Genomic DNA, 115,343 nt, shown 5'->3' on the forward strand with positions numbered 1-115,343 from the left:
TATCGTCCCTCCCGCTCCCGCCAAAGAAGAGGAAGATGATGAAATTACCTTAAAGCTCAAAAAATTAAAAACACTCTTCGACAAACAATTGATTACCCAAGAGGAATACGAGAGTAAAAAGAGAGAAGTTTTATCCAGTTTATAATCATAAATGGAAGAAAATATATTGTGAAAAACAACTATTTACTGGCACTTTTAAGTGCCTTTTTATTGTGGTTGGGCTGGCCTCCAATCCCCTATTCCAGTCCATTGTTATTTATTGGGTTTGTTCCACTACTCATTGCAGTGGAAAATATTATCCGGAGTGAAACATTCAAAAAGAAAGGCCTCAACATATTTCTTACTGCAGGACTCACCGCAGTTATCTGGAATACGGCCTCCATTTACTGGGTATACAACTCCATTTCGGCAGTTATGCCGCCTTTTGCCGCTGTTATCATCAGCCTGATCCCTTTTTGCCTTGGCGCCGCTTTAATGGCGTTAGCTTTCAGGCTTTATGGGCAATTACGACGTAAAACGAACATTCTGTTATCCCTTTTCGGATTAATGGGATTCTGGATAAGCTATGAATTTCTACACGAATCCTGGGATTTAGCCTTCCCCTGGATGACTTTGGGCAATGGTTTCGCCAATTTCCATCAATTGATCCAATGGTATGACATCACAGGGGTTTATGGCGGAACAATATGGATCTGGCTGGTCAATATCTTAGTATTTACACTTTACCTCAATCGAAAAGGACTTTATCCGATCAAACATAAGATTGTCCCGATTGCTTCTTTGGCTGCAGTCTTATTAATTCCAAGTACCTACTCGCTGATACGTTACTTCAACTACGAAGAACATCAGAATCCGGCACAGATTGTCGTCGTACAGCCTAATATTGACCCTTATATTAAATTCAATTTAAGTCCTGAAGAACAATTAAATACCTTATTCTCTTTATCAAATTCGGTCGCCAAACCCAATACAGAGTTTTTTATCTGGCCTGAAACTGCGCTTTCACAGAACGGCGATTTTGATGAGGAAAACTTTAGGGAAACTTATTCTTACCAGCGCATTTTAAAATTTTTAGATCAATATAAAAATGGCAATGTACTTTCAGGTATTGAAAGTTATCAGCTTTACAACTATGCAAAAACACCTACTGCGCGTGAAATAGCTCCTAATGTATATCAGGATAATTTCAATGCCGCAACATTGATCGATTATTCCTCCAAACTTCAGTTTTACCATAAGTCCAAACTCGTTCCGGGCGTAGAGCAAATGCCTTTTGGAGCAGCGATGAACTTCCTGAAACCTCTATTTAAAGCATTCGGTGGTACGACGGGTGGCTACGGAAAACAGGCTGAACCTTCCGTATTCTATGCCCAGAGCGGTATTGGTGCCGCACCCGTTATCTGTTATGAATCCATCTGGGGCAATTATGTTTCCAAATACGTCAAAAAAGGCGCTCAGTTTATTGCCATTATCACTAATGATGGCTGGTGGGGCAATACTTCGGGTAAAGACCAGCATTTACAGTATGCCAAACTGCGTGCGATTGAAAACAGGCGCTGGGTTGCCCGATCGGCAAATACAGGGATTTCAGGCTTTATCAATCAACGTGGTGATATTGTACAACAGACTAAATGGTGGCAGCCTGCGGCCCTAAATCAGGAAATTAATTTAAATGAAGAAATTACGTTCTACACGCAAGCAGGTGATATCGCTGCCTATTTGGGTTTGGTGCTCGCACTAGGAGGAATTGTGATACTCATCGTGGTCAGACCAAAAAAGAACTTGTCAAAATAGAAAAGTAGTGCCAAACTGAAGTAATAGATTGGCGCTATTTTTTTCATCAGAACGGAAAAATACTCATCTTATTCCTTTCCAGGCAAAAGAGCCTAATTCTGATGAGACCCGCTACGCCAGCACTGTCAGCTACAATTAGGAAAATAAAATGATAAAAATAAGTCATTTAATACCTCTAATTTACTTGAGAGATTTGTAATTTTGCGGCATGCAAGTATATTTTGATAATGCAGCGACTACAGCCTTAGATCCTGAAGTAATAAAAGTAATGGTCGATGTGATGAACAATAACTTTGGAAATCCATCTTCTATCCATAGTCACGGACGACAAGTAAAAACAATTGTAGAAAAAGCACGTAAAACGATCGCCAATCTGCTTCATGTATCTCCAGCCGAGATCTTCTTCACATCGGGTGGAACCGAGGCGGACAATATGGCCATCGTTAGGTCAATCGCCGACTTTGGAATAACCCATGCCATCACCTCACCTATTGAGCACCATGCGGTATTGCATACGTTAGAGGAGTTGGAGAAAGCTGGTAAGGTACACCTTGATTTACTGGAAGTTGACCAGAAAGGTAATTTAAATCTCAACCAGCTGGAAGAACTTTTAAGTACCAATCCGCGTACTTTTGTTTCCATTATGCATGCCAATAATGAGATCGGAAATCTCAACGATATTCAACGCATCGCCGAGTTATGCCAAAACTATAATGCGATATTCCATTCGGATACTGTACAGACCATGGGTCATTACCCACATGATCTTGGCAGTCTGAAAATAGATTTTATAACCGGAGCTGCACATAAATTCCATGGTCCGAAAGGAGTTGGTTTTCTTTATATTAATGCCAACAACAAAATTAAACCATTGATCTACGGTGGAGCACAAGAACGTAACATGCGTGGCGGAACAGAAAATGTCTATGGAATAGCGGGTCTTGCCAAAGCTTTGGAACTTGCCTATGAGCACATGGAAGAACACCGCGCTTATATTCAAGGACTCAAATCTTATATGATCGACGAGTTGCAAAAAGCAATCCCCGAAATTGATTTTAATGGTGTTATTGAACCAGAAAAATCACTGTATACCGTACTGAATGTTTCTTTCCCATGTAGTGACCTTGCTGACATGCTTTTATTCAACCTGGATATTGCAGGAATCTCTTGTTCTGGTGGCAGTGCCTGCAGCTCAGGAACAGACATCGGATCGCATGTATTGGGTGCAATCAAATCAAGCTCGGAGCGTCCTTCGGTTCGTTTTTCATTCTGCAAGCATAATACAAAGGAAGAAGTCGATTTTGTGGTAGCAACCTTGAAAGAACTTTGTACAAAGAACAAATAGCATTTATAGGTAAAGCGTCGAGCATGCCCCGCAAGTGAAAAATAAATTATCAGGCTTGCAGCAAGAAAGAACTTATTCAATAGCCGAAAAACAGCTATACATCCAAAAACATAAAAAGCCGAAAGTATATTTTCGGCTTTTTATGTTTTAATATATCCCTTAGGCTACATATCAATTTTTTGTCAAAACATAATATTTGGAAATATCACCCGTTATGTCATTTCCAGAGAGATCCAGTTGACTGAGTATCCGATTTCCTAATTTGAACTTATAGTCGACGCCGTCCAATGTAATGATGTTGCCATCCAATTTCCATTTTCCTTCACGCATAAACACATCATCACTTTTATTAAGGTATTTAGATGAATATTGGTAGGTGTTGTCTGCATGCAATGAAATAAGCGTTTCTATACCATCACAATCCGCACAAGGCATGACACCTCTATATTCACCAATCACTACTTCCGCCTTATCCCTACCTTTTAGGTCTTGTAAATTATCTTTATAGACCGCAACACTTTGTTTGGGATTATCACATCCCACCATTCCAATTGTCAATAACAAACCCACAATCCAAATATACCTTTTCATCTCATTCCAAATTCAAAAAAATCAGCATCTAACAGTTACACCAATAAATTCATAACAAATTAAATACCAAAAATTTAGAAAAGATTAAAAATCATCTTCATCATCGTCTGTCAAGAATGACAATGCACCTTGTAACTCGCCCAAAGCATGGAAATTACGCGTCTTGCGAGCGATCTCAATCCCGGATCTATAGGTATTAATCGCGGACTCCTGTCTATTCAATTTTTCGTACAATTTACCCAAATGATAATACGTTCCTACATAATCTGGATTTGTATGTACTAAATTCTCAAATCTTACCATGGCCTCTTGTTCATCTTCCTGCTTGAGATATTCAGCTGCAATCGCATATTTTAAAAATGGATCTTCAGGGCTCTCTTTCAAAAATTCATTCAGTTGATCCAATCGTGTCGACATATCTTTTTTATTTCAAACTTAGACAAATTGCATATTATATGCAATTTAATTGTATATCCACTAAAACAATTCCCCGTCTCTCCATATCACACGAAAGGCTTTTATAAACAGGAACCCCGAATGAGCTGTGATGCTTTATGAAATTACTATGCTAGCATATAAAATGACAATTTACTGACGTAATAAATCTATTGTCAAGAACCGGCTATTTAAAATAAAAAATTACAAAAAAGACAACAAAACACCTCAATATTATATCACATCAAAAAAAATAAAAGAAAAAAACTAGTAAAATTACAAATTCATCAAAATCACAAGACGACTTTTTAACAGCATTTAAAACGCCTTAGCACTTTTTAATTGAAAGAAAATATGGTAAGTTTGAGTAAAACCAATCGTATATGAAAATATTAGTTTGTATAAGTAATGTCCCTGACACTACATCCAAAATCACTTTTACAAATGACAACACTGCATTTAATACAGCTGGTGTACAATTCATTATAAACCCTTATGATGAAATTGCTTTATCCAAAGCAGTTGAGTTGGCCGAAGGTGGAAAAGGAACCGTAACTGTCATCAATGTGGGCGATGCATCTACAGATGCAACCATTCGAAAAGCATTGGCAATTGGTGCAGACAATGCTGTACGGATTAACGCCGTTCCGCGCGATGCTTGGTTTGTTGCGAATCAGATAGCACAATATGCCAAAGACAATGCATTTGATTTGATCTTAACCGGCCGGGAATCAATCGACTATAACGGTGCTCAAGTGGGAGCAATCGTAGGAGAACTGCTGCATATCCCTTCTGTTTCCATTGCCAAAAAAGTTGACATTGCGGGCGACGCAGTCACAGTTGAGCGCGAGATTGAAGGTGGAAAAGAAGTATTGACAGCAAAGCTACCCATCGTCATTGGCACTGCCGAAGGTGTTGCCGAACCTAAAATACCGAATATGCGTGGTATTATGAGCGCACGGACCAAACCATTGGATGTGCTGGAACCTTCCGCAATAGACGTTCTTGAACACATTGTCAGCTATGAGACGCCTGCTCCACGGGGTACGGTCAAACTTGTTGACGCTGCCGAGGTAGAAAAATTAGTTTCTCTTCTTCACGACGAAGCTAAAGTTATTTAATCTTTAAACGCTAAAACACTATGTCTATACTCGTATATGTAGAAAATACTGATGGAAAATTCAAAAAATCAGCTTTTGAAGTTGTTTCTTATGCAAAATCCATCGCCGATAACATACAGACTGATCTTGTGGCTATTTCAATCGGAAATGTCGCTGAAGACGAACTTGCTGGTTTGGGTAAGTACGGTGCTTCCAAAGTATTAAATGTCAATAATGAACAACTTGCTTCTTTTGTAAACCAAGCGTATGCAAGCATCATTGCTGAAGCCGTAAAAAGTACCGGTTCAAAAATACTTGTGCTGTCCAACTCATTCTCAGGTAAGGGACTCGCTCCACGTATTGCAGCCAAATTGGAGGCTGGTCTGGCCGATGGCGCACTCGAATTGCCGACCATTAATGGCGACAAACTGACTGTCAAAAAGACGGCATTTTCCAATAAGGCTTTCGCTACGCTCGAACTAACCTCGGATATAAAAGTCATCGCACTTAGTCCAAATGCATATGAAACAAAAGAGACCGGTGGTAGCGCAAATGTCGAAACTTTTGCTCCGAATATTGACCAAACAGATTTTACAACTATGGTCAAAGAGATTGTTCGTGCAACAGACAAAATATCCCTTCCGGAAGCTGAAATCGTCGTCTCTGCCGGCCGTGGTCTAAAAGGACCTGAAAACTGGGGGATAATTGAAGAACTCGCCGATGTGCTTGGCGCGGCTACAGCCTGTTCAAAACCAGTATCCGATGCTGGCTGGCGCCCGCATTCGGAGCACGTAGGCCAGACAGGTATTGTAGTGAGTCCCAATCTCTATATCGCAATCGGTATCTCCGGAGCAATCCAGCATTTGGCTGGAGTAAGCTCATCCAAAACAATCGTTGTCATCAATAAAGATCCAGAAGCGCCCTTTTTCAAGGTGGCCGACTATGGAATTGTAGGCGATGCCTTCGACGTCGTTCCGAAATTAACGCAGGCATTGAAGGCTTACAAAGGTATTTAAAGCTTTCATCCGATATATTCTCCCCATTTATCCAAAATGAATGGGGAGTTTTTAGTTGTTATAATTGCATATAAAAGCAAATTTATCTAAGTTTGTAGACCGCTTTGGAATTAAAATGAAGAAAATCAGATTAGATATCGTTGGTTTATCCTATAGTCAAACACAATCTGGCGCTTATGCTCTTGTATTGGGAGAAGTGGAGGGCAACAGAAGATTGCCCATCATCATCGGCAGCCATGAGGCTCAAGCTATTGCTATTCGGATAGAGAAAATGATTCCTAGTCGTCCGCTCACACACGACCTATTTCAATCTTTTGCAGATTCTTTTGGTATTAAACTCATTGAAGTACTGATCTATAATTTGATTGAAGGGATATTTTATGCTAAAATTATCTGTTCCGACGGCAACAAGATTGTAGAAATTGATGCCCGGACATCCGATGCAGTTGCACTGGCTGTACGGTTTGAAGCTCCGATCTATGCCTACGAATTTATTATGTCCTCTGCTGGAATTATCATTGAAGGACATGAGTTTGCATTTTTGGAAAACCTGGACAAATCCAACAAAGTTCAGGATCCAAGTGTTGTTGAGGTCGAAGAAAAAATACCTTCAAAATCCCCACAAAATCCTTTCTCCTCGTTGACAGATGAGCAACTGGAGCAAGCACTTAATCAGGCATTGACCGAAGAAAACTACGAGCAGGCTGCCTTGATTAGGGATGAGATTTCCAAAAGAAAATAACTCCTTTCATTAAAGCGAAATAAAAATTTTAAATAACATCGATTTATGTCTATTAAATTAAGATTGACCATTATGAGCTTCTTTCAGTTCTTTGTCTGGGGAGCATGGTTGATTACAATAGCAAACTATTGGTTTGGCACAAAACAATGGGATGGTACACAATTTGGAGCTATTTTCGCAACCATGGGGATCGCTTCTTTATTTATGCCTACCCTGATGGGAATTATCGCCGATCGTTGGATAAATGCCGAAAGATTATATTTTATCCTTCACTTATGTTATGCGGGTGTTTTATTCTATTTACCGCAGGTAAATGATCCAAACACTTTTTTTTATGCAATGCTAGCGGCGATGTGTTTTTATATGCCCACTTTGGCCCTATCCAACTCCATTGCATATACGGCATTGAATGAAAATAACTACGATTTGGTCAAGGCATTCCCCCCTATCCGGGTATTCGGAACGATAGGCTTTATCGTCGCCATGTGGATCACCAATTTAACCGGCAACAAGGCTACAGCTTATCAATTTTATATCGCCGGAACCGCAGCGCTGGCTTTAAGTCTCTATGCTTTTACGCTACCTAAATGTCCACCAAAAAAGTTACAACAGGAAGATGCCTCCTGGACACAACTATTAGGCTTAGAGGCATTTAAACTTTTCGGAAATTATAAAATGGCTTTATTTTTTATTTTTTCCATGTTCTTGGGGGCCGCACTCCAACTGACCAATGCCTACGGTGATGTATTTTTGGATGAATTTAAATTCTATCCTAAATTTGCAGAATCTTTCGTTGTGAAATATTCGACCATCATTATGTCGATTTCCCAGATATCCGAGACACTATTTATTTTGGCTATTCCATTTTTTCTCAAAAGATTCGGTATAAAAAAGGTCATGCTGATTTCGATGTTAGCCTGGGTATTACGTTTTGGATTATTCTCCTTTGGTGACCCTGCAGGCGGACTTTGGATGATTGTATTATCCTGTATCGTCTATGGTATGGCATTTGACTTCTTTAATATCTCAGGTTCTTTATTTGTTGAAACCTCAACAACTTCGAGCATACGCAGCTCGGCACAAGGTTTGTTTATGATGATGACAAATGGTTTTGGTGCCGTTGTAGGCAGTTTTGCATCGGGTTGGATCATTGACCACTACTTTACCAAAAGTTTTCAAAACAGCAAAGATCTCGCACAATATTTAGATACAACAATCGACAACACCCATTTTCTACATTTTCTGCAGGAAAAGAGTATCTCAATCTTACCTGACGGCATGTTAAGTGGTAACCTCATGCTAAAAGACTGGCATGACATCTGGCTAGCTTTTGCCATCTACACCTTGATTATAGCAGTCCTTTTTGCGGTCTTCTTTAGACATAAACACGAGCGTGAACCGCTCAATTCAAAATAACAAAAAGCCGCTAATTGCGGCTTTTTGTATATTTGTAACATGCAAAGCACAGCAACGGAATTATTCAAAGATTCTCAATCCCACATCTATAATTGGACATTTCAATGGATTAAACAATTTGGCCTTGATAATCAGGGGAGTCATTTTGTTAACTCGATCCTTTTACTCTTACTGGTTGTCTTGTTTTTGATCATCATTGACTATTTCACCAAAAGAACATTACTCCTGTTAACAATCAAAGCCATCAGACGTAGTACAAACCGCTTTGATGATCTGTTGATCCGTAATAAAACACTGAAACTTGTTGCTCATTTTGTTCCGATATTAGTGGCACAATATATCATGCCCATTATCTTCATGGGTTTTCCAGCCTGGAAAGAAAACAGCAATAAAGTACTTGACATAGCGACGACTGTCGTCAGTTTATTGATTATTCATTCGCTCCTGAAAAGTTTGCGGGATATGCTGCGCATGAAGAAATCTTTTGCAGACAAACCTCTGGAGAGTTATTTACAGGTTTGTCAGATTATCTTATTATTTATCGGCGGAACGATCTGCTTTTCAATATTGACAGGAAAATCTCCCTGGTCTTTCTTATTATCCTTGGGTGCCGCATCCGCAATTCTGATGTTGGTATTCAAAGACACTATACTAGGATTTGTTGCCAGTATACAAGTTTCGGCCAATGACTCCATCCGTGTCGGAGATTGGATAGAGATGCCCAAATATGGCGCCGATGGAACGGTCAAAGAGATTAACCTCAATAATGTAAAAGTACAGAACTTTGATAAGACCATTACGACGATACCGACACATACGCTATTGTCGGATTCGTTCAAAAATTACAGGGGCATGCAGCAGTCGGGCGGTAGGCGCTTAAAGCGGGCCATAAATATCAAAATTTCCACGATTCGATTTTTAGAAAATGAAGAAATTGAAAAACTCAAAAATATACAGATCCTGCGGCCGTATATCGAAGAGCGCGCCAGGACAATTGACCAATTCAACACCCAGCAGCAGATAGATCAGTCAAGCCCCATAAACGGTCGCAAAATGACCAATTTAGGGATGTTCAGAGCTTACACACTCACCTATTTACGTCAAAACCCCAATATCCACAAGACCATGCCCCTGATGGTGCGTCAGCTTGCTTCAACCGAACACGGTGTTCCAGTCGAACTTTATTTCTTTGTAAACGATATCCGCTGGGAATATTACGAAGGAATTGTTTCGGATGTATTCGACCACCTATTTGCCGCCACAAAATACTTCGACCTGGAGATCTTTGAAAATCCGGCATCGGATGATTTTCGGCGTGCTATCCGGCATAAAAGCCTTCATGACTTCGCAGACCAACAACAATAAAAGCGAACGGAATGTTCTTTCTGGCCAATAACATCAGACACTTTCAGAAGAAAATATCGCTGTCGAACCAAGTGTTCAGCCGAACTATGTGTTCATATATTGCTAAGGTTCATATACCAAACGAATTACCAGGCAAAACCTTGTCTGCATAAATCAAATGAACTGTAAGAACAGGCCAGCCGAGAAGCAGTTAAATGCTGGTATCGTAAGATAGCCTAAAAGGTCTAAAACAGTGAAAGGTAATCTGGGGAGATTACCTTCACTTTAAAAACAAACTAAATTTTCAGACGTGTTTCACAACAGATCTACACATTAACCCTAACTCTTTATGAATCAAAAATTACTCTACACAAATATAGGATCGTTATGTTAAGTGCATCTTAAGCTATCTTTAAACTTAAAACAACTCTACAAATGCTTATTTATCTCACCTCAATAGTCTTTGTTGCCAGGTGTACTCTATTGAAAAGATCAACCGCCTGAACCTCAATCTGATATTTACCAGCTTTAAGTTTGGGCAAATTAGCTGTCCACAGATGACTGGATTTTTCGGGGTTCGAAGGTCTACGCGTATTCTTTAATTCGGTTGCTGTATCGTATTTAGCAAGAGAATTTAGGAATGCCGGATCGTTTTCATTGACAAAATCCATTTCCTTCCATTCGCCCTGATTGATTCTATACGTTACCTTGTCACCTTCCTTTCCAATGAAAAAATTAGCGTATATCGGGTATTTCTTTGTGTATTTTTCTGGAACGACTGATGCGCCATATAAATCAATCTGATACGTTGCCGGCTTACCGACAACCTTATAATCAAAACTGTACTGGTTGCCCTCGATTTTTAAGATGGCATACCCTTTTGGTGTACCGTCCCGCATTGTAGAAACAGGAATTCCCTTTTCATTCAACTCGCCCGAATACCAGTCGCCCGAGGTTGTACCCACATTATACTCGTGATGTGGCTTTTCTTGTTTCCATCCTTCGTTTTGTCCATAAAAATATTGCCGCTGAAAGTGTGTATGCGCGGATAAAGACAAGGTATGCTTAAATGGAGCCAAAATATCGAACAGACGTTGTCTATCTTCGTTACGAAAGACATCCGAGTTTTGATGGTATAAAGGAATATGAAATGCCAACACAATCAATTTATCTTTAGCAACGTTTTTTAAGTCATTTTCCACAAAATCAAGCTGATCTTTACGGAATCCGCCTAAATAACCTTTACCTGTCCGTGGATTCGGATAAATGATATTATCAAGAATGATAAAATGCGTATTTCCATAGTTGAACGCATAATTATTGGGGCCAAACGTCCGCTCGAACGATTCATCGGAGAGGCTATCCACTTTAGCATCATAGTTCATATCGTGGTTTCCCATGACATTATACCATGGCAAGCCCATCGTGGAAATCACCGATTTATATTTTGGCTGAAGTGAAAGATCGTCTCCCACCAAGTCGCCTAAGCTTATTCCGAATTTTGCAATTGTCTTATCGGAAATTTCATTGATCACACCATTTTTGAAATAGGCCAGTTCTTCCTCCGTGTAAGCCTGTGGATCACCAAAAACAAAAGCTGAAAAATTAGGATCCTCATCTTGTTGATACATTGCAAAATTTACAGCAGCAGGGATTTTTCCTGTAGCAGCAACAGCAGGGTATTTTGAAACTGGACTACCGTTTACTTTATGGATATAATAGAATTTTGGGTGGTTATTTTCATCCAAGGGCAAAGCATAGCCTGTTGGTTTAACCACAAAAATGATGTTGTCATTTCCAACGGGCAATTGGTAATTACCATCTTTATCAGTCGTTGTCACTTCACGCCCGTTACTAACAGAAACAGACGCAATGCCTTGTTCGTTTTTATCTAATTTTCCGTTCTTGTTTGCGTCCAGATAAACTTTTCCTTTTGCAAAATCTTGCGCCTGCACAGCGTTTACGCATGCCCAGGAAATTGCTAGTGCCAAAAATGCTTTCATATGAAATTTTGTTTTGGCGCTAAGGTATTCGATTCAGGTTAACAGAGTATAAAGAGAATATAAAGAATTTATCAAAAAAACAAAGGAAGCCATTTAACACTCTTGTATTAATTAATCCATATTTGGCAGTATCGTTATAGGGACTTTATCCGTGTTTTATACGTATTCATCCGAATGAGGTCCCTATCAGGTCCCTATTAAGTCCCTATAAAATCCCCATTAACATATATGTTGTTGGCCGGTTAAATCCTTCTTCCATCCTTTGTTTTCAGACGGATATTCGGCACAAAAAAAGAGAAACCAATGACTTGATTTCTCTCTTTACCCTTAGGGCCTATTTCTTAACTATCTGGCTTGCGCAGTTGCCAACATGCGGTTGACTTCATCGATCATTGATTTTGCTGCATCGTGCATCCGAGGGTTGCCTGCAAAATCTGCATCCAAAGTGATATGCTTGGACTTATCTTTATAGTTGAACTCTAAATAAAAACGTGGGACTTTAGAATTTGTTGAATCCTGCTGCCATTCAGGACCGGTCATATCAGTATCCAAGTTCCAAAAGCCGAGCTCCATTGCTTTGCGATGCAGGTATAATAAATCGTCTTTTGTAAATTTTACAGTATCGGTAATTAGAGAATCTTTTTTGTCTAAATATTTATAGATACGTGTTTTTGAATTGTATTCGTTGACCATGTGGTTCGGCTCGCCATATTTGAATTCAATGGATTCAAAATCGGCAAAACGAAAAGGGGCATTTTTGATCATATTACTGTAGTAATAAACACAATACATCAAAAACGGCACAATAATACAAAGGCCCAAAAAAATCTTCTTACTCTTGATTGTCATTTCTATAAAATTTTGACAAAAATAAGGATTTATACAGGGTATAAAAGTTTATATCAAGATATGACATAAAACCTACATGAAATTCACGCGTTTAGATATTGGGAGAGCCCGCGTCAACAAAGGTCTTCGCATACCAACTGTCGGAAAGATCAGAGATAATAACACCTTTCCGTGTCGAAACATGAACGAACTTATTATTATGCAGGTATACACCAACATGATCTATTCCATTTCGTCCGAAAGAAAAAAACACGAGATCTCCTTCTTCAAGTTTATCGACCTTTTTTCTCTTTACTATTCCTTCCATGTCACGCGAAGTCCGCGGCAAATTCCCTTTGTATACTTCAATATAGAGCAGATTAACAAATCCCGAGCAATCTACCCCCGATTTGGTCTGTCCACCCATACGATGCGGTATCCCCATCCAATCGTCAATAAAGGAATAAAGGTGCGGATTTAGTTTTTTGGTACTCACATTGAGCAAGTCTGCATAATTGTCAAGTTTGGATCCCGAAAAAGTTTTTCCACGCGCTGAGCTCGCATCTGTCAAAACCGAACCATTGGAAGAATGTGTTTTGGAGCTAAGTACCTTTTTCTTCGTTGAACAACTGCTCAAAAATAGAACTGCACCTAAAAAGAAGATAAAATAAGATCTGACACCCATGCTGTTCGATTTACGTTCTTGCTTAACAAACTTACTTGCATAACAAACTTAATTAAATTGCTGTTGATATCCAATAAATTTGCTTGCCCCCGGAGATTGCTTTTCTTGATAAGAACGTCAGATAAGAAAAAGAATTGTTCAGAAATCGTAACTTTGACGCCTAATTTATTTGAGAATGGAAAAATTAAAAGGTGCATTAGCTGTCTTTTTAGGTGCGAGTAGTTTTGGGATACTATCAACGTTTGTTAAAAAAGCCTATGGTAAAGGGTTGAATTTAGGAGAGGTAACGGGAATTCAGGTATTGTTTGGCATGCTTATCCTTTGGCTTATCTATATCATCATCAAACTCTTTTCGGCAAAGTCATTTCACTCTTCAAGCAAGAAATCTTCATGGATCAAGATATTAATCAGTGGTACTTCGACCGGTTTGGTGAGCATTCTCTATTACAAATGTGTACAGCTTGTTCCGGCTTCCTTGGCCATTGTACTGTTGATGCAGTATATTTGGATCGGTGTGCTGATTGAATTTATCTTTTTCAAGGCAAAACCTTCAAAAAACAACCTGATTGGCATCGGCATTGTACTCATTGCAACATTATTAGCGACTGGACTTATTGAAAAAGGCTTACAACAGCTCAACTTAACAGGTGTCTTATTTGGTCTTTTAGCGGCGACCGCCTATTCGGTCTTCATGATCGTCAACGGTCGTGTCGGCAATGACTATCACCCCATTCAAAAAAGCGCTATTATGGTAACGGGGGCCTGTATCATGGTCTTTACCTTATTTCCACCTGCTTATTTATGGAATGGTCAATTTGATGGTAACTTCCTTTATTTCGGCTTGATCCTTTCTCTATTTGGCACAGTCATCCCGCCTTTATTGTTTGCCTACGGCTTACCTAAAACAGGCTTCTCCTTAGGCGGAATATTGAGTTCGGCGGAGCTACCTGTAGCCACCTGTATGTCATTTTTTATACTTCATGAAAGTGTATCCACGATACAATGGCTCGGGGTGCTTTTGATCTTGGGTACCGTCATCTGGTTGAACGCAGCAAAGAGCAGTACGCATTAGAGGTACCGATTTACTTCCGGTCAGATTTCAGCCGTCAATTTGATCAGAAATACAACAGCATACTGCAATCAATAGGGAAATTTTGGAATTCTCTTTAGCGAAAAAAGGCAATCTTATGCGGGAAGATTGCCTTTTTTATATGTTATAAATCTTAATATAGTATAACCCTTAAAAAGATTAATGTGTCAATGTCTCCGGAATTTCTTCTACTTCCACTTCACAGGAATCCGTTACTTCCATAAATTTAACCGGCACAACCTCATTCACCAATAATGGATCGTATAAGGTCCGTACTTTGACATAGTTTTTAGAAAAACCATGCATATAACCATCTTTTTCGTCTGCTTCAAACAAAACATCACCAGTCTCACCAAGCTGTGACTCATAAAACGCACGGCGCTTCTTCTCCGAAAGGATGTGCAACATTTTGCTACGGTCGCTGCGTTGAGCTCCCGGTACAGCACCGTCCATTTGAGCAGCAATTGTATTCTCCCTTTCTGAATAGGTAAAGACATGCAGGTAAGAAATATCCAAATCATTCAAGAAATTGTATGTATCGATAAAGTCTTCACGTGTTTCTCCCGGAAATCCGACAATAACGTCAACACCGATACAGCAATTAGGCATCAATGACTTGATAAAAGCGACGCGCTCTGTGTAAAGCTCTCTTTTGTACCTTCTGCGCATTAAACCCAGAATTTTATTGCTTCCAGACTGCAATGGCATATGGAAATGTGGAACAAAACGTTTTGATTGGGCCACAAACTCAATAATATCATTGGAAAGAAGATTGGGTTCTATCGAGGAAATACGGATTCTATCAATCCCTTCGACTTCATCCAGTGCTTGTACCAAATCCAAGAACCGGTCTTCGCGCTTACCATCCCGAATACCAAAATCGCCAATGTTTACACCTGTTAAAACGATTTCTTTGACGCCTGAAGCTGCAATTTCTTCAGCTTGACGCACAATATCTTCGATCTTGCCCGAGCGACTTCCGCCACGTGCCAAAGGAATCGTACAAAATGTACATGAATAATCGCAGCCGTCCTGTACTTTTAGGAACGTACGCGTACGATCGCCAATCGAATAAGCCGAGACAAATTGATTGGTCTCATCGATTGGACCATTATAAACGATCGTTTTTTCCTGTTTCGTCAAATCATTGATATGCTCAATAATATTAAACTTTTCAGCTGCACCTAAGACCATGTCCACTCCGGGAATCTCTGCAATCTCTTTTGGTTTTAGCTGCGCATAACAGCCAACAATCGTAATATAGGCGTTGGGAGAGTGCTTTAAAGCTTCCTTCACTACTTTTCTACACTTCTTGTCAGCATTATCCGTTACCGAACATGTATTGATTACATAAACGTCTGCACGGCTATTGAACGCTGTGGTATCATAGCCCGCATCTTTAAATAAACGACCAATGGATGATGTCTCCGAATAATTCAGTTTACATCCAAGTGTATAAAAAGCTACTTTTTTATTCTCCATAATATTTTGCAAAATTACATTTTTTTTCAGTAACCCCTCTTATCATTTTAAGTTTTGACTTTCTCGTTATAAGGATTTTCCTTAGTTTTGACTATCTTGAAAGGTTGAATGCACCGGCGGCTTATTACGGACAAACTAAATTAGAGCCGGACATGATGTATTCAAATATTCCCCGATTGAGAATCAGACACATAAAATAGTGCTATTCGTTCTATCCAGTTCGATTATAGCATTGATATTTGGTATTTAATAATTACTTTTTACAGATGAAACAATATTTAGATTTACTCAGACATGTATATACGAATGGTGTTGTAAAGACAGATCGTACGGGCACAGGTACCAAAAGTGTCTTTGGATATCAGATGCGTTTCAACCTTCAGGAAGGTTTCCCTTTGGTAACGACGAAGAAATTACACCTGCGATCCATTATCCATGAATTGATCTGGTTTCTTAAAGGTGAAACCAATATTCAGTATCTCAAAGAAAATGGCGTAAGCATTTGGGACGAGTGGGCTGACGAACAAGGAAATTTGGGCCCTGTATACGGATCACAATGGCGCTCCTGGCCAACACCCGATGGCCGTCATATCGATCAGATCACACAGGTTATCAACCAGCTAAAAAATTCACCGGATTCACGCCGTATTATTGTATCGGCATGGAATGTTGCCGAAATAGAGCATATGGCATTACCTCCTTGTCATGCCTTTTTTCAGTTTTATGTCGCTCCGGCACAACCTGAAAAAGGTATCTTAAAGCCGCAATTGTCCTGTCAACTCTATCAACGTAGTGCCGATATATTCTTGGGCGTTCCTTTCAACATTGCCTCTTATGCTTTATTGACGATGATGGTCGCACAGGTTTGCGACATGGAAGCCGCAGAGTTTATCCACACCCTTGGCGATGCACATATCTACAGTAATCACTTCGAGCAAACGGAGCTCCAATTGAGCCGCGAGCCAAAAGCGCTACCCCAGATGAAAATAAACCCTGAAGTAAAAGATATCTTTGATTTTAAGTTTGAAGATTTTGAATTGTTAAACTACGAATCCCATCCACATATCAAAGCTCCGGTGGCCGTTTAACAAGAAAGGTACCTGATTTTGTAATATATTTTAGCGAACGAATAATCACCTTATATCAAAAATGAGCAACCCAACGATCACATTAATCGTAGCTGCGTCGGAAAACAATGCCATCGGAATCGACAATCAGATGCCTTGGCATTTACCCAACGACTTTAAATATTTTAAGAGAAATACCGTTGAGCACTCTGTCCTAATGGGCAGAAAGACTTTTGAGGCCATAGGCAAAGCATTACCAGACAGAAGGAATATTGTCATTACACGTAATGCGAATTTCCAGGGAGAAGACATTGATGTTGCCAACAGCATCCAAGAGGCACTCTTGTATTGCCGGGATGAACGTGAGGTATTCATCATTGGTGGCGCAAACATTTATCAGCAAGCGTTACCCTTGGCAAATAAGGTACTTCTGACACGCGTGCACAAAACTATCAAAGGTGACGCCTTCTTTCCTGAATTGCCGTCAGAAGAATGGGAATTAGTTGCCTCAGATTCGCATCAGGCCGATGACAAACATGCATTTGCTTATACCTTTGAAGTTTATACGCGAAAATAATTCCATGTTTACGAATAGCAAAACGCGATAGGATCATGGAGCTTTTTGCTTCATGATCCTATCACCATTAAAAGCGATAGAAGAGCTTACAGGCGCGACACTTTGATCTAAAGCACATGCAAAAATACCTCACCCTAATTTTTACTCTATTCATGTCAGATCTATACGCTCAGAAGATAGATACTGTTTACCTGGAAAAATTACTCCAAAGTCATCCCGATCTATTTCAAAACATATTAAGTCATCCGACGAAAAATGAAGTACAAATTCTGTATACACAGATTGATCGTGACAAATCCAATAAGCCACATTTCAGGTCCTATAGCTATCGACTGAATCCGAACTGGTATTTTTATCCCGCAAGTACAGTGAAGTTGCCGACAGCAATTCTGGCTTTGGAAAAAATCAATGACCTGCATATTGACGGTCTCAGCAAAGATACCCCACTACGCATCGATTCTGCTTTTGAAAAGCAGACTAAGGTTCTTGTGGATGAATCCGCCGCCAATGGCCTTCCATCTGTTGCTCAATATGTTAAAAAGATCTTATTAACCAGCGACAACGATGCCCAAAACAGGCTTTTCGAATTTATTGGCCGTGGAGAACTGAATGCGAAACTAAAAAAATACGGCACTAATTACAGCCGCATTGTCAACCGTCTTGCTATTGGCGACAAAGGCATATGGGCCAAACATACTAACCCCGTCACCTTTTATAAGGGGAAGGATATTATCTATAAACAAGAAGCACAGTTCGATCCCAAGGATTATACCATCAAGCTGTCCAATACGCTTCAGGGGAAAGGTTACATGAACGATAAAGATGAACTTGTTCATGAACCCTGGAGTTTTGAAGGATTAAATGTATACGCTTTGCAAGATCAACAGCTGATATTGAAGAAGCTGTTATTTCCCGAAGCATTTCAGCCTCAAGAAAGATTCAATCTGAAAAAAGATGATTACGCGCTCCTCTATGATTATATGTCGCGCTACCCCTTTGAATCGGATTTTCCAAAATATGATCCAGCAGAATTCTGGCCAACGTATAGCAAGCTCCTTTTTTATGGCCGTGAAAAAAATGCGATCTTAAATCCCAACATCCGGATCTTCAACAAGTATGGAGATTCTTACGGCTATAATATTGATAATGCCTATATCGTCGACTTTGAACATGGCGTGGAATTTATGCTCGCCGTTGTTGTGCAGTCCAATGAAAATGGCATCTACAACGATGGACGCTACGAATATGAAACAGTAACCTATCCTTTTTTAAAAAATATCGGTCAGGTAATTTATCAGGAGGAGCTGAAAAGGGTTAAAAAGTTTAAACCCGATCTATCGAAATTTGATTTCAGAAAATAAAACACAAAAAAGGCTTTCAGGAAATTGAAAGCCTTTTTTGTGCAGCATCGTGGCATATTTTTATCCCCCTTGGCCGAAGGCTGCTTATGCGAATGATCAGCGGGCTGTGGCCGGGAAATGCAGTGTATCATCATCGTAATGCATGCTTATCCGCGCTCCAGCCATATAGTCCCTGCCTCAAGTCTTACTGAGATAGGACAAAACTACTTCGATTGTAAAGCTGTTTCGATCAACTCCCCGTAAAAATCCCCCTCCTTCATTCCAAAAGCCCGTACCTGCTGCGGAATAAAGCTTTGTGGAGTCTGCCCCGGAATGGTATTAATTTCGATAAAATAAAATTTATCGGTATCCTTTTCCAAAAAGAAGTCCACCCGAACCATACCCTTACAGTTCAATCTCACATAAATTTCCCTTAAAATACGTGCAGCGCGCTCCTGCTCTTCCGTAGTCAGGTCTGCTGGTGTAATCTCTTCGGTCAATCCAGGTACATACTTGGCTTCATAATCAAAAAATTCACGTGTAGTACGAACTTCGGTAGCCGGCAAAACAACGAGTTCGCCTTTTGAATTCCTAAAAATTCCCTCGGAAAATTCGCGTCCAGTCACAAATTCTTCAACAATAACCTGTTTCCCGGTATTCTCTGCATCAAAAGCTTTATCAATCGCTTCCTGCAGTTGTGCCGATTCCTTTACTTTGGTCATTCCGATACTACTTCCACCGGCATTAGGTTTCACAAAATACGGCAGCGAAAGATTGCTTTCGACGATTTTAACCGCTTCCGGGCGTTGCGATTCAAACAATAAGACCGATTTTGCCAAATGCAATTCCGGGATATCCGATAAAATCGCTTTTGTATACCCTTTATTCATAGTCAATGCCGAAGTCAAGGCATCACATGAGGTATATGGAATATCTAATAAATCAAAATAGCTCTGAAGTCTTCCATCTTCTCCGGGCACACCATGCACCATAATAAATGCTAAGTCAAAGCTTAAGATATCTCCGTTCAATGGAAGTGTAAAATCTGCTTTTGAAATCGGATGCCGCTTACCGTCCAAATCTTCATAGTACCATGCTTCTTTGGTCACTGTAATCAAATATATATCGTATTTGTCGTGATCAAGTTGAGAATTGACAAAGGCAGAACTTTTAAAAGAAACTTCAGCTTCTCCTGTATAACCTCCAGTTATTAATGCTATTTTTGCTTTCATAAATTTTAGCGATTCGAATAGCAAATATAATTTGCTATACACGGAAAAACGAATAATTTTGTGAGGAATAATTTTATTTAATCATTCTGCAAACTTGGCTTTAATATTGCGGTTCTATGCAGAATTAATTTTTATCAAAACAGAGAAATGTCCAAAGTCGTACAATATCTTCAGACCCCCACTTTTAGGAAAAATCTTATTGCCGCTTTTATCGCGATAGTATGTCTATTCCTTTTCGTTTATGTTGGACTGAAAATATATACCAAACATGATGAATCTATAGCCGTTCCTAAAGTGAAAGGCCTTCATATCAGTGCTGCCATCCAGGCGCTGGAAGACGCGGGGCTGGAATATCAAATTGACTCCGTCTACCAGATGGACGCCAAACCAGGAATGGTCATCGAGCAGGATCCCGAACAAGGATTTCATGTAAAATCGGGGCGGACTATTTATTTGACCATTATCACACAAGTTGCACCTGAAGTTGCCTTTCCGAATATAAAGGATAAAACATTGATCGAAGCAACGGCTATTTTGAAAAACCATAACCTTAGAATCGGAGACACTTCTTATGTCGCCGATATCGCTAGGGACATCGTATTGGATGCTCAATTTGCTGGACAATCAATCCGTAACGGGCGCATGATTCCTAAGGGTTCACGTATAGATCTAGTTTTGGGAAATGGACTCGGTGCTAATGAAGTGGAAATACCCAACTTAATTGGTCTTCCATTAAACGAAGCGAAGTTTGCCCTATCTGGAGCTGGTCTAGGCCTAGGCACAGTGACTTATGATCCCAATGTAACGGATACAGCCACCGCAGTAATCAGTGTACAATCACCAGGAATAGAAAAAGGCTTAACCAGCTTAGGGGCTAAAATAGACATAACGCTCTCATTGACGGCACCAACAACAACTACAGGTGCTCCAGCTGGAGGTACGCCAACTCCTAAACCACAGGCAAACCAAACACAGGTTACTCCGCCAGCAGCAAAAGCTCCGGTTCAGTCTAAGCCCGTTGCTCCAGCGAAAAGTACCACAACAAATACGCCAGCAGCTAAATCGACAACAACAAATCCAACTGCAGGGCAGAAAAAAGAAAAAGAAAGTAAAGGGAATAGTCTTGGCTTTTAAGTGTATTGACTTAAAAATGAAGCTGCATGGCATAATCTCCATTATGATGGATTAGCGTTTGTTGCAGATTCAGGAATTGTATAAAATATAAAGATGAAACCGATCCATATCTGGGCGATTTCATCAACCATTGACCGCTAAAGGCTGTATGAATGCCCTTAATAGCGAACAACAAATGAATAAAAAATTTTAGCATGGAAAATAAAAAAGGAATACCAAGTTGGTTAAAAATCATTGCCCTGATCGTTATCGTTGTCGGAGGTTATTTTGCTTGGACATTTTATAAAGCATTTTATGCTTCCAATGTATCGGGAGAGAAAAAATACCTGTACATACACGAGGGTGAAAAATATGAAGATGTATTGAAATCAATCAAGGATTCAAATCTTGTGGATGACATCGCTTCCTTTGAGCGTGCCGCACAATATAAAAAATATGAGCAAAGTGTAAAACCCGGACGTTATCTGTTAACCCCTGGTATGAACAATAGACGCTTAGTTGGCAATTTGATTGGTGGCTACCAAGAACCTGTAAAATTCAGATTTTCCAATGTGCGACTGAAAGAGAATATGGCCGCACTCCTTGGTAAAAGTTTTGAGGCAGATTCTGCAGAATTTATCGCGGTACTAAATGATGAGGCTACAGCACAGAAATATGGATTTACAAAAGAAAATCTGATTGCTATATTTATCCCCAATACCTACGAAATTTATTGGAACACCAATCCCGAAAAAGTAATTGCTCGTTTTGATGATGAATGGAAAAAGTTTTGGAATGCAGATCGCACGGCAAAAGCAAAAGCACTTAACCTGACACCGCAACAAGTCAGTACATTGGCTTCTATTGTCAAAGGTGAAGCCTTACACCAGGATGAAATGCCCATGATCGCCGGATTATATTTAAACCGCCTCAAAAAAGGCATGTTATTGCAAGCTGATCCTACCGTGATCTTTGCCAACAACGACTTTACCATTAGAAGGGTATTGAATAAGCACCTTAGAACAGACAATCCTTACAATACTTACATCTATAGGGGCTTGCCTCCAGGTCCTATTTCAATTCCAAGTATTGCTGCAATTGATGCGGTCTTAAACTTTAAGCAACATGATTATATTTACATGTGTGCTAAAGATGATTTTTCGGGCTATCATAATTTTGCAAAAACAGAGGCTGAGCATTTGATCAATGCACGTAAATTTCAACAGGCATTGGACGCCAGAAATATTAAAAAATAATGTTTGTATTTGACCATCAGATTCGTGTCCGCTATGCAGAAACAGACCAAATGGGGTATGTTTATTATGGAAATTATGCTGCATTTTACGAAATAGCGCGGACTGAAATGCTGCGGAGCACGGGGATATCGTATAAGGAGCTGGAAGAAATGGGGGTCATGCTCCCCGTTACGGAGATGAAAACAAAATACCTAAAACCGGGCAAATACGATGATTTGATCACGATACGGGTAAGAATCCGCCAGAAACCTGCCGTCCGTATTATTTTTGAATATGAACTGTTCAATGAAAGCGGAGAACTACTCAACCAGGGCGAGACAACTTTGGTCTTTGTCAACATGGAAAAAAATAGACCTTGTATGCCGCCACAGGTTTTCTTGGATAAGATGAGTAACTATTTTAATTGATATGGGGAAAATCCACCAATGGCTATTAAATATTGAACCTTATTTTAGATTAATCGAATGGAGTAAACGTGTCGTACTACCTGGCTTTGGCTCGCTACCACTCTATACTGTGGCCGTATTTTTCTTTCAGGAGCTATCGAGAGATTCCATTGTCAGCAAGGCTTCTTCCCTTTCCTATAGCTTTTTATTGGCCATTTTTCCGGGTATCATTTTTTTATTTACATTGATCCCTTATATTCCGATCAATAATTTTCAGGAACAGTTGCTGGACTTTCTGGCCGTGGTTATTCCCAAAAATGCTTTTCTGGTTGTTGAAACGACTTTGGAGGATATTATTAAAAACCAAAATGGTGGATTACTTTCTTTCGGTTTTTTATTTGCGGCCTATTTTGCAACCAATGGTATGGCCTCTCTGATGAATGCCTTCAATAAGGCTTCCCTCATGACGGAAAGAAGGCCATGGGTCAGAAAACGTTTGCTTGCCTTAGCCTTGGCTTTCCTAATTATTTTTGCGTTAACAGTTGGGATGACAATATTTACCCTAGCTGGCATTACCATAGACTACCTCAAGGAAACAACAGGTATAAAGTCGAGCTTCTGGGCCATTCTACTTAAAGTAGCCCGATGGTTGATAATATTTGCTATTTACTTTTTCACGGTAAGCTGTATTTACAAATTTGGTCCTTCCAACTCCAATAAATGGAAACTCTTCAGTCCCGGAGCTTCTATGGCTACCATTTTAGCAATATTGACGTTTTCCATATTTACCTTTTATATCAATCATTTTGGTGCATATAACAAACTCTATGGATCCATTGGGACACTGATCGTCATTATGCTCTGGATTTACCTGAATACGCTTATTTTATTATTGGGCTATGAGCTTAATGCAGCAATAGCGCTGTCTAAACAAACCATTGTTATTGCCAAACCACGCATTTTCAACTCTTTTAAGAGAGACGAATAGGTGTATAAAATTATTTAAAGCTTCATTTACCCCGTCAGGTTGGCAACAAATGAACGGTAGAAGACGCTAAACGAGCGTTCGAACAGGCAGCTTTACACGTCTAAAGCAAAAGGCCTGTATAACTGAAAGTCTTTCAATAAAATAAGAAAAATAAAATTTTGCATTTAAAGTTTTTTTGTACCTTTGCAACTCCTACAAAGTAGGAAAAAGGAGAAAATTAATTAATGGCAAAAAAACAAGAAGCAGAAAAAGAATTAGCAGCGAAAAACGCAGAGCTACAAGGTGCTGACACTAAAGTAGTGAAAGACACTGAAAAAATTGAATCAGAAGCTGATTCAAACTTAATCGACGAAATCAAATCAAACACTTGGATCACACCAGAAGGTGAATTTGACTGGGATGCAAATGATAAAGGTTTCGGAAATTATAGCGAAGCTGAACGCGCTAAACTTGAAGCACAATACGCAGATACTTTCAACCAAGTTAACCAAGGTGAAATTATTGAAGGTACTGTAGTTTCTATCAACAACAAAGACGTAGTCTTAAATGTTGGTTTCAAATCTGACGGTTTAGTTTCTTTATCAGAATTCCGTGACTTACCAGAATTACAAGTTGGTGACAAAGTTGACGTATTCGTTGAATCTCAAGAAGATGCTAACGGTCAATTAGTACTTTCTCGCAAACGTGCTAAAACTCAAAAATCTTGGGAAGCTATCAATGAGGCATTGGAAAATGATGCAATCATTACTGGTTTCGTTAAGAGCCGTACTAAAGGTGGTCTTATCGTTGATATCAAAGGTGTTGAGGCATTCTTACCTGGATCTCAAATCGATATCAAACCTATCCGTGACTACGATGTATACGTAGGTAAAACAATGGAATTCAAAGTTGTGAAAATCAACCACGAATTCAAAAACGTTGTCGTATCACACAAAGTATTAATTGAAAACGATTTAGAAAACCAAAAATCTGAAATCGTTGCTAAATTAGAAAAAGGTCAAGTATTAGAAGGAACAGTTAAAAATATCACTGATTTCGGTGTGTTCATCGATTTAGGTGGTGTTGACGGTTTATTGCATATCACAGACATCTCTTGGGGTCGTATCGAGCATCCAAAAGAAGTTTTATCGTTAGATCAAACAATCAACGTTGTTGTATTAGACTTTGATGACGAGAAAAAACGTATCGCTTTAGGCTTGAAACAATTATCTGAGCATCCTTGGGAATCTTTAGATACTGCATTAGAAGTTGGTTCTAAAGTTAAAGGTAAAATCGTAACAGTTGCTGATTACGGTGCTTTCTTAGAAATCATCCCTGGTGTTGAAGGTTTGATCCACGTTTCTGAAATGTCTTGGTCACAAAACTTACGTTCTCCACAAGAGTTCTTGAAAGTTGGTGATGAGATCGAAGCGCAAATCTTAACGTTAGATCGCGATGAGCGTAAAATGAGCTTAGGTATCAAACAATTGACTCCAGATCCTTGGAAAAATATCACTGAGCGTTACCCTGTAGGTTCTAAACAAACAGCTGTTGTTAAAAACATGACTAACTTCGGTGTATTTGTTGAATTGGAAGAAGGTATCGATGGTTTGATCCACATCTCTGATTTATCTTGGTCTAAAAAAATCAACCACCCTAACGAATTCACTAAAGTTGGTGAAACATTAGACGTAGTTGTTTTAGAATTGGATGAAGAAAACCGTAAATTATCTTTAGGTCACAAACAATTGGAAGAAAACCCTTGGGATACTTTCGAAACGATCTTTACTGAAGGTTCTATCCACGAAGGTACTGTGATCAAAGTTGGTGACAAAGGTGATATCGTAGCTTTACAATATGGTGTTGAAGGTTTCTGTCCTTCTAAACACTCTGTTAAAGAAGACGGTTCTTCATTGAAAGTTGATGAAGTTACTTCATTCAAAATCATCGAGTTCAACAAAGAGAACAAACGTTTGGTAATTTCTCACTCTCGTATCTGGGAAGAAGAGAAAGAAGAAGCTCGCAAAGAAGAGTCTAACAGCCGTAAAAAAGACGCTAAAGCTGAGTCTTCAGCTGTGAAAAAAGTAAAAGATTCTGTTGAGAAATCTACTTTAGGCGACTTAGACGTATTAGCTCAATTGAAAGAGCAAATGGAAAATGATAAAAACGCTAAGTAATTAGCAATTTCAATCCATAAAAAGCGGCTGTTCCAAAAGAACAGCCGCTTTGCTTTTATAGGGATGCTTTTGTAATTTTGTAGCAATAAACTTTATTGTTATGTCATTCAAATCAGCCTTAATCAACCCCACCGAACTTCTGGAATCATTGGGACAGCATACAGACATTGTCCTCCTTGATTGCACCATCGACAAAGTTGGCCAATCCATCAAGGACGCCAAGTTCGAAGTACTACCGCATTCTCAATTTTTTGACATCGAAGGGAAACTTTCGGATTCTACTTCTAAATTACCACATACCCTTGTATCGGCAGAAGTATTCGAACGGGAAATGCAACGCCTAGGAATCAATCAGGATAGTACCGTCGTGTTATATGACAGATGGGGTGTTTATTCAAGCCCAAGGGCATGGTGGATGTTTAAGGTCATGGGTTTTGAGCAGGTATTTATTTTAAATGGTGGCGTCCCCGCTTGGAAAAAAAGTAAATTACCGCTCGTAGACCAGTATGCAGCTGCTGTAAAGCCTGGAAACTTTAAAGCCCAATTTCAAGCAAACCATTATGCTGACAAAGAATATATCTTAACACATTATCGGGATCCTCAAGTGAATATTTTTGACGCCAGAAGTAAAGGTCGATTTAGTAGTTTTGTTGCTGAACCTCGAAAAGGCCTTCATGGTGGGCATATCCCTCATTCCAAAAACCTCCCTTTCGAAGAATTACTTGATGGAATCGTTTATAAACCCCTTGGTGAACTGAAACAGCAATTTGATCATCATAATGCTACCGGAAATGAATATGTATTCTCCTGTGGATCGGGTATCACGGCCTCAATCTTAGCATTTGCTTCTCATCTTGTTGGTCACGAGCAAATCCGCGTATACGATGGCTCTTGGTCAGAATGGGGTCGCGAAGAGCTCAATCTACCCATCGAAAAATAGTTTAAAACAAGGTATTCCAAGAGTAGAGATTATCCTCCAAGAGGATTTTTTCCGCATCCAGGAGATCGCGGATAATCTCTATTCTTTTCTTTTCTGTACCTATCGTCAAACTAGCCACCAAATCGTGAATGTTTTTAGCGCCAGCGAGCAAACTACTTTTGATTTCTGCTTTTATATCTGCGCGCTGCTTTTTCTGATGATTACGGATCAGACACAAATCGCATACTTCACAGAACCCCGCATTTTTTTCTCCAAAATATAACAACAGCGACTGACTGCGGCAATTGCTACGTTCAATATAACCGATCATGCCATTGACTTCTTCTTCTTTCACCTGATGGCGATCGCGAATAAAAATATGATCGATATGCAGGTGTTTGTAATCGACGCGGTTCTGCAAAAAGGTCAATTGTGGCGCATCTGTAGAAGGCAGATAACTCGCTATTTCCAATGACTCTAACGACTTCAATAGCTCGACAACACGATCATAAGGCAGACCCAACTTACGTGCAAATTCGTATTCATTAATGAGGATATAGTTTTCAAATACACCACCATAGCTGCGTAAAATAGCCTTAATGAGCTTATCATATTTTACATACTGCACCTGAACTTTATACAATTCGGCGCTATCAATTTCAAATTTAAACCGTGAGGGGATTGTGACAGCTTCGGACAAAACCAACCAAGTGTCCCGCTCCAGAAACTTCAGCGCATTCATAACAGGAACCAATGGCAGCTGATATTTTTTGGCAAAAGCAACAACATCAAAATCTACAGTCACTCCTTCTCCAGCACCATAGGGAATCTGAAAATGATTACACAGGTAATGATAGGTCTGTTGAATAAATGGAATATCAGGGAAGCTAGCTTGCAAATTATCGACAAGCTTCTGCTCATCTGTCTTTTGATAAAGAATAACGGGATAGGCCTTCTTGCCATCTCTTCCTGCCCTACCGGCTTCTTGATAATAGGCCTCCAGTGAATCGGGCAAATCGAGGTGAATCACAAAACGCACGTCAGGTTTATCAATTCCCATCCCAAACGCATTGGTAGCTACAATAACGCGAACAACATTTGTCATCCACCCTTGCTGTTTCTGATCCCGTTCCTGCCCCGAAAGTCCGGCATGGTAATAATCTGCCGAAATGCCGTTATTGACCAAAATACGGGCTATCTCCTGCGTTTCTCGCCGGTTTCTGACATAGACAATACCGGATCCGCCCAACTTATGTATAATCCGGACCATACGTCCCATCTTATCCTCTTCTTCAATGGCCATATACGCCAAATTGTCCCGGAGAAAGCTTTTGACAAATACATTTTCTTTCGGAAAGCTCAGTTTCTGTTGTATATCGCTGATGACACGCTCCGTTGCGGTCGCTGTAAGGGCTAGAAAAGGCACCTTGGGATGCAGTTCCCGTAATTTAGCAAGTTCTAAATAGGGCGGTCTAAAATCATATCCCCATTGAGAAATACAATGTGCTTCGTCTATCGCAAATAGATTTACATTCATAAATCGTATGCGCTCCCTTACTACATCATTGTACAATCTTTCAGGAGACAGATAGAGAAATTTTATTTGCCCATAGACGCAATTATCCAAGGTAATATCCACCTCCCTCTTCCGCATTCCAGCATATATTGCGACCGCCTGAATTCCATTTTTTTTCAAATGTTCAACCTGGTCTTTCATCAATGCGATAAGCGGTGTAACGACAATACAAATCCCTTCTCGCATCAAGGCAGGTACTTGAAAACAGATCGACTTCCCTCCGCCGGTTGGCAACAAAGCCAAAGTATCTTTACCTGAAATGACCGATTGAATAATTTCTTCTTGCAGGGGTCTAAATGAATCGAATCCCCAGTATTGCCTTAAGATTGATATACTATCTTGCGTCATAAATTCTCCTTATCCCAAACATACGCAAAATTATCTTTCATGAGATAATTCTGTATCCCCAAACTATCTAACGTACGTTGTATATGCTTGGATTTTTCCTGTGAATTGGATCCATCCAGTATAACAAGTTTTGGTCTGATTTGCCTCAATAATCGGGGTAAACCATTTAATAAATTTTTCCTAACGATAACGAGGTCAGCATGTGGCATAGTTTCTACGGCATGGCACAGAATAGCGATTTTACCCAAGGGGAGCGTAACAAGATAGTTTTTACGCTCCTGGCCATGCAAAGCCACAAACTGAACTTCTTCTTTCGTCAATAATTGAATTTCTCTTCCACATGCATATTGCAAGCCCCGGGCTTGCAAAGAATCAAATGTGCTGTAAATGATACCGCGCCCACCTTTGAAATAACCGATCGTCAACTCTTGTTTCGTATTATAGACCCGAAATCGTTCTGCATCTTTATTTTCTAAGCGTTTTTGCACAGTGATCAATAGCATTCCAATTGCACAGCATCCCCCTAACCAAACGTATTTTTTATCTTTCCACTGAAAAGCATATAAACAAGAAAACAGTGCAAAATAGGTCAAAAATAGGAGCTCAAGCCCCATAGGATCAACTTTTATTGTTGAAAAAGCCCAACGGTCAATACATTTCAAACCGTATAAGATGAAAGCAATGAGATGCTCCAAGAGCAAACCCATTAAATCGTTAATCCCCTCCATTGGATTAATTGTCATGATAAAACCGAGATACATCGCTAGGGTTGAAGGAAAATCGACTAATAAGTTGGCTACCAGAAAATAAGTTGGGAATTGCCCAAAATAATAAAGACTCAGTGGTGTTGTCAGTATTTGCGCAGCAACAGAAACAGCCAATGTATCTCTCAAAAGCCGCAATATCGGTCTTTTGACCGGAAGGAATGCTTCGACAAGCGGCGAGCATATCGTCATACCCAAAACAGCTAAAAAGGACAGCTGAAAACCCACATCAGCAACCGCCCTTGGAACGATCAACAGAATCAATACTGCGGCAATAATAAGCGAATTGAGCGTTGAAAAGCCTCGTTTAAAATGCTGTGCACAGAGTACAAAACTAATCATAATAGCCGCCCGCGTAATGGGCGGATCAAGCCCTGCAATAAAAGCATATATCCAGATCATACTCCATAACAAAATTAGCGGCAACCATCTGAGATAGGAAGGCCAGGCAATTCGTTTGAAAATAAGGGATAAAAACCCGAATAAAACAGCAACATGCATTCCGGATACACTTAACACATGTATCGTTCCCGTATTGGTGAAGGCCTGTATGCTTTCGGCACTGATATCGCTCCGCGAACCATATAATAAAGCTGACACAATAGCAAAGTTCTCATCCCCTTTAATATGGGGTCGAAGCTTGAGCAAAAAATATCTTCTCATTTGTAAAGCGAGCGCAATCAACGAAAAAGTCGTTGTTTCTTGCCGGCTGATCAGCTTGTACTGACCAGAGACTGCGAAAAGTTCATGGTAGACATACTGCCTTTTCAAATACGCCCTATAATCAAACTCCATTGGATTGAATGGCGGAGCTATTTCCCGGGGCTGACCTTTTAACCACAATAGGTCACCAAACTGCAGCGTATTCTTCTGGCTGGATTTTAGGGATAACATGAGTCTACCTGTCGTTTCTATAAATTCACCTTTTTGGTAAGCCCCTATTACCTCTGTAGAAAAACGAATGATACCACGCTTCACTTTGGGCTCTTCAATAATTTTGACCACATAACGATCTGTCATTATATGGGAGAAATGACCGATTGCAACCAAAGGGTCCTCGCGCCAAAATTGGAAGATCCCAAATAATACAATAGATACATAATACCCGCAGGTATACCCGTATTTGCGAATTGTACCTTTAAAAAAATAACTAATTATCGTTAACAGAGTCATCACAACCAATACCTGCTGTATAAATTGAAAAATAGGGCGCGAAATCGGTATTTTAGGGACGAAAAGAAGTGTCGCAATATATAAGATAGCTATCTTAAGAATAGGCAGCCGCTCTAATCTTTGTGTAAAACTCAGCTCTTTCATAACTGCCACCGCAACTGTACCTTAACCTCGGATTTTCTATTGCCCTCAATTTGGTCTAATCCAGTCCCGATATGCTCTCGTCCCGGATAATAATAGACCCCATATTTGGCCCATACCTGAAGATGGCGACTTAATCGATACTGTAGGTTGAAATACATTCTCCATCCCCTTGTATTGTACATTCCAAACCCAGAGGCATATAATACGTCTCGCTCATAAGCATAGATCCGATTGTCATAACTTGCCGCATCGAAATACGCAATCCGCATATTCGACTGCAATTTTCCAGTGGTAGACTTCCAAAGTATATCCTGATAATACATATATCCGAAACCATTTTCCTGATACTCTTTTTGGAATAAATTGGCTTCTACCCGGGAGCGAATAGTCCATATTGAACTTAGGCGGTATTGAAATTCTATCCTGAACTGCTGTTTGCCGGTATTCACAAGCCCATGCTCGGTTTGCCCCTCTCCCTGGTAGTTCACTTGTTTCAATCGGTTGCGATAGCGCAACGAAAGTTGGCCTTTTTTGTACCACATGTAACTCAGCTGGCTAAAGAAATCGGCGCCTGTAGATAGCGTATCAGCCTGATACTTTGCTCCTGGAAAACGAAATACATCGGCATAATTCGACCAGAGCAATTTTCTTCCCAGTTGATAGGTAAGTCCCAAATAAGCACCCTGTTCGTTGGAGCTGTTATCCGATTCACCAAATCCTTGTCCATAAAAAGTATGAAAATTCTTCTTGTAGTCCCGAAGCAATATAACCGATGATAAACGTGGATGTAAACTTATGATAGCTCCTGTCAATAATGCTGAACCGCCATCGATACTATTGGCATATTCACCAAATAAATACGTGTTTCGAATCGTATAGTTTACGTATAAACTTATATTTCGGAGCAAATCACCTTCAAAGTCCGCCTCTTGCCGTATAGCATTGCCTTTTGTTTTAAAGGCATTCAATTGAGTCTGATTGAAATGAATACCCATTTTGATCCGTTTATAGCGCCACAATAGATTCAGTCCATAGGCTAGTTGAGATGCAGCATGACGGTATTGCTGTTCGGTTGCTGTCCGATGCAGTCCGGTACTCGCGATTGTTGAAATCGTAGCAGGAGAAGCGATACGGTGAACTTTTCCATCAATGGATCGATAGGAGATATAGGGTGTAACCTCAAATTGACCGATCTGTAGTGTCCCGGCAATGCCCCGCATAAAATTTGCCTCATTTAAGGAAGTATATGACTTTACTCCAATCCCTTGTCTTGCTGTATGCTGTACCAATCCCCCTTTTCCAAAATTCAAACCGTTCCACATACTGAGCCCTTGTCCGAATTGTAAAGCATAGTCGCCGATTACGATATTCCTGAATCGGCCAAAATGCTTTATCGATACACTTAGGCTATAGAAATCAAATCCCATTTTTTGTTTATCCCTAAAAAAGGGCTCCCCGGCATCTTTCTCCATATTGACCGCTAATTGAACCACAGCGTTCAATTGGGCTCTATACCTAAAAGCATAGCGATTGGCATCGCCGAGATAATGGGATTTCGTCGTATCGACAATACGGTACCCTTTTGCTTTTTCGAGTGTCCGGGCATATCGTACCGTAAATTCCTGTTTAAAATTTCTCGATTTCAGGGTTTCAAGAGGAGATCCGGGGCCTACCCTCACAAAAGGTAACAGTAAACTGATTACACGCTCATTAAATCCTTCAATAGACTGTAGTTCAAGCACGTCAATAAAATTTCCTGAAATGGTCCTATGCTCCAGTAGGCGCTCGATCAATAAAGGGTCCAAAAACTGTAATTCTGTGAGTTCTCTTCCATCCGTTTTGTTGAGATCGATCGGGTGTTTGAGATAATGATACCACTTTTCAGTGAATTCACTCAAATCAGCATCTGCTGCGAGCTCATCCGATAAGCTTTCAAATAAATCTTGGAGATCGATTTTTTCATTTGTTTGCGCCAAACAGGTTATTCCAATAAAACAACCTATAAAGAGCAAAATTTTGCTACAATATTTCATAATAGGTTTTAATTAATATTGGCTAAATGCTAGGCGATGAACCCTTTATCCCGGCAGAAAAACGATTCACTCCTATGAAATTAGGAAATATAAAACAATAAAAAAAGCCTGATGAAAAAATTTCATCAGGCTTTTTCTATTCTTTTATGATCAGATCAATTAAATATCAATTTTCGCATAACGTGCATTTTTCTCGATAAATTCACGACGCGGGGCAACTTCGTCACCCATCAACATCGAGAAGATACGGTCACATTCAGCTGCATTTTCAATTGTCACCTGTCTTAAGGTACGCGTTTTAGGATTCATGGTTGTATCCCATAACTGCTCAGCATTCATCTCTCCAAGACCTTTATAACGTTGTACGTGTACACTATCTTCTTTACCTGATCCTTTCAAACGTTGAATCGCATTGATACGTTGGTCTTCATTCCAAGCGTACTCATGCTCTTTCCCTTTTTTCACCAAGTATAGCGGCGGTGTAGCGATATATACATATCCTCTTTCGATCAATTCCTTCATGTATCTGAAATAGAATGTCAGGATCAAAGTTGTAATGTGGGACCCATCCACATCGGCATCGGTCATGATGATGATGCGGTGATAACGTAACTTTTCAAGATTCAGCGCCTTAGCATCTTCGGCTGTACCCACACTGACGCCTAAAGCTGTAAACATGTTTTTGATCTCCTCATTTTCGTAGATCTTATGTTCCATTGCTTTTTCGACGTTCAGGATCTTACCACGTAAAGGCATGATCGCCTGATGTTTTCTATCACGACCAGACTTGGCAGTACCACCCGCAGAATCCCCCTCGACAAAATAGATCTCACATTTTGTAGGATCATTGTCTTGGCAATCGGCCAATTTACCAGGAAGTCCGGAGCCTCCCATAACGGTTTTACGTTGTACCAAATCACGGGCTTTACGTGCAGCAGCACGTGCTTGAGCCGCAATGACAACCTTTTGAACGATAGATTTTGCCTCACGTGGATTTTCTTCCAGATAAACGCCTAAGATCTCACCTACGGCAACATCTACAGCCCCCATGACTTCAGAGTTACCTAATTTCGTTTTGGTTTGCCCTTCGAATTGAGGTTCTGCAACCTTCACTGAAATTACTGCTGTCAATCCCTCACGGAAGTCATCACCTGTAATTTCTACTTTTAAGTTCTTAAGCAAACCTGACTTGTCCGCATACGCTTTCAAGGTACGAGTCAAACCACGACGGAAACCTGCAACATGTGAGCCACCTTCAATCGTATTGATGTTATTCACATAAGAATGGACATTTTCAGAATAGGTATCGTTATACTGTAAAGCCAGTTCAACAGGGATACCTTGTTTTACGCCTTCAACATAAATTGGTTCTGGAATCAACGACTGACGGTTACCATCCAAAAACTTCACAAACTCTTTCAGACCGCCCTCTGAATAGAATGTCTCTTTCTTTTCAGAACCGTCTTCATTTGCTTCACGCTCATCATTCAACGTCAAACTCACACCTTTATTTAAAAAGGCAAGTTCACGAAGACGATTGGCCAATGTATCGTAATTATAAACCGTTGTCTGCGTGAAAATCGTCGCATCTGGATGGAATGTTACAATAGTACCCGTCTTATCCGAAACACCAACTTCCTTCACATCATATAAGGGTTTACCTATTTGGTATTCTTGCTGGAAAATCTTTCCATCGCGATGAACCTCGGCCTTCAAAAGAGTAGACAGCGCATTCACACAGGAAACACCGACACCGTGCAGACCACCAGAAACCTTGTATGTATCTTTATCAAATTTACCTCCGGCGTGCAATACAGTCATTACAAGCTCTAGAGCTGATTTATTCTCTTTTTTGTTGATCCCTGTAGGAATACCACGACCGTTATCCCGGACAGAAATCGAATTATCTTTATGGATAGTAACGAAGATATCTGTACAATATCCCGCTACAGCTTCATCGATTGAATTGTCAACTACCTCGTATACCAAATGGTGCAATCCTTTTACACCGGTGTCACCAATATACATGGATGGACGCTTACGAACCGCCTCTAAACCCTCTAATACCTGAATATTATCGGCCGAATAGGTGGATGCATTTTTATTTTCTTCGCTCATTGAAAACCTCTTAAATGTAATATTCAAAAATACGAAATTTTGGCCGATTTATCAAGTCCATAAGGAAGTATTGAGCCTATATTCCGAATTATAATACCAGGGATAATTTTACTTTTTTATTACTAAAAACTAGAATTTCGATTTTTTTATGTTAGGTTTGTTTTCAGTAATAATTTGCAAATAACAAAAAAATGAACACTATATTCTCAATTGTATCGAAAGTTTCCTTTGGCCTTTTATTGGTTGGAACTATTGCATCATGTAACCAAGGTGCAAAAACAGCAAACGAACCTGCAAAAAATGATTCCAATACGGTAAGCAAGGAGAGCCAGGGAAGTAACAAAGATAAAATCGTCTATTTAAATTCGGATTCACTTTCTGAAAAATATCAATATTTTAAAGACATTAAATCAAAGCTTGAAAACAAAGTAAAGAAAGCACAAACAGATCTGCAATCCAAAAGTACTGCGTTCCAACGGGAAGTTGCCGAATATCAAAAAAATGCCGCTACAATGTCTGCTCCTGATAGACAAGCTACGGAACAAAAACTGGCACGTAAACAAGATGAGCTTGCACGTTTAGACCAAACAGCTTCTTCTTCCATTGCAAAAGACGAGTCTGAAGAATTCAACAATGTCTATAATAAAATTACTGAATTCCTGAAAAAGCATGCTGCAGAAAATGGCTACAAGTTGGTGCTGACTTATTCGAAGACCAACCCAACTGTATTGTATGCCGACCCATCTTTGGAAATCACGAATGAGGTAATCAAACAGTTGAACGAAGAATATAAATCTTCAAACAAATAGAAGATCATCACAATTAAGGAAAGCCATCGACTAAGTTGATGGCTTTTTTTATTTTCTTTCTTATCTTGTCCTTACTAAAATTAGATTTATGGTCAGAACGATTGTTGAAAAAGAAATCGCAAACTACGAATGGATAGATATAGCTGAGCCAACTTCAGAAGACTTCGCCTTCATCAAAGAGCGCTTCAATTTGAATGAAGCTTCGATCAAGGATTCCAAAGAACCAGAACATCTACCTAAAATTGAAGAATTTGAGAATTATACTTTTGTGATTCTTCGTGTCATGTCGGACAATTTCAAAGAAAATTCAGACAGTATCGGAGAAATCACCGATCGCCTGACCATCTTCTATGGAAGTGATTTTGTGATTACGGTACACAAACGTCGCATCGAGTTTTTAGAAAAACTTAAAAATATTGAATTCACGTCCATCAAGACAAGAAATAGCCGTAAACTGGCTGTATTTATCACGACTGCAGCTGTATTTACCTTTAGCCAAACGTTAGAGCAACTTTCCACACGAATCGATGCTTACGAAGAATTGATATTCCTCAAACGCATGAAACAACAGCCGATACTGAAAAATCTTTATTTTATCAAAAGGCAGATTGATGTTGCGCGAAAGGTCATCTTTCTCTACAGGGAGGTCGTCGAGCATTTTCATTCTTCGTCAAAAAAAGATGTCTATACCCGGGATTTAAAAGATCTGCAGGTCCGGACATCAACCTTGTACGAAAACTTATCGGAAAATGTAGCTCAACTGCTTAATGTGTATTTCAACATCTCATCTAATCACACGAATGAGATTATGCGTATCCTGACAATTTTCTCCGTATTTTTTATGCCCATCACTTTTGTGGCAGGAATTTATGGAATGAATTTCAAAAATATGCCCGAACTTGAATGGTACTATGGATATCCAGTAGCCATGGGGATCATGGTGGCCATATCCCTTGCCATTTATCTGTGGTTCAAAAGAAAAGGTTGGCTATGATAAGCCAACCTTTTTCTTTGCCGTAGTAACCAAAAAATCTTTAAGATAGAATGGCTCGAAATAAGCAACATCCTCAAACTCTTTCCGCTGAAATTTATCAAAGGCCAACGTCGACAGAAAAGCCGCGGAATCATCAAATCCGCTCAATACATTCACTCGATCCGTTGCGTTGAACAAATCTTCAAATTTATCGGCACCCGAACCAAATAAATGGACACGATTGTAGTTCAGCAATAATTCATTGAAATAATCGAAATCGATAATTTCTGCTGATGTTGCTTTCACCAATGCAGCATTATGGTCATAAACAGCCGTATACACTTCCATACGACGGGCATCGATCATGGGAAGATAAGCATCACCTGCTGTTAAACCAAATTGCTCCTTATACCCTAGAAACAAAGCTTCTAACGTATTAATAGCGATTAAAGGTATATCTAACGCATAACAGAGACCTTTGGCCGTAGATACCCCTATACGTAAACCTGTATAAGAGCCAGGTCCCATGCTCACCGCCACAGCACTTAAATCCTGCATCGTTCGGTTAGTCTGTTTAAGGACTTCGGCGATCAAAATAGTCAATTTAGCCGCATGAGCATTAGGTTCATCGAGATCGAGAACCTGTAACGTTTGACCATTTTCACTCAAAGCAACCGAGCAAATCGTGGTTGAAGTATCAATTTGTAAAATTAAATTATTCATCGTCATTATAGAAATCAAGGTACAGGATCATGCCCGTGGCCGCCCCAGGGATTGCAACGTGCAATTCGTTTCAAAGCCATCCACCCACCTTTGAAGGGACCATATTTCAGAATCGCTTCCTTACCGTACTGAGAACAGGTAGGTGTATATCTACAATTAGCGCCTAAAAACGGTGAGATAAAAACTTGGTAGAAACGAATAATAGCCAAGAAAATAAAACTAAACAAGGGTCTAATCCCCTTTTTCCAAATAAACTTCAGCACATTCATCCTGCAATTTTTTCAGCATTTTATTCATTGCGGTGCTAAACACATCATACGCTAAGATCTGCTTGCCTACATATTGAATAGCTAGATACAAAGTTACATTATGTTTCAACAAAAACGGAATCAAATCATTCGATTTTTGTAAACGGTAACTCTCACGCATCATTCGTTTAATCGAATTGCGATCAACTGCTCTTTTGAACCTACGTTTGGATACGGAAATAATAGACTGACTGGAGGGAATATCGTCAGCCTCATTGTTTTTCTCGAAGATAAAAACAATTCTAAATGGATACAAGACAAAAGAAGAACCGCTTTTAAAAAGCGTATCAATACGCCTTTTCGCACATAACCGTTCTTCTTTTGTAAATGTATTTTTCATACGATGACTTAATCTTATTAGAAAAAGCTCTTATAAGCGGCCACCGATCCTTGTCAAAGATTAACCTTTGTGACGGTATTCGTCAGACACTGTAAGACGTTTTCTACCTTTAGCTCTACGTGAAGCTAATACTCTTCTACCGTTTGCAGAGCTCATGCGCTCTCTAAAACCGTGTTTGTTTCTTCTTTTTCTTTGCGATGGCTGAAATGTTCTTTTCATGACGCTATTATGCTAATTTGTTCTTACTTCAATTAATACAAAACTCCCCAAGAGGAATGCAAAAGTAAAGTTTATTTTAGACAAAAACAAACAATATTACGAACATTTAAAGTTAATGTAAAACGGATAAGCTAATTTATTCAGCTACAGCTTCAAAAAACAATTTTTCAACTACCGTAAAATAAAAATCAGCACAGTTTGACTGTGCTGATTTTTATAAATGAAGTATAAACCCTGCCCTATTTATTTTTCAGAATATCTCTGATCTCAGTCAAAAGCGTTTCTTCTTTTGTCGGTGCTGCAGGGGCCGCCGGAGCTGCTTCCTCTTTACGTTTCAACGAATTTAAAGCCTTAATAACACAAAAAATACAGAATGCTACAATTAAAAATTGAATAACCACATTAATAAAGTTTCCATAATTAATAGATACTTCAGCTTGTTTAGTCGCTTCATCAGCAGCTTTCAAAATCAATTTTTTGGATGAAAAATCAACACCCCCAGTTAAATAACCAATGGGTGGCATGATAATATCATCAACCAATGAGGTAACAATTTTACCAAAAGCTCCACCAATGACAACACCGACAGCTAGATCTACTACGCTGCCACGCATTGCAAACTCTTTAAACTCTTTTAAAAATCCCATATTTAAATTTTTTAGTCCATGAATTATGACAAAACTAATAATTGTCACATAAATCTAATTAAAATATGCTAATTTTTTATCGTTAAACTCATATTGTGCTATATTTTCTAACCCATGTCCTACTTTATAAAAAAGACATGTACCCCGCACCCCACTAATTTTTATTAACTTTAATTTCTTATATTTGCCCGTTAACTAGTAAAATATCAAGATATATTGTATATTGTTAGTACTTTATTTCATACAGTAATTAAAGCCCAGCATCAGATAGCATATCTATGAAAAAGATTCTTATAGCAGACGACCACGGCATTGTACGATTAGGAGCCTCCGTTATTATTAAAGAAACTCTTCAAAAAGCAGAAATATTCCAAGCTGAAACCTTTGACGAGGTTCTTGAAAAAATAAAGGTAGAGGATTTCGACCTATTATTATTGGACATTAATATGCCGGGAGGAAATAATATACGTGTCGTTGAGGAAATCCTTCAAATTCGGCCAAGCATTAAAATTTTGATTTTCTCATCTTATGACGAATCACTTTATGCTTTACGTTATATCGAAGCCGGAGCAGTAGGCTACCTAAACAAAACAACAGCTATGGCTGAACTTTCCAATGCTATTTTGGCTATTCAGGATAGAGGAAAGTATATGTCGAGCAACGTACAGGACCTATACATTCAGAAATTGACGCAGAGTAAGTCTGAGCTGACAAAACTAAATCCGTTGGCACGTTTGTCAAATAGAGAGGTGGACGTTGCTAAACAATTGATAAAGGGACTGGGGATTATTGAAGTATCTAGCTTGTTGGACTTAAGCCCTTCAACAGTGAGCACGTATAAAAGCAGAATCTTTGAAAAACTCAATGTTTCTAATATTCCTGAACTTATCGAACTGTTCAGAATACACTCCAACAACTAGTCATTTTGTTGGAGTGTATTTTTATCATACTAAATTAACTCATCCATCGTAACAACAGGAACATCTTTTACGTTCAGATCTTTTAAAGGTTGAGATTTCTTATAAGAATACCCCACCTCTGCTTCTAAATCCCATAGCATCGGTGCCAAAAAGTTAAGACAGGTTGTAAAACCTTGAACCGTTGCAGAAAAATCACCCGTGTCTTTCGAGTTTTTAGCTTCATTTTCGATCTCAAAGGGACCACTGAAACCACGCTCTTGCAATAAGTCAACAAACCCGCGCCAATCCATACTGTCAGATCCGCCAAAGCCTGGCAACATAGCTTCGTAATGATGTCTATCCCAGTCGTGGCCCGGTATACTTACATTCGCTTTTTTAGCCAATTCGGCGTCAACATGCTGCATGGGATACATCCCGCCCCAATCAATACGTGCAGCAGTCTGTAGATTACGCGTAGTCTTCACATGTATACGTTGTAAGCGCGTGATGTCCGTATTACGAATAACGTCTATTGGGTTTGTATTTTGCCAGACATCATGTGAAGGATCATAGATCTCACCATGAGCCTTACTTGGTATCATCGCATACATTAATTTACGAGCAGCAAGCACTGCTGGAAGATTGTTATAGGTAGAGCTATAACGTGATGAGCGCCATCCTTCCATTGGGCAGTTCTCATAAAGGATCGTTACACCTAAACTCTCTGCATAATTAACAATGGGCGCAAATACACGCTTGTATTCTTCAAGATTTTTCTGAAATCCATCAATTTGATTGCCCAATTCATGATTGTAGCCCACAAATGTCCCTACCTTAACGTTATTTGCATCACCTCCCAGCAAATGTGCAATACGGATCAATTTCAATAAATGATTTTGATTCTTCACTCGTTGCTCAGGATCTCCGCCAATCATATTTTCAAAAGCACCAAGCGAAAGTTTTAAATCAGCCTGATTGAACAGCTCAATGATTTCCCTCGCTTTTGCAGGAGTAAAATCATCATAATCCAAATGCGTTGCGGTATGATCTTCACGGGTACCATCTTTTCTAAACACACAAAGGTCTATCCCCCCTGCTCCGATTCTTTTGGTCGTCTGAATCAACTCTGGTAAGGATAATTTATCAAATGCAGAACTCATTACCCATACAGGGTTATTTAATTTTGTCGTCATAGCTTGTATAATTGTCTTATTTCGGTATTTAAAGATACTAAAAAAGCCATCCGATTGGATGGCTTTTTGTTATTTTATGGTGAATCAATTAGTCTACATTATCATGTAGGAAAGAATTGTTCGGTCTAATTTCAGTATTTCCGTCTTCAAAGGAAAGTGTAAAACGAGACACCTGAGATTGTGAAGAATGCGGTGTATCTTCCAATGACATTTGTTTCCGCTTATAAGCAGGCTCGTTTTCCAACTCATGTAGACCATTAGAAGATTTTAGTTTCATGCTCAATTCTTTAAGACGCAAGATGCGTTCTTTTGTACGAACCAGCTGATCTTCAAACGAAACTTGCTCTTCTTCTACCTGAGGGACTTCTACTTGCTCATTTGTTGTACTTGATGAAAATGTAGGTTTTTCCTCATATCCTGACGCAGAAGGAGCTGTGTAAGAATCAAACACTGTTGGCATCTGGAATTGAAACACTGACGGTGAGGTTTTCAACTGAAAATCACTATCTCCAAATGTAGTTTCCTCTTCATAACCACCATCAAAACCCAAATCATGACGTATTACCTGTGGTTCCTCAACAGCTACCTGTTGTTGTACCGCATTTCTGGGAGAAGTGAACAAGTCAGATTGCAAATTATTTGGAGTAGAAGTATTTGTAGAAGGTGCTGGTGTATCCACACGTTGAACCGGAGTTACGAAACTATTCGTAGCTGGAACTTCTCTTGGTGCTACCTGAGAAACAGGTTTGATAAAAGAATTAGCCGGTTCAGCAGTTAAGGGCATAGACACCTTTGTATTTTCACGTTCTTTATCACGTTCTTCAGATGTTTGAAAACCAGTGGCAATAATTGTTACTGACAATTCGTCTTCAAAATTCTCATCAATACAGTTACCCCAGATCAAATCTGCTGACAAACCAGCTTTTTCCTGAATGTAATCCGTAATGATCGCAACTTCATCCATAGTTACTTCTTTCGTTCCAGAAGTAATATTCAATAAAATATAGCGAGCACCTTCAATCTCATTGTCTTTCAACAATGGAGAAGCTAAGGCACCTTCCACTGCACGTAATGCACGATCTTCACCTTCGGCAACAGCATTTCCCATTATGGCAACACCACTATCGTTCATAACAGTGCGAACATCTTTAAAATCGACGTTTACATAACCAGGGATAGTTATTATTTCGGCGATACCTTTTGCCGCGGTAGTCAATATATCATCTGCTTTTGCAAAAGCCGCAGTCATGGTCAAATTACCAAAGATCTCACGAAGGCGGTCATTTGAGATCACAAGATAAGAGTCTACATATTTACGTAATTCCGAAAGTCCTTCCTCCGCTTGTGAACGACGGCGTTTACCTTCAAACGTAAAGGGCGTAGTTACAATCGCAACAGTTAAAATACCCAATTCTTTGGCAGCTTTCGCTAATACAGGACTAGCACCGGTACCAGTACCACCGCCCATACCAGCTGTAATAAACAACATCTTGGTATTGGTACCCAACATACGTTTGATATCTTCAATACTTTCGATCGCTGAATTTTCACCTACATCAGGATCTGCTCCTGCTCCCATTCCTTCGGTCAGACTTATCCCCAATTGAACTTTATTTGGGATCGGGCTCAATTCCAATGCTTGCGCATCAGTATTACACACGATAAAATCTACCCCACTAATTCCTTGTTTATACATGTGGTTTACGGCATTGCCGCCACCACCACCAACCCCAATAACCTTGATTATTGAAGATTGTTCTTTTAACATTTCAAACTGTATTGACATAACTTATCCCTATTTAACTTACAATGAAGATGATATCAAAACGAATCAAACCCACTATATGTAATGTAATAATAATATAATTTCAACAAAAGTTTTCCACATTTGTTAAATTGTGGAAAACTTCAACTATTGTGGAAAACTTACTTCTTATCTAAAAAACTTGCGTCATCGATTTCATTACCGTCTTTGATAAAACGTTTGAACCATGACAATAATCCTTGCTCCTTTTGTTGCTGTTCAGAAACTTCTTTTGTTGTCACCGTAGCGGCCTGCACTTTTTTAGATGGGGCGTGCATTTCTCTCCGGCTATCTTCCTCTTCCTCGTGCGACTGGATTCCCTTGATCAACAAGCCGATACTTGTTGCATACAACGGACTTTTCAATTCTTCAAACAACGGTTTTGGTAAAACCTCGTTCTTAGAAAGATATTCATTCGGAAATCCGATACGACAATCTATTCCAGTAATATATTCAACAAGTTGTACCAAATGTTTTAATTGAGCACCACCACCGGTAATCACAATACCACCGATCAGTTTATTTTCATATCCAGAAGATTTGATTTCATAATACACGTGCTCAATAATTTCCTCCATTCTAGCTTGGATGATATAAGCTAGGTTTTTAACAGAAATTTCTTTTGGTTCACGACCTTTTAATCCGGGCACGCAAATCACCTCATTTTCTTTGTTTTCATCAGCTAAAGCTGATCCAAAGCGAGTTTTCAACAATTCAGCTTGGGAACGCAAAACAGAACATCCCTGACGGATATCTTCTGTGACGATATTACCGCCTAAAGGAATCACGGCTGTGTGACGAATAATTCCTTCATGGAAGATGGCAACATCTGTGGTTCCACCACCGATATCTACTAATACAACACCAGCATTTTTTTCGTCTTCATCCAATACAGCTTCTGAAGACGCTAAAGGCTCGAGAATCAATTCAGCAACTTCCAGATTGGAATTATCAATACATTTTTTGATGTTTTTAATATCAGTTACACGTCCCGATATAATATGGAAATTTGCTTCAATACGACGCCCCGCCATACCGATAGGTTCGCGAATCCCCGGCTCGTTATCTACCGTAAATTCCTGTGGTAAAACATGTATAATTTCTTCTCCTGGAGGCAGTACCAGTTTATACATATCCGAAATCAGTCGTTCGATATCGCGTCGAATGATTTCGTCGTCACCATCGGTTTTGGTAAATATTCCACGGTGTTGAATACTTTTGATGTGTTGGCCAGCAATTCCCACATTCACCACTTTAATATCCACATTAGACTGCGCTTCGGCTATCTCAACAGCCTCTAAAATACTTCCCACAGTTTTCTGGATATTAGCAACTACTCCGCGGCTTACACCGGCAGAGTCCGCTTTCCCCACACCTAATAATTCAATTTTGTTTCCTGAGCTACGTCTCCCAACCGTAACACAAATTTTGGTAGTACCAATATCGAGTCCCACGATAATTGGGTTTTCTCTTTCAATTTCTGCTGCCTTTGAGTTCATAATTTCCTGTATTGTTGCTGTATTACTATAATGTATTATTTGCTACTTTTTTTGTTTGATCGCCTGAAAAACTCCAGTTTCCTCGTTTTTCACAGATGATCTGACCTCCATATTTCACATTGACAACACCGTAAGCATTTATACCTACCTTTGGCATGATCTGCGTATAAAAGGTCTTTAATAATTCAAATTTTTGTTCCAATGAATCTGCCGATCCAACAATTAATTGCTGTGTCCCTACACGAGGTACAAGTTCAATATCCTTATCCGAGTTCACATATATCTGCACAACCTGATTACTCCATAATTCGTCATTTTTGATAAATTCAACGACCTTAACCAAATCTTTAACCAATGGTGTTGCTATGGTATCCAGTGCTTCATTATATCCTTCTGCGATATTCCCTGTTGCAACCATGATGTGCGGTATATACTTCAACGTTGTCGGTATCTTCAATCCTTTGGGGTCAACATAAAACTCCTTTCCATTTTTGTTGATGATCCGCATGACAGCCTCGCGCTGATTAATATTAATTCTGATCGTACCATCCATATCGGCATGTATACTGGCATCGGACACATAAGGTAATTTACGTAAGGTTTTTTCAACTTTCTGAAAGGGAATTCCATTGACTTTCTTTCCCACGAAACTACCATAGTTATGTTCTATTAACTTAGAGATATCCGCCTGATCAATAAAGGCTTCTGTACCTTCAATGACAATCTTAATATCTTTACAAACTTGCTGCTCATCACGTTTCCCCACAATAGTCATAATCACGACGACAACAATTACACCTATAAAAAATAGTGTAAAGTAGAGGACACGATTCCATTGTATGTTACGTAATTTTTTAAGCATGCTCTAAAATTGCCTGTAACGGTTTAACCAATTTGTCAATATCACCTGCCCCAACTGTAACAATCAGTTCCGGCTTTTCATCGCGTGCAAATTCCAAGACTTCTTCTGCAGTTACAAGCTGTTTTTCCGCTGCCGTAATTTTATCCAATAACCAACTCGAATTGATCCCTTCAATAGGAAGCTCCCGTGCAGGATAGATTTCCATTAACAACAGCTTGTCAGCCATGGACAATACCTCGGCGAAACCATCCACAAAATCCCGCGTACGCGTAAATAAATGCGGCTGAAAGACCACATTTAACTTTTTCGTAGGATACAATTTCCGCATCGAAGTTAAAAATGCACGCAGTTCCTCTGGATGGTGCGCATAATCATCAATATACACCACTCCAGGTTTACGGACAATATATTCAAACCTTCTTTTCACGCCTTTAAATGTCGTCAACGCTTTCTTAATAGCTTCGTCTGCAATTCCAAGTAAACGGGCTACCGCAATCGCAGCTACCGCGTTTTCAACATTGTGGATACCAGGGATACCCAAATGAATATCATCTATTCGTCCGTTGGTATCTTGGTAATCAAAAAAGAACTCTCCATCGCGTACATGCACACTGGAAGCATATGCATCAGCGATTTCATGGCCTGAATAACTTATTTGCCCCTCAAACTCGAGGCCTTTTTTTATAATACGTGTACCTCCTTCAACAACTTTATCCAAGAACATTTGGAACGATTCAAGCAAATGGCTCCGATCGCCATAAATGTCCAGATGATCCGCATCAGAAGAAGTTACTATTGCGATATTGGGGTGAAGCGTCAGGAATGAACGATCAAACTCATCAGCCTCAACCACAACTGTATTATTATTTCCATAAAGCACATTGGTACCGTAGTTAGAACTGATTCCACCCAAAAAGGCCGAACAGTCGTAGCCCGAATCTTTCAATACATGTGCCACCATTGTAGAAGTTGTCGTTTTACCATGTGTACCAGCAACCGCTACTGTAAATCTACTTTCACTAATGATCCCCAAAACTTGAGATCGTTTATAGAGCGTATGTCCTTGTGATTCAAAAAAAGCTTTAATCTTCGAATCTTTAGGAATAGCCGGTGTAAAAATGACTAATGTCTCCGTCGTAGGTACGTTAAAAATAGCATCAATCGTATTGATATCATCCTGATAGGAGATCGCGATCCCTTCCTTGACTAAGGTTTTAGTCAGCTCAGTTTCTGTACGGTCATATCCATCCACCTCACAGCCCAAATGCTTAAAATAGCGTGCAAGGCCACTCATGCCTATACCACCTATTCCGATCAAGTAAACTTGTTTTATTGCATCTAGATTCATACTTCGTCTATTTTTTTTTAACCAATTTATACACCTCCTCGGCAATCTGCACATCAGCATTCAACTTACCGAGTTTTTTAATATTCCCACTTAATTGTGAGACATGATCTGCGTCTTTTAATAAAGTTAAAGCAGCAGGTATTAAGTCTCTTTGTGCATCACTATCCTTCACCAGTAATGCAGCACCTTTATTGACCAATGCCATTGCATTTTTGGTCTGATGATCTTCGGCCACATTGGGTGAAGGCACAAGGATAACAGGTTTTCCAACCACACAGAGCTCAGAGATGGTACCGGCTCCAGCACGGCTAATAATCAAATCTGCCGCAGCATAAGCATAATCCATGCGCTGAAGAAAGGCCAGCATCTTGATATTACCTGGAAGTTTACCTGTCAACTCCGCGTGTAGGTTTTCAACATAGAAACTACCGCATTGCCAAATCAGCTGCACTTCTTCCTCCTTTAGCTCATTCAGGTAAGCAACAACACTTTCATTTAATGTTTTAGCCCCCAAACTACCGCCAAGTACCAAAATTGTTTTTTTGTGTGGATCTAACGCAAAGAACGCTAAGGCCTCCTCTCTTTTTCCCGCTATCGCAATAGACTCGCGTCTTATTGGATTGCCGGTGAGCAATACTTTGTCCGCAGGAAAGAATTGCTCCATCCCCTCATAAGCCACACATATTTTTGCAGCCTTAGCACCAACTTTTTTGTTGGTTACACCAGCATAGGAATTCTGTTCTTGCACGACTGTTGGCACCTCCAGCTTATTGGCCATCATTAGCAATGGACCTGAAGCAAAACCACCTACCCCTACAGCCACATCCGGTCTAAAATCCTTAATTATGCTTTTTGCTTTATTTAAACTTTTCATAAGCTTAAACGGCAAAAAGATATTCTTCCACAGCTGCTTTCTATTGATTCCCTGAATGTCGAGTCCAACAATCTTATATCCTGCTGCGGGCACTTTATCCATTTCCATCCGGCCATTGGCACCCACAAATAGAATTTCATTTGCAGGATCCATTGCCTTCAACGCATTTGCAATTGAAATCGCCGGAAAGATATGTCCTCCGGTTCCACCACCACTGATAATTACGCGAATTGCCATGCTTAATTTATTATTATGCAGGAATAGATCCTATAACCACTTTTTTCGGTTTAGGCTTTTCATCCAGCTCTTCTTTACCTTTTAATTCTTCAATATTTCTACTCACACTCAGGATGATTCCCAAGGCGACACTCGTAAATAAAATCGAGGTTCCTCCCATACTCACTAGTGGAAGCGGAACCCCCGTTACTGGTCCCAATCCGACGGCAACAGCCATATTGGCCAAAGCCTGAATTGTCAAACTAAATCCCAAACCCGCAGCCAGAAAAGTACCAAAAGCTTTGGGACTCATCGTGACAATACGTATACATCGATACATAAATGCCAAATACAGAAATAGCAGAATCACCCCCCCGACTGTTCCATATTCTTCAATGATAATCGCGTAAATAAAATCGGAATAAGGGTGCGGCAACACATTACGTTGCACACTATTTCCCGGTCCTTTTCCAAAAAGCCCACCAGTTGCTATAGCAATTTTCGCATTGTTTGCCTGATAATTTTTATCATCCTGGAAGGATACCGTTTTATCCACTTTTTCAGTATGAAAAAAAGATTTTACCCGGCTGATATAAGTCGTTCTACGGGGACCAAAGAAGATAACCATCATAAGGAGCACCCCTCCGCCACAACAAACAATGGCAATCTGCTTAAAACTAATCCGTCCGATCAAGAGCAATAAAACACTCACGCCAAACAGCATCAATGCGGTAGATAGATTGGCCAAGGCAATCAGAATAAACACACCACACACCGACCCCATAATGGGTAAGAACGATTTTTTCACATCTTTGATCTCTTCCTGCTTCCGGGATAACATCCTTGCAAGAAAGACGATAAGTGACAACTTTGCTAAATCCGATGTTTGAAAGGTCAAACCTATACCAGGGATAGTCAACCAACGACTAGCTTCATTAACTTTACTTCCGAACAACAGCGTAAACAACAATAAAGGGATTGTAATACCCATCATTATTTTGGATATACCCGCATAATACCGATAATCTAACTTGTGAGAAAGATACATCAGGACAAAGCCTATGGCAATGATAGAGAAATGCTTTAACAGATACATTTCAGTCCCTTTCCCTTCTTTATAAGCCAAGGTACCCACCGAACTGTATACAGCCAAAAGTGACCATCCCGATAAGATAATCACAATGATCCATATCCATCGATCACCCTTCAATTTAGACATTATATTCTGTAGCATATCCTTCCTCCTCTTATTGGGTTACACCATTTATAATTCCATTACAGCAGCCTTAAATTTATCGCCACGATCTTCATAATTCTTAAACCAATCAAAACTAGCGCAAGCAGGAGACAATAAGACGGTGTCACCTTTTTGAGCTAAGTGGGACGACAATACCACGGCATCTTGCATGGAGGTACTGTTGACAATAATCTCCACATCTTGTTCAAATGCTTTATGAATTGCAGCCGTATCTTTTCCTAAACAAACGATAGCGCGCACCTTGTCTTTGACCAAATCAGCAAGCATACTGTAATCGTTTCCTTTATCCACGCCACCCAACAACAACACGATTGGTGTAGAGAAACTTTCCAAAGCATACCATACCGAATTTACATTCGTCGCCTTTGAATCGTTAATGTAATTTACACCGCCGATACAGGCTACATGTTCAAGGCGATGTGGAATATTCACATACGATCCCATACTTTCTTTCATCACTTGATTTCTCAATTCCTGCACTTTCGCAATTAACCCAGAAGCCATGCTATTATAAATATTATGCTTCCCCTGCAATGACAATTCCTCAGCTCTCATAGTGAATGTATCGTTATTTGGTGTATTAATAATTATTGTTTTGTTGGCATTTAAATAAGCCCCCAATTCAACAAGTTGTTCTTGTGTAAAAGGCAAATAGGTCCCTTTACTATGATGTCTTTCCAATCCTTTAACTGTTTCCGGATCGTCCAGGCAGTATATAAAATAATCCTTCTCCGTTTGATTCTGAATCATTCTGAATTTTGAATCCACATAATTTTCCATTTTATGGTCATAGCGATCCAAATGATCAGGAGTAATATTCAGTATAACAGCAACATCTGCTCTAAAATGGTACATATCGTCCAGCATAAAGCTCGATATTTCCAATACATAGCAATCGAACTGTTCTTTAGCCACCTGCAATGCAAAGCTTTTCCCGATATTACCTGCCAATCCGACGTTTAAACCGCCATGCTTAAGCATTTCATAAGTCAACATCGTCGTCGTAGACTTTCCGTTTGACCCTGTAATACAGATTAACTTTGCATCCGTATATTGCGCCGCAAATTCAATTTCTGCAATCACAGGTATATTCTTTGCTCTCAATGCAACGACCAATGGTACGGTCGCTGGAATACCAGGGCTTTTTACAACCAGTGCAGCATTCAAGATACGGCCTTCGTCATGTTGACCTTCTTCGAAAGCTATTCCCTCCGCTTTTAGTTGTTCCTTATAGTGGTCTGCAATAAGCCCTTTATCTGACACAAATACATCAAATCCCTTTTCTTTCCCAAGAATCGCCGTTCCAACACCGCTTTCGCCTGCCCCTAAAATGACCAAACTTCCAGATTGAGGATAATATGTTGTTGCAATATTTGACATCATTATCTAATTTTCAATGTTACAATAGTAAGAATGGCCAATATGATTCCTACAATAACAAAACGTGTTACAATTTTCGCTTCATGATACCCCTTCTTCTGAAAGTGATGGTGCAATGGTGACATCAAAAAGATCCGTCTACCCTCACCATATTTCTTCTTCGTGTATTTGAAATACGACACCTGAAGAATAACCGAAAGGTTTTCCAACAGAAACACACCACACAAAATTGGGATCAATAATTCTTTCCGGATCAAAATAGCAAAGGCAGCAATAATACCGCCGATCGCTAAACTTCCCGTATCACCCATAAAAACTTGAGCAGGATACGTATTATACCATAAGAAACCTACGCAAGCGCCAACAAATGCCCCAGCGAAAATCACGAGTTCTCCGGAATTGGGGATATACATAATATTGAGGTAATCTGAAAAGATCACGTTACCCGACACGTACGCTAAAATGGCTAAAGTAACACCAATGATAGCGGATGTACTCGTGGCTAAACCATCGATACCGTCCGTAATATTTGCGCCGTTTGAAACTGCCGTAACGATAAAAATAACAACAACTAAAAAGACGATAAAAGTCAGATAATCGCTCTGTAGTCCAAATATTTTAAACACCTTGGCATAATCAAACTCATTATTTTTATAAAACGGAATATTCGTCTTCGATGATTTTACGTTTTCAGCGTAGGTCTTCTCACCTGTACCTTCATTGATAACCACTTCAACAGGCTTGGTAGAGGTTGGTTTATCGACCCCTTTTCGAACTACGATATCTGGATGAAAGTACATCGTACAAGCAATTATTGCTCCCAAGCCAACTTGTCCAACAACTTTAAACTTACCAGCTAAGCCTTCTTTATTATGTCGAAAGACCTTGATATAATCATCTAAAAATCCAATTGCGCCCATCCAAAGTGTTGTCACAACCATGATAATCACATAGATATTCGTCAATTTAGCAAATAACAAGGTAGGGATAAGAATACCTGCAATAATGATGATCCCACCCATTGTCGGCGTACCAGCTTTCTTTTTTTCTCCTTCAAGCCCCAAATCACGAATTGTCTCTCCAACTTGCTTATTATGCAAGAATTGAATCAATTTTCCCCCAAAAACCGTGGTAATAATCAATGAAGCGATTACAGCCATAGATGTCCTAAAAGAGATGTATTGAAACAAACCTCCTCCAGGTATATGAATATATTCGCTAAGCCACGTAAAAAGATGGTATAACATATTTCTATTGTTCGTTAAATGTATTCTCTAAAACTTCTTTATCATCAAAATGATGTCTTACACCATTTATATCTTGATATTTCTCATGCCCTTTTCCTGCAACCAGGATAATATCCCCAGGATTAGCCAGCTGATATGCTGTCCTTATCGCTTCCTTACGATCAGCTATAGAAAGCGTCTTCGCCTTTTGGTCTGCTGCCACACCGGCTTCAATATCTTTAATAATCTGATAAGGATCTTCTGTACGCGGATTGTCGGACGTAATCAAAAATCGATCACTATAACGCAGAGCCGCTTCAGCCATTTCAGGTCGTTTAGTTTTGTCCCGATCGCCTCCGCATCCCAATACAGTAATAATTTTTTGTTCTGGACGTCGCAATGAACTGATGGTCTTCAATACATTTTCAACTGCGTCAGGAGTATGCGCATAGTCCACAATTCCAAAAACACCAGAAGTCGATTTCATCGTTTCAAACCGCCCCTCTGCCCCCTTCAAGGTACTGAGTGCGGTCAATACTTTCACCGTTTCCTGCTCAAGCAAGATAGCGGCACCATAAACCGCCAAAAGGTTATATGCGTTGAAATCGCCGATCAATTTTACCCATACTTCCTGTCCATCAACACTCATCAACATACCATCGAAATGGCTTTCGATCACCTTTGCTTTAAAATCCGCTCCAGAACGTAAGCCATAGCTTTTCCGATGTGCCACTGTATTTTGAAGCATGACCTGACCATTTCTATCGTCAGCATTCGTCAAAGCAAAAGCATTCGCATCCAGATCGTCAAAAAACTTCTTTTTCGCTTTAATATAGTTATCAAAAGTTTTATGGAAATCCAGGTGATCATGCGTAATGTTCGTGAATATTGCACCCGCAAACACCAAGCCTGCAATACGTTCCTGAACGACAGCATGCGAACTAACCTCCATAAACGCATAATCACAGCCATCATCAACCATATCCCGTAACAATTTATTCAATTGAATAGGGTCTGGTGTTGTATGCGTTGCTGGTATAATCTTTGTTCCAATTTGGTTTTGTACTGTAGATAATAAGCCTACATGGTAGCCTAGCTCAGTAAACAGCTGAAACAACAATGTGGCTACTGTCGTTTTACCATTCGTACCGGTCACCCCAACAAGTTTCAACTGCTCAGCAGGATTTTCGTAGAAATTAGCCGCAGCAACCCCTAAAGCATAAGCAGAATCAGCCACCAAGATATAAGCGACAGAGTCTAACGTCTCTTCGGGCAACTCCTCTACAATAACGGCTCTTGCTCCCGAGGTAATTGCCTTGTCTACAAACAAGTGACCATCTGTTTGAACACCCCGCACTGCGATAAACAAACTTCCCAACTCCACTTTTCTGGAATCAAAGCACAAAGAGTGCACATCAACCTCTTCGAGGTTCCCTACAACCTGCTGTACAGGGATAGCATGCAATACTTTTTTTAAATCCATCATTTACTTAAGTTCTAAATTTATCGCCGTTCCAAAAGGCAGTTTTTGCCCCGCAGCTAACGACTGTATTCCAACTCTTCCTTTTCCCGTCACGTGCGCCTTAAATCCGGCATTCTCCACAACATATAAAGCATCCATCAAACCCATGCCAACCACATTCGGAACAATTCCTTCTTTATATTTTAAATCCATAAATGGCACGCCTCGTGTAGAGGTATCCACCTCTCCTCGGGCAATTGTATCCCAATTCACGGTATTAATTCCCAACCTATCGTACACTTTTTTACTAGCTTCCTTCGAACCCTGCAAAGTCAATGGCATTCTTCCGCCTACATTGACCGCTTTAAACGTCTTTTTCCCCTCCATTTCCATATCGTTTGCATATACCATGTCTGCAAGCTCTTTAAACACGGGCCCTGCAATCGATGCACCATAGTATCCATTTCTCGGGTTACGGATTACCACAATAATGGAATATTTTGGATCCTCCGCAGGAAAATACCCCGCGAATGAAGATTGATATCGTCTGGCACCGTACCCTCTCGAACCATCAGCCATCTGTGCTGTACCTGTTTTACCACCAGAGCTATATAACGGACTAGCAACACTTCTACCTGTTCCTTCAGTCATAACACCTTCCATCATTCCCCTCACCTCTGCTAAAGCATGATCCGAAGCGATCTTTTCGTTAATCACTTTCGCTTGAAACGTTTGAATTGTATTTCCTAAATGCCGAATTTCCTTAACAAATAGCGGCGCTATCAACTTTCCGTTATTTGCGACAGCATTATAAAATGTCAACGTTTGCAATGGTGTAATTTTCATTTCATAGCCGTAAGCCATCTGTACCAACGATAACCCGCTCCAGCTTTTGCTTTTCGACGTTTTCACCAAAGGCACACCTTCTCCGGGAATCTGTAGATCGAGCGTCTTACCAAAACCAAAAGAATGTAGCTTTGATGTAAACTGATCCGGGTTATCCTTATAAGCTTGATATACAAACTTCGTAACACCCACATTCGACGACTCCTCAAAAGCCCTTTTCGCTGAAATTATAGACTTCTTAGGCGCATGTGAATCACGAATCGTATGCTTATAAATTGGCCAGTTACCATTACCAATATTCACAGTTGTACTCGAGTCTATTTTCTTATCATCAATCAAAGCCAGATAAGAAGCTAACTTAAATGTTGAACCTGGATCTGCACTTTGTGCTATTGCAAGATTGAACTTTTCACGGTAGACTCCGTCTTTATCGCGCATAAAATTAGCCACCGCACGCACCTCGCCTGTTTTCACCTCCATCATCACAACACAGCCCTCATCCGCATTACTCGTAATCATCTGCTTCTCCAGAGCCCTTTGCGCCATATCCTGCATATTCACATCAATAGTAGAGATAATATCAGACCCATCAACCGGGGCAACCTCAATATCTTTGTTAACAGGAATCCATACCCCACCAGCAATACGCTGCATTAACCTCTTTCCGCTTCTTCCGTCGATATATTCGCCATATGCCCCTTCCAAACCAACATGAATATTTTCTTTCACATTTTTATAACCGATGGTTCTCGCAGCGAGATTGACAAAAGGTAAAATACGCTTATTCTGCCTATCTGTAATCAAACAACTTGGAAAACGTTCTTTATTGACACGTGCAGATTTAAGTAAAGGGAATTGTTTTACCCGCTTTAAATCTTGGTGTGACACATTACGTTTGAGCAACAAGTAGCGCTGCTTTTTATTCCGTGCCTGTTTTAATAATGTCAAATACTGCCGAGATGATTTATCTTTAAAAAAATCAGCAAGTTTAATAGCCAAGGAGTCAACTTTCAAATTGAAATACTCTTCATCTTCTTCGGGAATCGCCATTGCATCAAAACGAAGCTCATATTCAGGCACCGAAGTAGCCAATAAGCTTCCGTCATTTGAATAAATATTACCACGAGCAGCTTCCACCTCCCGTTCCTGAATAGAAAGGCTATCCGCTAAAGCTTTCCAATGCTCTCCATCGACATACTGCAACTTGGCCATTTTTCCAAATACCAAAAACGCAAGTAGTACGATAAGCCCAAAAGCAAAATAGACACGCACAAGAATCGTATTTCTGATACTCATAACTCTTCCTATTTATCTTCTTTATTCTCTATAACTTCAATCTTGATCGGTGGTTCCACACGCTCTTTCAACCCCAAAGAATCGACACGTTTGGCAATTTCTGTCTGTGTAGACATTTTCATCAGTTCGGCAGAGAGAGACTTATGATCCCAGCCCAATTCCTTTACCTCTTTACTCACTTTATCGATACTCCGAATAGTTCGCTCTGCAAAATGACGATTGGAAATATACAGTAACATCAGAAAGGCAACAAAAGCTCCGAAAGGCAAGTAATGCAATATTTTATTTAACGAAAGGTCTCCAACGGTAAAAAGCGTTTTAATAAACGCTTCTGTTTCTTCCGCCTTTTCCTCGACAGTTTCTTGCAGTTCCTCCTGAACTTCTTCACTCAATTCTTTCTGTCTTATCGTATTTCTGCTCATCCTCTCGCTCCATTTTTAAGACAAATTCAACTTTTCAGCAATACGCAGTTTCGCACTGCGCGATCTATTATTTATCGCCAACTCTTGTGCAGATGCCGTAATTGCTTTACGGCTCAACACATGAAATGGCTTAATTTCATTTCCAAAAAAATCCTTTTCAACTTCCCCTTTAAACTTACCTTTGGCCATAAAATTCTTAACCAAACGGTCCTCCAAAGAGTGATAGGACATCACAGCCAATCGGCCCTCAACACGGAGTACATCAACTGTCTGCAACAAAAATTCCTGCAACGCCTCCAACTCGCGATTCACTTCGATACGAAGAGCCTGAAATACCTGCGCATGGTACTTATGTTCTTTACCCTTTGGAACCATACGTTGAATCACCTCTTTCAATTCAGCAACAGTCTGGATCGGCTGTGACAAACGCGCAGTAACAATTGTTTTCGCAAGCGATTTAGCGTTCATGATTTCACCATACATACCAAAAATACGATGCAGATCCTCCTCCGAATAGGTTGCCAAAAGCGACTTTGCATCCAAATCGCCCACCTGATCCATACGCATATCCAAGTCTGCATCAAAGCGAATAGAAAAGCCACGATCTGCAGCATCGAATTGATGCGAAGAAACACCTAGATCTGCTAAAATACCATCTACAGAACGTACACCTTCCAAACGAAGGCTATTCTTTAGAAACCTAAAGTTTTGGTGTATCAACGTAAAGCGAGGATCGTCAATTGCATTTTCCAACGCATCCGGATCCTGATCAAAAGCAAACAACTTCCCCTTCGGCCCTAATCTCTTCAGAATCTCTCGAGAATGGCCACCACCACCAAAAGTCACATCCACATAAATACCATCCGGCTTAATAGCCAAAGCATCCATGCATTCTTGTAACATTACCGGAACATGATATACATTCTCCATACGCTTATAGTCCAAAATTAATATCTCCCATTACCTCCGCAGCCAAAGATGATATATCCTCTACACCGCCATCACCCATCAATTCCTCATACCCTTCTTTTGACCAAACCTCAATCTTATTAAATTGACAAGCCAAAACCAGCTCAGTGCTTATTCCTGCAAATTCCAGCAAACTTTTGGGCAACAAAACACGACCCGCAGCATCCAATGTCAATTCCGTAGCGCCACGCGTAAAAGCACGGACAAACGCCCGAACTTTAGGATCGAATTGATTCAATTTAGCCAGTTTAGCCGTCATCAAATCCCACTCTTCCCTTGGATAAAATACAAGATGTTTCTCAAAACCGCGATTCACCACAAGACCATCCCGCTCTACATGAGGCATTTGCCTCTTGAGCGCAGCTGGTAACACCATTCTTCCTTTGGCGTCTAACTTGCATTCGAATTCTCCGATCAACTGAGTCATGTCGTCAATTATCCTATTCTAATTTAAATGTAAAAGTATACACTTTCTCCCACTTTCCCCCACTTTATAACATAAAAAAGTTTTCCACATCAACAAATCGCTACAACAAACAGAAGTCGACTTCAAAAAAAACACATGTAAAACCTTATTTACAAGCAGTTAAAAGCCAATTTTCCTGAAAAATAAGCTATTACGCCAGAAGTGATTTTTTGCTCTTTTTTTATCAAAATCAGCAATGAATTGTAAAAATTTCCTCTTTAGAAATTTAATTTTAGCCAATTTTTGTCCCAAAAGGGGGCAAAGTGGGAGGAGTCAAAAACAGAAACAAAAGATGTGGCAGAAAGTGGGAGAAGGCTCCTCAAATAACCTGAACAGAATTCGTTATTGTCGAGTAAAACCAATAATTTTGCGTCAAATATAATTTTCATAACGATATGCACAGAACACACACTTGTGGAGAATTAACACTAGCTGACTTAGGGAAAACGGTTACCCTAAGTGGATGGGTTCAAAAATCGCGCGATTTGGGCGGTATGACTTTCATCGATGTTAGAGACCGATATGGTATCACACAATTAACGTTCAATGCAGATGATGATGCTTCCTTGCGCGCAAGTGCCCGTGAGCTCGGAAGAGAATATGTCATCAAGGTAACTGGAGAAGTTATCGAACGCTCTAATAAAAATGCTAAAATCTCCACTGGAGATATTGAAATCAAGGTTTCAAATCTTGAAATATTAAATGCCGCTAAATTACCTCCTTTTACAATAGAAGATGAAACAGATGGTGGTGATGACATCAGAATGAAGTTCAGATACCTGGATTTGCGTCGTAACCCCGTACGTGAAAACCTTATTTTACGTCATAAGACCTCACAAGAGGTACGCCGTTATCTTGACTCCCAAAACTTCCTGGAAGTAGAAACTCCATACCTGATTAAATCAACTCCGGAGGGAGCACGCGACTTTGTCGTACCTTCCCGTATGAATCCTGGAGAATTTTATGCGTTACCACAATCCCCACAGACCTTCAAACAATTATTGATGGTTTCAGGATTTGATCGCTATTTTCAAATTGTAAAATGTTTTCGTGATGAAGATTTGCGTGCAGACCGCCAACCAGAATTCACGCAAATAGACTGTGAAATGTCTTTTGTAGAACAGGAAGATGTATTAAATATCTTTGAAGGACTTGCAAAACATATCTTCAAAACAATCAAAGGTATCGACTTAGGCAATGTTCCGCGTATGACTTACGCAGATGCGATGCGCCTTTACGGATCAGACAAACCGGATATCCGTTTCGGAATGCAGTTTGTTGAACTAAACGAGGTTGCCAAAGGAAAAGGTTTCCCTGTATTTGATGCAGCAGAGTTAGTGGTTGGTATCAATGCGGAAAATTGTGCACATTATACCAGAAAACAACTGGATGCATTGACAGATTTTATCAAGCGTCCACAGATTGGCGCAACAGGCTTGGTATATGCGCGTGTGAATGAAGACGGTTCAGTGAAGTCGTCCGTTGATAAATTTTTCACACCAGAACAACTGTCGGCAATTGCAGAAGCGTTCCACGCGAAACCTGGCGACCTATTGTTAATTATGGCTGGTGGAACAGACAAAGTTCGCAAACAACTCAATGAATTACGCCTTGAAGTTGCGTCACAACTTGGTTTCCGCAACAAAGAAACCTTTGCTCCATTATGGGTTGTTGATTTTCCACTATTGGAATGGGACGAAGAAAGTGGCCGTTTCCATGCCATGCACCATCCGTTCACATCTCCAAAACCGGAAGACATCCCACTTTTAGATACCAACCCTGGAGAAGTGAGAGCAAATGCCTATGACTTTGTTTTAAACGGTGTAGAAGTAGGCGGTGGATCAATCCGTATCCACGACAGAGACCTTCAATCGCTCATGTTCAAACATTTGGGATTCAGCCCTGAAGAAGCAAAAAAACAATTTGGATTCCTGATGGAAGCCTTTACCTATGGGGCTCCCCCACACGGCGGATTGGCTTTTGGCTTTGACCGACTCGTATCCTTATTGGCAGGTTTAGATTCCATCCGCGACGTGATTGCCTTCCCAAAAAACAATTCGGGAAGAGATGTTATGATTGACGCACCGTCAACCATTCACCAAGAGCAACTGGACGAGCTAAGCTTAAATATTGCGATAAAAGCATAAATTATTTAACTCGATTTTCGAGAAACAATTTATTAACAGTATATTTAAAAGTTGGTAATTTTTACCAACTTTTTTTGTGAAAAATTAGCAGATTAGATGGCAGAGAGTACCGCTAATACGTTTATTAAGGAAAGTGCGCAAAAAGCATTTGACACCAAACACCGCGATATTATCAATTACAATATCGACAAATACAGCATGGCTTTCGAAAAAGGCAAGAGCAAATTTGCGGACCTTGAAAATAGTAAGATAAAAGCGAACCTGATCAAATGGAAGGTCATGGAAAATCTCGATCGCTATTTGTTGCAATTTGAAGCAAACTTCACGGCTCGAGGCGGAAAAGTAATCTGGGCCAATGATGCTACGGAAGCCTTGGACGAAATCTATTCGATCATTGCACGTAAAAAAGCAAAATCTGTCGTAAAGTCAAAATCGATGGCGACAGAAGAGATTGAGCTTAATCATTTTCTGGCTTCCAAAAATATTGAAGCCATAGAAACTGATCTTGGCGAGTATATCATTCAGCTGCTGGATCAAAAGCCCTATCATTTTGTTACACCGGCCATGCATTTGAGCCTGGAAGATATTGCCAAGCTTTTTCACGAAAAATTTGACACACCACTAGATGCATCTGCGGAGCAACTTACAATGAAGGCCCGTGAATTACTTCGAGATCGTTACCTATCGGCAGAAATTGGGATTACTGGAGCCAATTTCTTAATTGCTGAAACTGGAAGTATAGCAATTACCGAAAATGAAGGAAACGCCCGATTGACATCGACCTTCCCCAAAACACATATCGCCGTCGTTGGAATAGAAAAAATCATTCCCAATGTACAAGATTTAGAAGTCTTTTGGCCACTCCTGTCCACACATGGCACGGGTCAAAATCTAACAGTATACAATACGCTACTCACTGGGCCAAAACAGCCTTATGAATCAGATGGCCCCGAAGAAATGTATGTTATACTGCTTGACAATGGCCGCAGCAAGCTCTTAGCGCAAAAAGAACAACGTCAGGGTTTGTACTGCATCCGTTGTGGCGCCTGTCTGAATGTATGTCCAATCTACCAGAACATCGGTGGACATACCTATGAAACGACTTATCAAGGACCTATTGGATCGTTGATATCGCCGCATTTAAATGGCATGAAGGAATTCAAACACCTGAGCTACGCCTCCACACTCTGCGGAAAATGCACCGAGGTCTGCCCCGTTGGTATTGACATACAGCGCATGCTTCTCGTCAACAGAAAAGATTCAGTTGATCAGGGGCTGGCAACAAAAACGGAACAAAAAGTCTGGCAGTGGTTCACCTACGGGATAATGCGAAGAAAACTGATTGATTTCTTTGGCGGAAAATTCAAGAATTTCTTCCTCAAAAAACTCTTTCAGAAAACCTGGGGAGATCAACGGGAACTACCAAAATTGGCAGACAAATCTTTCTCTAAACAATGGAAAGAACATCAAAAAAATAAAGAATAACAAAAAAGAAAGAGGGAACCAATGGTTCCCTCCTCTACTAACACTCACCACTATTTAATATGAAAACTATCCTTGTTTAATTGTTATGAAGCTTTTACTTCAGCATCATTTGTTTTATTCACTTCTCCTTTTCTAAAGTCCTTTCTTTTCAGCTGTCCGTCTCTTTTCCAATGTTCTTTGTGCATTTTACGATTTTCAGCATAGGAATCCTTTAACGTTTTTTGTTGCTCTGGAGTTAACATTCCCATCATTTTTTCATGTTCTGCCACACGTTGTTTTTTCACTTTTGCTCGATATTCTTTGCGTTCAGCAGCTAATTTCTGATGATCCTTTGCTTGCTTCAAATTAAAAGCATAGATATCTTTACGCTGTTTATCTGTAAATTTCAACTTTTGATCCATGCGATCAGTTTTCATTTTAGCAACTTCCTCTGGAGTTTTATTTTTAAAACTATCGTGCATTCTTCCTGTTTTATGTTTATGCATAGAAGCTTGCACTTCTTTCATTTCTGGTTTAACATCTTTTTTTTCTTGAGCGAAACCGGCTAACATCAATCCAGATAGCGCCAAACTTAACATCAACTTTTTCATTTCTTTATTTTTTATAAAACCAACAATCACTCTTTTTAATAAGTACTCATTTTCAACTTATTTATCAGTAAGAGTCGTCTCGGCTATCGAAAGTTTAATTGATGATCTGTTAAATAAAGTTAAGAACCATTTATTGGGAAACAGCACTTAAACGAATCGGTAAAGTATACGCTACACGTACTTTAAGCCCGTTTTGCACTCCTGGTTTCCATTTTTTCGCTTTCTTCAATAAGTTTATAGCAGCATCTCCCGTACCAAATTTCATATCACGTTTAACAGCAATATCTGTCAGTGATCCATCTTTCTCAACGACAAAAGAAACCTCTATAACACCCGAAACTCCTTGGTCTAAGGCCTGTTGTGGAAAGTTGTAATTCTCGGCGATCCACTTCATAAAGGCAGGCAGTCCCCCCACAGGTGTTGGCATAATTTCTACTGATGTAAATGTATTGTTAGCATTATCATCAGTTCCGCCTCCCGATAATGAACCATCTTTAGAACCAGTAATATCACCATCTCTTTTTGAAGAACCAAATTCACCGCGCGCAATATATGTCCCCGATGGATTTGCTTTCAATGTGATCCTTGAGGTCATTGTATTGGGGTTTTTCAACTCATCCTGACTCACAAGCTCTTCGGTAACTCTGCTCGCTGCGGTCACTTTTATATCGGGCATCCGAACCAAATCAAATTTGGATACATCTTGGGCAACTTGCTGCGGAGCTTTTTCCTGCATCATAACAGGTTCTTCAGGAACCTCCTCTTTTTCCTCCACCTTCTTTTGAATTTCTTCCAGCATGTCGGGTCCAATATCTCGTACTTCATAAATCACGGCCGGAACAGTTTGCTTAAAATATTTATTATATGTATAGGATCCTGCAATCAGCAAAACTGCAAAAGAAACAACAATTCCTAACCCCATATTTGTTGCTCTATCAGAGAGATTTCGCAACTCGTAAGCACCGTACATTTTGTTGCGACCAGCAAAAATAACGTCCAGCCATTCTTTGCGGTAGATATTCAATTTAGAGTTCATCATAACATTAAAGTTTAAATCTTTTCATTATGATGAGCGAAAGCCTTATATTTCACAAAAAAATTCAAAATACTTATGAAGTCACTTTTTTCAGCTATTTTTCTACTTACATTGTATGCTTGCGGGAATAATCAAAATCAATCCAAAACTGCAATCAAACACGAAAACAAGGAAAAGACTATTTCGCCATATTTTGGTTTTTTAAACCAACAAAAAGATTCACTTATCGCTTTACCTATGGATCAAGCGATGGAAGGACCTGAAAAATACAACTATGTGATTGTGGAAAATCAGGTAAGCCCGCTTGAATTTGTTCAGAATAAAATGGACAACAAAGAGAGTAACGGAAGACAGACCGCCCAGAACTTTGCGAATAGTGAAGGTTCGTTATTTAAAATTAGTGACGCGATCAAGTCTGGCGAATTTGGTATGCTTGTCAACAAAGCTTTTATAGATCAGTATAAAATTGAGAAGTTTACAAAAGTTCAAAAAGAAACTTCTCCAGAGATCAAGGAGCAGCTTGAAAAGAAATACAATAGGAAGATTAATAAAAGTACGACAGTTGCGATCCTCAGTGATCAGTCCGAGTTTAATCTTACGGTGTTTGAAAATCAACAAGACTCTGCTTTAGCTGTATTTTCCTACGCAAAGGACGAACAGCTGATCAATTTGGATTTCCCGGCTTTATACGATGATATCAGCACTTGGCGTGTTGATGATGGCGGTCAGTTTGACAACGAGGCTTTTCAGATACTAACCATATTGCGTTCTGAGCAAGGAATTAGTTTTATCAGCATTTTTTGGGGTGCTGAGGGTTATGAACTGAACTTTTACCAGCCAAAGAAAAATTTATTTACCTCTGCGGCACAAGCCTATGGGTACAGTTCCCCCTTATAAATAAACAAGTTTAAGTTTCCCCGGCACCGAAGGACAGTGTCCGGGGAAACTCATATACCCGTATTAACTACAGATGCATCCTAGCCATAGGAGCAACGTCCTGACCAACGAAATCTTTCTTTAAAAACTTGTGATAACCTGCAATAGCAATCATCGCTGCATTATCGGTACAATATTCAAATTTTGGGATAAACACCCTCCAATTGTATTTCTCGCCCATTTCAATTAAGCTTTGCCTCAGGCCAGAGTTCGCCGAAACGCCACCCGCGATAGCAATATCCTTAACACCAGTTTCCTTTGCTGCTTTCTTCAATTTATTTAGTAGGATTGATACAATACGCGATTGTACACTAGCACATAAGTCGGCCATATGGTGTGTCAGAAAATCTGGGTTCTGCTTCAATTGATCTTGAACCAAATACAATATCGCAGTTTTCAATCCTGAAAAACTAAAATTAAGACCTGGAATCTGTGGTTCGGGCAGCTTATAAGCGGCTGAATTACCTTCTCTTGCAAATTTATCGATAAGCGGTCCACCGGGATAAGGTAGATTCAGGATTTTAGCTGTTTTATCAAAAGCCTCCCCTGCCGCGTCATCCAATGTTTCTCCCAAAAGTTCCATTTCAAAATAATCTTTCACCAATACAATTTGCGTATGACCACCAGAAACAGTAAGACATAAAAACGGAAAATTCGGCTTTGGATCCTCAATAAAATGAGCCAGGATATGCGCCTGCATATGATTTATGTCAATTAAAGGGATATTCTGTGCAAGTGCAAATGATTTTGCAAATGATGTTCCAACCAAAAGTGCACCTAATAATCCAGGCCCCCGCGTAAAACTCACTGCATCTATTTGATTTTTGCTTACTTTTGCTTGGCGAATGGCTTCTTCCACTGTTGGAATAATATTTTGTTGATGAGCACGTGAAGCAAGCTCGGGAATCACTCCACCATATTTTGCGTGGATTGCCTGAGTTGCAATAACATTTGAATGAATTTCACCGTTAATACAGATAGAAGCGGAGGTTTCATCACAAGAGGATTCAATCCCTAAAATAATAGCCATAGCTTGAGGTAATAAATTTTAATACAAAAGTATCAAAAAAATAATTAAAATAGTGTCAATAGTCCTTGGTAGTATATTCATTATACTGCTTGCATTGGCGTTATCACTACAGTTGAAACCGGTACAAAATTATGTTGCCCAAAAAGCTGTCGACTATTTATCCAACGAACTAAACACTAAAATAAGCCTCAAAAGCATCTATTTCAAACCTTTTAAATCTATTGTAGTAGAAGATTTTCAACTCTATAGTCCACAAGGAAAAGAAATATTAAAATCAGGAAGGTTAGAAGCCAACGTCAACCTTTCTCAATTCATTGAATTGAACAAAATTGTGATCAACAAACTAACCATTGAAGATACCGAAGCCACTTTTGAGCAATTTCAGGACAGCTCCAATATCTCATTTTTAATCCGTTACTTTAACCCACCTAAAAAAGAAAAAAAGAAAAGTTCAAAAAAAATCATCTTCGATATAAAGGAACTGATTATTAAGAACAATACATTTAGCTATGTTAATCATAGACGTAAGCATTACAATAAAGTGGTCGATTTTGGAGATTTAGGTATTTCCAAACTTAACGCCCATTTTGATAAGATAAAAATAGATTCCAATCAAATTTCGGCGAACATAAAGACATTCAATCTGCGCGAAAAGAAAGGTCTAGTGATCAAAGGCCTTCTTGGACAAACGACAGTAAGCAAGACAAGCATTGAACTCAGCGAGCTTATGCTAGCCACCAACCGTTCTACATTCAAAAATTACATCAAGCTTAGCTACAACAGCTTTGACGATTTTTCGGACTTCATCAATAAAGTTCATGTAAAACTTCGTGTTCGGGACTCCCGTATTCACTCCGAGGATATTGCTTTCTTTTCCTCTCCTATGCACCAAGTCAAATTTGACGTGAATATCAAGCGCGCAAATTTAGAAGGAACGGTATCTTCCATCAACGCATCACAGGTCGATTTAACAATTGGAAAAAAAACCAGTTTGGCAGGTAAGCTTCAGATTATCGGTCTACCTGATATTGACAAAACTAAATTTATTGTTCCCAGTGTAGTAATTTCATCTGAGCACAAAGACTTAAATGACGTTATTAGCGATCTCGGCAATCTAAAAAATTTTAAACTCCCTGAAATTGTTCAGATATTCGACAAATTTTCATTCAAAGGTAGCCTAAATGGCCTATACAATAAATTTAAGACCAAGGGAGTATTCACGACTGCAATCGGTAATGTTGAAGCGGACGCCTTATTGGATATCCAGAAGGAAATAAAATATGCGGGAAATTTTCAATCTAAAAAGTTCGATGTAGGTAGGATAACAAAACTAAAAGATCTGGGAACTACAGGCTTCAACCTACAGGTTGACGGAACAGGTACCGACCCCAAGAAACTGAGCTTAAAGATAAAAGGAGATCTCAGTAATTTCAATTTCAAGAATTACAGCTATCAACATATACAAATTGAAGGAAATACAGCTAAACAGTTAGTTCTTGCTTCAGGGCAAATATATGATCCAAATTTAAAACTACAGTTTACCACAGATATCGATTGGTCTGTCAAACCCAACTATCACCTGGATGCTGATATCCAACAAGCGAATCTAAAAAAGCTCAACTTCTTTCAGGGGGATTCCATCAATATTATTAACACGAAATTCCACACCAGTTTAATTGGGGACAACATCAATAATGTTACCGGTGAATTTAAATCAGACAGTGTCAATTTCACTTCCTCTAAGGGTCAATTCGTCATCCGCGATATCAATTTCCTTGCCGAAGGAGATGAAAATGCACGCTCCCTTACCTTGCAGTCGGCTATCGGACACATTGATCTTAAAGGAAGAATAGACCTCAATACAATCGTTCCTTATTTTAAAGCTTTAGCTATGCGCTACGCTCCGGCAATCGGGTTTGAAAACAACATTTTTAATCGCCAGGACTTTGACCTGAATATTAATATAACTTCTTTTAAACCGATCGCAACATTCTTCCGAAAAGACATTGCTCTAGACAGTGGTGCGACGCTCAATGCAAAATTTGAAAGTGAAAAACAAACGGCCAGTTTTAATTTTTACGCACCTGAATTCAAATACAATGGTATTCGACTAACTCACCTGATTGTGGATCAAAATGCCAATTTGAAAAATATGGAATTGCAGACCTCCATCGATCGCATCAATTTTACCGACAGTACCTATATTAAAAACGTCAATATTTCAAACACCTTGGCAAACGACAGTTTACAATTCAACATCAAAATGTCGGAACTTGAAGCGAGCAATAGTCTGGATCTCAATGGCGTTATACGCTTTGCCCATGCCAAACCTGCCTATATCAATTTCTATCCATCGAATATCTTAATCAATAAAGAGCGGTGGCTTGTCAATAATGATGCGCAATTGAAAATATCGAAAGGAAAATGGTACTTTGAAAAACTGACGCTGAGTCATGACGAACAAAAAGTTCATATCGATGGCATCCTGTCAAACGAAGTCAGTGATCAGATCAATCTCAAATTTCAGGACTTTAATCTTACATCCTTAAATGGTATTACCAAGCCACATGGCATCAATCTCTCCGGCAACTTAAACGGAAATATTGAAGTTAATTCTGTATTCAAAGCTGCATTTGTTGTAGCCAATATAAAAACTTCACCTATCCTCTATAACAATATTCCCATCGGCTCACTAGCCCTGAGTGCCAACTACGACCCCGAGAATCAACTGGTAAAACTAGACAGCAAGATAGAGGAAGGAAATAAATTAATTCAGTTACAAGGTTCCTATAACCATTTAAGTGAAAACAATAAGCTTAATCTCAAAGCTAAACTCGTAAACACAGATGTGTTTGTTTTCCAGCCCTTTTTACGAAGCCTGGTATCCAATATTCAGGGCAAGGTCAATGCAGACCTCGATATCGAAGGCGATATCCTGAACCCCAAAATTACAGGTTCCGGAAAATTGGATAATGCTTCGATGGTTATCAATTACCTCAAAACACCCTACCGACTTTCTGACGAAATTTCGGTTACCAATAACCGAATTTTTCTCACAGGGCTAAAAGTATACGATCCCAAAAACAATATAGCAACCATTGATGGCGTTGTAGATCTCAACAAACTGAGTGATCCCGATATCGATGTAACTGCAGAGACGAAGAATTTCCTGGTATTAAATACCACAATAAAGGACAATAATGTATATTATGGCACTGCTTACGCTTCGGGCACTTTTCAGTTTAAAGGACTAACGTCTGCCATGAATATCAATATACGGGCTAAATCCGAAGAAAACACCGTTATTAATATTCCCTTTAATAGTGCCAGTACAATATCAGATACGGACTTTATCTACTTTATTGAGAAAGACTCGACCAAAACAAAGAAAAACGTTAAGAAACGAGATTTCAACGGTCTGACGATGAATATGGACCTCTTGATCAACCCGAATGCAGAAATAAATCTATTCTCCAGTATGGGCGAGTTATCAGGAAGGGGAAATAGCAATCTCAACATGCGGATATCTTCATTGGGAGATTTTGAAATGTTTGGGGATTTTATTATAAACAGCGGAAAATTCAATTTCACCGCTCAAGATTATATCAACAAGATTTTTGATCTCAAAGAAGGCGGAACAGTACGATGGGCGGGAAACCCAACTGAAGCGAACATTAATATCAATGCCATCTACCAACAAAGAACAAGCTTAGCACCGTTGTATAATGCTGCAGGCCGGGAAGAAAACCCTGAACGTGTATTGGCACAGGCCGATATGATCCTAAAAGGGCAGTTAAGTCAGCCGGAAATCACGTTTGACATCAACTTTCCACAAAACCCCGGAGTTAAGGATGAACTGCAGGGATACTTTTCAGATGCCAACAATGTCAATCAACAGGCGCTTAGTCTAATCGTGAGACGAAGTTTTACACCTGGCACACAGACAGACTTTGGTAAAGAAGTCAATAACACTTTGCTATCTGCAGGAACTGAAATAGCATTCAACCAAATCAACAACATCATAGCCCAATCGCTAAACATCAATTTCTTTGATATTAATATCAAATCTTTAAATGACGCATCTGCCTCACTACGTCTATTCAACGACAGACTTGTTTTGACAGGCGGTATCTCCGACCGTAGAAGTCAGGCGCTAACAGATTTGAATGTGTTTTCGGATCGGGTCTCAACCGATGCCGAGGCTATGTTTTATTTAAGAAAGGATGGACGCTTGGTCCTACGTGCTTCCAATCGCCTAAATACACGCAACTTTCTTCTTAGCCCCAATGACGGCGAATATATTAGTGCTTTCGGACTACTCTATCGGCAAGAATTCAACACCTTCTCGGAGTTCTTGAAAAGGCTATTCCCTTTTGGTAAGAAGACGATTACAACAGCTCCTGTTGAAACAAAGAAAAGCAAGGTCAATTAAGCTTGCTGAATAATCCCTTTGCTATTTCAATAGGTCTCTTGCCATTCCAGTAGGCTTCTTTCAATTCTGGCAGTCCACCTTTAATCCCAACCGCATTGCGCCTATTCTGAGCTCCGCCTCGATTCCACCAGTCGACCTTTTCCAGCGTCATATAACTTCCTATACAGGCGATCTGTGGATGAGCTGAACAACTATAAACGAATAGTGTATAATCCGCTACCGGACTGCAATAAAAAAGTCCCTCCAAATAAATGGAAGGACTCTTTTTTTATTTAAAAAATTCGCTTATGCTAATTTCTCAAATTCTTTGTATTCAATGTCCGTAGCATTCAATTTCACTAAACCTTTCAAGTGATCAAATACTTTTAAAGCTTTAGCTTCTTCGAACAAACGATTACCTTGCTCTCTATCTTGCAACAATTGAATTGCAAATTGGTTCAACTGCTCATCAGAAGGTTCTTCGTTGATGTTATACATCTTGATTTGCGCGTAGATACGTTCTTTTGCTAAATTGATAACTTCATCATATTTAACTTCAAGACCATTTTCAGTAACAACGCGGTTTTCGATGATTGTCCATTTCAAGTTGTTCAAGAAGTCAGCAAAACCTTCGTTCAATTCTTCTTCAGAAATGCTTGGGTTAGTTGCTTTCAACCATCTTTTCAAGAATTCTTCAGGGAAAGATACATCAACTTTCTCCATACCAAAAGTATACATATCATTACGTAATCTTTGATCTGAATTTTGTTTGAATAAGTTCTCAACTTCTTCTTTCACTTTTTCTGTGAATTGAGCTTCTTCTGTTACTTCACCTTCTGCGAATAATTTATCGAAAAATTCTTGGTTTAGATCAGCTTCCTCTAAACGGTTGATATTCTTAACAGTCAATTCAAATTTAGTGACGTCTAAAGCAGTTGCTTCCTCTTCAGTGATACCTAAGATACGTGCTAAATCTTCAGTTTTGAATGCTTTTTTAACATCAATCTTAACAACATCGTCCTTTTTAAGACCAACTAATGATTTTTTGATCTTAGCATCTTCTACGATATCTGTGCGGATAGAAGTTGTTTTTTCTAGACCTTCCTCTTTATCTTGTTTCAATGTTGCATATAATACATCACCTTCTTCAGATACTTCTGGATTAGTCATTTTTCCATAGCTACGACGCAAGTTCTTGATACGATCTGCCAATGTCTCTTCATCAGCTTTGATTTCGTACGAAGTAAATTCAGTCTCAGCAGTAAAAGGCAATTCAAAAGCAGGAGCAAGACCAATTTCATATTTGAAGTTGAAATTGTCTTTATAATCCCAGCTGTATTGTGCATCATCTTCCAAAGGAAGTGGTTGACCTAAAACTTCTAATTTATTTTCAGCAATATAATTGGTGATTTTCTCATTCACTAATTTATTGATCTCGTCAAATAAAATAGATTTACCATAAGTACGTCTGATATGTCCCACAGGAACTTGACCTGGACGGAAACCTGGTAATTTTGCTTTTTTAGCTTGCGCTTTAATCTCTTTGTCGACTTGAGGATTATAATCTTCAGGTGCTAATGCGACGTTGACTACCGCATTGATTGCATCTACATTCTCGTGTGAAATATTCATACTCTTTTTAGCTATATCGCATTCATAAAAAAATCCTCCCGAGGTTTTAAGTTCGGGAGGACATCAAGTGCGGAAGAAGGGACTCGAACCCCCACGCCTTGCGGCGCCAGATCCTAAGTCTGGTGCGGCTACCAATTACGCCACTTCCGCATTAGGATTTCTTTTGATGCCACAAAGATAGAAACCAAACCTATATCCTGCAAGTATTTTCTACTCTTTTTTTTATTTTTTTTCAATATTCTCCCAACCCCTTGCATAATTCATTATTATTCATTTACTTTGAATATCAAAGTACTTTTATGGAACAGAAAGATTTATTTAGAGAACTTGGACAGATCAGATCATTAATGGAAAAATCGTCCAAATTTGTTTCAATAAGCGGATTATCAGGTGTACTCATGGGCTGTTATGCTTTGCTGGGAACACTATTGGGATACTATATTCTACAGCAACCCGAAAGTACCGCGCTACTCTTGGGCGAAAATCTGAATAAGCCCCTACTGTTTTTAATGATTGCGCTCATCGTCCTCTTATCATCCCTGGTGACCGGCTGGCTAATGGCACGTAAAAAAGCGAGAAAAAATAAGCAGTCGATTTGGAACATTACAAGCAAATCTCTTTTATTTGCAGTTTCAATCCCCTTACTAACGGGTGGCATGATTTCCTTGTTGTTTTTTGTCCAAGGCTACTACCAGCTGATTGCTGCTATGCTCCTGATCTTTTATGGACTGGCACTGACTGCGGGTAGCATCTATACCTTTGCAGAAGCAAAAGGCCTGGGTATACTGGAAATCTGCCTGGGTTTGATTGGTATATGTTTCCCGGACAACGGCTTATTATTGTGGGGATTAGGATTTGGTGTGCTACACATCATCTATGGTTTTATCGTTTACAAAAAGTACGAATCGTGAAATTAGATCTTTCCTTATATGACAAAATATTTGAAAACAGGGTTCGCCTCCAAATTATGAGTGTTCTCGCTGCCAATGAAGAATATGATTTTAATTCATTGAAAGAATTGTTGGACGTAACCGACGGTAACCTTGCTTCCAACCTAAAAACATTGGAAAAAGAGGAATACATTAGTGTCGAAAAAAGCTTTGTAGACCGGAAGCCGAACACCCGATACAAAAGAACGACAAAAGGACTTAAAGCCTTTGAAAATCACCTTATTGCACTTGAAAATTTAATAAAGCAACAATACAAATAATTTTTTTATTCATTTACTTTGAAAATAAAAGTACTTTTAAAACATGATTAAATGAAAGGAATTCGATTAAAACTGATGCTGCACCTCTATAATTGGTCTTCCAAAGTATATGCAGACATCTTTAAATGGAACAAAAAAGCTTGGGGAATATCTAAGGCAAATTTTATGACCTACCCCGTTGGAAGCATCGGCCATAATCTGGGGCTCTTTTATGAAAGTAAAGGTTTCGATGTCATGCCCAAACTGGAAAATCACGATGTATTTCATATCCTGACTGAAACCGGAACAGAGATACAAGATGAAATTGCCATGCAATTCCTCTTACTTGGTAATGGAAAGATCAGCCTCTATCTTATGGCAATGATTTTTATTGGCGGAATCTTATTTCCCGAGCATTTCGGTTATTACAAAAGACATTTTCAGAAAGGTCGATCGCTCCAAAACTTCCATCATTTAGAATTTAAAGAAATCCTTCATTGGCAATTAACGGAGCTTCAAATTGCCTTATACAGTAAAAATATTCAAATAGATTTAAACAACTAAAATCATGGACTACAACAATTCATCATCGATAGAGCAATCGTCATTTTTTGAGAAAATCAGTAATTCCACTGTCCTAAAGTTATTTGTCATTTTCTTTCTTTCCCTGATATTGCTCATTCCACTTTCGTTAATAAGCGATTTAATAGAAGAACGGAAAAATAGGGAACAGGAAGTTTCTGGCGGTATTGCATTAAACTGGGGAAAGGAGCAGGTTATTTCCAGTCTTGTGTTGGCTATCCCCTATCGCGAGACTATACCACTTTCTGCCGAAAAAGCCGAAAAATCGAACCTTAGAGAAGAGCTGAAATGGATATTTGTCTTACCCAAAACATCCAATATCACAACCGATATAACGCCACAGCATCTTTCTCGAGGTATTTATAATGCCGTAGTTTACAACAGCAACATCACATTAGACGGTTCTTTTGACAAAATATCCCTAGAAAAACTCGAGATCCCAAATGAGCAAATTGACTGGAAAGGCAGTAAGCTTATTTTCGGCATCCAGGATTTTAAAGGCTTAGGCAAGCGCCCATCCTTGAATTGGGATGGCAATGAATTGACTTTCGACCCAGACTTTAATAATCTCAAATTATTTACGCAAAATTTAGTCTGTCCTGTACCTTTGGATCCGCAGAAAACAGACAATCGTTTTAAGATAAAACTAAATCTAAAAGGATCCAAATCATTGAATTTTCTTCCGCTGGGTGATCAGACAAACATCCAGGCTAAGGGTAACTGGGCTAATCCAAGTTTCACAGGTGCATTCTTACCGGGCAAACGTAATACCGAAACCTCCAATTTTTCGGCTTCCTGGGAAATCCCTTCTTTCAGTCGGAAGCTGCCGCAACAATGGACAGGCGATGCCCGTTCGATCTTTCAGTTCGATAACAACCTCGAAAATGGAAATGAGGGCAATGAGCAAAAGCCAGCACAAGCCGTCAGCACTACAATTGCCTCTGCAAATAACCTATTGGATAACGCAGACATGATTACAATTAACTTCCTACCAGATATCAATAACTATCAAAAAACAACACGGGTCGCCAAATATGGTATTTTAGTTATCATCCTGACCTTTACTTCGCTCCTATTCACCGAGGTGATCAAGAAAAAACGGATCCATATCATCCAATATATTCTGATTGGAGCAGCTATGGTTCTTTTCTATACATTGCTGCTCGCGCTATCCGAGCATATTGGATTTAATCTAGCTTACTTAACGGCTTCAGTCGCTACAGTTATGTTGATTGGCAGTTTCATTAAATCAATTACCAAAGACCAGAAATCGGCGCTATTGCTGAGTTCTATTCTGGCTTTATTTTATCTTTTTATCTATATCCTCATGCAACTTCGGGATTATTCCCTTATCGCTGGAACAATTGGCATCTTTATCATTTTGGCGATTTTGATGCGCGTTTCAACAAAAATAAACTGGTATCAATTTGATAATAGCCATGTGGATCAATAAACAACGTCTTCGACTTTATTGGGTATTAATTCAGATACTATTAAAAAAATAAGGATTTACAATTCTAATAAGCCATTTCTAAATGAAAGAGATGGCTATTTTTTTACTCGACTTAGCATTTATGACCAAATTCTGTAACTTGCGAAGAAATTTTTCAGCGGCATAGATATGTTTAAACAGATGAAAAAACTTACAATACTTACATTAGCGATTATGGCGTGTAACCTAAGCAATGCGCAAGAAAGCAAAGACGGAAAAAATAACTCCAAATTAGTGTCGGAATCGCCACAACCGATCAACCCAACTACACTTTGGGACCTTGGTCGTGTTTCGGCCGAAGGACTTTCTGCAGACGGCAAAACATTGGTATACGGTGTTTCCAATTATAATCTGGAGAGCAATTCAAGTGAAAAAAATCTCTATACAGTTTCACTCACAAACGGGACTAGCAGTCAGTTCACCGACCAAAAAGGTGGTGAAACAGTCGTTCAGATCGAACCAAATGGCGACGTCATTTATTTGTTAAAGGGGCAGTTATGGAAGAAGAACCTATCTAAGGCTGAAGCAGTTCAATTGACGAATGGCGATATTGCTTTAGAAAATGTCAAGTTTTCTCCTGATGGAAAACAAATACTCTTCAGCCAGTCCGTGCTCGTAAAAAAATACCACAGCACAGATAAATATCCCGAACTACCAAAGTCGGACGTTTATATCTATGACAACTTAGACTACAGACATTGGGATACCTTCAATGATGGCAAATTCAGTCATCCTTTTGTGGCGAGTTATATTGATGGTAAAGTTGGCGAGCCGGTAGACCTATTAAAGGATCAAGCTTTCTACAGCCCTCAGGCACCATTTGGTGGCGCAGAAGATTTTGCCTGGTCTCCCGATAGCAAGGCAGTGCTCTATGTCTGTAAAAAGAAATTCGGAACAGATTATGCTGTCAGTACCAACACCGATATTTATCGCTATGATCTCGCTAGCGGAACGACGTCTAACCTGACAGAAGGAATGAATGGGTATGATACAGCCCCAACCTATTCTCCCGATGGGAAAAGCCTAACGTGGCTCAGCATGAAGACCGATGGTTATGAATCGGACAAAAATGACATCATGCTATTTGATAAGAATAGCTCGATTCGACTTAACCTAACAGCACATTGGGATGGTACCGTCAATAGTTTTATCTGGAGCAACGACAACCGGAAAATCTATTTTACAGCTGCAACGAAAGGCACAGTTCAATTATTTGAACTTGAAGTACCGACCAATATCAAAGCTAAAAGTTTACCAAAAATACATCAAATTTCAGAAGGTGACTTTGACATCACCGGTATTGTAGGCCAAGTAGCTGACAAATTAATTGTTAGCTCTACAAAGTTTACCCGTGCAACCGAAATCTTCAGCTTTGATCTAAAAACCAAATCTTTAACTCCGGTCACTAAAGTCAATGATGCAAAATATGCAAGCATCAGCGAAAACAAAATTGAGAAGCGTATTACAAAGGCATCCGATGGAGCAGATCTGTTTTCATGGGTAATCTATCCGCCAAACTTTGACCCTGCAAAAAAATATCCAACCATACTTTACTGTGAAGGCGGCCCTCAATCCGCACTGACGCAATTTTACTCCTTCCGTTGGAATTTACAATTGATCGCATCACAAGGCTATATTGTCATCGCTCCAAACCGCAGGGGTATGCCTGGCTGGGGTGTAAAATGGAATGAAGCCATTTCTCAGGACTGGGGCGGTCAGCCAATCCGGGATTACTTGGCCGCCATAGACGATATCTCCAAAGAGTCTTATGTAGATACAACACGCCGCGCGGCGATTGGAGCTAGTTATGGTGGATACTCTGTTTATCAACTAGCTGGAGTGCATCAAAACCGTTTCAAAACGTTCATTGCGCACAATGGTTTATTCGACATGAGAAGCTGGTACGGTACCACAGAAGAACTCTTTTTTGCCAATCACGAACTGGGTGGGGCGTACTGGGATAGCAAAAATGAGAAATCCTATACCGCATTCAACCCCATTGAAAAAGCAAATAATTGGCACACACCAATTTTAATCTTTCAAGGCGGAAAAGATTATCGTGTTCCAATCGGACAAGGGTTAGCGGCATTCCAATTGGCTCAGCTCAAAAAAATTAAGAGCCGCCTGGTCTACCTACCTGATGAAAATCACTGGGTACTGTCAGGACAAAACGCACAAGTTTGGCAAAGAGAATTCTTTACCTGGCTTAAGGAAACTTTATAACGAGATGTGCAAAATCCGCTTGTAAAATCAGGTATTTTCGCAACTGACAAAGTCGGCCTTCACCTGTTTAAATTCCAAAAAGCGTTACTCAGGGAGTGGACATATAAAAACAAAAAGCCTGCAATATGCAGGCTTTTTTATGTATCCCATTTGATCTGATTGCTAAATCTATTTCTCGCCTTTTTTTCCAAAGATGGAAAGTTTGATATATTTCCCGGGTTTCTCTTTCACATCCTTCATCAAATTATCCATTTCCTTTGAAGCATTATTGAGATTATTATATAACGCTTCGTCATTTAACAATAAACCAATAGATCCTTTACCACTATTGATTTTTCCCGTGATCTCCTGAAAATCATTGACTGCGGCATTTACTTTGTTCATGGTATGTTCAAAATCCAATCGGGCGGCCTTATCGGTAATATTATTCAGATTAGACATGATCGCATTGATTTTCTCGCCATTTTGTGAAAAATTGGATGTAATTGATTCGAGATTGGCCATGATTCGATTGAGTCTCCCCTTTTCATCCCCCACTAGACCTTCGACATCTTTGGTGATGCCTTCTACATTTTTCAAAGAAGTGGAAATGCTATGAATACTTCTTTTAAAGTCATCCTGAAACTGTTTGTCTAAGACATTATTGACAACCGATAATGTTGAATCCAGTTTAATGGTAATTGTTTCAATCCGTTTTTGAATGGGTTCAACCTTATCCATAATATTCGGTTGGACACCTGAAGCTAAAAAGTCTCCATCCTTTGCCAATTCCTTACTGTTACCCATTTCGAAAACAATGGCCTTACTTCCCAACAAATCTGTGCTTGAAATCCGCGCAATTGTATTCTTTGGAACGTCATAATGGGAGTGTATTTTGAACTCTGTCTTAATTTTGCCATCAGGTAGGAGAATCATTTTTGATACACGACCGATTTGATAACCATTTACTAAAACAGGTTTTGATGGAGTTAGGCCATCGACAGCTTCATAAGTTGTGTAATATGTGTTGTCGCTGCTAAAAACATCATTTCCTTTTAGAAAGCTATAGCCAATAAATAATAAAACTATCGCAACTGTTGCTAATATGCCGACTTTTGTCTCGTTTGAAATTTTCACAAATAATCTATTTAGTAATGATCATTAATTTAAGTTTAAAACAGCATAAAAGCAAATCTGTTTAGCGTTCTACAGAATTTTTATAAATTTTCAGAGCCGAAACTAAATTATTGACAATTTCCTGCTGCCCTTCATCAGACAATAGGTAGCTCTCTTCTTCTCTATTACTAATAAAGCCAATTTCTGTAAGCACAGCGGGCATACCTGCTTCCGCCAATACAGCTAAGCCTTTCTCCCAGAATCCTCTACTATATCGCCCTGCCTTCACATACTCACCTTCAATCATCTGCGCCAGACGAATACTTTTTTCACGGAATCGGTTTTTCATCAAGGAGAAGATGATAGCACTTTCAGGGTCTTTTGGATCGAATCCTTGATAATTTTCTTTATAGTTTGATTCCAGTAACAAGGACGCATTTTCACGAACTGCAGCATCTTGCTGTCCCAAACGATGCGAGCCAGAGACCAATGTTTCGGTACCATGTGCGCTAGCACCACTGGAATTACAGTGTATTGAAATAAATAAATCTGCTTTATTGGCATTCGCCAAGCGAATACGTTTGTAAAGCTCAACAAATTCATCCGTCGTTCTCGTGTAGATGATCTTGATACCCGGAATATCTTTCTGAATCTGCTTTCCCAATTTTAACGCAACTTCAAGGGCTACATTTTTCTCCAACGATCGCCGCCCTTGTGCTCCGGTATCTTTACCGCCATGGCCCGCATCAATTACAATCGTTTTTATTTGGTAGTCTGGAGGCACTGCTTGCCCATTGTTTAATGTGAAAGAATTCAATAAAAAAAATCCCAAAGTAGCGGACACAACACTACACCATTTTCTAATTCTTAAATCTGATTTCATTGAATAATTATTTGCTCTACTATAAACGAATCAAAATGCGTCAATATTATTTCTTTAATAGATAACGATATTTAACATATTTTCTATTGCTTTTTTGACTAATTTTGTCTCTCGAAGTTTAACATTATTTCACAAAAATAACATTTGTCTTTAATTTTGAAGTCGTTAATCAACATTTTAACACTATTTATCATTCTTGCAATGAGCAATGCTAGCTTTGCTCAAAGTAATATTCCATTAAAACAGAACGGACTTCAAGGTAAAGATCCTATTTCGGCGACCAATAAATCGCAAGATACGAGTAAATCGAAAACTGCAGATACGACCAAATCTGTAAACGATACAACCAAGAAAAAAGGAAGTGGTTTGCAGGCCGAAGTGAGCATTATTGCGGTTGACTCGCAGAAATCTGAAGTTGCCAAGAATATCAGTCACCTTTATCGCGGAGCAAAAGTAAAGTACCAAGATTTTGAACTTTCTGCCGATTATATCCGTCTTGATCGAAACAAGAAAAAGATTTTTGCTTCTGGGATCTACGACAAAAGTGGTAAATATGTAGGGCGTCCTATTGTCATCATGGGTAATGGTGAATCACCGAAAACAGTAGACTCACTTTATTATGATTACGAAAAACAAGAGGGAAATACCTACGGTATTATGACCGAAGTTGATGGTGGATTTATCCAGGCCAATATTGTGCGAAAGAATATCTACGACGAAATGTCTATTTACAAGGGATTATATAGTACCTGTAATCTACCTTATCCACATACCCATTTTGGAATTCATATCACCAAAGGAATTGTCACTAAAAATCAGATTATTTCTGGTCCGGCCTACCTTGTCGTGATGGGTGTACCGATGCCCGTGGCATTTCCATTTGCATTTTTCCCAAAACCAGATAAAAGAGCATCCGGGTTTCTCTTCCCTTCTTTTGGAGAAGATTATACCAGAGGATTCTCCATGCGGGATATCGGTTGGTATTTGGCCTTCAACGATTACTGGGACAGTGAGATTAGAGGTTCCTTGTATTCTAAAGGTTCGTGGGAAGCTTCCATCAATACGCGCTATACCGTCAACTACAAATTTAACGGTGGTTTTAATATCCGTTACGCCAATACCAAAACAGGTATTGAAGGAACATCCAATTACGGCTCTAATAAGGATTTTAACGTCACATGGAACCATACCCAACGGCAGGAAGCCAATCCAGGAACATCTTTCTCTGCAAGTGTTAACTTTGGTACAAGTTCTTTCTTTCAAAATACCGGAACCGGAAGTACACAAAATACCTATGAAAATCTTGCCCGTAACCGTATGGGATCGTCCATCAGTTATGGAAAAGTATTTGCCGATGGTAAGGTAAACCTCACGGCCAGCTTAACGCATAACCAGGACATGGCTACACGCAGTATACAGATGAGTTTACCCAACATCAGCTTAAACGTATCCTCTTTTAATCCATTTGACAGCAAAGACCGTGTCGGTGAACAAAAATGGTATCAACGCATCAATGTCGGTTATAGTTTCCAGGCGCAAAACTCGGTCAGTACCATTGATACATTGTTGTTTAAACCAGGAGGTTTCAAAAAATTCCAAAATGGTTTCCAACACAATATTCCAATCAGTCTATCACTCAATGCTTTTAAATATTTCCAGTTCAATACCAGTGTAAACTATACCGAACGTTGGTATTTACAAAGTACGCGACAAAGCATCGACAATACCGCTGCAGGTTATAAACAACGTATCGATACCGTTCAGGGATTCAATCGTGCATACGATTACTCGGTATCGACCGGACTTTCGACCAAGGTTTATGGTAATTATTTCCCTAAAATAGGTAACCTTAAGCAGATCAGACACGTTGTTACACCGTCAATCAACCTGAACTATAGACCCGACTTTTCGGATCCAAAATATGGTTTCTATCAGCATTATAACGATCAATATGGAAACAGAAATGTATACTCAATCTTTAGCCAGGGTGTCTACGGTTCCCCTTCCGCAGGAAAATCTGCGGGGATAGGTTTCTCCATTGACAATAATATCGAAGCAAAGGTCAAAAGTAAATCTGACACCACGGATGGCGGTATGAAGAAAATCCCTATTCTTCAAGGTCTGACGTTCAGTGGAAATTACAACTTTGTGGCCGACTCGCTAAAGTTGTCCCCAATTACTTTCTCTGGCCGTACAGCTTTTTTCGACCAAAAGATGAATGTAAACTTCAACGGTACATTTGATCCTTATTCGGTCAACGAAAATGGTGTCCGTGTCAATCGCTACGCCATTAAAGACGGTAGCCTTGCGCGCCTGACAAACTTTGGTCTTTCCTTTGACTATAGTCTGAATCCTAAGGCTGCGAAATCACGTAATAACAATATTGATTCTTTAAGAAAAGAAATGACAGGAGCGGGTATGACTCCCGAACAGGCACAAGCCTTAGCTCGAATCAGCTCAGATCCAAACGCATTTGTGGACTTTAACATCCCATGGAACCTTGCGGCATCGTTCAGTTTCAATATGGCAAAATCGTTCAACTCCAGTACACGAAGAATGCAGAGCCAGATCACAAGCACATTGAATTTACATGGCGACTTCAGTGTTACGCCAAAATGGAAAGTCACCTTTCAATCGGGGTACGATTTCAAACAGAAGGAAGTGGTCATGACCTCTTTCAATATCTATCGCGATCTGCATTGTTGGGATATGTCATTTGGCTGGATGCCTTTTGGGCGGTTCCGAAGCTACAACGTCACCATTCGTGCCAAGGCATCGATCTTACAAGATCTTAAGCTCACAAAAAGAGCCAGTTCAGGAGGCAGTTATTTTTAAAATAACTGCTTTTTTTTTGAAATGTTATATTCATATTGGCCAAAAAGAATTTTCAGTTTCTTTTCAAAAAACTTCTTCCATCAAATACATCTTAAACATTTCGTTGAGCCGCAATTTTATGTAAGTTTATATACTGAATCTTCTGGGATTGAATTTTCATTTTTTAGGCGCTAGCGCATGGACATTTTAACACCAGAAGATTGAGAAAATCAAACACGATACATACCCACATATGTATTTTTCACCGTAGGGATGTGTCGCATAATTATTTTAAAGATGAAAGCAGAGATTATTACCATAGGCGATGAGATTCTCATCGGTCAGATTATTGATACCAATTCAGGCTGGATTGCCAAACAACTGCTCCAATTCGAAGTCGATATCGTTCAAATGACATCGATCCCTGATACAGAAGAGGCTATTTCAACGACATTGAAAGAGGCTTCAACGCGGGCAGATCTTATTTTAATCACTGGAGGCCTGGGGCCGACGAAAGATGATGTGACAAAAAAAACGGCCGCAGCATATTTTGGAACCACCTTGATCCGCGATGAGCATGTACTTCGGCATGTGACCAACATATTTGAATCGCGCAATCTAACAATGCTCGACATCAATCTACAGCAGGCCGATGTTTTAGCAAATTGTGAGGTCCTATTTAACGACTATGGCACCGCGCCCGGCATGCTGGTCCATCAGGACCAAAAGAGGTTTATTTTTATGCCTGGCGTGCCCTTTGAGATGAAATTTCTGATGGAAAAACATGTGCTGCCCCTATTAGCCAAACAGGATCCTGACTTATTTATCTGTCACGAGACCATTTTGGTTGGCGGAATCGGAGAATCATATTTGGCAGAAGAAATAAAGGATATCGAAGCAGAACTTCCTTCCAGCATAAAATTGGCCTATCTACCAACCTTGGCCTTTATCCGATTGAGACTCTCTGGAAAAAGCAGGAATAAATCTGACATTATGCTCCAGGTTGCCCTTTTTAAAACAAAGCTACTCCATCGTTTACAACACCATGTCATCGCGGACTATAACACAAGCATCGAGCCCTATCTGATTAAAGAGCTTGGCCGCCGAGGTGCTACATTGACTACTGCAGAAAGTTGTACCGGGGGTAGCCTCGCCGCTTCAATAACCGCTGTAGCGGGAAGCAGCACGATATTCCTTGGTGGTACCATCCCCTACTCCAACGCGTTAAAACAACAATTGTTGAACGTCGAGGAAGAAACACTGATCCAATATGGAGCAGTAAGTGAGCAGACTGCTATCGAAATGGCTTCCGGTTCAAAAAAGGCATTTTCTTCCGACTATGCTATTGCGACAACTGGAATAGCGGGACCAGGTGGTGGAACAGCTGAGAAACCAGTTGGCACTATTTGGGTGGCTGTTGCCGGGAAAAAGGAAATTTTAACCAAGAAGTTTCAATTTGATAACGACAGACTGATCAACATCGAACGTACCCGTATGAATGCTTTATTACTTCTATGGAAGTTGCTTGTAAAAGAAAAAGAACAGGATACACAATAAAGTAAAATAATATTTCAAAAAACACGTTATTTAAGGAATAATATTTTAAATTGTTGAAAGTAAACCACAATTTATTTAACTTCGTTTTTCTATAACGAGATTGCTAAAAAATATGGCTTTATATAAACTCTTGCTCCCAAAAATGGGAGAAAGTGTATCCGAGGCAACAATCACAAAATGGTTAAAACAACCTGGTGACCTGATTGAGGAAGATGACACTTTATTGGAAATTGCAACTGACAAAGTTGATTCAGAGGTACCTTCCCCTGTAAAAGGTGTTTTAAAAGAGCATTGCTATACTGTAGACCAGACTGTCCAAGTTGGTGAAGTCGTTGCAATTATAGAAATTGAAGGCGAAAATGAAGAACCTGCGATTCAAGCACAAGAAAATATCGCTCCTTCAGCGGCAACTCCCGAAGAGATCATAGCATTGAACATCCCAGGTGTAGACCAGCTGCCCAATTTAACAGCTGAAATTCCATCTTCTTCATACGAAAATACCCTTCGCTTTTATTCACCTTTAGTGAAAAATATAGCACGCCACGAAGGATTGTCCCAGGATGAACTTGACCGTATCCAGGGTACCGGAGCAGAGGGAAGAGTGACTAAGGAAGATATTTTAACGTATGTATCGCATCGGGATTCCTCCTCAAAATCGACAAAAGCCATTCCGGCAGAGCACACGAATACTAGCACGGGCATGGGTACGGATTCTCCAAAAATAACCTCCGCCGCTCCGTCGCATGTTCACACCGTTGCCAATGGCAGTGATGAAATCATTGAAATGGACCGTATGCGGAGATTAATAGCAGACCATATGGTCAAAAGCGTACAGACCTCTCCCCATGTATGTTCTTTTGTTGAGGCAGATGTCACCAATTTAGTTTTGTGGCGCAATAAAGTTAAAGATGCCTATAAAAAACGCGAAGGAGAAAACATCACGTTTACCCCTTTGTTTATCGAGGCTATTAGCAAGGCTCTCAAAGATTTTCCATTGGTCAATATATCGATCGACGGTTACAATATCATCAAGAAGAAAAACATCAATATTGGTATGGCTGCAGCATTGCCTAATGGCAATCTCATCGTTCCGGTCATCAAAAATGCTGATCAATTAAGCTTAGTAGGGTTGAGTAAAAGTGTCAACGACCTCGCACAACGGTCACGGGCGAATAAATTGAAGCCTGACGATACCCAAGATGGTACATTTACATTCACCAATATCGGCGCTTTCGGTAATATTATGGGAACGCCTATCATTAACCAACCGCAAGCTGCAATCTTGGCTGTCGGTACCATTACGAAAAAACCAGCGGTCATAGAAACAGAGTATGGCGATATGATTGGTATTAGACATATGATGTATCTGTCACTCTCTTACGATCACCGTGCAATCGATGGTGCCCTCGGAGGTACTTTCTTAAAACGTGTGGCCGACTACCTGGAAAACTGGGATAGCAATAGAGTAATCTAGCAATCAGAATAAAAAAACGGCTCTTAACAGAGCCGTTTTTTGTTATTTAGTATATACTTTTTGTTACTTAAACATACTTTGTTCGAACTGTATTTTTTTCTTCTTAATCACCAATTGAAACCGCAGGTACAGTAAAAGCGAAGAGCTTAGCAGGCCCAGCGTTAACCCGTACCAAATCCCCTTGATACCCCAGTTAAACACGACGCCCATGAGGTAGCCGCTTGGTAGCCCAATAATCCAATAAGCGATAAATGTGATTAGGGTTGGTATATTCACATCCCCCATCCCACGTAACACTCCCAGACCGACAACTTGCGTACCATCAAACAATTGGAAAAGGCCCGCAATAATCAACAGCTGAGAAGCAATAATCACCACAGCATGATCTGAGGTAAAGATATAAGGCAAATAATCATTCAATAGCGCGAACAAAGACGCTGTAATCACCATAAAAATCAACACCAATTGATACGACGTGATGGCAAATCGTTCGAGACGAAAAAGATTTCGATTACCATAACTATTCCCCACCTTGATTGTTGCAGCAGCAGCAATACCACTTGCCATCATATACGTCATCGCGGCCAGCTGTATGGCTACTTGATGAGAAGCTTGCGCTGTCGCACTTATGGTACCCGCTAATAAGGATGCCCCTGCAAAAGCCCCAATTTCAAAGACATATTGCATAGCCACGGGTGCCCCGATCCGTACGATCTTCAACAATCGCTCCCGATCGACCAATGTCACTTTAAAGTATTGAATATATCCTTTAAATTTCTGCGATCGCAAGACATAGGTCATCATCACAGACATCATTAACACACGGTCGATCAATGTACTGTATCCGACTCCCTTGACCCCCATTGGGCTGATGCCAAACATCCCTTTGACAAAGATGATCGCCAAAATAATGTTCAGTACATTCCCCCAAATAGTTACATTCATCGCTTGCTTAGTAAACCCCAGGCCTTCAGCAAATTGCTTAAAGGTGCTAAATACCATTAATGGAAGCATCGATAAACTCAGAATAAGCAAATAAGGCTTTGCCTCCTTCACCACAGCCGGATCTTGGTTGAGGTGATCGATCGCCAACATTGAACCAAAATAGACCAATGCGAATAACAAGAGTCCCGCAATAATATTTAACCAAAAGCTATTAGACAACAAAATAGCACATTCTTTTTTATTATCACGGCCATTCTCTTGCGCAATCAATGGCGTGATGCCATACGCTATGCCCAAACCAATGACCATAACAACCATAAAAACAGCATGTACCAACGAAACTGCCGCCAATGGAATGGTTCCTGCAAAATGTCCAACAATCACACTATCTGCGGTATGCACCAGCGTATGTCCCAATTGTGAGATCACCACTGGCCCCGCCAATACCATCGTACTTTTGTAATACGGTTTAAATGTTTTAAATTTTCCCAACATAATCGATTTCCCCAAAAAATAGCCACAAAAATACGAAGATATTTCCGCCCTATCGTCATATTAAAAAATATTTAGCAAAAATATAACAATTTACACCCATCAAATAACCGCACTTTGTTAAGTAATTTTTATGTTTCAAATACCTTAAAATTATCTTAAATTTACTTTTGGGTCTAAGAACTATAGAAATATAAATGTACCTTAGCATCTAGTTAGTAATCAAAAGAAGAGGAAAAAGAGTATGTACAATCCAGTAATAGCATTTCTAAACATCGGAACACAAGAGATGATCTTAATTGTGTTTGCAATCTTGTTACTTTTTGGAGGCAAAAAACTTCCTGAATTGGCGAGAGGTTTAGGAAGAGGAATACGTGAGTTCAAAGATGCATCAGAAGGTATCAAACGTGAAATTTCAGATCAGATCAATAATTTCGAGAAAGACATAGACGTTAAAACAGAAGTAAAAGAAGAAGTTGTTCCTAATGATGTTCGTTTGGCTGAAGAGCAGGCTCAAGCAGCACACGAAGAAGGGGCTAAGCCCCAGGAAGCCGTCGAAGGTTCAGAAACAGATCAACCAAAGAAAAAATATGAATTCACAACACCTGCCGGTGTCGTCGAACATAACCCACATAAACAACCCGATTACGGCGAAGAGCCATCTCACATCACGTACGGGTATAACGATCATTTTGCTGAAACGAAAAACAACGAGGTAGAAGATAAAAAAGTTCCTGAGCAGGACAATACCAGTAAACCTGCTTAATTTTACTACTTTAGTTTATAATTAGATATACTTAGAGCTGTTGAATCACCATTCAACAGCTCTACTTTTTAAGATTAAACCGACAATGAGCTTATCAACACACGAAATTACCATTGCTAATGAGCTTTCTATTAGCGAAAAACAAGTTCGCACGACTATAGCACTATTAGACGAAGGTGCTACTGTTCCGTTTATCTCACGCTACCGTAAGGAAATGACGGGTAGTTTGGACGAAGTTCAAATCACCACGATCAGAGATCGTTTCCAGCAGCTGCGTGATTTAGATAAACGTAAAGAAGCTGTTCTTAAATCGATCAACGATCAGGGAAAATTGACACCGGAGCTTGAGCAGCAGCTTTTGGGTGCCGAAACCATGGCCAGTCTCGAAGATATCTATTTGCCTTACAAACCCAAGCGTAAAACTCGCGCCGGTGTGGCACGTGAAAAAGGTCTGCAACCTTTAGCGGATCTCATTTTAGCACAAGAAATAGGAGATTTCCTCCCCCTTGCCGACAGTTTAATAAATGAAGAAAAAGGCGTTAAGAATACAGAGGAGGCACTAGCAGGTGCCCGCGATATCATCGCAGAGATCATTGCGGAAGATGCGACAGTGAGAGCCAAAGCGAGAGCGATATTCCTCGAAAAAAGCACATTTGTTTCACGGGTAGTTCCTGGAAAGGAAGAAGCTGCACTAAAGTATAAAGATTATTACGAATGGTCTGAACCGTTGAAAAATGCACCTTCACATCGTGTGCTGGCCATGCGCCGCGGAGAAAAAGAGGAATTACTCTATTTAGATATCGATATCAATGAAGAAGAAATTCTACCAGGTATCGAATCCATCTATATTAAGGGTTCCAACGATGCCGCAGCTCAGGTAAAACTCGCCTTGGTCGATAGCTACAAGCGGCTGTTAAAACCTTCTATGGAGACGGAAATTCGTGTATTGACACGTCAAAAAGCCGATGAGGAAGCCATCAAAGTTTTTGCCGACAATGTGCGTCAACTACTTCTAGCCGCTCCACTAGGGCAGAAAAGGCTGCTCGCGATCGACCCAGGATTTCGTACAGGCTGTAAAACGGTTGTTCTGGACGAACAGGGACAGCTTAAAGAAAATACGGCCATCTTTCCGCATACAGGAGTCAATGGACTTGCAGAAGCAAAAAAAACAATTCAGTATCTAGTATCAAAATATGATATCCAAGCCATCGCAATCGGCAATGGGACCGCAGGTCGTGAAACGGAAGAATTTGTACGGAGACTCGGATTAAATAACGTTACCATCGTAATGGTCAATGAAAGTGGAGCCTCTATTTATTCGGCTTCCGAAACTGCCCGTGAAGAATTTCCAGATCAAGATGTTACGGTACGCGGCGCAGTATCTATTGGTAGACGGTTGATGGACCCATTGGCTGAACTGGTTAAGATTGATCCAAAATCGATCGGTGTCGGACAATATCAGCATGATGTAGATCAAAATAAACTCCAGACTTCATTGGATGATACGGTCATCAGTTGCGTAAATGCTGTCGGTGTCGAATTGAATACGGCCTCCAAACAAATTTTATCCTACGTTTCCGGTCTTGGTCCATCCCTGGCACAACAGATCATCAAATACCGGAATGAGAACGGTCCTTTTGCCTCCAGGCGCGAACTGAAAAAAGTTCCTCGCCTTGGCGATAAAGTCTTTGAACAAGCTGCAGGCTTTCTACGCATCCGCCATGCCGCAAACCCACTGGATTCGTCGGCGGTACACCCCGAGCGTTATGCATTGGTCGAACAAATGGCCAAAGACCTTGGCAAAAAAGTAGAAGATCTATTGACTGACGCTGACTTGCGAAAATCGATCCCTTTGAAAAACTATATCTCAGAGGAAGTTGGATTACCGACATTGAATGATATTCTCAATGAATTAGCGAAACCCGGATTAGATCCAAGGGAAAAGTTCGAAGCATTCTCATTCACAGATGGCGTCAATACCATTGGGGATTTAAAAGTGGGCATGAAGCTGCCAGGAATCGTGACGAATATTACAAATTTCGGAGCCTTTGTTGATATTGGCGTACATCAAGATGGCTTGGTACATCTAAGCCAATTATCGAATCGCTATATATCGGACCCCCATGAAGTCGTCAAAGTACAGCAACACGTCATGGTAACAGTAACAGAAGTAGACGAAAAGCGTAGTCGTATCGCATTGTCAATGAAAACAGATGAAAAGCCTGCGCTACCCAAAAACAAAAAAAATGAACCTAAAAAGCAGGCCGAGCCACAAACGGATATGGCCAGCAAGCTCGCTGCATTGGCGAGTAAGTTCAAATAGATAGTTGTAACATCCTATCGAAAAGCTGACCGTTCGCCGGACTGCCCCTCATAAAAGTGCTTAACATTTTTTGGCGGCGCTGCGGCGACTGGTCAGCTTTTTTTGATTCGATTAAATCCAATGTCCGTCATTCGTATCGCTGTTTTATTTTGTATCTTTAGAGGAAACAAGTTTAGACCCGTTATGAAAAATTGTACCTTACTATTCTTCCTATTTTTTGGAATTTATTTTTCTAAAATCCAGGCACAGCAACTTCACGACGGAGCCTATCTATACCAGGATGGCATCAATAAACACTTAATGCTCGTTAAAGATCATTATATCTCGTTTATAAGTTACGATGATGTCAGAAAACGTTTTCAACATACCTGGGGTGGGCCACTTGATAAACAGCCTAATCTGATCAATATCGCCATCGAGTATAATTCACAGGATTCATCTGCCATCGGCAAAACAACTCAATTGCCGTATCGGAGTGAAGCAGACTCCCTTCGCCTAAAAATAGCCAATAGCTATCATCTCTATATTAAACAGAAAAAAGTCCCGCAGGACCTGGACGCACTTTGGCGCATCACTGGTCGCCAACAAGGAGAAAAAATGCAGGATATTCCGAAAGCAGACCGCAAAACAATCAAAATATTGGTTGATGGCTATTTTCAATGGATAGCGATTAATCCTGCACAAAAAGGTTTCTATGGTACTGGCGGGGGCAATTATCAATACGATAACAATCGGTATACTGAAAAAATACAATTCTTTTCGAGAGACAATAATCGAGTTGGGCAAGAACTGGCCTTTGACGGTGAAATTGTAGATGGCAGATGGCAGCATAGAGGAAAAAGCTCGAAAGGAGACGATATTTATGAAATTTGGAGCAAAGAAATAACAGAATAAAAAAATATGACAATAGAAGAATTTCAATCACTTGAAAGTCCACTTCAGCATTGGACAGCGGTACAAAAGTCACTTTGGTATGATCTGAAAGGAAATTGGAAAACCGCGCACGACCTCATCGATCAATTGGGGGGAACTGACGCAGCACATGTTCATGCTTATTTACACCGCAAAGAAGGTGATCAATGGAATGCAGAATATTGGTATCGCCGCGCCAAACAAAATGTATACAGAGGCAATCTTGATGATGAGTGGAAAGAACTCTTCAAGTGTTACGTTGTGTAATAACAATTACCCTATTTTCGGACAGGGGCTGTTCTCTTTTATATACACATGCGGAAAGTTTGCCCAATAAAATAGGCGAAATTTTACCAAAAATTAACTCAATCCTTTTTCAAACTACTTAACATCTTTAAAAACATAAAAATATTACCAAATAAGATATAACATCAACTAAATCAAGTGATATTACGTAACAAAAATAACACAAAGAAAAATAGTATAAAACTAACGAGTAGAATGGCACAGATATTGAATATAGTCTACTATACTTGAGAAAGTATACTTTTCATAAATTTAGGTTAATAATTGGTTAGGTTAAACACTTGAAGTTCCCCACTTCAAGTGTTTTTTTTTAGCAAAAACTCAATCGAAGTAACATCAAATCCACTTCCCCATTCTTTTTTTAATTAGGACACTTTCCTTCATTAAAAGGTATATTAAAAATTTAAAACAATACATTGTATTACTATGTATTTTGTTATATATTTACTTCCATGAACAAAGAATTTATTGACAAATGGATTTCACAGCTAAAAAAAGGAAGTCTTTCTTTTGTTGTATTAGGTATTCTTGCCTATGATCAGGAATACTATGGCTACGATCTTATCCAGGAGGTCAAGAAGAAAACGGCCATTGATATTGCTGAAGGAACATTATACCCCTTATTGATCCGTTTAAAAAACGAAGGCCTGGTCGAATCGAACTGGGTGCCTCAGGAAACTGGGATTCCAAGAAAATATTATAAAATAACAAAGGAAGGCCAAAGTACTTTCTTAGAGATGAGAACGTACTGGACAAGCTTAAACCAACATTTAACCACTTTGACGCATGCATTATAACCAGATACCCTTTACAAATAGATCCTCAGCTCAGCTATATCAAGACTACATGTCAACAGCGACTGCTCTTGTAAAAAAATTAGCCTTGGAGCAAAGACAGGATATCTTATGTGAAATCAATAGCCACATATTTGAGGCATTGCAACAGCAGCTTCCCCCACAATTAATCCATGACGCCATGCCTAGTCAGCTCCAAGAAATCTTAGATAAACTCGGGTTACCAGAGACTTTTATCAAGGAAATGATTTTGTCAACGTCCATTGCCCCGTCAATAGAATCTCCTCGTAAATCCCTATCCTTATTACGAGTACCTATCATGCTCACACAAGGGATCATAAACATAATTTATTATATCATCTATACCCTGATGCTCATCGCCGTATTTCTCATCGTGGCCAAGTTTATTGATCCTCAGGGAGTCGGATTCTTCTATGCGCCCAACAAGTTTTTCATATTCGGCAAACTTATTTTACAGCACGAAGAAGCCCTACGTTACGAACAATTGGGCAATTATTTCATTCCGGCCTTTCTATTTATCATCAGTGGACTTTACTATTCCTCCACGTTAATTTTGAAACTCAAAAAATCTATTCCCCATAAATTATGAAAAGAACCACCGTATTATTGTTCCTCGTAGGAACCCTATCAAACCCCGTCCTCAAAGCCCAGGAATTCACTCCTGTTCGTATGGATAGTCTCATGTCCGTCATGGACAAAAATAACGTCTGGATGGGCAGTATTGCGATCAGCAAAGGTGATCAATTGCTTTATCAAAAGACAATTGGATATGCCGATCTGGCGCAGAAAAAGAAAGCGACCATAGATACCCGTTATGGCATAGGCTCGATCTCCAAAACATTCACCGCAACACTTGTTCTAAAAACAGCTGAACTTGGAAAACTCCAATTAAACCAAACATTGTCCGTATACGTTAAGGGTATTCCCAACGCCGAAAAGATTACTGTTCGTCAATTGTTAAATCACAGCAGCGGAGTTCACAGCATCACGGACGACAAAGATTATTTGACATGGAACACTAAACCGCAAACAGAACAGGAACTTGTCGCACGCATCATCAAAGGCAGAGTTGAATTTGACCCCGGCAGCAAGCATGTATATAGTAATTCAAACTACATTCTACTTACTTATATTCTGGAAAAAGTATGGAAAAAAGACTATGCTTCTTTATTGAAAGAGTATATCTGCCAGCCACTAAAGTTGGAACAAACCACATTTGGCCGTCCACAAAATAACGGCAGTGATCTGAGCGAATCTTATCGGTATACACAAGAATGGACCCTTGAACCACACACGGACAACTCAGTTCCGCTTGGTGCTGGCGCAGTGTGGTCAACTCCGGCAGACCTGGCCAGATTTTTCAATGCATTATTTAGCCATAAAATCATCAATGCTGCAAGCCTGGAAGAGATGAAAAAAATAGATCAGGGCTATGGGATCGGCTTATTCCAATTGCCCTTCTATGAACATGTAGGCTTTGGCCACACAGGCGGTATAGACGGTTACTCTTCTGTCGCTGGCCATTTTGATGATGGCAATTATAATGTCGCTATCATTAGTAATGCCAACAATTATACTAATAATGAAATTTTAAAGTTCAGTCTGGGCGAACTTTATAAAAGGCCCTTTCCACTTCCTGATCTTGCGGAATTACAATTGACGGAGGAAGAAATTTCAAGTCTCATTGGCGAATATAAAAGCGAGCAACCTCCTATTCAGATAAATATTACGAGAGAGGGCAACAAGGTATTTGGACAGGTCGTTGGTCAATCTTCATTTCAGCTAAAAGCGAAGGATAGAAACACGCTGGTCCAACCGCAATTTGGTGTAAAGATCGTCTTTGAACGTAACGAAAACAAAATGACACTCTATCAAAATGGACATACACTCGTTTTAAGGAAATAAGGAGATACTGCCGTTAACTACCGCAACGATTCATGGCCCTTATTCGGCACTATCTGAAATTTTTCATTAGGTAGTTATGAAGTTATATCGACATCCTCCATGCGGACCGATGCCCTCGTCATCACGCAATATCGCTAAAAGAGCTGTGGCTGAACTAAAACCACTGCTCTTTCAACTAACGTGTCTTACAGTTTTTCTAAATAGAAATCATCACCATACACAGTACCGCTCAAGGGTTTATAGAAATAGACCGTAGCCGTAGTATTATTGGCGCCAGTTGTAAAAGTAACCGAAGCATTGGAATAGCTGGTCGTACCAATAGTCGCATTGACTGCAGTTCCACCAAAGTTTTTGACGCCGATACTAACAGACTGGCCAGCTGTAGACACTTTGGCGTAGCCACCGAACCGATAGGTCGTATTTGGCGTTAAACCGGTCAGGTATTGTTCAATGGATGTCTCCCCGCCCGTTTCGCGGATGCATCTGCTTCCTGTCCGGGCGTCGGTGGAAACGACCGATGATCCGCCACCCCATGTTGTCCATGGATAGATGGTACCACTTTCGAAATCGCCATTGCTAAATAAAGGTAGCTTATACACACGTACATAATCAACCTGCATACTAAAGGGCAGGTCAGCATTTGTGATCGCTCCTGGCCATCCAGCTCCACCGGCCTGATTTAAAATCAGATAAAAAGGTACGTCAAATGGCCATTGTTGCGTTCCGCCACCAGAAACCCTTGCGTAGGTATATTGCAATACATTGTTGACGTAAAATCGAATGTCGTTTGGACTCCAGATCATCGTATATAAGTTGTAATCTGTCGTATTATAAGTGGCCGCTTTTGAAGCGGTGCTTCCACCATTTGCATTAGTAACCGAGCTATTATGGATCGTATGATACATCACACTTTCGTTGTTGACATGCTCCATAATATCAATTTCACCACAGGCTGGCCAGCCTCCATACGCCGTAGCCGGTTCGGGCATCATCCAAATCGCAGGCCAGGAGCCTCTTCCTTGTGTAAACTTAGCCCTCACTTCAACTTTACCATAAGTCATACTAAATTTTCCCATCGACTTAACTCCACCCGCATGATAGGCAACAGGATCTCCGGCTACAACCGCATTATCCATACGCAATACAAGATTGCTCCCGTCTTGGGATGCATAAGCCGGCAGGGAGGTCATATACTTATTCCATGCGACAGTGCCCCTGTCTGCATAAGACCATTTTGTGGAATCAAATCCCCCGTTACTATTAAACTCATCCGACCAGATCAGTTCGTAATCTGTTGTCGCTACGGCAGTAGCATTGAATAGCTTAGTCGAGGCCTTCGCCTTACTGACTTCCGGAATCGAAGTTTTTGTTGTTGTCGAGTCTTTTTTGCAGGCAAAAATAGACAGGCTAGTTGCGATTAGGCTCAACACCAGCCAAAATTTGGTTTTTCTCATTTAGTTTTGGATTATTGGTTTTAATTAAGTTATAGCGTTATTTGACAGCCTGTGGAGCAAGCTGCATTAGAAACGAAGATTCATTTTTTTCTTTCATTTCTTCCTTCCTGTTTTAACCAAAAGGAAGAAATGAAAGAAAATGTGTATTATTTCGATAACACGATGTGCCTGGTTATTTAAAATTTACTGGCAGAAAGACAATTTTGCTGTAATTCTCTTTTTCAAATAGAACACCGAGTTTATTTTTATTTAAAAGTACTAAATCGGAATAAGCAGCATAATCCCCTTTCACACCTTCGGGAGCTTTGGCAACGACCTGATTGAAATACCATGTTTTGCCCTGATCTTTACTTAAACGAACGGTTAGATTGTCCCTTCTATGGGTTGATGCAGCATTACAAACAGCCAATACATATTTTCCTTTCTTTTGCCAGGAAAGTACCGAGCCCTGGTTGACTGGATCGGCCAGATTTTTATCATAATAGGTTGTATCCCAACTGACACCACCATCACTGGAATAGGACACAATCCTCGATTTTACGTTACCTTGTTGATTACGGGAATTCATATACAGTCCTGTATGCGATATTTGCGCGGCCATGGTTTCATTTGATCCTTCAAATTTCACGCTCGCCCCTATCTTGAAGGTCTTTCCATGATCGTCCGAGTAATACGAATGCGCAAAATAGTCCTTGCCATTTTCTTTTGGATTTCCTTCAGAATGGTTAGCAGGAATATAAATGCGTCCTTTATACTTACCAGAATCAAATTGTAAAGCATGCCCGGGTGTATTCGCATAGGTTCGCCAATCGTCCTTAAAGGTATATTGCGCATTTACTGACGGTTGATTGGGGCGATGTGTCTCGAGCGTAATATTCTGTGGCTTGGACCATGTTTTACCGCCATCGGATGAACTAATTGACCAACATTCCCGCAGGCCACTCCCTTTGCGCACTTCTCCCTCATGATTATTCCCCGTATTGTAAAAAAGTAAGAGACGTCCTTGAGGATATGCTGGATCCAATAGATCAACTACAGGTGCTGGATTTCCCACCTGTAAATTATCGTTGTCCACAGCGACTTGCAATGGCCCCCAGGTCTTTCCATTATCCTTACTGGTTTTATAAACAATATCCACATTACCAAAATCGCCAGCATGATCCACCCGACCTTCGGCAAAAGCAATTAACTGTCCATTTTTATCCTTTACAATGGCAGGTATACGATAGCTTTTATAGCCCTCTTCGCCTGAAACAAACACATTCACTTCCTGTGCGTGGCAGATACTGGCTAACATTGCAAATACCACCATTGTCCCTAATTTCTTCATATCGATATAAGTTTATTGTTACTTTTCTTTAAAAATTTCATCTGCATTCATGCATTTAGATATACGATTTACTGCTCCCTTTCAATCGGGAGACAGGTAAACATCCATTTCAGTGGATTTTGCCAGTCTTTCCCTTGTAATTTCCCCACGGGCAGTTTGACTACAATGGTATTCCAGCCCTTGCGCAATTGAATCATCGTAGGACTTCGGTAACTGTATCCCTCATCAATTAAGGGGATTTCAAGGTCTCCCCTTTTACCCGCCTGTTGCCAATCTGGCGGAAGCACTTTATGTCCATTGACCCAAAGTGTGCTCATTCGATCGTCCCAGGTCCCCAAATGTGGTGAATCACTGGCATACGAACGCGAGAGATCATTAAAACCGATCCAAAAACCTTGGTTGCCCCCTTTTTCACTCCACACTTTGCTCAGGGCATACACGGTACTATTTTCAAGTGGACTGTCAATCGCCCCTTTAACAACATCAGCCCACCAATGGCGCAATACAATGGTACCTCCGTAAAACTCGCCGATCTTTTTCAAAGCGTTAAAATCTCCTGTAGCTTCATTTTTTAAGGCCATACCCAGATCGCCTTTATTTTCCACAGGCCCGTATAATATCCATTTTTGCCTACTTTGTTGGTGGTAGGGAAAGATAAGACCATTAAAATACAGTTGTTTATGTGTAAGTAAACGCTTTTCAAATTCGACAAAATCAGCCAATCCTTTCACATCCGTTTTGATATTACTACGCCATGCAAAATCCCCTCCCCCTCGCCAGCTGCGCTCCGCAAATGTCAATAAAGCGGGGTAAACTCCATTTTGACGAAATAGATCGTTTTCATTCTTCACCGCGCGATCGGGCCATGAACATAGCGTAGCACCCATTAACTTTTCATTTTCTGCAGACTGTCCGCCCAACTGCCTATAGAACAAGGTCGTCACCGTTTCTAAAGGATCCATGTGATTGATGTACAAGTGCTTTGAATCAATGACTTCAAAAGGCGAATCATTGGTAATAGCTTTTGGGCCACCCATCCAAAGCTGCCGGATTGTGTTTGGCTGCAAATTGCCGCCGGGTTCCCAACCAATAGTTTTTAGACCCAAATCCTCCGTCCATGTTGTCATCATCGGTAAAAATTCTTGATTATGAATTTTCACCTCATCCCCCCCAATATGCAGATAAGGTAGTCCTGGATAAGTGTTTGCAAATTCCTTAACCAGTTCCTTGAGGATAGCTATGCCGCTATCACTCTGCATATCAGTTTTAAAATAACGGCGAAATGCTGCTGAATGTCCCGGCATATCAATTTCGGGTACAAGTTGGATATGCCGATCACAACAATACCGAATTAGTTCTTGCATTTCCTCAACGGTATAATACTTTCCCTTCCAACGCTCCATATTCGTCGAGTCGGTCAAACCGGGATATTTTTTGCTGATCAGTCGCCAAGCAATATCCTCAGTGAAATGAAAGTGAAAAATATTCAGTTTATAGCGCGCCATGATATCGATCTGCTCTTTTAGCACATCCATTGACTGAAAATTTCGTCCGACGTCTACCAAGTAACCGCGCCAGCGAAAGGAAGGATAATCGGTAATGGAGCAATAGGGCAACTTGCCATCACTGCCTCTGAGTTGACCCAGAGTTTGTAAGGCATAAAAAACACCGGCACTCGTTCTGGCTTCGATCTGTATTCCCTGTTCATCTACGTCGATCCGATAAGCCTCCAATGATGCCGAAGGTAAAACCAATTGGTGATCACAAACAATGGTGATATTTTTATTCTTGAAGTTGTCGAAAATAACCTGAGTTACATTCCAATCTTTCAACAAGAGGCTTAACATCTGCCTATCAGCATTTTCAACCTCCCCTTTGATATGCACATGGACAAGATCCGGTAAACAATAACGCCCTGTTTTCCAGCTCACAGCATGGGGCATAGGAAGCAAAGGAGGTTTGATTGAATCCGGTAGACAGCATAAAGGACTGATTAAAATAAGAATAACCAGCAGACCGGATAGCAATGTACATGTAATGGACTTTTGGTGCTCCATAATCTTCTACTTAAGAGAATTAAATTCCTTTAAAGTTTGCATACAATACCATTCTTGGCGAGGGAGATGGAAAGGACCTTTAAACAAATTCCCTTTTGCGGTTTGGGCAATCTTCCCATCACGATGGAGGTAACCATACCACTCACCATTGATTTTATCGTGAAAATGATCATAGGCATACTGATTGATCTGCTGATGCCAATTTTTATATTTCTCATTCCCAGTCATCAGGTAAGCGAGTAATGTTGCGATAATCGTTTCATTCTGCGGCCACCAAAATTTCATATCTTGCCAATATTCTTGTACTGGCTTTCCATAGACATCTTGAAAATAGAGTATACCACCATATTCTTTATCCCAGCCCCGTTCCCACATATAATCCAACATACGACAGCCTAGATCAATCAAATGCGGATCGTTTCCCCGGGATCTAGCTTCATGTAGGATAAACCAAGCTCCTTCGATAGCATGTCCGGGATTGAGTGTACGACCGTCAATATGATCGACAATTTCACCTTCAGGTCCTACTTGTTCCATCACGCAGCGAATATCGTCCTTAACAAAATCACGTTCAATCTGTGCGATACAATCACTGATGACACGATCACAACGCGGATCCCCAATGGTCTCACGAATCTGCTGTGCCGTATTGATCATAATCATCGGCACACCTATTCCCTTCATTGGCCTTGTGGCTTCATACTTTGGTTCGATCAATTTTTCTCCATTTGCATACGCGAGGCAAATTCCCAACAGATGTCGTGCTTCATCTGCTATCTCCTCGTCTCCAGTCGCTTTTGCATAGGCTGCAAAGGCGATTGCCGCGAAAGTCTCCGAAAAGAAATAGCGACGCATACGAATAGGATCGCCTAGGCGGTCAACATGAAAATACATTTTTCCATTAGCGTCAAAACAATGCTCTTTCAAAAATTCATAGCCGATTCGGGCTCCTTCCAGCCATTCCTCTTTCTGTTCAACCGTATTGTAAAGTGTGGCCAGCAACCAGCATGCCCTTCCCTGTATCCATACGGCTTTATCGGTATCTATCAAAGTCCCATCCTGATCGCGCATGAACAAATATCCGCCATATTCATGGTCAATGGACCGTGGAAACCAAAATGGTACAGTGTCTTTTAAAAGCTGATCACGATAGAATACTTCCAAATCCTTCAAGTAATCCCTGTCTATTATTTTTGCGGTATCTTTTATACTTATCTGTTTCATGTGTTTTACTACTTACATCAATTCATTTCTATTTATTGAATCTTCAAAGCGAAAGTGGATACCGGTGTTCCAATTTCATTTTGAAGATTTGCTCTACTGAATGGTTCGAATCCATACAGGATTTTGGTGATTTGGAAATTCGGTTTAACGATCTCGATGGTATTATCCGATACGATATTTGTGCTTACATTGAAAATCCTTCCTTTATTGTCCATCAGCTGAAATCCTCTTACCGCTGTATTTTCCTGAGTTTTTAATTTTTTACAATGATCAAATATCAATACCAGCTTATCCTCATGAAGTGTACAACTGACCGGATCAGGATGATCGGCATTCAGTTCAACGTTATACAAGTGTTCCTGCACTAAATTTGCCAAGCGCTGGCCTACTGTAATCTTTTCACGGGGATGTACATCCAAAGAATCTCCTACATCGAGCGTTACGGCCATGTATGTACCTTTAATGCCCTTCTCCAATAAGCGTTGTGCGTTTCTAAAATCTCCCCATGAAGGCCTGTCTATACTGGAGAGCTGCGCGAAGAAAAAGGGCAGTTCTTGGTGAAAATTCTTCCGCCAGGAAGAAACCAATGTTTTAAAAAGACGTTCGTAAAGTTCTATATTATGCGCATTGCTTTCACCTTGATACCACAGTATTCCTTTCAACCCGGTGTTTAACCATTTGCTGACGCCAGCTTCAAAATTGTAAGCTGGTTGATACGGATGACGTTGATTTTTCACGTTCGAACCAGCGAGATTCTGACCCGCACGTTCCCGACAGAACTCCTGCACAAAATCAGATTTTTGCCAGTTATGAATATAAGAAGCCAGCAAATCATCGTTTTCCAATGATTTACGGTCAATCCACGATTCGGTATTGGATCCACCGACAGACAGATCAATAATGCCAATCGGAATATGTTGTTCTCTGGCTATTTGTTCAGCAAAAGCATAAGCAACTGCAGAGAACTGTGCTGCTTCATCTTCATTCGCTTGCCTCCAGCTGCCGTTGAAATAGGCCAAATCGTTTACTTTTTTTAAGCTCGCGGTATCCCATGCAACGGCATTGGTCTCCACAAGATTTTGACATTTAAAAAGCCGCAGATGCTGTATTCTGCCGGCATTTCTGATCAACGAATCACTGTTTGTGGCACGGCGAAGTTGAAAAGCCATATTCGATTGTCCCGAAGCGAGATATACATCGCCAAAAAGAATATTTTTCAACACTACTTTCTGTCTGCCAGAACTCACTGCGATTTCATAAGGTCCCCCAGCTTCCATTTTGGGCAACTTGATTTCCCAGGAACCATCAGGATTGCCCCTAGTCTTATAGCTTTTCTTATTGAAAACGATGTTGATCTCAGCGGCAGCAGTGCCCTTACCAAAGATGCTATTCTCCCAATTACGCTGGAGCACCATATCCGAACCGATGGTTTCGGCCACTTGTAGTTTTTGGCTAAGAGGTACCAGTGCATTAGCCACCTGTCTCGCAATCATTGTTGCTCCTTGCTTATTTGGATGCAAGTAGTCGTCGAAAAGATCTATTCGATACCGAAGCGGGGTGTTGAGATCAATCAGTCCGACTTGATTATTTTGAGCAATCTGAGGAATCAATTCCTGAATCTGGTTGTACCAATCGCGGGTTCCTGAGAGAAAACGCGGATGACCGCTAAAGATAGGCGTCAATCGACAGATGTAAATTTGCATTTTGGGATTAACGGATCGTATGGAATCAATCAAATCCGCGTAATCTGATGCAAAGGAGTATTTATAATTTGGCCAGTTTCTCGGATCGGTATCATTGATTCCCAAATGTATAATGGCAACATCGGGTTTAAAATCCAAGGCCTTCTTGTATTCCTCTGTTTTAAAATAAGGTCTATGCCCCTTACGTAAAAGAGTGGCTCCTGAATGGCCAAAATTCCGTACTTCAAACCGCTGGCCCAACAATGACTGAAGCTGCCCTGGATAAGAATCCAGCCTAGGATTGCCGAGGTCATAACCAAAGGTTACGGAGTTACCAATACAAGCTACCTTTGTCCGGGGCTGTCCCAAGGAAATTAAGATGGAAAGGATCAAACAAAAAAGTAGGCCTCCTTTTTTTGAAATACTGATAGGCATTATGTGGATGAAGGGTTTCATATTCATGATCTATTCATTCAGGATATAGCTGCGGTTACTTTTCCAGTGTTTTCGGTTTAAGAAATAGGATTTGCAAGAGAAGTGCTAACAGTACCGCAGCCCCCAATAATGCAAAACCTAACCCAAAATGGCCTTCATCCTTAAATCTTCCCAGCCATTGTGTGATGACAGCTCCAGCAAATACACCTACCATATTCATAAAGCCATAAGCGGTTGCCCGCAAATTTTTGGGAACAACCTGACAAAGAATAGGCATATTGTTGGCATCGAAAATACCAAAACCAATTCCAAAACAGACTGCCGCCCCCACAACTGCAGGTAGAGTCTGACCTAACCCTAAAAACAATAAAGCCGGTATAGTCAGTCCAAGGCCAATGGCACTGGTATAGATGCGACCGCGGATATGTTTTTGCACCCATCTGTCACTGAGTATTCCGCCGACGATAACCCCGATAAAGGATGAGATCGCAATTGTGATTGTCGACAATGGACCTGCGCTGGCCATTGGAATATTTAGGCTATCTGCAAACAATGTTGGCAGCCAATTTTTGATGGCCCAACCCGGTAAGCTTGGAGCGGCGAAATAAAACAATAGAATCCAGAATGCTACATTGGAAAATAGCAGCAGTAAGCTTTTAAAGAGGGGTAATTGATCTTCTGAAGTACGCTCATCAGTTGACGGTTCGTGCTTCTTCTCCAGGAGCAAGACTGCAAGTAGGAGGGCATAACATATTCCGATAATTCCAAACCAATGAAAAGCAGTATGCCATCCTTTTGAAGCGGCTAATGTTGCACCAAAACCGCCTAAAGCCTGCCCCGTATAGAGTCCTGTCATATGTAGCCCAATGGCCAGCGATCGATTTTTTCCAGTATGGTAATCGGCGATCAAGGAAAGGGCTGTCGGGATATACAGCGCTTCACTAAACCCCATAATAGCCCGTAGTACCAATAGTGTTGTGTAATCGTGCGCCAGCCCCATACCATAAGTTACCGCTGACCAAACAAAAAGACTACCTACGATCAGCCATTTTCTATTGCTACGATCGGCAACGATACCCGCTATCGGACTCATAAGACCATAGATGTAAAGAAATACGGCCATCAATACACCAAAAGTCTCAGCACGCTGCAACTGTGGAATATCGACCTGCATGGCTTCACGCATAGTTGATAGCATCTGCCGGTCCATATAATTCAACAGGGCTACCCCCCAAAGGAGTGCTACAACGAGCCACGGGTAAAAAGATTTATGTCGTAAAGAAGAGATCATCTTAAGCTTTATCAGGGTTATATGAATTTTTTATATCTTATTTTTTCAATCCTATTTATTAGAAAATGTTGCTACTAAAATCTCAGGAGTACGAACGCCTGCCTTAATTTCGCCGCTAGGCAAAATGATCATGTCGTCCCAGACCACCGCTGTCGTGGTCACCGGCCCATCCGATGGCAGATCCGCCATCCGGCTCCATTTTTTAAGATTCAAATCATAGCGCCATATTGCTCTACCGAAACCAGGATGATTGATTTGCAATTTGTTTTTAGCATCAATAAGTTGCTGTCTCTTCGATGGATTCGCTTCCTTTTTAGCGTCAAAGATCAACGATTCCACCCGATGGAAGGTATCACCCCGATCTGCGCTCAGCAACCATATTCCTTGGTCGGGTAATAAACATGCGGTTCCTGCCGCAGCAGGAAAAGGAATGTCTGCCTGTTTAGACCAGGTACGACCATCATCGGTAGAGCACCATAGTTCATGGTATAACGTTGAAGGGCTCTCAGGATGAGCCTTTCTTCCACCCAGTAGATAAAGATTATTTTGGCTATCAGACAACAATTGTAAATGGGAGACGGCATAGGGTAATTTTCCCACACAGCCCCATCCTTTTTCAAGATGCGCCAGATCCAATTGCAAAACTTGGTCCGATACCGTATCCTGCTTTTCACCACCGACGATGACGAGTTTATTCCCATGAACTACCGCTCCCATATTGGCAAGCGGAAATGGGAGATCCGGAAAGTCTGACACCGAAATTTTCTTGTTAGAGCCATCGTATTTAATTAGTCGACAAGCGGCTGTTTTTCCTTCAAGAGTCTCTCCACCGATAACCAGCAATCCATCGGGTAGACTCAGGCTGGCAGCGTATGCAACCGCCATAGAAAGACTATCCTGCGCTGCTAAACGTAGTCTTACCCCTTCTTTTCTGTAAATAAATACTTCTTTTTGGATCTCTTTCGCACCGCCTTCCCAGGGTGGTAAATGCGGAAAATTCGCTCCACCGGCAATCAGAAGACAATCGCCTGTGACACCAGCTATTGGTCCTGCCAAACCAATATGCGCCTTTCCATCTTGCATAGCCGGCAACGTAATGCCTTTATGCCATTCCAATTGACCGACTTGTGCATCAACAGCTCCTGTAAACAGTATTCCCACGATAACTCCCATCCAATGTTGTTTTGTCATATCTATTTATTGTTGAACATACTCGCCAAGCTATTCTTAGTTATCTCCTGAGGGAAACACGTTAGCCCACAAGAACAAGTGAGCTAACTTAATGCGCAAAAACCCTGAAAGCCAACTTTCACCGCATCTTCCGTAAACAGTTCAAACTGCTCAACAGACATATTTTTCACGGGCAATCTAAATGCTCCGCAGTCAAGCCCAATTAATTTCATATACGCTTTCCCTACTGAAATACCACCATACTTCCCTAACAACGTGATCATATCGATAGATTGCTGCTGCAAAGCATTAGCTTTTTCAAGCTCTCCCTTATCATAAGCCTCCATAAGTGCAAGGTATAAAGGTGCTGCGTAGTTATAGGTACTTCCGACCGCTCCTTTGTTACCTAATACCAAAGCGGACAGCATATTCTCATCTCTTCCCCATAACATATCATACTTGCGATCTGCATAATTCATACAGCTTAGAAAATCCATAAAATCTTCGTGTGTATATTTGATTCCCTTAAAATTGGGTATCACCCCATCAATCTGCTTCAACAGGTCGATCATCTGGAAATTTCCGCCGGTCAATACAGGAATATGATAATAATAGAAAGCCGTATTCGGTGCCGCACGTGCAATTTCCACACAACATTTTGCCAATTGATCCACATTAGCAGGTTTGAAATAAGATGGTGCAGTAAATGACACGACATCGACCCCTGCTTGTTCGGCCAGCCTAGCCAATTGTTGGCATTCTTTGATATTTGTTCCGCCCAGAAGCATCATGAGTGTAAATGCATCATCCTCTTTTGTCAATCTGGCCCAAGCTGTCATCACTGCAACTTTTTCCTCAAAAGTCAACGACACCCCTTCTCCGGTAGAGCCACAAATAAAGGCTCCCGTGACGCGGTTGCGCTTTAACATCGCATAGTATTGCGGAATCAGCTCAAGATTCAATTCTCCGTTTTCATCGAAAGGAGTAAATGGCGCTGCAATTAATCCTGAGATTTTTTGATTTAGCATATGGTATTTTATATAAAAAGTTAACAATATCCTGTCTCAATCCCACGCGAAGGTCTGAGACAGGATATTCGTTTTTAGGTTCCCTTATAACCTGGATTTTGCTGATCATTTAATTTGGGATCTACAGTAAGTGTCCCCAAGTCTATTGGCCATAAGATTTTATGTTTCTGACCATCAATATTGTTCAATACGCCGACTAAGTTCAAATCTTTACGAAACACCAATGGTTTTCCAGCAGAATCCTGCATGCGTCGCAAATCGAACCATCGCTTGCCCTCGGACACAAATTCCTTTGTACGTTCATAGAAGATCGCTAATTCGTTTGCCTCAAAACTGCTATTTATAAACAAAGGTGCTTTTCCAGCGTATGCCCGATTACGTACAGCCATGATTTCAGCAGTTGGATCCTCTCCCAATTTATTCTTAATTTCCGCCAACAATAAATAGGCCTCCGATAGACGATAAACAGGATAATCATCAGAATAGTTACGAACGCCGTCTATCAAAGTTCCCAAGAATTTTCTAAATACTATAGCAGATGTATTTCCTTTATTAAAATTAAGGAATGTTGCATTTGCCCTCGTATCAGCCTTTTCATATAATCTGTAGAGGTCCATTTTATACTCGTAACGGATCAAACCCGTGGATCCAGCCTGAAGAGGATCTTTTGGAATTGCCTGCCCATTATCATCTACATAGCCTGTGATATCATCACTTGCCGCATAAATGAAATTACTGAAAAATGAAGTCGCTTCTCCATTTAGGTAACGAAGTACAAAGATCATTTCAGCATTACCTTTCATCGCTGGTACACTGGCAGATTTAAAGGCCTCTGCAAAATTGCTGACAAGCGTATATTTAGGAATTACTTCTTCTATAGCGGCTTTTGCAAGTTTTAATTCCGCAAGACTATTCTCTGGGGCCTTTCCATCCACATCAACTTTGGCCGACCATAAATATACCTCCGTTTTTAACATTTTTGTTGCCGACAAAGACCATTGTGCTTTTTGATTTTTAGTCTCGTAGTTTCCTGAAAACGATTTTTCCGATTTATCAACTTCCGATTTGATAAAGTCTAAGGTTTCTTTTTCCGTTTCTGTTCGCGCCTTATATGCTTCTTCTGCCGAGGTCGGGGTATTAATTGCTGCTTGTGGTTCTGTCACCAAAGGCACCCGGCCATAAGTTCTAAACAAATAGAAATAATAAAAAGCACGCAGTCCGTAGGCTTGCCCCAAATAGTAGCCCTTTTGCAGATCTGTCAAATAATCGGCTTTCTCAACCTGATAAATAAAATTGTTTACCTGAAAAATTGGCGCGTACAATCCAGCCCAGCCCGATATGCCAGGAGAACTTTCACGAATATCCTGTGTAATTATCCCTGCTGAGTTCAATGATGCTGTTCCTGTAAAACTGGTACCATCTCTTAAGGTTCCCCCACGCAGTTCACCCAAATTCCATAAGTTTTGCTGTTGTCCACGTAACTGGGTGTGGAGTCCCAACATAGCACCAGCAACCTGCTCGTTGCTTTTCCAGAAACTGCCGCTGGCAAAGTAATCCTCGGGACTAAGGTCTAAGTCAATTTCTTTGCAAGAAGAAAACAGAAAAACTGCAAGACCTATATATATAAATATCTTTTTCATAATTTGGAATTAAAATGTTAATTGAAGCCCAAGTATAAATGTTTTAGGAAGAGGGTATCCGCCTCCATTTTGTCCCACACTTCCACTTTCAGGGGAGAACAATGTATTTTTTGACCAATAGTGTAAATTTTGGCCTGTGGCGGAGATGCTTAAATCTTCCATTTTTAATCGGTTAGCAATGGATTTAGGCAAGCGATAAGAGACATTAATCTCTCTAAATGCCAGATAATTTCCTTTATTATAAAACATACTACTTTCCCGACTCGTATTATTTTTAAATAATTGATCTGCCCAATAATAAGTCGGATATTTTGCATTTGGATTTTCAGGTGTCCATGTATCAAATACACTTGTTGTCGTATTGAATGTTCCCTGCATCATTCCAAGAAACCAGGCTCTCGGTCCGTCATAAGCAACATAGCCCAATGCGTAATCAAAACGGGTACTCAAGTTAATATTCTTCCAGCGCAAAGCTGCACCAAATCCGCCCGTCCATCTCGGCACTGTATTTCCCATATACACCCTATCATAAGAATTGATTATACCATCTCCGTTTACATCCTTCCACATAACATCGCCTAAAGCTAATGGATAGTATAAATTCTTCTCACTACTGGACAACGCATTATAGACATCCGGATGTACCAATGTACGTGCACCGATCAGATCCTTCAATTGCAAGGCATAGCTATCCAACTGTTCTTTTGTCCGAATGATCCCGATGGCTTCATAAGCATAAGCAACATTCGGGTCTTGCCCCTCCTGATTGCCTCCTACCCAAATGAGTTCTTTGGATTTTGGATCATAAACCTGTAAACCGCCTTGTCTGTTATTTTCAACGCCATTAAAAGGCAATTTTAAGATCTTGTTCTTATTATACGCCGTATTCCAATTAAAGCTTAGATCCCAATCTTTCCTTCTCAGCATTTGATAATTCACCCCAATTTCGACTCCCTGATTCTGCATATCACCATTGTTGGTCGTAATTGTAGTAAAACCGGCTGAAGCTGGTAATGATAAACTTGCAATCTTATCTTTAGTCGTCCGATGATAATAGGCAAGACTCAAATCAATCTTATTTAAGATTCTGGATTCAAGTCCGACTTCTTTTGTAATCAAACTCTCCCATTTGAGGTTTGGAATTGAAAGCGTGGACATGGTGTACCCCACTTGCCCATCATACTTGTTTGTGCCATATGAACCTTGAAGTGTATAAGATCCGATTCCACTGACATTACCGTTCCCTCCATAACTAGCGCGTAATTTTAACGTATTTACGACTTTATCAGTGCCTAAATAATCCTTCAGGAAATCTTCACGGTGTAGAGCCCAACCGACTGAAACTCCAGGAAAGGTTCCCCATCGATTATTTAGTAATGTCGAATAACCATCTCTACGTGCAGTCAATGTCAAAAGGTATTTTTCTTTATAGTCATAGTTTACTCGTCCAAAATAGGACATGATACGTTGTCGATCATGGTATGAATCGATACTTCTTTTATTGGCCTCTGGACTCGTTAATCCAAGATCCATAAAGTCGTCTGTTGGAGCTCCACTTCCCGCAGCTGTAAATCCATTGTTATACGTATCAAAAAATTCCGACCCCAACATCGCGTCAATATGATGCGAACTCGCGATTTCAGTTCTGTAATTTAAGACTGCGTTATAGGTTTGATTATATATTTTATCATAGGAAGCCGAGGAATTTCTTGTGCGAACATAATTTCCTGGGCTGGCTATATAATCCTTATTAAAGGACTCCGAAGTAGACTGGTTAAAAAACCAGTTTCCACTGACGCGTAAGCTAAGATTCTCCAAAAAATTAATTGTAAAAGCTTGGGTAAGCGTAAGCTTCTGATTTAGATTTTTACGAATGAACTTATCATCATTTACCAGAGGGTTCCCATCTTGATAATCACGACCAACGAGCAGATCTCCATTGGCATTTGTACCACGCATTGTTGGAGGGGCCCCCAGTGCCCGCGTCATATAGTTTCCTTCTCCGTTAATAGCGTCACGCCATTTCGTATACGCGAAATTCACCCCTGACAATGAATGTAGCCAAGGTTTAACTTTATATTCGCCATTTAACACAAAAGTTGTACGATCATAAAAAGTATTGATTGGCATCCCTTTCTCGTTATACTTCCCCACACTTCCATAATATTTACCTTTATCGTTCCCACCTTGTAATGCGATATTATAATCTTGCGTCAAACTAGCATCACGAAGTGCATATTTAGCATAATCAAAATCTTTAAAAATTAGTTCTTTTCCAGTCACAGGATCAATCATGGTCTGCCATCCCTGTTGCAACAATTCACGATTGGTATCATCGAGCAACATGGTACTCCACACGGCATTGCTGGTAAGATTACCATCTAGGATATTTCCTTTATCATCCTTATATTTATTCCCCGTACCAAAGGGGCCCACACTCGTTAATTGATTCAATTGGGACGGTTGATATTGCCCAGATACCTGAACACCTTTTCTACTCCAGTTTAAGTAATCTTTGGCACTTAGGAAATCAAAAGGGTTGTTCAATTTATTAACACCAACTTTAGACGACAATGTAATATTGGAAACACCTTCTTTTCCCCTTTTTGTGGTTATCAATATCACACCGTTTGCAGCCCTAGCACCATAAATTGCTGTAGCAGAAGCATCTTTTAAGACATCTATCGATTCAATGTCATTTTGATTAATGTCATTAAATCCATTTCTAATCAAGCCGTCAACAATAACCAATGGCGTGCCACCGCCGCCATACGTAGTCCCACCTCGAAGCACAACCGTGGGTACAGCTCCCGGTCTTCCTGAAGTTTGCTGCACTCGAATACCCGGTATCGTACCCGCTAAAGCAGAAGCTGGGTTCGAGCGAACTCCAGTTTCAAGCACTTTTTTATCCAAGCTGCTTACAGACCCCGTTAAATTCGACTTCTTCATTTTTCCATACCCCACCACCACGACTTCATCCATTTGCTCAACCTTGGACTCGAGTTTGATATCCAATTGATTTAATTGCCCAACTTTCACTTCATATGGTCTATACCCCGTAGACGTGATAATTAATACGGTATTGGGATTCGTGCTGATCGAGAATGTTCCATCAGCGTTTGTCTGCAAAGATTGGCTGGACCCTTTGACTTTTACAGTAACATTGCCAAGCAATTCCCCTGTCTTTGCATCGGTAATTTTACCCCGCACGGCATGGTCTTGTGCTTGCGCTAAGAGCATGTTGCCCATCAAAATAGACAGGCTGAGGAGGGTTCGTAATTTTAGGTTTGAATACATATTGGTTTGTATTAAGTATTACATATATGCAAATATATAAATTACAAAATGTAAAAAACAAATTTTAATTAAATTATGTATAACATATTAATCACATTTATTAATTATCTTTGCCTTAACGCGCCTAATGCGCTATTATGTAATATATATGGAACCGAATTCTTCGTTCATAGAACATCTGAATACAATTGATACTTCTTCTCTTGTAGATCGTGCCGAAAAAGAAATCATCAATCTTTTTGTCAATCAAGGCTTAAAGGTTGGAGATGCTTTACCTAAGGAAATTGAGCTGGCAGAAACCCTTGGCGTAAGTCGTACGGTGGTTCGCGAAGCCATGTTGCGGTTGCGTATGGTCGGATTGATCGAGTCCAAAAAACATCGCGGAGCTGTTTTAACGAGTCCAGATCTTATAAAACCCCTACGCAAATCACTTTATCCGACCATTATGGAAAACAAGACCTTACAGGATCTTTTTGAAATGCGTATGGTTCTGGAGATAGGTATGGCGGATATTCTCTTTGAACATATACAAGAAAAGGACATGGAGGAATTGGAAGCGATCGTTGCAAAAGAACCTATAGATGCAGATAATACTATTTTCGACATTGAAACTGAAATTGCCTTCCATGGTAAGCTTTACGAAATAACTGGAAATACGATTCTCAAAGACTTTCAGAACATGCTTTTACCTGTTTTTCAGTATGTGCACAGCAGTGGCTTACTGACCAGTCCCAGCTCATCGAAAAGCTTTATCTCACACCGAGGCCTAGTAGATATATTGAAGGTGGGCAATGCTGAGGTGTTTCGAAATGCCATGCGCAAGCATCTTGATAATCATTATCAGCGCCTTTTTTTATATAAGAAATCTATTGGATAATCTGTTTAACAGGATTGATTCACTTTACGATAGAAAGGCCCGATTATATGATTGGGCTTTAAGCATCTACTAAAGCGAAGAGTATACACTTAATATTGCCTTAAATCCCATAATTGTCCTATAAAAAAGATCTGATCTATCCTTTATTCTCATTGTAATTCGAATCAAAAATACAGCGGCAATGATATGAAAAAGTAAATTCACTCACTTAATTATTTTATGTAATACATAATAATCATTATCTTAGTCAGCATGATAATGCTTCGCTAACGCTATACTATTTCAAATCGCATAGCTTAAAAAAGCTTGATTCATTCAATTTAAACCGAAAACACAATGAAACTCAGGATCTTTTTATTTGCTGTACTCGCAACATTTCTGCATAAAAATACATTTGCACAAAAAAAGCCTAATATCATTATCATTATTTCCGATGATCATGCCTATCAGGCAATAGGCGCCTATGGTTCGAAATACGGAAAAACACCACAGATAGATCGCATCGCTGCTCAGGGTGCTCTATTTAAAAATGCGTTTGTAAACAATTCCATCTGCGGACCATCCCGGGCTACATTATTGACGGGCAAGTACAGCCATAAAAATGGATTCAAAGACAATGAAACTTCTGAATTCGACTTTAGCCAAGATCTTTTTGTGAAACAGCTCCAAAACGTAGGTTACAATACCGCTTGGGTGGGTAAAATTCACTTAGGAGACAAACTGCAAGGTTTCAACTATTATGACATTCTTGTTGGGCAGGGAACCTATTTTAATCCAGATTTTATCAGCAAAGAGGGCCGCAAACGCACTGAAGGGTATGTATCCGATATCGTAACCGAAAAAGCAATTGATTGGTTAGATACCGTAGATGCTGAGAAGCCCTTTTGTCTAGTCATCGGTCACAAAGCTACACACCGTACCTGGATGCCGGATCCAAAGGACTTTGGGAGCTATGATGCTGTAAATTTCACCTTACCCGCTACTTTCTACGACAATTACCAAAGTAGGCCGGCAGCTGCATTGCAGGAAATGTCCATTGACAAGGACATGAAAATGGGCTACGATCTCAAAATGTTCAATTCGTTGGAAGACATGATGGCCGACGGTAACTTCAAGCGGATGAACCAAACTCAAAAGGACAGCTATATCGCCTATTACCGTCCTATTTATGAACAATTGAAACAGGGTAATTTGACAGGAAAACAGCTCGCTGAATGGAAATTTAGACGATTTATGATTGATTATCTCAATACTGCCCAATCCATGGACCGCAACATCGGGAAAGTATTGGATTATTTAGATCGAAAATCCCTCGCTGAAAATACAATTGTAATCTATCTTTCAGACCAAGGTTTTTATATGGGTGAACATGGCTGGTTCGATAAACGTTGGATGTATGAGGAGTCTTTTCGTACACCAATGGTCATGCGGTACCCAGCCCTGTTACACCCAAACTCAACTATAAATGCTAAAATTGTCAACGCTGATATCGCTCCCACGCTATTGGAATTAGCTGCTATCCAAAAACCGAAAGACATGCAAGGTGAATCTTTTGTTCATGTTCTGAAAAATAACAGCGAGGAACATCGGAAAGATCTGTTCTATCATTATTTTGAAAATGGCGAACATGCCGTGAGCCCCCACTTTGGTGTTCGTGATGATCGGTATAAATTGATCCGCTATTATAAACGGATCGAAAATTGGGAACTCTTTGACCTTCAGAAGGATCCCAATGAACTCCATAATATCTACAAGGATCCTACCTATCGAAGCGTCGTCAAACGGATGAAAAAGAAACTTCTCACGCAAATGCGCCAATTTGATGACAAAGAAGCAGAAGCAATTTACAAAATCAACATCGACCAATAATGCCATGAGGGTATCCGATCTACTGGATACCCTCATTTTAATACTATACCCTTCTTCAAATTGCTTATCGAAATGCTAGCTATATCGTGAAGCACAATATAATCATCGCAAAAAGATTGCCCTTCAAACAAATAATTCAAAAGATATTGTAACAAATAAAATCCGCAATCGATTGTTTTTTAAATAAATTTTCATTTATAATATAAAATTCATTTCTTTAATATTGTATTAAAATGATTTACATTTAATCATTTTGACCCTCAATATAGCCAAGATATACGTACTTAAATTTTATGAAAATTTACTTATTTTTAATTTTATTACTAACCACAACTATAGTTATAGGCCAATCGAAGGGAAAAGTTCTCGGGACGGTATTTTCTCAAAACGCGGAACCATTAGAAAAAGCAACTGTAACGATTCTCAATTCAAAAGACTCTTCCGTGGTTTCCTATCTCCTTACTGATACAAAAGGTAAGTTTGAATTTGTTAAAATTCCAACAGGCACCGCACTAACACTTTTTATTTCACATGTCAATGCAAATCCCTTTCGTCAAGAATTCAATATTCCTAACGGAGAAAATTATGATTTCACTCTATTAAAGCTCGATTCCAAAAGTCTCGATGAAGTAGTCGTCAATATCGTTCCCCCCGTGCGGATGAATAAAGATACGTTAGAATATAACACCAACTTCTTCAAAACTCGCCCCAACGTCAACGTAGAGGAATTGCTCAAAGAACTACCTGGTCTGCAGGTCAATATGGATGGTTCGATTTACTATCAAGGAAAAGAGGTTTCAAAAGTAAAAGTAAATGACAAGGATTTCTTTTCGAGTGATCTCCGTATTGCTACACGAAACCTGGACGCTTCGCTTATTAAAACTGTACAGGTGTACCGTGATAAGGGTGAAACAAAAAAGGATAATGAAGACGAAGATAAACTGCCGATCACGATTAATTTAAAATTTAAGAAAGATTTCCTCAGAGCGAGCTTCGGTAAGCTCTATGGCAGTGCCGGTACCCGGAGTAGATATGAGGCTGGCGGTTTATTCAATACATTTAAGGATACACTCCAGCTGAGTTTAATCGGTTTCGGAAATAACATTAACCGCCAAAGTTTTGACTACAATGAATTGAACCAAGAAGCTGGGCTTGGTCGTTCCGAAAATTATGGTTTTGATAATTTTGGAGGTAGAAACTATTCAGGTAAAGCCAACGATATAGGCTTAGGATTTAACCTCAACAATGACTGGGGAAAGAAAACCAAGTTGAATATCATGTATATGCTGAAATATAATAAAGCCGAAAATCAGAATACAGGCAATCAAATTTCTTTATTCGACCAGGAAAAACAATATTCAGAATCCAATTACCAACAACAGGAGAGATCTGTAGGGCATAATATCAAAACCCTGCTCCGTCATCGCATGGACACCACAGCCTACTTTGAATTTACACCGAGTTTGGGTATCAATACAAAAAACAGCTCAACCTTAGGAAGGAACCGCTCCTATACGGATCTCAAAAAACTAAATGACGCAACAGGTACAGGAGGAAATAATGAAAATACACTAAACTATTCACATGGTTTCTATATCGAAAAACAACTCCATAAAAATCATATTGTATCGTTTAGAAATACGGTTTCCATCAATACCAATGAAAAGACCGACAGCTCTTTCCAGCTTACCAATATTTACGATACAGCAAATCCTCAAACTAGTCTATGGCATAAAAACCTAACACAAAATAATTCCAACAATCTCTATTTTAGTGCTGCCTATTACAATAAAACTATTAAAAAACTCAACTTTGATTATTATTTTACCTATGTCACCAACCGGCAGGGACCACAGGAGAGTGTGTACATCAACCGCGACAGTACTGGAGAAGTACATGCCGCTCCCTATGAAAATAGTTACCGTTACAAATACCAGGATTATATTACGGGGATTATATTTTACTGGAGACCAACCAAAGATTTCAACGTAAAATTTGGAACAGCCTATCAAGTAAAGGCAAATCATTTTGATTTACTTAAAATCAATTCGGTCGAGAAATCATCTTTAGGCTACTGGCTTCCCAATATTAACATCCGTTATAAAGATCTAAACCTCGGCTGGTACAAAGATCTCGAGTCTCCCGAACTCTACGGAATTCAACAGCTCGTCATGGATCTAAATCCATTGTATACGCGAAAGACATCTTTACTATTCAACAATATCGAAAAACAGAATGTTAGTATATCCTACTATAAGTATACCTCGAAATTGCAGTTTAATGTCAATGGGAATATCAATTATGTCAATAACAGCATCGGGAGCCGTAGCTGGCGAAACAACAATACAGGACAAATGACCACCCAGATGTTTCTTGCTGGATCAAAATATAACTATAGTGCCTATACTTACCTGAGATACAACCTAAAAGCTAATAAAAATTGGTCATTCTATCTATCGCAAAACAACAATATCTACACCTATGAAAATTATAGTTCCATCAATGATGTTGATAATAAAGGGACCAATATAGGGATTAATGCCAGCCAACAATTTTCCGCGACTTGGAAAAACATGGTGACGATATCACCACAGTACACTTATTCTTGGAACAAAAACATAAATTCGGTAAAAGATAAACCCGACTTTATTGAATCAACCTATTCTACACATAAAATTGGCGCAGGATTGAATATTAATCCGATCCACGGGTTTTCATTGGAATCTACCTACTCGCTAGATAACCGGGCCAGCGGATTGAGTGGAAGAAAAAACTACCATATCTTAAATGCTTCAGTCTATTACACATTGAAAAACAATTCACAGCTAAAATTGACTGGCTTTGACATATTGAATCAGAATACCCAAAATTATTGGGGCAGTCAGGGCAACAGGACGTATTTTGGAAATTCACTAACATTAAAACAATATTTTATGGTAGGTTATATTCACAAGTTTAATATTGTCAAAACAAAGAAATAGATCAGGTAAAGAGCTGAAGCTTGTTCATAACAACGATAAAAATAATCATTACAATCTTTCAATATTCGATATCTTACTTTTCATTTCTTCAAGTTCAGCTCGTGATAAACGTTGCTTTTCAGAATAGCTATCTGCATGTTGCTCGCGCAATTTGCGTAGGCCCTTTCGGCTATCCGCTTCATAATCGTTTAGGTCAAAGGTAACAGAGTCTTTCGTTAAATTGGCGATGCGATAAAGCGTACGCATGGTTTTTCCATCTTTTGTATAAGAAAACTCATACACATCGCCAACCTTTGGATCTTTCAGGTATTTTTCCTTCTTTTTTGCACCGGAAATTCCTGCTATAACAATAGCGGATACAAAAAGTCCAATCAGAACTAAGCCCGCAAAATATCCAATAGGTGTTTTACGGATAGTTCCCGATGATATGGACTGAAGTGTTTGTGGGTCGATTTCACGTTGATAACTTAGCTTTTTGCAATGGGTACACATGGTAATAATCTCCGAGGCATATGGAAATAGGGGTATCCAAAAAATATGAATGTACTTCACTTGTCTGTATGCAAAAAGAGACTGAGCAGTACCACAATATGCACAGTTGCCAATCGCCGATTGCGATCTGTTAGCTAATACCTTTGTTCTTGTGCCAAAAATAATCATTTTGTTATACGTTTTATTACATGGAATGGCTGAACAAGAATGTTGCCCTTTCCTATTTAAGAATACAAAGATTTACAATTCGTGCGTCGCTGTTTATGATTCGTATCCGCCAATCAATATTCTGATAGGCAACATATTGCATAGAACATATGAAGGTATTCCGGAAAGAAAACGAACTTGATTAATTAGCCTCCCCGCTCCTTTAACG

Annotated in this window: 92 protein-coding genes and 1 tRNA gene (1 of these 93 cut by a window edge); 43 read left to right on the forward strand and 50 right to left on the reverse strand. The window is 39.9% G+C overall.

Annotated elements, in window-relative coordinates; translation table 11 throughout:
• The 3 genes from B4Z47_RS09375 to B4Z47_RS09385 form a co-directional block, all read left to right on the forward strand.
• A protein-coding gene (locus tag B4Z47_RS09375) for a PH domain-containing protein (protein WP_145330288.1) crosses the window boundary here: on the forward strand, positions 1–145 show its 3' end. Its footprint begins 617 nt before the window's first position; only the last 145 of its 762 coding nucleotides appear in the window; its start codon lies off the left edge, out of view; it ends in the stop codon at positions 143–145.
• A 23-nt stretch (positions 146–168) separates the two neighbouring features.
• Positions 169–1,794: an apolipoprotein N-acyltransferase gene (lnt, locus tag B4Z47_RS09380; RefSeq protein ID WP_145330290.1), complete on the forward strand. Its 1,626-nt coding sequence runs from the start codon at positions 169–171 to the stop codon at positions 1,792–1,794.
• 208 nt (positions 1,795–2,002) lie between these two features.
• On the forward strand, positions 2,003–3,139 hold the full coding sequence (locus B4Z47_RS09385; protein WP_145330292.1) for a cysteine desulfurase family protein: 1,137 nt from the start codon (positions 2,003–2,005) through the stop codon (positions 3,137–3,139).
• Between the two features lie 171 nt (positions 3,140–3,310).
• Here the strand turns inward: B4Z47_RS09385 and B4Z47_RS09390 are convergent, their stop codons facing one another.
• A complete protein-coding gene (locus tag B4Z47_RS09390) occupies positions 3,311–3,730 on the reverse strand; it encodes a copper resistance protein NlpE (RefSeq protein ID WP_070565053.1) in 420 nt (139 codons plus the stop codon).
• A gap of 84 nt (positions 3,731–3,814) precedes the next feature.
• The gene (locus B4Z47_RS09395) at positions 3,815–4,147 is read right to left on the reverse strand and encodes a tetratricopeptide repeat protein (protein WP_046674005.1); all 333 of its coding nucleotides are present in this window, start codon (positions 4,145–4,147) and stop codon (positions 3,815–3,817) included.
• A gap of 401 nt (positions 4,148–4,548) precedes the next feature.
• Between B4Z47_RS09395 and B4Z47_RS09400 the strand changes: the two genes are divergently transcribed.
• The 5 genes from B4Z47_RS09400 (at position 4,549) to B4Z47_RS09420 (ending at position 9,804) form a co-directional block, all read left to right on the forward strand.
• On the forward strand, positions 4,549–5,286 hold the full coding sequence (locus tag B4Z47_RS09400) for an electron transfer flavoprotein subunit beta/FixA family protein (RefSeq protein ID WP_070565047.1): 738 nt from the start codon (positions 4,549–4,551) through the stop codon (positions 5,284–5,286).
• 20 nt (positions 5,287–5,306) lie between these two features.
• The gene (locus B4Z47_RS09405) at positions 5,307–6,281 is read left to right on the forward strand and encodes an electron transfer flavoprotein subunit alpha/FixB family protein (protein WP_115049713.1); all 975 of its coding nucleotides are present in this window, start codon (positions 5,307–5,309) and stop codon (positions 6,279–6,281) included.
• Positions 6,282–6,396: 115 nt separating this feature from the next.
• Positions 6,397–7,023 carry a bifunctional nuclease domain-containing protein gene (locus tag B4Z47_RS09410; RefSeq protein ID WP_070565041.1) on the forward strand — a complete coding sequence of 209 codons (627 nt, stop codon included), beginning with the start codon at positions 6,397–6,399 and terminating at the stop codon, positions 7,021–7,023.
• Between the two features lie 45 nt (positions 7,024–7,068).
• Entirely contained in the window at positions 7,069–8,439 is a 1,371-nt protein-coding gene (locus tag B4Z47_RS09415) for a nucleoside permease (protein WP_070565037.1), read from the forward strand.
• Between the two features lie 39 nt (positions 8,440–8,478).
• Positions 8,479–9,804 (forward strand): mechanosensitive ion channel family protein, encoded by a 1,326-nt coding sequence (locus tag B4Z47_RS09420; protein ID WP_286727273.1) that lies wholly within the window; start codon positions 8,479–8,481, stop codon positions 9,802–9,804.
• 422 nt (positions 9,805–10,226) lie between these two features.
• Here B4Z47_RS09420 and B4Z47_RS09425 read toward each other — a convergent pair whose 3' ends face one another.
• The 3 genes from B4Z47_RS09425 to B4Z47_RS09435 all read right to left on the reverse strand — a co-directional run bounded on the left by B4Z47_RS09425 (position 10,227) and on the right by B4Z47_RS09435 (position 13,299).
• Entirely contained in the window at positions 10,227–11,786 is a 1,560-nt protein-coding gene (locus B4Z47_RS09425; protein WP_070565031.1) for a calcineurin-like phosphoesterase C-terminal domain-containing protein, read from the reverse strand.
• A gap of 345 nt (positions 11,787–12,131) precedes the next feature.
• A complete protein-coding gene (locus B4Z47_RS09430; RefSeq protein ID WP_236560122.1) occupies positions 12,132–12,635 on the reverse strand; it encodes a hypothetical protein in 504 nt (167 codons plus the stop codon).
• Between the two features lie 91 nt (positions 12,636–12,726).
• Positions 12,727–13,299, reverse strand: coding sequence for a C40 family peptidase (locus B4Z47_RS09435; RefSeq protein ID WP_046673998.1), 573 nt, complete (start codon positions 13,297–13,299; stop codon positions 12,727–12,729).
• Positions 13,300–13,474: 175 nt separating this feature from the next.
• On the opposite strand from B4Z47_RS09435, the gene B4Z47_RS09440 reads away from it, so the two are divergent.
• Positions 13,475–14,371, forward strand: coding sequence for an EamA family transporter (locus B4Z47_RS09440; RefSeq protein WP_145330304.1), 897 nt, complete (start codon positions 13,475–13,477; stop codon positions 14,369–14,371).
• Between the two features lie 177 nt (positions 14,372–14,548).
• Here the strand turns inward: B4Z47_RS09440 and mtaB are convergent, their stop codons facing one another.
• A complete protein-coding gene (mtaB, locus tag B4Z47_RS09445) occupies positions 14,549–15,871 on the reverse strand; it encodes a tRNA (N(6)-L-threonylcarbamoyladenosine(37)-C(2))-methylthiotransferase MtaB (RefSeq protein ID WP_115049709.1) in 1,323 nt (440 codons plus the stop codon).
• A 266-nt stretch (positions 15,872–16,137) separates the two neighbouring features.
• Between mtaB and B4Z47_RS09450 the strand changes: the two genes are divergently transcribed.
• The 3 genes from B4Z47_RS09450 (at position 16,138) to B4Z47_RS09460 (ending at position 18,876) form a co-directional block, all read left to right on the forward strand.
• Positions 16,138–16,959 carry a thymidylate synthase gene (locus tag B4Z47_RS09450; RefSeq protein ID WP_070565019.1) on the forward strand — a complete coding sequence of 274 codons (822 nt, stop codon included), beginning with the start codon at positions 16,138–16,140 and terminating at the stop codon, positions 16,957–16,959.
• 61 nt (positions 16,960–17,020) lie between these two features.
• The gene (locus B4Z47_RS09455) at positions 17,021–17,515 is read left to right on the forward strand and encodes a dihydrofolate reductase (RefSeq protein WP_159332761.1); all 495 of its coding nucleotides are present in this window, start codon (positions 17,021–17,023) and stop codon (positions 17,513–17,515) included.
• A 152-nt stretch (positions 17,516–17,667) separates the two neighbouring features.
• Complete coding sequence (locus B4Z47_RS09460; RefSeq protein ID WP_236560121.1) at positions 17,668–18,876, forward strand: serine hydrolase; 1,209 nt, start codon at positions 17,668–17,670, stop codon at positions 18,874–18,876.
• A gap of 203 nt (positions 18,877–19,079) precedes the next feature.
• On the opposite strand, the gene B4Z47_RS09465 is transcribed toward B4Z47_RS09460, so the two are convergent.
• Entirely contained in the window at positions 19,080–20,087 is a 1,008-nt protein-coding gene (locus B4Z47_RS09465) for a D-alanine--D-alanine ligase family protein (RefSeq protein ID WP_159332759.1), read from the reverse strand.
• Positions 20,088–20,234: 147 nt separating this feature from the next.
• Here B4Z47_RS09465 and B4Z47_RS09470 point away from each other — a divergent pair, with 147 nt between their 5' ends.
• The 6 genes from B4Z47_RS09470 (at position 20,235) to B4Z47_RS09495 (ending at position 26,926) form a co-directional block, all read left to right on the forward strand.
• The gene (locus tag B4Z47_RS09470; RefSeq protein ID WP_070565008.1) at positions 20,235–21,221 is read left to right on the forward strand and encodes a PASTA domain-containing protein; all 987 of its coding nucleotides are present in this window, start codon (positions 20,235–20,237) and stop codon (positions 21,219–21,221) included.
• A gap of 194 nt (positions 21,222–21,415) precedes the next feature.
• Positions 21,416–22,456: an endolytic transglycosylase MltG gene (gene mltG, locus B4Z47_RS09475; protein WP_070565002.1), complete on the forward strand. Its 1,041-nt coding sequence runs from the start codon at positions 21,416–21,418 to the stop codon at positions 22,454–22,456.
• Complete coding sequence (locus tag B4Z47_RS09480) at positions 22,456–22,863, forward strand: acyl-CoA thioesterase (RefSeq protein ID WP_159332758.1); 408 nt, start codon at positions 22,456–22,458, stop codon at positions 22,861–22,863. The genes mltG and B4Z47_RS09480 overlap by 1 nt, the downstream gene beginning before the upstream one ends.
• A 1-nt stretch (position 22,864) precedes the next feature.
• Positions 22,865–23,830: a YihY/virulence factor BrkB family protein gene (locus tag B4Z47_RS09485; protein WP_070564997.1), complete on the forward strand. Its 966-nt coding sequence runs from the start codon at positions 22,865–22,867 to the stop codon at positions 23,828–23,830.
• Between the two features lie 224 nt (positions 23,831–24,054).
• Positions 24,055–25,986 carry a 30S ribosomal protein S1 gene (gene rpsA / locus B4Z47_RS09490; RefSeq protein WP_070564994.1) on the forward strand — a complete coding sequence of 644 codons (1,932 nt, stop codon included), beginning with the start codon at positions 24,055–24,057 and terminating at the stop codon, positions 25,984–25,986.
• Between the two features lie 100 nt (positions 25,987–26,086).
• Positions 26,087–26,926 (forward strand): sulfurtransferase, encoded by an 840-nt coding sequence (locus B4Z47_RS09495; RefSeq protein WP_070564991.1) that lies wholly within the window; start codon positions 26,087–26,089, stop codon positions 26,924–26,926.
• A gap of 1 nt (position 26,927) precedes the next feature.
• Here B4Z47_RS09495 and B4Z47_RS09500 read toward each other — a convergent pair whose 3' ends face one another.
• The 4 genes from B4Z47_RS09500 to gyrB all read right to left on the reverse strand — a co-directional run bounded on the left by B4Z47_RS09500 (position 26,928) and on the right by gyrB (position 35,061).
• Entirely contained in the window at positions 26,928–28,829 is a 1,902-nt protein-coding gene (locus tag B4Z47_RS09500; protein ID WP_070564988.1) for a RecQ family ATP-dependent DNA helicase, read from the reverse strand.
• Positions 28,826–30,910 (reverse strand): ComEC/Rec2 family competence protein, encoded by a 2,085-nt coding sequence (locus B4Z47_RS09505; protein ID WP_070564986.1) that lies wholly within the window; start codon positions 30,908–30,910, stop codon positions 28,826–28,828. Before B4Z47_RS09505 ends, B4Z47_RS09500 begins: the two co-directional genes overlap by 4 nt.
• The gene (locus tag B4Z47_RS09510; protein WP_201639674.1) at positions 30,907–32,886 is read right to left on the reverse strand and encodes a ComEA family DNA-binding protein; all 1,980 of its coding nucleotides are present in this window, start codon (positions 32,884–32,886) and stop codon (positions 30,907–30,909) included. Before B4Z47_RS09510 ends, B4Z47_RS09505 begins: the two co-directional genes overlap by 4 nt.
• Positions 32,887–33,102: 216 nt before the next feature.
• A complete protein-coding gene (gene gyrB, locus B4Z47_RS09515; RefSeq protein ID WP_286727278.1) occupies positions 33,103–35,061 on the reverse strand; it encodes a DNA topoisomerase (ATP-hydrolyzing) subunit B in 1,959 nt (652 codons plus the stop codon).
• Between the two features lie 191 nt (positions 35,062–35,252).
• Here gyrB and B4Z47_RS09520 point away from each other — a divergent pair, with 191 nt between their 5' ends.
• Both B4Z47_RS09520 and B4Z47_RS09525 read left to right on the forward strand, forming a co-directional pair.
• Positions 35,253–35,870, forward strand: coding sequence for an OmpH family outer membrane protein (locus B4Z47_RS09520; protein WP_046673981.1), 618 nt, complete (start codon positions 35,253–35,255; stop codon positions 35,868–35,870).
• Positions 35,871–35,958: 88 nt separating this feature from the next.
• Positions 35,959–36,864: a CorA family divalent cation transporter gene (locus B4Z47_RS09525; protein WP_070564974.1), complete on the forward strand. Its 906-nt coding sequence runs from the start codon at positions 35,959–35,961 to the stop codon at positions 36,862–36,864.
• Here the strand turns inward: B4Z47_RS09525 and tsaB are convergent.
• From tsaB to mscL, 5 genes are all read right to left on the reverse strand, one after another.
• Positions 36,859–37,566: a tRNA (adenosine(37)-N6)-threonylcarbamoyltransferase complex dimerization subunit type 1 TsaB gene (gene tsaB, locus B4Z47_RS09530; RefSeq protein WP_070565305.1), complete on the reverse strand. Its 708-nt coding sequence runs from the start codon at positions 37,564–37,566 to the stop codon at positions 36,859–36,861. The genes B4Z47_RS09525 and tsaB overlap by 6 nt on opposite strands.
• Before the next feature lie 14 nt (positions 37,567–37,580).
• On the reverse strand, positions 37,581–37,835 hold the full coding sequence (yidD, locus tag B4Z47_RS09535; RefSeq protein WP_083295891.1) for a membrane protein insertion efficiency factor YidD: 255 nt from the start codon (positions 37,833–37,835) through the stop codon (positions 37,581–37,583).
• Positions 37,798–38,214, reverse strand: a complete 417-nt coding sequence (locus tag B4Z47_RS09540; protein ID WP_070564971.1) for a ribonuclease P protein component — start codon at positions 38,212–38,214, stop codon at positions 37,798–37,800. The genes yidD and B4Z47_RS09540 overlap by 38 nt, the downstream gene beginning before the upstream one ends.
• Positions 38,215–38,274: 60 nt before the next feature.
• Positions 38,275–38,433 (reverse strand): 50S ribosomal protein L34, encoded by a 159-nt coding sequence (gene rpmH, locus B4Z47_RS09545; RefSeq protein WP_075991291.1) that lies wholly within the window; start codon positions 38,431–38,433, stop codon positions 38,275–38,277.
• 239 nt (positions 38,434–38,672) lie between these two features.
• Positions 38,673–39,080 (reverse strand): large-conductance mechanosensitive channel protein MscL, encoded by a 408-nt coding sequence (gene mscL, locus B4Z47_RS09550; protein ID WP_046673978.1) that lies wholly within the window; start codon positions 39,078–39,080, stop codon positions 38,673–38,675.
• 278 nt (positions 39,081–39,358) lie between these two features.
• Here mscL and B4Z47_RS09555 point away from each other — a divergent pair, with 278 nt between their 5' ends.
• Positions 39,359–40,000 (forward strand): response regulator transcription factor, encoded by a 642-nt coding sequence (locus tag B4Z47_RS09555; RefSeq protein WP_070564968.1) that lies wholly within the window; start codon positions 39,359–39,361, stop codon positions 39,998–40,000.
• A 29-nt stretch (positions 40,001–40,029) separates the two neighbouring features.
• Here B4Z47_RS09555 and B4Z47_RS09560 read toward each other — a convergent pair whose 3' ends face one another.
• From B4Z47_RS09560 to mraZ, 14 genes are all read right to left on the reverse strand, one after another.
• Positions 40,030–41,172 carry a sugar phosphate isomerase/epimerase family protein gene (locus B4Z47_RS09560; RefSeq protein WP_070564965.1) on the reverse strand — a complete coding sequence of 381 codons (1,143 nt, stop codon included), beginning with the start codon at positions 41,170–41,172 and terminating at the stop codon, positions 40,030–40,032.
• An 88-nt stretch (positions 41,173–41,260) separates the two neighbouring features.
• Entirely contained in the window at positions 41,261–42,958 is a 1,698-nt protein-coding gene (gene ftsZ / locus B4Z47_RS09565) for a cell division protein FtsZ (protein ID WP_286727280.1), read from the reverse strand.
• Positions 42,959–43,098: 140 nt separating this feature from the next.
• Positions 43,099–44,475, reverse strand: coding sequence for a cell division protein FtsA (gene ftsA / locus B4Z47_RS09570; RefSeq protein WP_070564959.1), 1,377 nt, complete (start codon positions 44,473–44,475; stop codon positions 43,099–43,101).
• A 25-nt stretch (positions 44,476–44,500) separates the two neighbouring features.
• Positions 44,501–45,337 (reverse strand): cell division protein FtsQ/DivIB, encoded by an 837-nt coding sequence (locus B4Z47_RS09575; protein ID WP_070564956.1) that lies wholly within the window; start codon positions 45,335–45,337, stop codon positions 44,501–44,503.
• Positions 45,330–46,685, reverse strand: a complete 1,356-nt coding sequence (murC, locus tag B4Z47_RS09580) for a UDP-N-acetylmuramate--L-alanine ligase (protein WP_286727282.1) — start codon at positions 46,683–46,685, stop codon at positions 45,330–45,332. The genes B4Z47_RS09575 and murC overlap by 8 nt, the downstream gene beginning before the upstream one ends.
• Before the next feature lie 7 nt (positions 46,686–46,692).
• Positions 46,693–47,796: an undecaprenyldiphospho-muramoylpentapeptide beta-N-acetylglucosaminyltransferase gene (murG, locus tag B4Z47_RS09585; protein WP_070564950.1), complete on the reverse strand. Its 1,104-nt coding sequence runs from the start codon at positions 47,794–47,796 to the stop codon at positions 46,693–46,695.
• 13 nt (positions 47,797–47,809) lie between these two features.
• Entirely contained in the window at positions 47,810–49,009 is a 1,200-nt protein-coding gene (locus tag B4Z47_RS09590) for an FtsW/RodA/SpoVE family cell cycle protein (RefSeq protein ID WP_046673971.1), read from the reverse strand.
• Between the two features lie 30 nt (positions 49,010–49,039).
• Positions 49,040–50,413 carry a UDP-N-acetylmuramoyl-L-alanine--D-glutamate ligase gene (gene murD, locus B4Z47_RS09595; protein WP_070564947.1) on the reverse strand — a complete coding sequence of 458 codons (1,374 nt, stop codon included), beginning with the start codon at positions 50,411–50,413 and terminating at the stop codon, positions 49,040–49,042.
• A 2-nt stretch (positions 50,414–50,415) separates the two neighbouring features.
• Complete coding sequence (gene mraY / locus B4Z47_RS09600; RefSeq protein ID WP_070564943.1) at positions 50,416–51,660, reverse strand: phospho-N-acetylmuramoyl-pentapeptide-transferase; 1,245 nt, start codon at positions 51,658–51,660, stop codon at positions 50,416–50,418.
• Between the two features lie 4 nt (positions 51,661–51,664).
• On the reverse strand, positions 51,665–53,125 hold the full coding sequence (locus B4Z47_RS09605; protein ID WP_070564941.1) for a UDP-N-acetylmuramoyl-L-alanyl-D-glutamate--2,6-diaminopimelate ligase: 1,461 nt from the start codon (positions 53,123–53,125) through the stop codon (positions 51,665–51,667).
• Positions 53,126–55,243 (reverse strand): penicillin-binding protein, encoded by a 2,118-nt coding sequence (locus B4Z47_RS09610; RefSeq protein WP_112373654.1) that lies wholly within the window; start codon positions 55,241–55,243, stop codon positions 53,126–53,128.
• An 8-nt stretch (positions 55,244–55,251) separates the two neighbouring features.
• The gene (locus B4Z47_RS09615) at positions 55,252–55,665 is read right to left on the reverse strand and encodes an FtsL-like putative cell division protein (RefSeq protein WP_070564936.1); all 414 of its coding nucleotides are present in this window, start codon (positions 55,663–55,665) and stop codon (positions 55,252–55,254) included.
• A 15-nt stretch (positions 55,666–55,680) separates the two neighbouring features.
• On the reverse strand, positions 55,681–56,595 hold the full coding sequence (rsmH, locus tag B4Z47_RS09620) for a 16S rRNA (cytosine(1402)-N(4))-methyltransferase RsmH (protein ID WP_070564933.1): 915 nt from the start codon (positions 56,593–56,595) through the stop codon (positions 55,681–55,683).
• 4 nt (positions 56,596–56,599) lie between these two features.
• Positions 56,600–57,061: a division/cell wall cluster transcriptional repressor MraZ gene (mraZ, locus tag B4Z47_RS09625; RefSeq protein WP_070564930.1), complete on the reverse strand. Its 462-nt coding sequence runs from the start codon at positions 57,059–57,061 to the stop codon at positions 56,600–56,602.
• A gap of 434 nt (positions 57,062–57,495) precedes the next feature.
• On the opposite strand from mraZ, the gene aspS reads away from it, so the two are divergent.
• Both aspS and B4Z47_RS09635 read left to right on the forward strand, forming a co-directional pair.
• Positions 57,496–59,247: an aspartate--tRNA ligase gene (gene aspS, locus B4Z47_RS09630; protein WP_070564927.1), complete on the forward strand. Its 1,752-nt coding sequence runs from the start codon at positions 57,496–57,498 to the stop codon at positions 59,245–59,247.
• 96 nt (positions 59,248–59,343) lie between these two features.
• Positions 59,344–60,732, forward strand: a complete 1,389-nt coding sequence (locus tag B4Z47_RS09635) for a LutB/LldF family L-lactate oxidation iron-sulfur protein (RefSeq protein ID WP_070564924.1) — start codon at positions 59,344–59,346, stop codon at positions 60,730–60,732.
• Between the two features lie 83 nt (positions 60,733–60,815).
• On the opposite strand, the gene B4Z47_RS09640 is transcribed toward B4Z47_RS09635, so the two are convergent.
• Entirely contained in the window at positions 60,816–61,322 is a 507-nt protein-coding gene (locus B4Z47_RS09640) for a hypothetical protein (RefSeq protein ID WP_286727287.1), read from the reverse strand.
• Between the two features lie 130 nt (positions 61,323–61,452).
• Positions 61,453–62,361, reverse strand: a complete 909-nt coding sequence (locus B4Z47_RS09645; protein WP_070564917.1) for an energy transducer TonB — start codon at positions 62,359–62,361, stop codon at positions 61,453–61,455.
• 72 nt (positions 62,362–62,433) lie between these two features.
• Between B4Z47_RS09645 and B4Z47_RS09650 the strand changes: the two genes are divergently transcribed.
• Positions 62,434–63,255 (forward strand): hypothetical protein, encoded by an 822-nt coding sequence (locus B4Z47_RS09650; RefSeq protein WP_070564915.1) that lies wholly within the window; start codon positions 62,434–62,436, stop codon positions 63,253–63,255.
• Between the two features lie 67 nt (positions 63,256–63,322).
• On the opposite strand, the gene tsaD is transcribed toward B4Z47_RS09650, so the two are convergent.
• Positions 63,323–64,324, reverse strand: coding sequence for a tRNA (adenosine(37)-N6)-threonylcarbamoyltransferase complex transferase subunit TsaD (gene tsaD, locus B4Z47_RS09655; protein ID WP_046673959.1), 1,002 nt, complete (start codon positions 64,322–64,324; stop codon positions 63,323–63,325).
• A gap of 52 nt (positions 64,325–64,376) precedes the next feature.
• Here tsaD and B4Z47_RS09660 point away from each other — a divergent pair, with 52 nt between their 5' ends.
• Complete coding sequence (locus B4Z47_RS09660) at positions 64,377–68,756, forward strand: translocation/assembly module TamB domain-containing protein (protein WP_286727289.1); 4,380 nt, start codon at positions 64,377–64,379, stop codon at positions 68,754–68,756.
• Here B4Z47_RS09660 and B4Z47_RS09665 read toward each other — a convergent pair.
• From B4Z47_RS09665 to B4Z47_RS09675, 3 genes are all read right to left on the reverse strand, one after another.
• Positions 68,749–69,003, reverse strand: coding sequence for a hypothetical protein (locus B4Z47_RS09665; protein ID WP_070564909.1), 255 nt, complete (start codon positions 69,001–69,003; stop codon positions 68,749–68,751). The genes B4Z47_RS09660 and B4Z47_RS09665 overlap by 8 nt on opposite strands.
• Positions 69,004–69,041: 38 nt before the next feature.
• Positions 69,042–70,367: a trigger factor gene (locus B4Z47_RS09670; RefSeq protein WP_046673958.1), complete on the reverse strand. Its 1,326-nt coding sequence runs from the start codon at positions 70,365–70,367 to the stop codon at positions 69,042–69,044.
• A gap of 68 nt (positions 70,368–70,435) precedes the next feature.
• Positions 70,436–70,517 (reverse strand) — tRNA-Leu (locus B4Z47_RS09675).
• 149 nt (positions 70,518–70,666) lie between these two features.
• Here B4Z47_RS09675 and B4Z47_RS09680 point away from each other — a divergent pair.
• From B4Z47_RS09680 to B4Z47_RS09700, 5 genes are all read left to right on the forward strand, one after another.
• Entirely contained in the window at positions 70,667–71,278 is a 612-nt protein-coding gene (locus B4Z47_RS09680) for a hypothetical protein (RefSeq protein WP_070564906.1), read from the forward strand.
• The gene (locus B4Z47_RS09685; RefSeq protein WP_046673956.1) at positions 71,275–71,577 is read left to right on the forward strand and encodes a winged helix-turn-helix domain-containing protein; all 303 of its coding nucleotides are present in this window, start codon (positions 71,275–71,277) and stop codon (positions 71,575–71,577) included. The genes B4Z47_RS09680 and B4Z47_RS09685 overlap by 4 nt, the downstream gene beginning before the upstream one ends.
• 51 nt (positions 71,578–71,628) lie before the next feature.
• Positions 71,629–72,120 carry a hypothetical protein gene (locus B4Z47_RS09690; protein WP_070564903.1) on the forward strand — a complete coding sequence of 164 codons (492 nt, stop codon included), beginning with the start codon at positions 71,629–71,631 and terminating at the stop codon, positions 72,118–72,120.
• A gap of 4 nt (positions 72,121–72,124) precedes the next feature.
• Positions 72,125–73,591 carry a cell envelope integrity protein CreD gene (creD, locus tag B4Z47_RS09695; RefSeq protein ID WP_070564900.1) on the forward strand — a complete coding sequence of 489 codons (1,467 nt, stop codon included), beginning with the start codon at positions 72,125–72,127 and terminating at the stop codon, positions 73,589–73,591.
• Between the two features lie 180 nt (positions 73,592–73,771).
• Positions 73,772–75,853: a S9 family peptidase gene (locus tag B4Z47_RS09700; protein WP_070565304.1), complete on the forward strand. Its 2,082-nt coding sequence runs from the start codon at positions 73,772–73,774 to the stop codon at positions 75,851–75,853.
• A gap of 168 nt (positions 75,854–76,021) precedes the next feature.
• Here the strand turns inward: B4Z47_RS09700 and B4Z47_RS09705 are convergent, their stop codons facing one another.
• Together B4Z47_RS09705 and B4Z47_RS09710 are read right to left on the reverse strand one after the other, a co-directional pair.
• Entirely contained in the window at positions 76,022–76,969 is a 948-nt protein-coding gene (locus B4Z47_RS09705; protein ID WP_046673953.1) for an MlaD family protein, read from the reverse strand.
• A gap of 61 nt (positions 76,970–77,030) precedes the next feature.
• Positions 77,031–77,831 (reverse strand): N-acetylmuramoyl-L-alanine amidase family protein, encoded by an 801-nt coding sequence (locus tag B4Z47_RS09710; RefSeq protein WP_070564897.1) that lies wholly within the window; start codon positions 77,829–77,831, stop codon positions 77,031–77,033.
• Between the two features lie 201 nt (positions 77,832–78,032).
• On the opposite strand from B4Z47_RS09710, the gene B4Z47_RS09715 reads away from it, so the two are divergent.
• The 3 genes from B4Z47_RS09715 (at position 78,033) to B4Z47_RS09725 (ending at position 83,676) form a co-directional block, all read left to right on the forward strand.
• Complete coding sequence (locus B4Z47_RS09715) at positions 78,033–80,666, forward strand: putative LPS assembly protein LptD (protein ID WP_254667687.1); 2,634 nt, start codon at positions 78,033–78,035, stop codon at positions 80,664–80,666.
• Between the two features lie 276 nt (positions 80,667–80,942).
• Complete coding sequence (locus B4Z47_RS09720) at positions 80,943–82,202, forward strand: competence/damage-inducible protein A (RefSeq protein WP_070564894.1); 1,260 nt, start codon at positions 80,943–80,945, stop codon at positions 82,200–82,202.
• A gap of 112 nt (positions 82,203–82,314) precedes the next feature.
• Positions 82,315–83,676, forward strand: coding sequence for a dihydrolipoamide acetyltransferase family protein (locus B4Z47_RS09725; protein WP_070564890.1), 1,362 nt, complete (start codon positions 82,315–82,317; stop codon positions 83,674–83,676).
• 63 nt (positions 83,677–83,739) lie between these two features.
• Here B4Z47_RS09725 and B4Z47_RS09730 read toward each other — a convergent pair whose 3' ends face one another.
• Complete coding sequence (locus tag B4Z47_RS09730) at positions 83,740–85,116, reverse strand: MATE family efflux transporter (protein ID WP_070564888.1); 1,377 nt, start codon at positions 85,114–85,116, stop codon at positions 83,740–83,742.
• A gap of 241 nt (positions 85,117–85,357) precedes the next feature.
• On the opposite strand from B4Z47_RS09730, the gene B4Z47_RS09735 reads away from it, so the two are divergent.
• The 7 genes from B4Z47_RS09735 to B4Z47_RS09765 all read left to right on the forward strand — a co-directional run bounded on the left by B4Z47_RS09735 (position 85,358) and on the right by B4Z47_RS09765 (position 92,140).
• Entirely contained in the window at positions 85,358–85,879 is a 522-nt protein-coding gene (locus B4Z47_RS09735; protein ID WP_070564886.1) for a Sec-independent protein translocase subunit TatA/TatB, read from the forward strand.
• A gap of 85 nt (positions 85,880–85,964) precedes the next feature.
• Positions 85,965–88,202 carry a Tex family protein gene (locus B4Z47_RS09740; protein ID WP_070564883.1) on the forward strand — a complete coding sequence of 746 codons (2,238 nt, stop codon included), beginning with the start codon at positions 85,965–85,967 and terminating at the stop codon, positions 88,200–88,202.
• A gap of 183 nt (positions 88,203–88,385) precedes the next feature.
• Complete coding sequence (locus B4Z47_RS09745) at positions 88,386–89,096, forward strand: hypothetical protein (RefSeq protein ID WP_070564880.1); 711 nt, start codon at positions 88,386–88,388, stop codon at positions 89,094–89,096.
• 6 nt (positions 89,097–89,102) lie between these two features.
• A complete protein-coding gene (locus B4Z47_RS09750; RefSeq protein ID WP_070564877.1) occupies positions 89,103–89,381 on the forward strand; it encodes a hypothetical protein in 279 nt (92 codons plus the stop codon).
• A gap of 491 nt (positions 89,382–89,872) precedes the next feature.
• A complete protein-coding gene (locus B4Z47_RS09755; RefSeq protein WP_070564875.1) occupies positions 89,873–90,217 on the forward strand; it encodes a PadR family transcriptional regulator in 345 nt (114 codons plus the stop codon).
• Between the two features lie 49 nt (positions 90,218–90,266).
• The gene (locus B4Z47_RS09760; protein WP_139144957.1) at positions 90,267–90,824 is read left to right on the forward strand and encodes a hypothetical protein; all 558 of its coding nucleotides are present in this window, start codon (positions 90,267–90,269) and stop codon (positions 90,822–90,824) included.
• A complete protein-coding gene (locus B4Z47_RS09765) occupies positions 90,821–92,140 on the forward strand; it encodes a serine hydrolase domain-containing protein (protein WP_070564868.1) in 1,320 nt (439 codons plus the stop codon). Before B4Z47_RS09760 ends, B4Z47_RS09765 begins: the two co-directional genes overlap by 4 nt.
• 185 nt (positions 92,141–92,325) lie before the next feature.
• On the opposite strand, the gene B4Z47_RS09770 is transcribed toward B4Z47_RS09765, so the two are convergent.
• The 10 genes from B4Z47_RS09770 to B4Z47_RS09815 all read right to left on the reverse strand — a co-directional run bounded on the left by B4Z47_RS09770 (position 92,326) and on the right by B4Z47_RS09815 (position 108,748).
• On the reverse strand, positions 92,326–93,594 hold the full coding sequence (locus B4Z47_RS09770; protein ID WP_070564865.1) for a family 16 glycosylhydrolase: 1,269 nt from the start codon (positions 93,592–93,594) through the stop codon (positions 92,326–92,328).
• A 172-nt stretch (positions 93,595–93,766) separates the two neighbouring features.
• Entirely contained in the window at positions 93,767–94,924 is a 1,158-nt protein-coding gene (locus tag B4Z47_RS09775) for a sialidase family protein (protein ID WP_070564862.1), read from the reverse strand.
• Positions 94,925–94,992: 68 nt separating this feature from the next.
• Entirely contained in the window at positions 94,993–96,981 is a 1,989-nt protein-coding gene (locus tag B4Z47_RS09780; RefSeq protein ID WP_070564860.1) for a family 20 glycosylhydrolase, read from the reverse strand.
• Positions 96,982–96,987: 6 nt separating this feature from the next.
• The gene (locus B4Z47_RS09785; RefSeq protein ID WP_083295890.1) at positions 96,988–98,205 is read right to left on the reverse strand and encodes an AGE family epimerase/isomerase; all 1,218 of its coding nucleotides are present in this window, start codon (positions 98,203–98,205) and stop codon (positions 96,988–96,990) included.
• Positions 98,206–98,237: 32 nt separating this feature from the next.
• Positions 98,238–100,349, reverse strand: coding sequence for a GDSL-type esterase/lipase family protein (locus tag B4Z47_RS09790; RefSeq protein WP_286710345.1), 2,112 nt, complete (start codon positions 100,347–100,349; stop codon positions 98,238–98,240).
• A gap of 28 nt (positions 100,350–100,377) precedes the next feature.
• The gene (locus B4Z47_RS09795) at positions 100,378–101,613 is read right to left on the reverse strand and encodes an MFS transporter (protein ID WP_070564857.1); all 1,236 of its coding nucleotides are present in this window, start codon (positions 101,611–101,613) and stop codon (positions 100,378–100,380) included.
• Positions 101,614–101,664: 51 nt separating this feature from the next.
• On the reverse strand, positions 101,665–102,804 hold the full coding sequence (locus B4Z47_RS09800; protein WP_070564854.1) for a hypothetical protein: 1,140 nt from the start codon (positions 102,802–102,804) through the stop codon (positions 101,665–101,667).
• Positions 102,805–102,887: 83 nt separating this feature from the next.
• Complete coding sequence (locus B4Z47_RS09805; RefSeq protein ID WP_070564851.1) at positions 102,888–103,811, reverse strand: dihydrodipicolinate synthase family protein; 924 nt, start codon at positions 103,809–103,811, stop codon at positions 102,888–102,890.
• A gap of 74 nt (positions 103,812–103,885) precedes the next feature.
• Entirely contained in the window at positions 103,886–105,451 is a 1,566-nt protein-coding gene (locus tag B4Z47_RS09810; protein ID WP_070564848.1) for a RagB/SusD family nutrient uptake outer membrane protein, read from the reverse strand.
• A gap of 9 nt (positions 105,452–105,460) precedes the next feature.
• Positions 105,461–108,748, reverse strand: coding sequence for a SusC/RagA family TonB-linked outer membrane protein (locus B4Z47_RS09815; RefSeq protein WP_070564845.1), 3,288 nt, complete (start codon positions 108,746–108,748; stop codon positions 105,461–105,463).
• Between the two features lie 148 nt (positions 108,749–108,896).
• Here B4Z47_RS09815 and B4Z47_RS09820 point away from each other — a divergent pair, with 148 nt between their 5' ends.
• From B4Z47_RS09820 to B4Z47_RS09830, 3 genes are all read left to right on the forward strand, one after another.
• Entirely contained in the window at positions 108,897–109,625 is a 729-nt protein-coding gene (locus B4Z47_RS09820) for a FadR/GntR family transcriptional regulator (RefSeq protein ID WP_070564842.1), read from the forward strand.
• A gap of 336 nt (positions 109,626–109,961) precedes the next feature.
• On the forward strand, positions 109,962–111,494 hold the full coding sequence (locus B4Z47_RS09825; protein ID WP_070564839.1) for a sulfatase family protein: 1,533 nt from the start codon (positions 109,962–109,964) through the stop codon (positions 111,492–111,494).
• Positions 111,495–111,787: 293 nt separating this feature from the next.
• Positions 111,788–114,475 (forward strand): carboxypeptidase-like regulatory domain-containing protein, encoded by a 2,688-nt coding sequence (locus B4Z47_RS09830; RefSeq protein WP_286727293.1) that lies wholly within the window; start codon positions 111,788–111,790, stop codon positions 114,473–114,475.
• A 48-nt stretch (positions 114,476–114,523) separates the two neighbouring features.
• Here B4Z47_RS09830 and B4Z47_RS09835 read toward each other — a convergent pair whose 3' ends face one another.
• Positions 114,524–115,135 carry a hypothetical protein gene (locus B4Z47_RS09835; RefSeq protein ID WP_070564833.1) on the reverse strand — a complete coding sequence of 204 codons (612 nt, stop codon included), beginning with the start codon at positions 115,133–115,135 and terminating at the stop codon, positions 114,524–114,526.
• Positions 115,136–115,343: the final 208 nt, after the last annotated feature.

The sequence above is a fragment of the Sphingobacterium sp. UBA2610 genome (assembly GCF_002339225.1).
GTDB classification, from domain to species: Bacteria; Bacteroidota; Bacteroidia; order Sphingobacteriales; family Sphingobacteriaceae; genus Sphingobacterium; species Sphingobacterium multivorum.

Excerpts from the sequence above, each read along its gene's own strand:
- B4Z47_RS09385 (WP_145330292.1), top strand. The coding sequence starts at position 2,003 with ATGCAAGTATATTTTGATAATGCAGCGACTACAGCCTTAGATCCTGAA.
- B4Z47_RS09390 (WP_070565053.1), bottom strand. The coding sequence starts at position 3,730 with ATGAAAAGGTATATTTGGATTGTGGGTTTGTTATTGACAATTGGAATG.
- B4Z47_RS09395 (WP_046674005.1), bottom strand. The coding sequence starts at position 4,147 with ATGTCGACACGATTGGATCAACTGAATGAATTTTTGAAAGAGAGCCCT.
- B4Z47_RS09400 (WP_070565047.1), top strand. The coding sequence starts at position 4,549 with ATGAAAATATTAGTTTGTATAAGTAATGTCCCTGACACTACATCCAAA.
- B4Z47_RS09405 (WP_115049713.1), top strand. The coding sequence starts at position 5,307 with ATGTCTATACTCGTATATGTAGAAAATACTGATGGAAAATTCAAAAAA.
- B4Z47_RS09410 (WP_070565041.1), top strand. The coding sequence starts at position 6,397 with ATGAAGAAAATCAGATTAGATATCGTTGGTTTATCCTATAGTCAAACA.
- B4Z47_RS09415 (WP_070565037.1), top strand. The coding sequence starts at position 7,069 with ATGTCTATTAAATTAAGATTGACCATTATGAGCTTCTTTCAGTTCTTT.
- B4Z47_RS09420 (WP_286727273.1), top strand. The coding sequence starts at position 8,479 with ATGCAAAGCACAGCAACGGAATTATTCAAAGATTCTCAATCCCACATC.
- B4Z47_RS09425 (WP_070565031.1), bottom strand. The coding sequence starts at position 11,786 with ATGAAAGCATTTTTGGCACTAGCAATTTCCTGGGCATGCGTAAACGCT.
- B4Z47_RS09430 (WP_236560122.1), bottom strand. The coding sequence starts at position 12,635 with ATGACAATCAAGAGTAAGAAGATTTTTTTGGGCCTTTGTATTATTGTG.
- B4Z47_RS09435 (WP_046673998.1), bottom strand. The coding sequence starts at position 13,299 with ATGGGTGTCAGATCTTATTTTATCTTCTTTTTAGGTGCAGTTCTATTT.
- B4Z47_RS09440 (WP_145330304.1), top strand. The coding sequence starts at position 13,475 with ATGGAAAAATTAAAAGGTGCATTAGCTGTCTTTTTAGGTGCGAGTAGT.
- mtaB (WP_115049709.1), bottom strand. The coding sequence starts at position 15,871 with ATGGAGAATAAAAAAGTAGCTTTTTATACACTTGGATGTAAACTGAAT.
- B4Z47_RS09450 (WP_070565019.1), top strand. The coding sequence starts at position 16,138 with ATGAAACAATATTTAGATTTACTCAGACATGTATATACGAATGGTGTT.
- B4Z47_RS09455 (WP_159332761.1), top strand. The coding sequence starts at position 17,021 with ATGAGCAACCCAACGATCACATTAATCGTAGCTGCGTCGGAAAACAAT.
- B4Z47_RS09460 (WP_236560121.1), top strand. The coding sequence starts at position 17,668 with ATGTCAGATCTATACGCTCAGAAGATAGATACTGTTTACCTGGAAAAA.
- B4Z47_RS09465 (WP_159332759.1), bottom strand. The coding sequence starts at position 20,087 with ATGAAAGCAAAAATAGCATTAATAACTGGAGGTTATACAGGAGAAGCT.
- B4Z47_RS09470 (WP_070565008.1), top strand. The coding sequence starts at position 20,235 with ATGTCCAAAGTCGTACAATATCTTCAGACCCCCACTTTTAGGAAAAAT.
- mltG (WP_070565002.1), top strand. The coding sequence starts at position 21,416 with ATGGAAAATAAAAAAGGAATACCAAGTTGGTTAAAAATCATTGCCCTG.
- B4Z47_RS09480 (WP_159332758.1), top strand. The coding sequence starts at position 22,456 with ATGTTTGTATTTGACCATCAGATTCGTGTCCGCTATGCAGAAACAGAC.
- B4Z47_RS09485 (WP_070564997.1), top strand. The coding sequence starts at position 22,865 with ATGGGGAAAATCCACCAATGGCTATTAAATATTGAACCTTATTTTAGA.
- rpsA (WP_070564994.1), top strand. The coding sequence starts at position 24,055 with ATGGCAAAAAAACAAGAAGCAGAAAAAGAATTAGCAGCGAAAAACGCA.
- B4Z47_RS09495 (WP_070564991.1), top strand. The coding sequence starts at position 26,087 with ATGTCATTCAAATCAGCCTTAATCAACCCCACCGAACTTCTGGAATCA.
- B4Z47_RS09500 (WP_070564988.1), bottom strand. The coding sequence starts at position 28,829 with ATGACGCAAGATAGTATATCAATCTTAAGGCAATACTGGGGATTCGAT.
- B4Z47_RS09505 (WP_070564986.1), bottom strand. The coding sequence starts at position 30,910 with ATGAAAGAGCTGAGTTTTACACAAAGATTAGAGCGGCTGCCTATTCTT.
- gyrB (WP_286727278.1), bottom strand. The coding sequence starts at position 35,061 with ATGAGCGAAGAAAATAAAAATGCATCCACCTATTCGGCCGATAATATT.
- B4Z47_RS09520 (WP_046673981.1), top strand. The coding sequence starts at position 35,253 with ATGAACACTATATTCTCAATTGTATCGAAAGTTTCCTTTGGCCTTTTA.
- B4Z47_RS09525 (WP_070564974.1), top strand. The coding sequence starts at position 35,959 with ATGGTCAGAACGATTGTTGAAAAAGAAATCGCAAACTACGAATGGATA.
- tsaB (WP_070565305.1), bottom strand. The coding sequence starts at position 37,566 with ATGAATAATTTAATTTTACAAATTGATACTTCAACCACGATTTGCTCG.
- yidD (WP_083295891.1), bottom strand. The coding sequence starts at position 37,835 with ATGAATGTGCTGAAGTTTATTTGGAAAAAGGGGATTAGACCCTTGTTT.
- B4Z47_RS09540 (WP_070564971.1), bottom strand. The coding sequence starts at position 38,214 with ATGAAAAATACATTTACAAAAGAAGAACGGTTATGTGCGAAAAGGCGT.
- rpmH (WP_075991291.1), bottom strand. The coding sequence starts at position 38,433 with ATGAAAAGAACATTTCAGCCATCGCAAAGAAAAAGAAGAAACAAACAC.
- mscL (WP_046673978.1), bottom strand. The coding sequence starts at position 39,080 with ATGGGATTTTTAAAAGAGTTTAAAGAGTTTGCAATGCGTGGCAGCGTA.
- B4Z47_RS09555 (WP_070564968.1), top strand. The coding sequence starts at position 39,359 with ATGAAAAAGATTCTTATAGCAGACGACCACGGCATTGTACGATTAGGA.
- B4Z47_RS09560 (WP_070564965.1), bottom strand. The coding sequence starts at position 41,172 with ATGACGACAAAATTAAATAACCCTGTATGGGTAATGAGTTCTGCATTT.
- ftsZ (WP_286727280.1), bottom strand. The coding sequence starts at position 42,958 with ATGTCAATACAGTTTGAAATGTTAAAAGAACAATCTTCAATAATCAAG.
- ftsA (WP_070564959.1), bottom strand. The coding sequence starts at position 44,475 with ATGAACTCAAAGGCAGCAGAAATTGAAAGAGAAAACCCAATTATCGTG.
- B4Z47_RS09575 (WP_070564956.1), bottom strand. The coding sequence starts at position 45,337 with ATGCTTAAAAAATTACGTAACATACAATGGAATCGTGTCCTCTACTTT.
- murC (WP_286727282.1), bottom strand. The coding sequence starts at position 46,685 with ATGAATCTAGATGCAATAAAACAAGTTTACTTGATCGGAATAGGTGGT.
- murG (WP_070564950.1), bottom strand. The coding sequence starts at position 47,796 with ATGGCAATTCGCGTAATTATCAGTGGTGGTGGAACCGGAGGACATATC.
- B4Z47_RS09590 (WP_046673971.1), bottom strand. The coding sequence starts at position 49,009 with ATGCTACAGAATATAATGTCTAAATTGAAGGGTGATCGATGGATATGG.
- murD (WP_070564947.1), bottom strand. The coding sequence starts at position 50,413 with ATGTCAAATATTGCAACAACATATTATCCTCAATCTGGAAGTTTGGTC.
- mraY (WP_070564943.1), bottom strand. The coding sequence starts at position 51,660 with ATGTTATACCATCTTTTTACGTGGCTTAGCGAATATATTCATATACCT.
- B4Z47_RS09605 (WP_070564941.1), bottom strand. The coding sequence starts at position 53,125 with ATGATGGATTTAAAAAAAGTATTGCATGCTATCCCTGTACAGCAGGTT.
- B4Z47_RS09610 (WP_112373654.1), bottom strand. The coding sequence starts at position 55,243 with ATGAGTATCAGAAATACGATTCTTGTGCGTGTCTATTTTGCTTTTGGG.
- B4Z47_RS09615 (WP_070564936.1), bottom strand. The coding sequence starts at position 55,665 with ATGAGCAGAAATACGATAAGACAGAAAGAATTGAGTGAAGAAGTTCAG.
- rsmH (WP_070564933.1), bottom strand. The coding sequence starts at position 56,595 with ATGGAGAATGTATATCATGTTCCGGTAATGTTACAAGAATGCATGGAT.
- mraZ (WP_070564930.1), bottom strand. The coding sequence starts at position 57,061 with ATGACTCAGTTGATCGGAGAATTCGAATGCAAGTTAGACGCCAAAGGA.
- aspS (WP_070564927.1), top strand. The coding sequence starts at position 57,496 with ATGCACAGAACACACACTTGTGGAGAATTAACACTAGCTGACTTAGGG.
- B4Z47_RS09635 (WP_070564924.1), top strand. The coding sequence starts at position 59,344 with ATGGCAGAGAGTACCGCTAATACGTTTATTAAGGAAAGTGCGCAAAAA.
- B4Z47_RS09640 (WP_286727287.1), bottom strand. The coding sequence starts at position 61,322 with ATGAAAAAGTTGATGTTAAGTTTGGCGCTATCTGGATTGATGTTAGCC.
- B4Z47_RS09645 (WP_070564917.1), bottom strand. The coding sequence starts at position 62,361 with ATGATGAACTCTAAATTGAATATCTACCGCAAAGAATGGCTGGACGTT.
- B4Z47_RS09650 (WP_070564915.1), top strand. The coding sequence starts at position 62,434 with ATGAAGTCACTTTTTTCAGCTATTTTTCTACTTACATTGTATGCTTGC.
- tsaD (WP_046673959.1), bottom strand. The coding sequence starts at position 64,324 with ATGGCTATTATTTTAGGGATTGAATCCTCTTGTGATGAAACCTCCGCT.
- B4Z47_RS09670 (WP_046673958.1), bottom strand. The coding sequence starts at position 70,367 with ATGAATATTTCACACGAGAATGTAGATGCAATCAATGCGGTAGTCAAC.
- B4Z47_RS09680 (WP_070564906.1), top strand. The coding sequence starts at position 70,667 with ATGGAACAGAAAGATTTATTTAGAGAACTTGGACAGATCAGATCATTA.
- B4Z47_RS09690 (WP_070564903.1), top strand. The coding sequence starts at position 71,629 with ATGAAAGGAATTCGATTAAAACTGATGCTGCACCTCTATAATTGGTCT.
- creD (WP_070564900.1), top strand. The coding sequence starts at position 72,125 with ATGGACTACAACAATTCATCATCGATAGAGCAATCGTCATTTTTTGAG.
- B4Z47_RS09700 (WP_070565304.1), top strand. The coding sequence starts at position 73,772 with ATGAAAAAACTTACAATACTTACATTAGCGATTATGGCGTGTAACCTA.
- B4Z47_RS09710 (WP_070564897.1), bottom strand. The coding sequence starts at position 77,831 with ATGAAATCAGATTTAAGAATTAGAAAATGGTGTAGTGTTGTGTCCGCT.
- B4Z47_RS09715 (WP_254667687.1), top strand. The coding sequence starts at position 78,033 with ATGAGCAATGCTAGCTTTGCTCAAAGTAATATTCCATTAAAACAGAAC.
- B4Z47_RS09720 (WP_070564894.1), top strand. The coding sequence starts at position 80,943 with ATGAAAGCAGAGATTATTACCATAGGCGATGAGATTCTCATCGGTCAG.
- B4Z47_RS09725 (WP_070564890.1), top strand. The coding sequence starts at position 82,315 with ATGGCTTTATATAAACTCTTGCTCCCAAAAATGGGAGAAAGTGTATCC.
- B4Z47_RS09730 (WP_070564888.1), bottom strand. The coding sequence starts at position 85,116 with ATGTTGGGAAAATTTAAAACATTTAAACCGTATTACAAAAGTACGATG.
- B4Z47_RS09735 (WP_070564886.1), top strand. The coding sequence starts at position 85,358 with ATGTACAATCCAGTAATAGCATTTCTAAACATCGGAACACAAGAGATG.
- B4Z47_RS09740 (WP_070564883.1), top strand. The coding sequence starts at position 85,965 with ATGAGCTTATCAACACACGAAATTACCATTGCTAATGAGCTTTCTATT.
- B4Z47_RS09745 (WP_070564880.1), top strand. The coding sequence starts at position 88,386 with ATGAAAAATTGTACCTTACTATTCTTCCTATTTTTTGGAATTTATTTT.
- B4Z47_RS09750 (WP_070564877.1), top strand. The coding sequence starts at position 89,103 with ATGACAATAGAAGAATTTCAATCACTTGAAAGTCCACTTCAGCATTGG.
- B4Z47_RS09755 (WP_070564875.1), top strand. The coding sequence starts at position 89,873 with ATGAACAAAGAATTTATTGACAAATGGATTTCACAGCTAAAAAAAGGA.
- B4Z47_RS09760 (WP_139144957.1), top strand. The coding sequence starts at position 90,267 with ATGTCAACAGCGACTGCTCTTGTAAAAAAATTAGCCTTGGAGCAAAGA.
- B4Z47_RS09765 (WP_070564868.1), top strand. The coding sequence starts at position 90,821 with ATGAAAAGAACCACCGTATTATTGTTCCTCGTAGGAACCCTATCAAAC.
- B4Z47_RS09770 (WP_070564865.1), bottom strand. The coding sequence starts at position 93,594 with ATGAGAAAAACCAAATTTTGGCTGGTGTTGAGCCTAATCGCAACTAGC.
- B4Z47_RS09775 (WP_070564862.1), bottom strand. The coding sequence starts at position 94,924 with ATGAAGAAATTAGGGACAATGGTGGTATTTGCAATGTTAGCCAGTATC.
- B4Z47_RS09780 (WP_070564860.1), bottom strand. The coding sequence starts at position 96,981 with ATGGAGCACCAAAAGTCCATTACATGTACATTGCTATCCGGTCTGCTG.
- B4Z47_RS09785 (WP_083295890.1), bottom strand. The coding sequence starts at position 98,205 with ATGAAACAGATAAGTATAAAAGATACCGCAAAAATAATAGACAGGGAT.
- B4Z47_RS09790 (WP_286710345.1), bottom strand. The coding sequence starts at position 100,349 with ATGAATATGAAACCCTTCATCCACATAATGCCTATCAGTATTTCAAAA.
- B4Z47_RS09795 (WP_070564857.1), bottom strand. The coding sequence starts at position 101,613 with ATGATCTCTTCTTTACGACATAAATCTTTTTACCCGTGGCTCGTTGTA.
- B4Z47_RS09800 (WP_070564854.1), bottom strand. The coding sequence starts at position 102,804 with ATGACAAAACAACATTGGATGGGAGTTATCGTGGGAATACTGTTTACA.
- B4Z47_RS09805 (WP_070564851.1), bottom strand. The coding sequence starts at position 103,811 with ATGCTAAATCAAAAAATCTCAGGATTAATTGCAGCGCCATTTACTCCT.
- B4Z47_RS09810 (WP_070564848.1), bottom strand. The coding sequence starts at position 105,451 with ATGAAAAAGATATTTATATATATAGGTCTTGCAGTTTTTCTGTTTTCT.
- B4Z47_RS09815 (WP_070564845.1), bottom strand. The coding sequence starts at position 108,748 with ATGTATTCAAACCTAAAATTACGAACCCTCCTCAGCCTGTCTATTTTG.
- B4Z47_RS09820 (WP_070564842.1), top strand. The coding sequence starts at position 108,897 with ATGGAACCGAATTCTTCGTTCATAGAACATCTGAATACAATTGATACT.
- B4Z47_RS09825 (WP_070564839.1), top strand. The coding sequence starts at position 109,962 with ATGAAACTCAGGATCTTTTTATTTGCTGTACTCGCAACATTTCTGCAT.
- B4Z47_RS09830 (WP_286727293.1), top strand. The coding sequence starts at position 111,788 with ATGAAAATTTACTTATTTTTAATTTTATTACTAACCACAACTATAGTT.
- B4Z47_RS09835 (WP_070564833.1), bottom strand. The coding sequence starts at position 115,135 with ATGATTATTTTTGGCACAAGAACAAAGGTATTAGCTAACAGATCGCAA.